Here is a 114919-nt window from a genome sequence, read left to right on the forward strand (position 1 = left end):
CCGCCGGATCCGGCCGGGCCGCTGCGCCTGCGTATCCGCGCCTCCGACGTGTCGATCGCCCTGGCGCCTCCCGGCCCCTCCTCCATCCTCAACATTCTGCCGGCCACCATCGTCAGCGCCCAGCCCCAAGGGGCGACCGACATGCTTGTTGTCCTGCAACTGGGCGCCGCCGGCGAGGAAGGCACCCGCCTTCTGGCCCGCATCACCCGGCGCTCCTGGGAGACACTCGGTCTCGCCCTCGGCCAGCCGGTACAGGCTCAGATCAAGGGGGCCGCACTCGCCTTCGCCTGAGGAAAGGATGCCGGTGCGGTGGCTTGAACCAGGCCAGGCGCAATGCAGAACGGGCCGGTCGCATGTCGCGGTCCGGCCCGTCATCGTTTTCGGTCTGCTGTTCTCAGCCGATCAGACGCTCATGCAGAGATACTTGATCTCGAGGAAATCCTCGATGCCGTATTTCGAGCCTTCGCGGCCCAGCCCCGACGCCTTGATGCCGCCAAACGGCGCTTCGGCGGCCGAGATCAGACCGGTGTTGATGCCCACCATGCCGCTTTCGATTTCCTCGGCCACGCGCCAGACCCGTGACAGATCACGCGCAAAGAAATAGGCGGCAAGTCCGAACTCGGTGTTGTTGGCCAGGCGGATCGCTTCTTCCTCGGTCTCGAAGGTGATGATCGGCGCCACCGGTCCGAAGGTCTCGTCGGTCAGCACTTTCATGCCTTCCTTCACCCCGGTCATCACGGTCGGCTGATAGAAGGTATGTCCGAGCTCGGAGCGTTCACCCCCGACCAGCACCTTGGCGCCCTTGCTGACCGCGTCGGAGACGTGCTCTTCGACCTTCTTGAGCGCCGCCTCATCGACCAGCGGCCCGATTGTCGTGCCGTCTTTCATGCCGTCACCGACCTGCAGCTTCTTGGCCGCTTCCGCCAGCTTTTGCGCAAATTCCTCGGCGACACTGCTCTGCACATAGATGCGGTTGGCACACACGCAGGTCTGCCCCGAATTGCGGTATTTGGCGATCATCGCGCCTTCCACCGCCTTGTCGATATCGGCATCGTCGAACACCAGGAAGGGGGCATTGCCGCCCAGTTCAAGCGACAGCTTCTTGATGTCGTGCGCGCACTGCTTCATCAGGATGCGGCCAACTTCCGTCGAGCCGGTGAAGGTCAGCTTGCGCACTTTCGGGTTGCCGCACAGCTCCTGGCCGATGCCCTTCGAATCCGAGCCGGTGACGATCGACAGCACGCCTTTCGGCACACCGGCGCGCTCGGCGAGCACCGCCATCGCCAGCGCCGAAAGCGGCGTCTTCTCGGCCGGCCGGCCAACGAAAGTGCAGCCCGCGGCCAGCGCCGGCGCCACTTTGCGGGCGATCATCGCATTCGGGAAATTCCACGGCGTGATCGAACCGACCACCCCGACCGGCTGCTTCAGCACGACGATGCGCTTGTCTTCCTGGTGGCCGGGAATGACATCCCCGTAGATGCGCCGGCCCTCCTCGGCGAACCACTGGATATACGAGGCTCCATAGGCGATCTCGCCTTTCGCCTCGGCCAGCGGCTTGCCCATCTCCGCCGTCAGGATCTTGCCGAGATCCTCCTGATGCTCGAGCATCAGATCGTTCCATTTGAGCAGGATCGCGCAGCGGTCTTTCGCCGTGCGGGCGCGCCATGCCTTCTGCGCCTCATAGGCAAGATCGATGGCCTTGCGCACATCGTCTGCCGACAGGTCGGCGACTTCGGCGATCGTCTCGCCGGTCGCAGGATTGACGACCGGGAAGGTTTTGCCGGTTTCCGTCCACTCGCCGCCAAGGAAGGCGCGGGTTTCAAGCAGGCTGGAATCGGAGAGATTGAGAGACATCATTGGTCCTTTCATTGCAGATTGTCAGTAGGCGGCACGGTAGATCGCCAAAGCGTCCGCCTCGCTCAGCGGACGGGGATTGTTGACGAGCAGCCGGGTCTGTTTCATCGCGTCGGCGGCCAGCATCGGCAGGGCCGCCTCGTCAATGTTCATTGCCCTGAGATTGGGCGGAAGGTCGCAGGCTTGCGAAAGTTCTGCCAGGCGATCGCAGAACGCAGCCGCCCGCTCCTGGCCCTCGAAGCGGCCAAGCTCGGGAAAGGCGAAGGGCGCCAGTTCGGCGTAGGGCTGGGGCGCCGCAACGATGTTGAAACGCAATACATGCGGCAGCACCAGCGCATTCGACAGGCCGTGCGGGATGTGGAAATGACCGCCCAGCGGATAGGCCAGCGCGTGCACGGCGGCGACCGGCGCATTGGCGAAGGCCTGGCCGGCCAGCATCGCACCAAGCAGCATGTCCGCGCGCGCCTGCTGGTCCGCACCGTTGCGAACCGCCGTCAGGATGGCCGGCCCCATCAGGCTCAGAGCCTGTGTGGCCAGGAGCCGCGAGACCGGATTGTTGTTGGCGCTCGCCGAGGCATAGGCTTCGATCGCATGCACCATCGCATCGATCCCGGTCGCCGCCGTCACATGCGGCGGCAGCCCATAGGTCAGTTCCGGATCGATCAGCGCCACGTCGGGCAGGAGAAGCGGCGAGACCACGCCCTTTTTCTCATGCGCGCCGGTGGTGACGACGGAAATCGGCGTCACCTCCGAGCCGGTGCCGGCCGTCGTCGGCGCAAGGATCAGTGGCAGACGCGGCCCGCGCGCCAGCCCGACACCATAGGCATCGGCAAGGTTTTCGCCGCTGCCGGCGAGCAGCGCCACCAGTTTCGCGACGTCGAGCGATGATCCGCCGCCGAGCCCGATGATGCCGTCGACGCTCTCGGCCCGGGCCATCTCCGCAGCCGCCTCGATCACCGCTTCCGGCGGATCCGCCTTGACGTCACTATATAGGCTGACCGCGACGCCGGCCGCCGCCAGTCGCTCCTGGGCACGCCCGACAATTCCGGTGTCCATCAGCCCCGGATCGGTGATCAGCATAACCCGCCGGCCAATCTCTGCCGCCGCCATCGTGCCGAGATCATTCAGGGCACCGGCCCCGAACCGCACCGACCGGGTCGTATTGAAGACGAAAGGCGTCATCGCGCTGTCACCTGTGCGCGATCAGTAACGCGGCTCGCCTGCCAGACCCCGGCAGAGCAAATCGAATGTTGCATCGGTCATTTTGTCCCGTATACTGAACGCAATTTCTTATTCGGAACAATAGCAGAGTGCGCCGCGGGGTCAACGGGATGGATCAAAGAGCAGCAGCGAGCGACGCCGATGAAGGCGATCCGAAGCGGATCATCCCCGCCATCGGGCGCGCCAGCCGCATTCTCGATCTGGTCGCCCGCAGCCGCGCCCCGCAGACACTCTCGCAGATGGCGCGCGAACTCGGTATCGCCAAGAGCACGGCACACACCCTGTGCCGCAGCCTCGTCGAGCTCGATCTTCTGATCCGCCGTCCCGATCAGACCTACCGTCTGGGGCCGCATCTGATGCGCTGGTCTCAGGCCTTTCTGCGGCAGTCGGATATCGCCACCGAATTCGCGGCCATATGGGACTCCGAGACGGAAATGCCCGGCGCCACCATAACCCTGTCGGTGCGCGATGGCGCCGAGGTCGTCTATATCGCGGCGCGCAACTCGGCCCTGAGCCATCCGCTAGTCGATTTCCGCGCCGGTATGCGCCTGCCGGCCGCCTTCACGGCCACCGGCAAGGCACTGCTCAGTCGCAGCACCGAGGCAGAACTGCGGCGCCTCTTTGACGCCGGCCTGCCGCGTCCCTTGACGCCGCACAGCGTGCGTTCCCTGGCAGATCTGCGGGCCGAACTTTCCGTGGTCCGCCGCACCGGCATTGCCATCGACAATCAGCAGGTCGCCGAGGGGATGGTCTGCTTTGGCGCACCGGTGCTGGATTCGGCCCATCAGGCCATTGCCGGCGTCGCGGTCAGCCAGCTCGTCGAGGACATGACACCCGACCTCGAGCCGCGGATCGTGGCCACGCTCAAACGCGTCGCCAGCCGCCTGTCGGCGCGCATGGGCGCCGATCTCGGCGCGCCGGTCGACTGAGTGACAGTGGCAACCCCAACCAGACCGCCCTCTCCCCCACACCGGCAATCTACAAATATTTCAGCGGCACGGCGGTCGTGTATTTCAATTCCTCCATGCCAATGAAGGCCGACACATCCATGAAGTCGAGCCGCGTGATCAGTTCCCGGTAGACTTCATCATAAACCTCGACGCTCGGCACCACGAGGCGCAGGATGTAATCCATCTCGCCAGTCAGCCGGTAGGCCTCGACGATTTCCGGGATCGCAGCGATTGTCGCGCGGAATTCCTCCGTCCATCCGATCGAATGGCGGGAGGTGCGCACGGCAACGAACACCGTCATCCCGACATTCGCCTTCTTCCGATCAACCAGCGCCACCCGCCCGGTGATCAAGCCCGTCTCTTCGAGATTTCGGATCCGCCGCCAACAGGCGGACACCGACAAGGCGACCTGGTCCGCCAGATCGCCGATCGAAATCGCCGCATCCCGCTGAAGGCATTCCAGTATCTTGCGATCCCGCGGGTCGAGCATCGAGTTTTCCTTTCGCCCGGTGGTGGCCATATCGAAAATATGAGCGCAAATCTATCAGGACACAAACAATTTTTGCGCATACGCACTTGAGAGAGGCGAGATACGCGCACCGTTTTCGCGGCACATCGCCTAGATTGCCCGCATCAGAACGGGAGAGCGAAGATGCAGAAGACCATTGGCCTGATCGGCGGCATGAGCTGGGAAAGCACCGCTGTTTACTACCGGCAGATCAACGAAATCGTGCGCGAGCAGCGTGGCGGCCTGCACTCGGCGGACATCCTGCTCGCCTCGGTCGATTTCCAGACCATCGTCGACTGGCAGACGTCCGGCCAGTGGGACCGCGCCGCCGAGTATCTTGCCGGCGTGGCCAACCGCCTCGAGCAGGCCGGCGCGGACTGCCTCGTCATCTGCACCAACACCATGCATCGCATCGCCGCGCCGATTGCCCAGGCGGTCGCGATCCCGCTGATACACATTGTCGATGTCACTGGCGCCGCGCTGCGCGCCGGCGGTGCGCGCAAACCGCTGCTGCTTGCCACGCGCTATACGATGGAAGACACCTTCTACCGCGACCGCCTGCACCAGATATTCGGCCTTGACGCAACCGTCCCCGATGCGGCGGGCCGCGAGCTTGTGCACAGGGTCATTTTCGAGGAGCTGTGTTGCGGCATCGTCAGCGCCGCATCCCGCCAGGCTTTCCAGGATCTCATAGCCGCGGCACGGCATAAAGGCTGCGATTCAGTCATTCTCGGCTGCACCGAGATCGGCCTGCTGATCGGTCCGGAAGACTGCGCCCTGCCGGCATATGATTCCACCCTGCTGCATGCCGCTGCGGCGGTTGATTTCGCCCTGGCGGACACCCGGGCCGCCGCCCGCCGCGTGGCCTGACGGCCATAGCTAGCCAGCGCGCTGAAGCGCCGGCGGGTCACCGTCGCGGGCTCAGCCCATGTCTTCCAGCTCCTCGCCGATGCTGGCGATGATCTCGGCGCGTTGCTGCGCCGACTTGCCCGCATGCGCCGCATAGCTCAGGGCCAACAGCCGCAGGATGCTGCTGACGGCGGTCGCCGAAGCGCCGAGAGCGAAACTGGAAACATGGCACGGCAGGATGACCGTCGACAGCCGCTGCAACTCCAGCATCGAACTGCGGTCGGTGACGGTGATGACATTCAACCGGCTGGTTTTGGCATAGGACAGGAGCGGCATGAGGGCCGCCGGAAACGGCGGCAGCGCCACCACCAGCAAGACATCGCGCGGGCCGGTCATTGCCAGATCCTCTGCCCAGGCGCCCGGCTGCTGGCCAAGCAGCGTCACCCCGTGCCTGAGCCGCGCCAGCAGCAGTCGCGCCGACCGCGCCAGCCCGTCTTCAAGGCCGATGCCCAGCACCCACACGCGTGGCGCATCGGCGATCAGCTCGACAGCCGCACGCACCTTGTCGGAGCGCAGCTCCTCGAATGTCTTGGTCAGATTGCGCAGCTCCAGTTCCAGATGCGCGCCGATGGTCCGGCCCAGCGCCATCTGCTCGGACTGCGTGACCGAGTACAGGAACGGTTCGGTGCGATCGCGCTCCTCGCGCGCCTGCAATTTGACCTCGTTGAAATCGGCATAACCAAGGTGCTGGAAAAACCGCGCCGCCGTCGCTTTTGAAACGCCGGCCATCTCGGCGATCTCCGTCGCCGAATGGGTCAGGATGTCATGTTCCCGCTCGAGAATCAGTTGCGCCAGCTTCTGCTCGCCCGCCGTAAGCTTCGAATACCGTTCCTGAATTCGCAATATGAGGCGCGAAGCCATAACACCCTTCCCAAATCAAATATGCAAAAACCATAGCACCCCCCTTGCATTTATGAAACTCCAGTTTCATGATAAAGAAACAATGAAACAGGGGCGGATAATCATGTCGCAGATGAGTTTCATGCGCCAGCGGATCTGGGACCGCCTGAAGGATGTCGCCCGTCCCGACACGCGTCTGCATCTCGACTTTTCCGAGTTCATTCCGGATTTTGAAGGCGCCGACCGCGCCACCGCCCGGCTTCTCGATCACGCACCGTTTCGCGACAGCCGCCTCACCTTCGTCACGCCGGACAGTTCGCTCACCGAGTTGCGCGTCAAGATGATCGAGGCGGGCATGCCGTTCATCATGTCGACCTATAATATGTGCCGCGGCTTCCTCTATCTGGCGCCCGGCACGGTGCCCGAAGGCGCGGCGCGTTACGCCGCCTGGCTCGATGGCATGGAGCATTTCGCCCGCCCGATTTCCCTGGCTGGCATTGCCGATCTCGGCCGTTTCGATTTTGCTGTCACCGGAGCCTCCGCGGTCTCGACGGATGGCGTGCGCTTCGGCAAGGGCCACACTTATTTTGATCATGAATGGGGCATCTTCACCGATCTCGGCCTGATGGACGAGACAACCCCGGTCGCCGCAATCGTCCATGATGTGCAACTGGTCGCCGACAAGTTTTACCAGTCCGAAACCGACATCGCCATCGATCTGATCGCCACGCCCGAACGGCTGACGGCAGTCGACCGGGCGACAATGCGCCCGCGCGGTGTGCGCTGGGATCTGATGACCCCGGCGCAGATCGACACCATTCCACCCTTGAAGGAGCTCGCGCGAATGCGGGGAATCGCCTGAATTCAGCAAAGGAGACCGTCATGAAATTCGCAGTCGACAGACGTCGCTTTCTCACCCTCGCCGCAGCAGCCGCTGCCATGCCCATGGCCGCCCGCCATGGCGCTGCCGCCGAACCCTTCAACTTTCAGGCATCCTGGATCAACGATGCCGAATTCACCGGCTACTTCATCGCCCTCGACAAGGGCTATTACGCCGAGGAAGGTCTCGACGTGACCTATTTTTCGGGTGGTCCCGATGTCATCCCGGAAAGCACGCTGATTGCCGGCAAGGCCGATCTCACACTGACCACGCCCGACACCACGATCAAGGCGATCGCCGATCAGGGCGCTCCCTTCCGCATCATCGGTGCCCAGTACCAGAAAAATCCGATCGGCATCGTCTCGCTGGCCTCGAACCCGATCAACAGCCCCGAGGATCTGGTCGGCAAGACGCTCGCCGTGCCGCCGGTCAACATCATCTCCGTCGAGGCGATGCTGAAGACCTCGGGCGTCGACCGCTCGAAGATCAACATCGTCCCCTATGCCTATGACCCGACACCGTTGATCAAGGGCGAGATCGATGCCTCGGTCGATTTCACCACCAATGTGCCCTACACCATCGAGCAGGCCGGTGCCGAAGCGGTGTCCTTCCTGCTCTATGACTTCGGCTTCACCATCTTCAACGACACCGTTGTCGTCACCGAAGACGCCCTGAAGAACAACCGCAAGAACATCACCGGATTCCTGCGCGCCAGCCGCAAGGGCTGGAACGACAATTTCGAGGATCCGTCCGTCTGGCCGCCGAAATTTGCCGACAGCTGGTTCAAGGGCACGGGGCGTTCGATCGAGAACGAACTCTATTTCAACCGCGCCCAGCAGCCACTGATGGAACATCCGGATGGAATTTTTGCCATGAGCGAAGAATCTATTGAGGCCAATATCGAGGCCCTCAACGCGGTCGGGATCGCTGCCAAGCGCGAGCATTTCGACACCTCGGTTCTCGAGGACATCGGATGACCGACCGGGCCGGCATCCGGATCAGTCGGGTCTCACGCGTCTTCGAAGGGCGCGGCGCGACGGTCCAGGCGCTCGACGATGTCTCGCTCGAGTGTCCCGCCGGCTCGTTCACCGCATTGATCGGACCGTCAGGCTGCGGCAAATCGACGATGCTGCGCCTGGCGCTCGGTCTCGACCACCCCAATGACGGCGAGATCCGCATCGGCGGCCTCGAACCCCTCGCCGCGGCGCGGCAGGGGCTGACCGGAGTGGCATTCCAGGATGCCGCCCTGATGCCCTGGCGCACCGTCGAGGACAACATCATGCTGCCGCTCGATGTCCTCGACAAGAAGCGCGGCGCATTCCGTGCCAAGGTCGACGAACTGGTCGATATGGTCGGCTTGTCCGGTTTCGAGAAAGCCCTGCCCGGCGAGTTGTCGGGCGGCATGCGCCAGCGCGCCGCCATTGCCCGCGCCCTGGTCACCACGCCCGACGTTCTCTTTCTCGACGAACCGTTCGGCGCCCTCGACCAGATCCTGCGCCGCCAGATGAACATCGAGCTGCAGCGCATCTGGATGGAAAGCAACGCCACCACGCTGCTGGTCACCCACGGCATTGATGAGGCGATCTTTCTCGCCGACCGCGTCGTCGTCATGCAAAGCCGCCCCGGACGCATCGGCCAGGTGATCGACATCCCGTTCGCCCGCCCGCGTCAGAGCGCCATTTTCTCCGACCCTCAGTTCCACGCTCTGGAAGCCGAGATCGCCGGAGCGCTCGATGGCCACTGAAACCCTGGCCAGCCCGCGTCCCGTCCCGCGCCGCAGGATGGCCGGGCAGGGCCGCCTCGGCACGCTGCGCAACTGGGGGATCCTGCTCGTCCTGTGGGAGATTGTCGGCCGCCTGCGTCTGGTGGCGGACGGCGCGCTGCCGGCGCCCTCGGCAATCCTGCAGCGCCTGTGGATCGACTGGTCCGATTATCCGCCGCACATCTGGGCGACGATCGAGGGCGCATCGATCGGCTTCCTGATCGGCAACGCCCTGGCGATCGCTGCCGGCATCCTGTTTGTCCTGTTCCCGCTGACTGGCCGCCTTGCACGCGGCATCAATATCGCTCTTTTCGCGCTGCCACCGATCGCCCTTTCGCCGATCCTCGTCATCACCTTTTCCGGCATGACGCCGCGCATCATTCTCGCTGCCATCGGCTGCTATTTCATCACCATGAGCGCCACCGTCACCGGCCTGTCGCAAACCGACCGGCGCGCTATCGACATCGTCAGGGCCTATGGTGGCAATCGCTGGAAGGTTCTGCGCCTGGCGCAATTGCGCAGCGCCCTGCCATCGATCTTGTCCGGCCTGCGCATCGCGGCGCCAAATGCGGTTCTCGGAGCCATTCTCGCCGAATTCGGCGGCGGCGGCCGCTTCGGTCTCGGCGTGTATCTGATCGGCTCGCTCGGACGCGGCGAACCGGACCGGCTCTGGGGCATCGGCCTGGCTGCAACATTGATCGCCGGCCTCGCCTATGGCCTGTTCTCCCTGATCGCCGCACGGCTCACCGGAGCCTCGCGCGCCGTCACCATGCCGGCAGCCGCGCCGAGTGAAGCGCGGGCCAAGGGCTTTTTGCGCGAGACGATGATTGTTCTCGCCTCCATCGCTCTGCCCTTCCTGTTCTGGTGGGTGCTGCTCTATGCCATGGGCACGCCGGCGATGATCGCCAAGACGCCACCGGCCCTTTTCGAATATCTGTTCCTGTCACCGCAATCGGCCACCAATCTCGGCAAGCTGGCCGCCGCCCTGGCGCAAACCCTGCCCATGACGATCATCGGAATGGCCGTCGGGCTGGCCTTCGCCTTTGCGCTCGCCATCGGTTCCGTGCTTTATCCCGTCATCGTCCGAGCCTTCATGCCGGTCGCCCTCGTCACCCAGACGATGCCGCTGGTCGCGCTGACCCCTCTGCTTGTCCTGATGCTCGGGCGCGGCCATTCGGTGATCCTCTGGATCACGGTCTCGGTCACCTTTTTCCCGGCCTTCGTCACGATGGCGCAGGGGCTGTCGCTGGTCTCGCGGGCCGCCCTCGATGTGCCGCGCGCCTATGGCGCCGGCCCCCTCAAGCAATTGCGTCTCGTCACCATCCCGGCATCCCTGCCTTATGTCTTCGCCTCCACACGGCTCGCCGTGCCGCGCGCCCTGCTCGGCGTCATGATCGCCGAATGGCTGGCCACAGGCAAAGGCCTCGGCAACCTTCTCAACCAGTCCCGCGGCTATCTCGACTACGGCATGATCTGGGCCGTTGCCGTGGTCTCGGTGCTGCTGTCCGTCGTGTTCTATCAACTTGTCGTTCTCATCGAAAACCGCGTCCTGTCCAAACGCGGCATGAGCCCGGCGCAATGATCAATCAGGAGTGAATTGCCATGACCATCGACATTGCCGATCACAAATCCTCGGTGCGCGAGCGTGTCTGGAGCGAATTGCGCAAGGTCGCCCTCCCCGACAGCCGGTTTCACTATGACTTTGGCGAGTTCATCGCCGATTTCGAGGGCGGTGAAGCGGCGGTCGAGCGGCTGATCGATCATCGCTACTATCGCGACGCGAACTATCTGTTCATCACGCCGGACAACTGTCTCGACCGGCTGCGCCTGCGCGCCCTGCAGGACGGCAAGACGGTGCTGATGACCACCTATTCCATCAAGCGCGGCTTCTGGCTGCTTGACCCGGCAAAGATCGACCCGGACCTCTATCTGTACGCCTCGACCCTTGATGGCATGGAGCGCGTCGCCCGGCCGCTGGGCCTGCGCGAAATCGCCGACCTGCCCGAAGTCGATTACATGATCACCGGCACCGGCGCGATCAACATGGAGGGCGTGCGCTTCGGCAAGGGGCACGGCTTTTTCGACGCCGAATGGGGCATTCTCTATCAGCTCGGACGCATCTCGACGGCCACCCCCTCCGCCGCGGTCGTGCATGATTGCCAGGTGCTCGATGAAAAGCTGTCCCCGGATGTCTACGACACCGTCGCCGACGTCATCTTCACCCCGACACGCACCATCGAGGTCGACAGTCCGCACAAGCCGACCTGCGGCATCATCTGGGATCGTCTCGATCCGCACATGTTTGAAACCATCCCGCCACTGCAGGAACTCAAGGCCATGGGGCTCTGACCGGCGGCATCACCCTCGGATCCGGCTAGCTTCCGGCATGCAAGGAGGCAAAGGGCGAGGCGCGAGCGGCGCTTGCCCTCACTCCTCCCTGACACCCACGACCGCGACGCAATCGCCGGCCTGCACCAGGCCGGGGAAATGCCGCGAGATCAACACACCCGACCGCGCCGCGCGACATTCGACCGGCGCCTGTCCGGTGCGCTCGCTCGACCAGATGCGCGCCACCACATCGCCGGCCTGCACCTCCTCGCCGAGATCGACCATCGCCTCGATCAGGCCATGATCCTCCGAGACCACGAAGCAATCGCTGTCCGGCATATCGAGCACCACGCTTGGCCCGCGTTCCGGCTCGCCAGCCAGGATGCCCGCATGTTTGAGGACGTTGCGCACGCCGCGCTTGGCGATCCCCGCCGTGCGCGCCGTCGCCGTGCCGCCTCCCCCCAATTCCGTCGTGACGAAGACCTTGCCCTGTCCTTCCACCTCGGTGTCGTACATGCCGACATTGTCGATCTCGAGAAGCGTCAGCGTATACGGGGCGTTGAAAGCCGCGACGGCGGCGGTGCACGCCGCCTGCTGGTTCTTGTTGTCGAGCACGTGCGAACAGGCAAACGGCACGAAATCGAGCGTCTTGCCACCGGAATGGAAATCAACGACCAGGTCGGCCATCGGCACCAGCGTGCGCGCGAAATAATCGGCGATCTTTTCGCTGACCGTGCCGTCCGGCCGTCCCGGAAAGATGCGGTTGAGATTGCGCCCGTCGATCGGCGAGACCCGCCGTCCCGACTTGAAGGCCGGATAGTTGAAGGCCGGCACGATGATCACCCGGCCGGTGATGTCCTCGGGCTGCAGGCTGTGCGCCAGGTCCTGCAGGGCGATCGGCCCCTCATATTCATCGCCGTGATTGGCGCCCGTCAGCAGCGCCGTTGGGCCGACGCCGTTCTGGACGACACAGAGCGGGATCATGATCGCCCCCCACGCCGAATCGTCACGGCTGTAGGGCAGTCTGAGAAAACCGTGAAACTTGCCGTTCTCGTCGAACGGCACCGTTGAAACAATGGGATTGCCCGCCACGCGCCTACTCCTTGACGAAAAGTTTGCGCGGCACATTGGCCAGGCATTCGGGGCCGTTCTCGCCGATGATGATGCTCTCGGTGATTTCGAAACCCCAGTCCTCCATCCACAGACCGGTCATGAAATGGAAGGTCATGTTTTCCTCGAGCACCGTCTTGTCGCCGGTGCGCAGCGACATCGTGCGCTCGCCCCAGTCCGGCGGATAGGAAAGGCCGATCGGGTAACCGGTGCGGTTGTCCTTGCTGATCCCGTATTTCTTGAGCACGGCATAAAATGCCTTGGCAACATCCTCGCAAAGATTGCCGGCGCGCGCCATCTCGAGCCCCGCCTCCATGCCCTCGAGCACCGCCTGCTCGGCATTCAGGAAGGTCTCCGTCGGCTTGCCGAGAAACACCGTCCGCGACAGGGGGCAGTGATAGCGCCGATACACACCTGCGATCTCGAAGAACGTGCCCTCGCCGAGCCGCAGCGGTTCGTCGTTCCACGTCAGATGCGGTGCCGAGGCATCAATGCCCGAGGGCAGCAGCGGCACCAGCGCCGGGTAATCGCCGCCAAAGCCGTAATCGGAATCAAACCGCAGGGCCGCATCATAGATATCGGCCACCAGGTCACACTTGCGAATGCCCGGCTCCACCTTGTCGTAGATGCGCTGATGCATGCGTTCGACGATGCGCGCGGCGCGGTGCATGTACAAGAGTTCCTGCGTCGACTTGACCGCCCGCTGCCAGTTGACCAGCGCCGTGGCGTCGGAAAAGCGCGCGTTCGGCAGCTCCTGTTGCAACACCTGGAAGGCTTTTGCCGAGAACCAGTAATTGTCCATCTCGACACCGATGCGCTTGTTGCCCCAGCCGCGCTCCTCGAGCTTGCCGGCCAGGTACTCCATCGGATGGCAGACCTCCGACTGCACGTAGTGATCGGGATAGCCGATCATGTCCTCCTCGGCCATGAAACAGGTGCGCTTGGCACCGTTGCGGTCCTGGCCGCGGCCGAACCAGACCGGATCGCCATCCGGCCCGACGATGACCGCCTGGTGCACATAGAACGACCAGCCGTCATAGCCGGTCAGCCAGGCCATGTTCGACGGATCCGAACAGATCAGGATGTCGATTTCCTTGGCCTCCATCGCCGCACGGGTCTTGGCGATGCGGGTGGAAAATTCACTGCGGGAAAATGCCAGTTGTGGAGCAGACATGAAGGGGCCTTTCTATGCCTCGGTGTCGAAGACCGTGCCGAGATCCAGCGAAGCGGCGCGTTGTACCGCCAAGGTGGCGATCGCCGTGTCCTGAACTCCCGTCCCGGTAAGATCTGCAATGGTGATGTCAGTGGCGCTTTGGCGCGCCTTGGCCTTCCCTGCGATGACCGCGCCGAGCTCGGCGAAGTAGCGCGTTTTGGAAATCAGATTGGCGGCAATGGCAGCGCGCAACTCGCCGAGTTCGGCTGTTTGCGACTGCCGGTCCGGCACATAGCAATTGGCGCGCAAGAAGCAGGCCGGGTCCAATTCGTTCTTGGTGTGCTGGTCCGAGCCCATCGCCGTGACATGCTGACCCGGCTTCAGCCAGTCGGCCATGAGGATCGGCGTCGTTGAAGGGGTCGTCGTGACGATGATGTGCGCTGCCCCAACCGCCGCACCGGCATCCGGCACCGCCGTCGCCTCCAGTCCGTCGTCCCGCAGCTCGCCCGCCAGCGCCCGCGCTTTGCTCGCATCGCGCGCCCAGACCGTCACATGCGTGATCGGCCGCACCAGGCGCAGCGCTGCAAGCTGCAGCCGGGCCTGCATCCCCGCTCCCATCACACAGACGCTGGAGGCCTCGCGGACCGCAAGATGATCGGCGGCCACGGCACCCGCCGCCGCGGTGCGCACATCGGTCAGGTAACCATTGTCGAGCAGCAGCGCTTCAAGCACGCCGGTCTGCGATGAAAACACCATCATCAGACCGGAGGTGCTGGGCAAACCCAGCGCCGGATTGTCGAAAAAACCCGGAGAGACCTTGATGGCAAAACTGTCAAGGCCGGGCACATAGGCGGTTTTCACATCGACTTCGCCATTGTACTCGGCAATCGCCAGACTGAGGATCGGCGGCATCACCACCTGCCCGGTCGCCAGCGCCCGGAATGCATCTTCGACGCATTGCACCGCGGAACGATCAAGGGCCACCGCCTGCCGCAGCTGCCGTTCGGTCAGGATCTTGACCTTGCCCATCTCAAGCCTCCTTGCTGGTGCCGTCGGGACGCGCCCGGCCGATCACCTCGAAATGCTGCTTCATATCGACATTGCCGCCGCTGAGGATCAGAACCACGGGACCGTCCGCGGCGATCGATCCGGCAAGCACCGCCGCGATGCCGACGGCGCCGGAACCCTCGATGATCTGCCGCTCCTGCCAGTAGGCATGCGCAATGCCTGCGGCGATCTGGTCTTCGCTGAGCAACAGCGTCTCGTCGACCAGTCGTTGTGTCATTGCAAAGGTAAAACGGTTGTCGAGGCCGATGCCGCCACCGAGCGAATCCGCCAGCGTCGGCAATTCCTCGACTTCGACCGGATGCCCGGCCCTGAGGCTGGCCACCATCGCCGCGCCGCGCTCCATGGAAACGCCGACGATGCGGATCTCCGGCTTGCGCGCCTTGGCCGCCGCCGCCACGCCGGCGATCAGCCCGCCACCCGACAACGGGACGACAAGTGTCGCCGCATCCGGCACCGCATCGAGGATCTCAAGTCCCAGCGTCCCCTGTCCGGCGATTACGTCGCGATGATCGAAGGGCGGGATCATCGTCATCCCTTCAGCCACTAGCTTGTCGACCTCGCCCTGCGCTTCATCCTGCGAGCGACCGACAATCCGCACTTCGGCGCCCTGGGCGCGAATGCCGTCGATCTTCACCTGCGGCACCAGTTCCGACATGCAGATGATGCAGCGCACGCCCGCCCGGCTCGCCGCATAGGCCAGCCCGCGCCCGTGATTGCCGGTCGACACCCCCACGACGCCGGCGGCTTTTTCCGCCTCCGAAAGACGGGAGACCGCATTGGCCGCGCCGCGCAGCTTGAAACTGCCGGTCCGCTGCAGATATTCGAGCTTGAGATGCACCGGCACCCCAAGCCGTGCGCTCAGGCTTTCAGACAGATTGACCGGTGTGACGCGAATGGTGTCGGCCACCCGCGCGCGTGCCGCCTCGATCTCGTTCAGCGACACCATGGAGTTGTCATTCATCGCATCTCTCGTTTGAAGTTGGCCCGGATGCTCCGGGCTCATGCGGCGCGCCCGTCGCTGGGCGCTGCCAGACAGGTGCGGAAAAGCCGCCCGTATGCCGCCGGCTTCCAGTCGGCCAGCCCGCCTTTCTGAGCCATCGCCCAGGCGGATGCCTGGTTCGAGGTCACGACTGGCTTGCCGGTGCGCGCCTCGATTTCGGCAATGGCGGCGATGGCGGGCAGCGCCGTGCAGGACAGGAAGATCGCATCATTGTCGGGCCCGTCGGCGGCCAGCGCCGCAGCAATGATCGTCTCGCGCGACACGCGTGCCATGGCCCGGTCATCCTCAAGGCCGAGACAATCAAGCGCCGTCACGGAGAATCCCTGCGCGCGGAAATAAGATCCGACCGGCACGGTCGCCTCGGGCAGATAGGGCGTGACCACCGCGATCGAATTCACCCCAAGCGCCCTGAACGCGGCACTGGCCGCCGCCGTCGGCGTGATCACCGGAACGCCGGGCTTTGCCGCCTGGATCGCTGCCGTGACCTTCGCATCGCCGATCGTCGCCGAAGCGGAGGTGCAACTGAAACAGATCGCCGCCAGCTCTACATCCGGCACCAGAAGCGCTGCCGCCGCTGTCAGCAGCGGCTCCATCTTGCGCAGATTCTCGGGCGTCGTCGGATTGGCATACGCAACCCGCGTCGTGTGCACCGCCGCCGCCGGCGGGAACAGGCGCGCCAGGTCGCCTTCGCTGGTCAGATCGGTGGCCAGCGCCAGCAATCCAAACCGGACCGTACTCTCCGGCGGGTCAAAAGCGACCGGCCGAGCCGATAGTCGAACCAGATTGTCCATTGTAGGGACTCCCGCCCAAAATGCGCTATGCGCTCAGACCACCAGAACCGGACAGCGCGCCAGGCTTGTGACCTTGTGCGATACGCTGCCCAGCAGGAAACCTTCCAGATCGCCGATGCCGCGGCTGCCGACAATGATCAGATCCGCGCCATGCTCGGCCCCGAACTTGACGATCGTCCGGGCCGGCTGACCGCCCTTGACGAAGGCACGGAAATTCGTTGCTCCCGCCTCGCGCGCCCAGCCCTTGGCCTCGTTGACCACCTCCTTGGCGTGGTCGCGCATCGCATCGTCCAGGGTCTGCGGATCGGAGGGCCGCACCATCGACATTGACGCTTCAAGCAACGAGTGGTGACGAAAGACGGTCAGCAACAGCAACTCGCCTTCGCTCATCTGCTGCAGCTGCGCGCCGTATTCCACCGCCTTTTTCGAACCTTCCGAACCATCGACGGCCACCAGGATGGACTTGAACATCGTGCTCTCCTCGTCCTACCGGAATGCCAGGTCGCGCGCGAACAGGGCGATCTGCGGAAAGAAGATCAGCGCCACGGCGACACAAAGAAGAATGAAGATGAAGGGCGGCGTGCCGCGGATCACTTCGACATAGGGGCGCTTGAACACCGCGATCGCGGTAAAGATGTCGCAGCCGAAGGGCGGGGTCGCCGAACCGATCGCCACCTGCAGGGTGATGATCGTGCCAACCAGCACCGGATCAAGGCCGACCCCGTCGACCACCGGCGCGAAGATGGGCACCAGCACCAGGATGACGACGATCGGATCGACAAACATGCAGCCGACGAAGAAGGCGATCGAAATGACGAACAACACGCCGATCGGCCCCATTTCCGTGATGCCGATGGCTCCGAGCATGGCCTGCGGCACCTGCGCGAAGGAGATCACCCAGGAAAAGGCTGCCCCGGCGCCCACCAGGATGAACACCACGGCGGTGATCAGCCCGGTTGATTTCGCGGTCGAATAAACGTCCATCAACGAGATCGAGCGGAAGATCACCACTTCCAGAAGCAGCGCGTAAAGCACACAGGCCGCCGCCGCCTCAGTCGGGCTGAAGATGCCGCCATAGATGCCGCCGATGATGATCACCGGAAAGCCCAGCGGCCATAGTGCCGAGACGAAGGCGCGGCCCCGCTCGCGCCAGCTCGCCTTGGGCTCGGCCGGCACCTTGTTGCGCACCGCGTAGATGTAGCTGTAGATCGAGAACAGAACGAGGATCAGCAGGCCCGGACCGATACCGGCGATGAACAGTTCCGCGATCGATGTGTTGGAGACCACGCCATAGATGATCATGCCGATCGATGGCGGGATCAGGAACGCGATGTCACTGGCATTGACGATCAGCGCCAGCACGAAACTGTCCTTGTAGCCGGCCTTGAGCATCCGGGGCCTGAGAGGCGATCCGATCGCCACCACGGTCGCCTGCGTCGAGCCGGAAACCGCGCCGAACATCGTGCAGGCGGCAGCCGTCGACACCGCCAGCCCGCCCTTCACGTGCCCGACAAACGCCATCACCAGGTCGATCAGTCGGCTGGCGGAATGACCGCGCGTCATGATGTCGGCGGCAAAGATGAACATCGGCACGGCGATCAGCGATGCCGGCCGGATACCGGCCATCATCTGCTGGATCATCGTTTCCATCTGTCCGAGACCGCCGAACATCGTCACAAAGCCGATGAAGGCGCCGACGATCAGCGGAATCATCATCGGAAAGCCGAGCAGCAGGAGGACGATCATGGACAGGAAGACTGTCGCGGCCATAGCGGTTCCTCAGATCTCTTGCTCGGTTTCCTCGTAGCCCTCAAGAACGCTCGTCGACAGGTAGATGTCCCTGGACGTCAGGTTCTTGATTGCTGTGAGGGTGTATTGCATTCCGGTCATGAAAAACCCGACCGGCACCCAGACCAGGGTGATCCACACCGGGATCTGCAGAGCCGGCAGGACGCGGCCCCGCGAGGCCTGCGTCTCGATATAGCCGATCGAATAATAGCACAGGCCAAACATGAAGATCGCCGTGATGAAGGCGATGCCGACCATCAGCGGCTTGCGCGCCGTCGAAGGCAAGGCGTCGTAGATCGCCGACATGCGGATGTGCCGGCCGTGCCGCGCCGCATAGGAAATCCCGGCGAAAGTAATGAGAATAATGAGGATGCGGTTGAGCTCCTCGGAAAAGAACAGGCTCGACTGGAAGACGAAACGCCCGACCACGTTCGATACCGTGTTCAGAGCCATCAGCAGAACGCCGGCGGCCAGCAGAAAGGACTCGATCCGACTGATCGTCGAATCGATGATGCCGAGAACGCCCGGAAGACTGGAATCGTGTGTGCTTAGGTCCGGATCGTCGCTCATCGGCTCTCTTCCTGAAAGCCGCCCGGACGCGCCTCATGCGCCCGGGCGGAGGGTTTGGCGTCTGGCTTACTCGGCGGCAGCCTGCAGGTCAGCCTTCAGCTGGTCGAGGATTTCCTTGCCGGAATCGCCCGTCATCTCGATGAACTTGGCCTCGACGTCAGCGGCGGCATCCTTGAAGCATTTGCGCTGCTCTTCGGAAAGCGTCGTCACCGTGATTTCCGGCTTGGCTTCCTGGATCTTCTTGAGTTCGGAATCGGCGAGACCCTTCTGGTACTCGACGATGTAGTCGTAAGCCTCATCGGCGGCGCGTTCGACCAGCTGCTGATCTTCCTCGCTCAGACCGTCGAAGAAGTCCTTGTTGGCCATCACCGCCGTGGTGAAGTTGTTGTGGCCCGCATAGGTGATGTAGTCGGTCACCTCGTACAGCTTCGTCGAATACAGGAAGAAGGTCGGGTTTTCCTGACCCTGGATGATGTTGGTCTGCAGCGAACCGTAGACTTCGCCCCATGGCAGCGGCGTCGGTGTTGCACCGAAGGCCTTGTAGCTTTCGACCAGAAGCGGGTTGGTCATGACGCGAAACTTGACGCCCTCAAGATCGGCACAGGATTCCACCGGCTCCTTGGTGGTCATCGCCACTTCCCCTTCGGGGAACATGGTCAGAAGCTCGAGGCCCTGTTCCGCATAGAGCTCGGGGAACATCTCGTTGACGGCCTTGGAGTTCTTGTAAAAGCGCGCCAGCTGCTCCTGATCGGTTGGCAGCAGATAAGGCACGAAGAACACCTGCGCTTCCGGGATCAGCGAACCGGTAAAGCCCGGTGACTGGTCGACGAACTGCAGGATGCCGGCCTGCGCCTGCTCCATGATGTCGGCGGATTCACCGAGCGTGCCGAACGGGAAAAGCTGGATTTCGTGATCGGAATTGGCTTCGATCACCTCCTTGAACTTCTGGGCATATTTTCCCTGGACTTCTTCCATGGCTTCTTCAAACGCATATTTCCAGGTCTCGGCCTGGGCTGCGAAGCTGGAGAAAGCGAGAACCGCCGCGGCAACGCCGGCGGAAAGGGTGAGCTTGTTGAGTTTCATCGAGCACTCCTGTCTTTTTTGTGACCTGGATGGCAGTCAAGGGCCCAGCGGTATGCCGCTGCACCTTGCGAACGCCTGTCTGGCCAGCTCTGAGTTCCGACCGCGGGATCGCTGTCGGGTGTTCCGCCTTTTGTTATTATTGTTTTGATTTCACAACGGTGAAACAAGGACAATTCGCTGTCAACACGAATATTAAATCAGTACAATTATACCGACGTCAAGGAGGCGTCTCAATTGGCCAGCAGCGCCGGCTCCGGCTGACCGCGCACCAGCCGGGCCGCAACGCGCAATCCCTTCTCGACCTCCGCCAGTTGCCCGGCCCCGATACAGATGCGCACCGCCGGCGCGACCAGCTCGTCGGCCACCGCGAAAGCCGACCCCGGCGCCACCGCCACGCCATGCTGTCGGGCATGCGAGACGAAATCATCCTCGGTCCAGGCCGCCGGCAAAGGCAACCAGATATGCATGCCGTTCGCATGGCCGAGCACCGGTGTTGCGGCAAAGACCCGGCGCGCCAGTCGATTGCGCTCCGCCAGCGCTTCGCTCTGCCAGGCCACGACCCGCTCGGCGGTTCCATCCTTGATCCAGCGCGCCGCGATCTCGGCAATCAGCGGCGTCGCCATCCAGCTGGTCACCAGGTGCCGGTTCGCAGCGGCAGCCTCGAAGGCCTCCGGCACCACCAGAAAGCCAAGTCTCAGACCGGGCATCACGCATTTCGTCAGGCCGGTGAAATAGAAAGTTCGCTCCGGCGCCAGCATCGCGATCGGTTTGTGACGCACCGACTGCATCGGCCCCCAGGCATCATTCTCGATGATCTGCAGATCATGGCGGGTCGCCACCTCGACCAGCGCGCTGCGGCGCTCTTCCGGCATGATGACCGCCTGCGGCCCGAGCCCCGCTGGCATCAGGAACACAGCTCTGATCCCCTCGCGGCGGCAGGCCTTGTCGAGCGCCTCCGGCAGCATGCCGGCCTCGTCCGACGGCAAACCGCGCAACCGCAGACCCTGGTAGCGCGCCAGCGGTTTCAGCGTGTGGTGGCTCAGCGCCTCGGTCGCCACCAGATCGCCGCCATTGGCTACCGTCATCAAGGCCAGCGCCATTGCCGAGGTGCTGCCATTGGTCAGTACCACGCTCTGGTGACCGAGGCGGATGCCGCATTTGTCGAGCCATTGCACCGCCGCGGGGCGGTGCCGGGACAGCGCCCGTGCCGGACGGAACGAGGAATAGACAAGGTCGGGAAGGTCGTCGGCCAGCTCTCCCAGTGCCCGCCGCATCAGTTCGCCATGCATCGGTTCGAGCACCGGTTTGAGCAGTGACAGGTCGATCAGCTCGCCTTCCTGCCGCTGGGCCAGATACGGCGTTCCCGCCTCGCCGCGGGTGGCGCGGATAAAGGTGCCGCGCCCGACCTCTCCGGTGATGACCCCGCGCCGCACCAGTTCGTCATAGGCGCGGCTCACCGTTTGCACGCTCAGCTTCAGATCATAGGCGAGATTGCGATGTGTCGGCAGCCGATCACCGTATTTCAGCTCTCCGGTTTCGACGGCATGCATCACCGCATCGGCGAGCGACCGATAGGCAGGACGCCGCAGCGAACCCGGTTGTGGCGGCCATATTGTCATGATTTAGTGATGCCCTGTATCGAGACAATTGACAAGCCCCGCGCCCTGGCCCACAGAAATCCATGATCAAGCTTGACGACCGCGATATAAAGATCCTGTCCGTGCTCGAACGCGAGGGCCGCATCTCCAAGACGGAACTCGCCCGCCGGGTTTCCCTCAGCGCCACTCCGTGCTGGGAGCGCCTGCAGCGGCTGGAAAAGGCAGGACTGATAGCCGCCTATCGCGCCCAGATCCACCTCAAGAAGCTCGCCCCGCATGTCGAGGTCTTCGTGATGGCCGAGCTCGACAATCACCGCGCCGAAACCCTGCAGATCTTCGAAAAGGCGGTGCAGCGCTACGACGACATCGTCTCCTGCTGGTCACTCGGCGGCGGCTTCGATTATCTGCTCTACATCGTCAGCCGCGACATCGACACCTATCAGAGGATGATCGACACCCTTCTCGGTGACGGCGTCGGCCTGGCCCGCTACTTCACCTATATCGTCACCAAGCCGGTCAAGGATGGCCCCCTGCCGCTGAAGGCGCTGCTCGCCTCCCGCTCCTCCGAATAGAGTGTCTCTCGCTGATCGCCGCCAAGAACAGAGGATTTCTCGCGGCGAGCCGGAAGTTTTGGTGAATCTCTCTCCTCGCAAACCCCGAAGATAGCTCCATTCGGGCGCTTGTCAGCGAAACGCTCATTCGCCCGCCCTCAATCGCCCGCTTCGGCTTCGTTTTCAGGAGGATGCCATGTCAGCCGCCGCTTCTGCCCCATCCGGTGCCCCGTCGCGACGCCCCGATGCCGCCCCGCATCTGCGTGATCCCGGCCTGATGCGCAGCTTCGCCTATATCGACGGCCGCTGGACGGCAGGCGCGGACGCCCGCAGCCTGGACGTCATCAACCCCTGCGATGGCAGCCGGGTCGGCTCGGTTGCCCGCCTGTCGGCCACCGACAGCACAGCTGCCGTCGATGCGGCCGACCGCGCCTTCCCCGCCTGGGCGGCGCTGCTGCCGCAGGCCCGCGCGGCCATTCTGCGGCGCTGGTATGAACTGATGATTGCCAACCGCGAGGATCTTGCCCGACTGATGGTTTTCGAGCAGGGCAAACCCCTGTCCGAAGCCCTCGGCGAAATCGACTACGCCGCCGCTTTCATCGAGTTCTACGCCGAGGAAGCCAAGCGACCGAACATCGAAAGCGTCACCTCGCATCTGCCCGATGCCGAAGTCGAGGTCTGGCGCGAGCCGCTTGGCGTCGCGGCCCTGATCACGCCGTGGAATTTCCCCTCGGCGATGATCACCCGCAAGGCTGCGGCCGCCCTTGCCGCCGGCTGCACGGTGCTCATTCATCCCTCGGCCGAAACGCCGTTCTCCGCTGCCGCTCTCGCCGAGCTGGGCGAGCGCGCCGGTCTGCCGGCCGGCACTTTCAACGTCGTTACCGGTGATGCGGCCACCGTCGTCGAGCCGTGGCTCACCGATCCGCGCGTCCGCGCCTTGTCCTTCACCGGCTCCACCGAGATCGGCAAGCACCTCTACCGCCGCTCCGCCGACACGGTCAAACGGCTGGTTCTCGAGCTTGGCGGTCACGCGCCGTTCGTCATGTTCGCCGACGCCGATTTCGATCTCGCCGTCGACGAGGCGATAAAGGCCAAATTTGCCACCTCCGGGCAGGATTGCCTGGCCGCCAACCGCTTCCTGATCGAGCGCCCGGTCTACGCGCAATTCTGTGAGGCTTTTGCCAGCCGGGCCGCCGCCCTCACCCTCGGCCCGGGCATGGACGACCGCGATCTCGGCCCGCTGATGAACGAGAAGGCCATCGCCAAGCAGATTGAACATGTCACCGATGCGCTCGATCGCGGCGCGCGTCTGCTGACCGGCGGCCAGGTCGATGCGCAGGGGCCGCTGTTCTTCCAGCCCACCGTGCTCGCCGATGTTCCCGCCGACGCACTGATCATGCGCGAGGAGACATTCGGACCGGTGGCTGCCCTTGCCGCCTTCGATGGCGAGGAGGAAGCCCTGGCGCGCGCCAATGCGACCGAATACGGCCTCGTCGCCTATCTGCACACCCAGGATCCGCGCCGCATCTATCGTGCCAGCCGCGCCATGCAGTTCGGCATGGTCGCCATCAACCGCACCAAGGTCACCGGCGCACCGATTCCCTTCGGCGGCATGAAGCAATCGGGCATCGAGCGCGAAGGCTCGCGGCTCGGGATGGAAGCCTTCACCGAAGTCAAGTATGTCTGCCGCGACTGGGCCTGACACAACCAATGAGAGAGGACGCACCATGCTGCGCAACGACCAACTCGACCAGTGGGATCACGACCACTTCTTTCACCCCTCGACCCATCTCGGCCAGTTCGCCCGCGGCGAGGTGAAGAACCGCATCATCACCGGCGGCGAGGGTGTGCACATCACCGACCGGGACGGCAACCGTCTGCTCGATGCCTTTGCCGGCCTGTATTGCGTCAATGTCGGCTATGGCCGTCAGGAAATCGCCGAGGCGATTGCCGAACAGGCGCGCGAACTGGCCTACTACCATGCCTATGTCGGTCACGGCACCGAGGCCTCGGTCACCCTGGCCAAGATGATCATCGACCGTGCGCCCGATAATATGAGCCGCGTCTATTTTGGCCAGTCCGGCTCCGATGCCAACGAGACCAACATCAAGCTGGTCTGGTACTACAACAACATTCTTGGCCGTCCGGAGAAGAAGAAAATCATTTCGCGCTGGCGCGGCTATCACGGCTCCGGCCTGATGACCGGTTCGCTGACCGGCCTCGATCTGTTCCACAAGAAGTTCGACCTGCCGCTCTCACAGGTGCTGCACACCGAGGCGCCCTATTTCTATCGCCGCGCCGACCTCAACCAGTCGGAAGCCGAGTTCGTCGCCCATTGCGTCAGCGAACTCGAAGCGATGATCGAGCGCGAGGGCGCCGACACCATCGCCGCCTTCATCGGCGAGCCGGTGCTTGGCACCGGCGGCATCGTGCCGCCGCCTGCCGGCTACTGGGAGGCCATCCAGAAGGTCTTGAAAAAGCACGACATCCTGCTGATCGCCGACGAAGTGGTCACCGGTTTCGGACGCCTCGGCACGATGTTCGGCTCGACCCACTATGGCATCGAACCCGACATCATCACCATCGCCAAGGGTCTGACTTCGGCCTATGCGCCGCTCTCCGGTTCGATCGTCTCGAAGGGTGTCTGGGACGTGCTTGAACGCGGCACCGACGAGAACGGGCCGATCGGCCATGGCTGGACCTATTCGGCGCATCCGATCGGTGCTGCCGCCGGCGTCGCCAATCTCAAGCTGATCGACAAGCTCGATCTGGTGACCAATGCCGGCGAGAATGGCGCCTATCTCAACAAGTCGATGAAGGAAGCGCTCGCCGACCTGCCGCATGTCGGCGATGTGCGTGGGGAAGGCATGCTCTGCGCCGTCGAACTGGTCGCCGACCGCGACGACCGCACTTTCTTCGACGCTTCGAAGAAGGTGGCTCCGGCCATCGCCGCAGCCATGGCAAAGCGCAATGTCATCGCCCGCGCCATGCCGCAGGGCGACATCATCGGCTACGCGCCGCCCTTCTGCCTGACGCGCGACGAGGCCGACACCGTGGTCGCCGCCACGGCAGACGCCATCCGCGAAGTGCTCGGCTGACATTTGCGTTCCGGCGGGGCGGGCAGCCGCCTCGCCGGATCTCTATTTTCTGGAACCCTGGCTCCGGCGTGTCAGGGCCGCGCAGACCCGCCGGCATCCCGGTTCGAATATTTGCGCAGTTCCAGCTTGGCGATCTGGTTGCGATGCACCTCGTCCGGACCGTCCGCAAGCCGCAGGATGCGGGCCGTCGCATAGGCCGATGCCAGGCCGAAATCATTCGACGTGCCGCCGCCGCCATGCACCTGGATCGCCCAGTCGATCACCTGGCAGGCCATGTTCGGCACCGCCACCTTGATCATCGCGATATCGGCCTTCGCCACCTTGTTGCCGACCGTGTCCATGCGGTGCGCCGCGTTCAGCGTCAGAAGCCGCGCCTGCTCGATCATGATGCGCGATTCGGCGATGCGCTCCTGGGTCACCGTCTGCGCCGCCACCGGCTTGCCGAAAGCCACCCGCTCGGAGGCACGCCGGCACATCTTCTCAAGCGTCCGCTCGGCCAGGCCGATCAGCCGCATGCAATGGTGGATGCGCCCCGGCCCAAGCCGCCCCTGGGCGATCTCGAAGCCGCGCCCCTCGCCAAGCAGCATGTTCGATTTTGGCACCCGCACATCGCGGAACATCACTTCCGACGCGCGATCGGGCACGCCGTAGAAACCGAAGACCGGGATCGATCGCACCACCTCGACGCCGGGCGTATCCTTCGGCACCAGGATCATCGACTGCTGCTTGTGCCGGTCGGGATTGTCCGGATCGGTCTTGCCCATGAAGATGATGATCTTGCAGCGCGGATCGGTGGCGCCCGTCGTGTACCATTTATGACCATTGATCACATAATCGTCGCCATCGGCGACGATGCGGCTTTCGATATTGGTCGCATCGCTCGAGGCCACCGCCGGCTCGGTCATCGCGAAGGAGGAGCGGATCTCGCCGGCCAGAAGCGGCTTGAGCCATTGCTCCTTGTGCGCTTCGCTGCCGTAGCGCTCGAGCACTTCCATGTTGCCGGTGTCCGGCGCATTGCAGTTGAAGATCTCCGGCGCCATATGCGCCCGCCCCATGATCTCGCAGAGGGAGGCGTATTCGAGATTGCTCAGCCCGGCGCCGCGCTCGGATTCGGGCAGAAACAGGTTCCACAGCCCGGCTTCCTTCGCCTTCGGCTTCAATTCCTCGATCACCGGCTGCACGCCCCACGGACCGACCTCCTCGGTCTCCCGGTAAAAGCGCTCTTCATTCGGATAGATATGCTCATCCATAAACGCCTCCAGGCGTTTTTCGAGATCCTGCACCCGCTGCGATTTCTCGGTAATCATCACTGCCACTTTCTCATGTTTGATTTTCCCGGACGATAGGCGGGAACGCAGGCCTGCGCAAGATCGTCAGACGATTTTGATTGACTTTGAAGGTGCGCGGCCTGTTTTATGGGTCCCGAACGAAGGACCAGCCTCGCTTCGAAATGGCCGCAGACAACCGACAGGACGCGCCACGCGTGACCAGGAACTCCGACGACACCAGCGATAAACCGGCTGCCGCCCATCGCCCGGCGGCAGGCCAAGGCGGGCGCAGTTCCTCGCTGCAGATCGTGCGCGACGTCGTGCGCGGTCTCTATGAGGGCCGCTATGTCCCCGGCCAGCGCCTGGTCGAGCCGGATCTGATGCGCCGCTACAAGGTCAGCCGCCCGACGGTGCGCGAAGCGCTGACCCGGCTCGCCGCCGAGGGGGTGGCGACCGTCCTGCCGCATCGCGGCGCCCAGATCCGCCAGCTCACCCGCCGCGACGCCGGCAACATTCTTGCCATTCTCGAAGTCACCATCGGCCTTGCCGCCCGACTTGCCGCCGAACGGATCGACGCGCCCGGCGCCGCCGCGCATTTCAAGACCGCCTATGCGGAGCTGGCCGCTTTTGCCGGCGAGCGCGACTCCTATGATCTGGTCCGCGCCCGCAATCGCTTCTATCGCGCCATCACCCGCATCGGCGGCAATGCCGATCTCGAACGCCTGCTCTCTAGCTTCCAGGTCCATCTGATCCGCGCCAATCTGCATCAGCCGCCAGCCCAGCGCTTTGCCGATTATGCCGCCATCGCCGACGCCATTCTTGGCGGCCGCCCCCGGATTGCCGAGGAGGCGGCGCGCGACCATATCCGCCATCTTGCCACCGCCGTGGCCGACGCGCCCGACGATCTTTTCGCGCCCGCCGACGATCGCCCGCCCGCGTTCAACACCGAGGATTTCGACCATGCGTGAAGCCGTCATCGTGTCCACCGCTCGCACCCCGATCGGCAAGGCCTATCGCGGCGCCTTCAACACCACCCAGGCTCAGACCCTGGGCGGCCACGCACTGAAACATGCCGCCGAACGCGCCGGCATCGACCCGGCGAGCATTGATGACGTCCTGATGGGCACGGCATTGCAGCAGGGCTCGACCAGCAGCAATATCGCCCGCCAGTCGGCCCTGGCCGCCGGTTTTCCCACCTCCGTCGCCGGCATGAGCCTTGACCGCCAATGCGCCTCCGGCCTGATGGCGATCGCCACCGGCGCCAAGCAGATCATCGTCGATGGCATGACGACCGTCGCCGCCGGCGGGGTCGAGTCCGTCTCTCTGGTGCAGAACGAGCACTACAACAGCTTTCGCGCCAGGGACCCGGCGCTGGTGGAAAGCGTGCCGGCCATCTACATGTCGATGCTGGAAACCGCCGAGGTCGTCGCCGCCCGCTACAATGTCTCGCGCCAGGCCCAGGATGACTATGCTCTCCGCTCGCAGCAGCGCACCGCCGCCGCCATCAAGGCCGGCCGCTTTGACGACGAGATCGTGCCGCTGACCACCACCAAGATCGTCAGGGACAAGGCGACCGGCGAAAGCCGCGAGGAACAGGTCACGCTGCAGCATGACGAGGGCCCGCGCCCGTCAACAACCCTTGAGGATCTGGCCAAACTGCAGCCGGTGTTCAAGGATGGCCTCGAGATCGCCGAGGGCCGTTACATCACCGCCGGCAATGCCAGCCAGCTCTCGGACGGCGCTTCCGCCACCATCCTGATGGAGGCCGGCGAGGCCGAACGCCGCGGCCTCGTCCCGCTCGGCGCCTATCGCGGCATGGAAGTGGCCGGCTGCGATCCCGACGAGATGGGCATCGGGCCGGTCTTCGCCGTGCCGAAACTTCTCAAGCGCCACGGTCTGAGCGTCGATGACATCGATCTGTGGGAACTCAACGAGGCCTTTGCCTGCCAGGTCGTCTATTGCCGCGATCGTCTCGGCATCCCCGATGAGCGCCTGAACGTCGATGGCGGCGCTATTTCGATCGGCCATCCCTACGGCATGTCGGGCGCCCGCATGACCGGCCACGCCCTCATCGAGGGCCGCCGTCGCAATGCCCGCTTTGTCGTCGTCACCATGTGCGTCGGCGGCGGCATGGGCGCCGCCGGCCTGTTCGAGGTGTTCCCTTGATAGAGCACTCCGCCAGCAATCCGGGAGAATGACAAATGCAGATTGAAGGCAGGATCGCCGTCGTCACCGGCGGTGCCAGCGGCATCGGCAAGGCGCTGTGTCATGCTTTGGCCGAGGCCGGCGCCGGCAGGATCATCGTCGCCGATCTCGACGCCGCCGGCGCAAACACCGTCGCATCGGCCATCGGTGGCGAGGCGGTGACCTGCGATGTCTCCGAGCCGAGCGATCTCGCCGCGCTGATCGATGACGTCGAGGCGCGCTTCGGCCCGATCGACCTGTTCTGTTCCAATGCCGGCATCGCCACCGGCTTCGACCCGACTTTTGCCAATGCCGCCGGCGCAGCGCCGCACGTCTGGCAAAAGGCCTGGGCCGTCAATGTCATGGCGCATGTCGAGGCGGCCCGCCATCTCATCCCGCGCATGCGGGCGCGCAATACGGGCTATTTCCTCAACACCGTCTCGGCGGCGGGGCTGCTCTCGCAGGTCGGCAGCGCCGTCTATGCCACCACCAAACATGCCGCCATCGGCTTTGCCGAGAATCTCGCACTGACCCACCGCGATGACGGCATCAGGGTATCGGTGCTGTGCCCGCAGGGCGTCGATACGCCGATGCTCAGCGCGCTCCCGGAAGGGCCGCAATCGGGCGATGGCGTGCTCAGCGCCGGGGATGTGGCGCGCGTCGCCCTTGACGGCGTGCGCGACGAACGCTTCCTCATCCTGCCGCACCCGCAGGTGGGCGGTTACATGCGCGCCAAGATCGACAATTATGACCGCTGGATCGCCGGCATGGCCAAATTGCAGCGGGCGATGAAGGGCTGAGGCTCCCGATCCCACCCGCACGCCACCGCCGACACGTGCCTTCACCGCCCGGCAATCGCCCGAGCTGAAGCAGTAGCGATTTTCACGCACTGTTGCAGGATTGTCACGGGGATAATTTCAAGCTCCATGCAAGCTGAACCTGTTGATTGCGCGACGGATAATCTGCTCTGCCCTCCGCTTCACGCGCCCGCCCCCACAGCGCCGAACGGATACATGAGCCCCCGGCCCTCTACCCGGCGACGAAGCCACTTCCCGGGAAACGTCGGGCGCGCTATGATCACTGACGGGGCACCACCTTCAGCTTTATGGGTCGTATGATGAAGCAGATTTTGATGGGCCTCCTAGTCAGCGTGCCGCTGACCCTCCCGGTCTACGCGGCGGATGATCTGGCTTACGAGGTCGAGCCAAGCTACAATTGGACCGGGTTTTATGCAGGTTTCGCCGCCGGCTACGGCTGGGGCGACGCGCGGGCCGAGGATGTCGATGGCTACAACGGTGACCTGCCTTTCAGCTATGACGTCGACGGTTTTGTCGGCAATTTCTATGCCGGCTACAATCACCAGTTCGCCAATGGCTTCCTTCTCGGCGCCGAGGTCGAACTCGGCTATCTCGGCATTGAGGGTGGACGCCAGTCTCCCGTAACGGTGGCTTCCGGAGCGCCGGCCGATGACAGTTTCTACTCCACCGATGGCGGGGTGTATGGCGCTCTTTTCGCGCGTGTTGGCTACACATTCGACCGCGTTCTCCTTTACGCCAAGGGGGGCGTGATCGCGGCGGATATCGACCAGGGATTCCGCGACACGGACGCGACAGTATTGGGAGGCCTTATCGACCCCACAGAAGACAATGTCGATATCGGACTTGCGATCGGCGGCGGTTTGGAATTTGCCGTTACACCGTCGATTATCGCGCGTCTGGAAGGACAATACGTCGATTTCGGAACGACGGAGGCAATCGGAGACGGCTTCCGGTTCCGTCAGGATCTGGACTTTGCCGTCGTCAAAGCCGGAATCGCCATAAAGTTCTGAGCGACTGGTCCGCGCCAACACACCAAGGCGGCCGTTGAGGCTCTCCCTGACGGCCGCAACTGTGCTGACGGCGCGCTCGGCGCCGAACGCGGTCGCACGCCTTCGCTATCATGCGCCGTCATGCGCCGTTCCCGTTTTCCGGTCGCACGACCCGCCCGCGCTGCACCAATGCGCGCCGCACCCGCCGCCATTTCCCCTGTTCCGACGGCGCGCAGCGCTGCCAGGCCAGATGCTCCTCGATGAACGCCATCTCGGCCGCCTCGGCGCCGTACTGCGCCACAAGCTCCTTGGCCACCCGCGCAATGTCCCGCCGCGATAACAACAGCGGCACCACATGAAACCGCCACGCCGCCCGCCCGACGACGATCAGCACCAGGCCGCCGAAGATCAGGAACGGGAGGAAGGGAGAGGAGGGCATGCCGACATAAACCACAGGGAAAGTTCATTTTGATAGGAACGCATCCTACATGGACACGGTCAGCCTGTCAGGAACATTTTGTACGGGATGGACGTGTTTGCAAAAAACCTCAGACGACGGGCGCAGGAGCTTGGCCTCGCCAATGCCGAGGTCGCCCGCCGTGCCGGTCTGAGCGAACGCCGCTACGCTCACTATGTCAGCGGTCGCAATGAACCGGACCTTGCCATGCTGCTGCGCATTGCCGAGGTTCTGCAATCGACCCCGAACGACCTTCTCAGCGCCACCGCCGCTGCTGCGAGCGATCCACGCACAACGCTGCTCGATCGCCTCAACTCCGCCGCCACGTTGATGACCGACAGTGATCTGCAGGCCGCGATTGCACAAGCTGAAGCAGTGGTTCGGCTACGGCGCCGCTGAACGCCCGGTTCTGCGAGCACGCACACCCCGCACCCGCGGCTTCTCTTCCAACTCATTTATTTTGCAAACACGACTTCATAGTCACCGCACACAGGCGAAGGTCGACAACTGGCCAGCATTCACTGCGAGTGCGTGTTCCTTGTGCCTGCGCTCCTCCTCAAAACGCTGGATATTCGGCTCGATCCGGCGCATTTCAGTCTCGAGCGCCGTTATCTGCTGTCGGACTAGGGCGAGTTCCACCTCTAGCCCGCCAGTTGAAAGACCGGCAACTGACCCAAAAGACCGGCCTATGGCGCTGACGGCCAGCCCGGCCGCATTGCGCTGCCGCAACGTCTTCTCCTTCGATCGAAGCGCGCTCAGACGCCGGCGCATTTGCGCAAGCGCAGAACGTCTTCGGTGGACCGCAGCGCTCGCCTCCTTCACATCGGCCTGCAATTGACGATCGATCTGCCTCAGACTCCGACATCTCTGCGCATCTTTTTCTCTTAGAATTCCAGCATCTCCGCACTATGATCAGAGTTGTCAGAATAAACTGGCGGAGAAGGCAGTGGATAAACTTGCAGAAAGCTTGGTTTTTTCTTATGCAAGCCTCGCCCGTACGTTGCGTTTGAGCGGCTGCCGGCACCGGCAGTTGAAGAACTTGTTGTCCGTGCTTCCTCTCGCATGTCTGATGCTGATCAGCTGCCTGCTCGCTCCGGTAGCGGCGGACGCACAGCACCTCGCCTCGCTACGCGCCGAAATTCCGGCCCTGGCGCCGGAGCCGGACTGGTCGTTCAGCACGCACCCCGTCACGCCGCCCCCGCTCCCAATGCCATTCGAGATCGCGCTCCTCAATCGGCTGCCCTTCGCGGAGATCATTCGCCTCGACATCTTTACCGCCGCGCTGCGGACCGGGTTTCATGCCTATGAGCGGCGCTTCCCGAATTTTGCGGCAAGCGGCACGGCCGAGACGCGTTTTCGCGCCTACAAGCGCCATCTGGCAGCGCGGGACAATGCCGTCATGAGTCTTTCTGTCGGCTACGGCCTCCGTGACGCTCTCGAACGCGCCGGCACGGCCCTCGGGCGGTCGGATCTTTCCTATTGCGGCTTCTTTTCCCGGCCTCCCGCAGACGCAAAGGAACGCCGCTTCACCACCCTTCTCGAAGAGCTGGTCAGCTATGCGCGCCTCGGCCTGACGCAGGCCGTCATCGAACTCTATTTCCAGGGTGAAGCGCAAAGCGCGGTGCGGCTGAACAGCGATGTGCGCCATGCGCTGCGGACGGCCATGCAGCGCGCCGGGATCTACGCCCTCGACTGGGATTTTCAGCGCCGGCAGCCCGATCCCGCGGCCGCACCGCCGGCCTTTCCTGACGCTCCGGTCAGGGACGGATCCCTGGACGCGGCGCTGCGCACCACTGCGCCCTGCCCCTTGCCGCTTGTGCGCGACGCCCGCCTTGGCGGCTGGTCCTTCACCCTCGCCCCGCATCCCTTTTTCCATGAAATGACGGTGGCGGAGGCTGCAGCGACCCGGATGAGCGAAAACGCATCGTTTGCCGAAATGCTGCAAACCCAGTTCGCCATTTACCATGCGCGGTACCCGGAATTTGCGGCGACCGCCTCACAGTCAACCCGCCTTGCGGCATGGAAGGAGCATATCGTCGGTACGGAAAATCCGGTAGCAGACGGGGTAATCCTGCAGCTCCTGTTCTACGATCTGCTCGACGCGCTGGGCCACCAGGACGGCGAGGCCGTTCTGTTTTGCGGTGGGCCCGCCGAGCCGCCGCAAACCCCTGCGGAACGGCGCCTCGTCGCGGGCATGGATGAACTGCTCGGCTATGCCCGCCGCGGTTCGACCCGAGCCATGTTCTATCTTCCTATTCTCGGCAACCGGCAGCCCCCTCTCATGCTCAATGCCGATGTCGCGTATTTCCTGCGCGCCGTCGAGAACCGTCACGGATCGCCGGTCGGCGCGGCGCGGCGCCCGCTGCCCCTCCAGGATGAAAACCTCGCCGGCCTGGCACGGCAGATCACCCCGCAGCGGCGGTGCGCGCTCGACGCCGCGGTCGCGCGCCTTGATTTCGAGGCGGTTTTGCGCAGCTCGGCCCCCTGCCCTACTCGATCTCCGTGACGATCGCCGATGACTGTTCGAGCGTCTTGTGCACCGGGCACAGATCGGCGATGCGCTTGAGATCGGCGGCCACCTCGGCGCTGACCGGCCCGTCCACCCTGATGCGCCGCTCGAACCGGTCGATGCGCCCCTCGCGCCCCTGCTGCTCTTCGCTGCACGCCGCGCAATCCTTTGCATGCACCTTGGCATGGCTGACCTCGACCGACAGGCGCGGCAGATCGAGCTTCTTGCGCTCGCCATACATGCGCAGCGTCATCGACGTGCAGGCGCCGAGCCCGATGGCGAGGAAATCGTAGGGCGTCGGCCCGCTGTCATCGCCGCCAAAGCTTTCTGGCTCATCGGCAATCAGCCGGTGCCCGCCGACATCCACCCGCTGCTGGAACTTGCCCTGGCCGGTCTCCGTCACCCGCACCGCGCCATCGGGTAAAACGGTGTCCGGCGTGGCCTGCGGTGCCGCGGCGGCATCGAGATAGCGCGCTGCCCAGCCGGCAATCACATCGGCGGCAAACTGCGCATCGATCGGCCGCGACAAGAGGTGATCGGCGCCATCCAGCGAGATGAAGCTTTTCGGATGTTTGGCGGCTAGGAAGATGGCGCTGGCATGATCGATGCCGACGCTGGCGTCCCGTGGCGCATGCATGATCAGGAGCGGCTTTTTCAGCTCCGCGATACGCTTTTCCAGCCGCGCCGCGCAGGCATCCTCGACAAATTGCCGCTCGATGGTGAACGGCCGGCCCTCAAGGCTCACCTCGACGGCGCCGTCGGCGCGGATCGCCGCCAGGTCGGCCTCGAAATTCTCCAGCACATGCGCCACATCCGACGGCGCGCCGATGGTCACCACCGCCTTGACGCCATCGATCTCGCCGGCCGCCGCCAGCACCGCCGCGCCGCCCAGCGAGTGGCCGATCAGCAATTCCGGCGCCCCGTGGCTTGCCGCCAGATGCGCCGCCGCGCATTTCAGATCTTCGATATTCGAGGAGAAATTGGTCGAGGCGAACTCGCCCTCCGACGCCCCGAGCCCGGTGAAATCGAACCGCATCAGCGCGATACCCTCGGCGGCAAGCCCCGCGGCGATGCGCTTGACCGCCAGCAGATCCTTCGAGCAGGTGAAGCAATGCGCAAACAGCGCATAGCCGCGCACCGGCCCGTCCGGCAGATCGAGCCGTGCCGCCAGTTGCGCCCCCGCATGCCCGTCAAATTGCAGTTTCATGCTGGTCATGTCACCTCGCTCCGTGTCCGTTTCGGCCAGCCTGCCGCCGGCCTGTCTTAAGCCGCCACCATGCGCCATCTGCGGGGGCCGGGTCCAGCCGCGCCGCCACGCCTCGCCTTCACGATCTGGCGAGGCCGGCGGAGTGAAACCCGATACCGGATCGGCTGCGATAGCGCGCTCACCCGCCGCCCGTCTGCCGCCGTCACGAAAAACGGCAGGCCCGGCGCCATCTTTCCACGCCGAACCGACCGAACAGCGCTAGGCCTCTTATTGAAAGATTTACTTAATAAACACTGCAATATTATTTACTTGCGTAAGGAAAATTTTTCTTGCCTAATTTGACTTCACGCCGCCTACTGAAAGCAAAAAATATAGGCAGGCATGATTTATAAATAAAAGATCAGATTCAATAAGAATAAAATAGTATTTCTGCTCTTTTGAATTCAGAAAAGTACGGGAGAGATTTATGCGTTGGAAGAAACTTGGAATAGCCATCTCCGCGGTTGCTGTCATGGCGCTTGGATCAACGCATGCGATCGCTCAGGAAAAAAATATTGTTCGCGTCCATGAGTACCCGGGCAGCATCATTCATATTGTCAACTGGGTGATGCGCAGCAAGGGGTTCTGCGCCGAGGAAGGGCTCGAGTGCCAACCGGTCTATCTGGCAAGCGCCATTCTGGCAATGCAGGCGGCGAAGACGGAAGGAGTGGACATTATCGTCAGCTCTTTGGACGTGATGATGCAGGCGGTGGACAAGGGCTATGAACTTGAAATTATCGGTCCGTATCTCACCAACAACGTCTATTCCCTCTCCGCGTCCAGCGAGGTGGCTGCGACGGTTGCGGACAAGTCCTACCCGGAGAATATAGAGGCGCTTGCCGGCAAGCGTATCGGTGTCGTGGCGCGCGGCGGCTCCCCCGAAATGATCGCCAGGGCCCTGTTGGCCGGGGCCGGCATGGAGCAAGACGAGGTGTTCTTCGTGGCGGTCGGCGGGCCGGCTACCGCATTTGCGGCCCTGACTGCCAAGCAGGTCGATGCAATTGTCAGTTGGGATCCGGTTCCGGCGCTCTGCGAAGCGACCAAGTCGTGCGCCGTCTTCGCTGATCTTTCAAGGGGCGAGGGTCCTTCCGATTTGCAAGCCATGAACGGCGGCTATGTCGCTTACTATGCTCCCAGCGAGTATCTGCAGGACAACTCTGCGATCGCCGATGCCTTCATGCGCGCGCATGCGCAAGCCGTGAAGTGGCTTCAGGATCCGCAGAACCTTTCTGAAGCCAAGCAGATCGTCAACGAGCAGTTCAAACTCGGCGATGATGTCCCGGATCGCGAAGCCGTATTGGACCAGCTCGTCCAACGCACGATCGAGGGCTACGGCCACAATTTCGATCGCAAGGCTGTCGATGGATTCAACGAATTCCTGCTCTCCTACAAGCTGATCGACAAGCCGCTAGCCGTAGAGACCATAGTCTACGACAAGGCACCCTGATTCCCGCAGAGGGTCGTCGCAAGTAGTTTTGCAAAAGCGTCGCGGCGAGCGGCGCAAAGATGAGAGCACTGCTTCCGCGCTGGCGGGTCCGAGGCGATCTTCGGGCCCAATGGCTGCGGCAAGCGGCCGCTGCGCCGATAGCCCAGCCCGACCCGATCGATCCGTCATAAGAGAATGCAAAAGCGCAAGGCGCTGTCGCAAAATGAGCAAGGAGACTACCGATGAGCAGCGAGAATTTGACAGATCGCTTTGATATGTTTCTAGGCACTGCAGCCTATCCGGATCCGTTGAATCCCTATTCATCGAATGACTATCGCGGAATCACCGCACTGTGCCGCACCGATGCCGATGTCGTGAAGAAGATCATTGCCACGACTCCGTTCGAATATGTCGACAATCTATTCCAAATCACGTTTGGAGATTCGAGCAACTCTGTATTTCCGCACAGCCACCGGGTCGACATAGCCGGATACATGCATTTCCGCTTCACGATTCCGGTTCGCTACAAGGATATCGTTGGCGGCTATACATTCACATGGTTCGAGGATCACTTCGCCGCCGTGCTTGCAGGACGCGAAGTCTGGGGTTATCCGAAGAAACTGATGTCCGCCACCTATGAGGAGACGGATGACGCGGCGGTCGCGACATGCACTGTAGGCGACGATCAGCTCATCAGGATGGCTTTCGATTTCAACAGCGAGCCGGTCGATGATCTCCCTGCGATCAAGCTCAATCCGCATCTGATGATCCACACGGTTTCAAACCCGGAAGGTCCGGGCATCATCCAGAAACGCATCCTGACGCGTGATCCGTCTCCCGACAACAAGCCGAAACACGCCCGCACCGGCAAAGTCCGAGTCGCACTGCGTGGCAATCGGGCCAATCCGCTCGATGCGCTGTTGCCGATGGAGGTCCTGGGCGGCGTTTACAGCCAGGGCATGCACGTCAGCAGTGAAGAGAACGGCTGGGCCAAGATCATAGATCAGCTCAAGTAAACGCGCCCGGCGTCGCACCGGCATGTGTCGCACGTATTCGCGCCGTCTGGCTTGACGCCCGTCTGGCTTCGCACGTGTCTGGCTTGGCACTCGGGCGCCGGCATTCCTTGTCCTTGGTGGACACATATCTCAGGAGAACGCGATGAAAAGGTTCGACGGACAGGTGGCTGTGATCACCGGTGGCGCTTCCGGTATCGGCCTGGCCATAGCCGAGGCGCTGGCCACGGAAGGCGCGTCGGTCGCCCTTCTCGATGTCAACGCGGCATCGATTGCCGATGCGCTGGCCACACTCTCGCTGCCCGAAGGGCGCGCCCGCGGATATACTGTTGACGTCACTCGCGAAGAGGAGGTGGCTGATGCATTCGCCAGGATCGACGCGGAGTTCGGCCGCCTCGATGTTCTGGTCAGCGCGGCCGGGATCATCGGGCGCGGCTCGCTCGAGGAGACCGAAAGCAGCCAGTGGAAGCGCGTCCTCGACGTCGACCTCAGCGGGATCTACATGGCTTCGCGCGCCGCACTCCCGGCGCTCAAGCGCGCCGGCGGGGCAATCGTCAACATCGCTTCGATCGCCGGCATTCGGGCTGTCTCGCCACAAGTGAACGTCGCATATGCCGCCGCGAAGGGTGGCGTCATCAGCCTGACCGAGCAGATGGCCGCCGAGCTCGCTGCGCATGGCATCCGTGTCAATGCGGTCTCGCCCGGCTTTGTCGAGACCCCGATGAGCAGTGAGCAGCGTTCGATCGGTGCCCATCATGGCTGGACGCGGCGCATACCGTTGCGTCGTTATGCGCAACCCTCGGAAATCGCCGAGGTCTGTCTGTTCCTCGCCTCCTCGCAGGCGAGCTACGTCACCGGCACCAACCTCGTTGTCGACGGCGGCCTGACGGTTGTGCTGACGTCCGACACGATCCCTGCACCGGCTGGTGATGCTGAACCTTCAAAGTGACCGTATGACATGAGGATATGCCGCCAACGGCGCCGCTGCCGGTCCATTGCAACGCCGCGGCCCACGCGAATAACTGCGGAGAGCGTGGTCGCTGAAAGCCGCTAGCCCCACGCACCCGCCTCAAAGCGCCGCCATACTTCGCGCCTGACTTCTGCAGGTCGTTTATCTCCAGATTAATCGCCAAGCCGGCAAAGGCCAGGGTTTCCTCAAGGCGCGGCTTGCCCGCCATACGCAGTTGCGATCTTCGCAGTTGAGGAGAATTCTCCCGGTGCTTGCCGGGCTGCGCGTACCTGCCCCACTTGGCCCTGGCATCCCCTCACCAAACCGCGTGCCTTATTCTTGTGCAGTGCAAGAAATTTAGGCGAAAAAGCACACCCCGCCGCATGAATAGGAGGCATCGAGCGGCGTCGCCGGCGATGCCTGCCGGGTGCGGCAGGAAAAGTTAACGCTTTGACAACAAAGGAGTCTTGCGGCGCGAAACCGCAGAAGGGTTCATCTGGCACGATTTGTGCAGTGCAAGGTCGGTGCAACTGACTTTCAGAGGGAACACAATTCAATGAACCATATTGCCCGCACATTCGGCTTCATCGCGCTCGGTGCAGCGCTGACCGCAACCTCAGCCATGACCCCTGCCAGCGCGCAGGAAGACACCATCAAGGTCGGCATTCTTCATTCGCTCTCCGGCACAATGGCGATCTCCGAGACGACGCTGAAAGATGCCATGCTGATGCTCATCGAAGCGCAGAACGAAAAGGGCGGCCTGCTCGGAAAGAAACTCGAGGCCGTCGTCGTCGATCCGGCCTCCGACTGGCCGCTCTTCGCCGAGAAGGCGCGTCAGCTCATCGAGCAGGACGAGGTCGCCGCGGTGTTCGGCTGCTGGACGTCGGTGTCGCGCAAATCGGTGCTGCCGGTCTTCAGCGAGTTGAACAGCATCCTCTTCTACCCCGTCCAGTACGAGGGCGAGGAAAGCGAGAGGAATGTCTTTTACACGGGCGCCGCTCCGAACCAGCAGGCCATTCCTGCGGTCGACTATCTGATGAACGAGGAAGGCGTCGAGCGCTGGGTGCTGGAGGGGACCGACTACGTCTATCCGCGCACCACCAACAAGATTCTCGAGCAGTATCTCCTCGACAAGGGTGTCGCCGCCGAGGACATCATCGTCAACTACACGCCGTTCGGTTTTTCCGACTGGCAGACGGAAGTGGCGCGCATCAAGGAGTTCGGGTCGGCCGGCAAGAAGACCGCGGTGGTCTCCACCGTCAACGGCGATGCCAATGTGCCGTTCTACAAGGAACTGGCCAACCAGGGCATCAAGGCCGAGGATATTCCCGTGGTCGCCTTCTCCGTCGGGGAAGAGGAACTGGCGGGCATCGACACGGGGCCGCTGGTCGGACATCTGGCGGCGTGGAATTACTTCCAGAGCGTCGAAACCGAGGCGAATGCCAGCTTCATCGAGGAGTGGCATGCCTTCACCGGGGACGAGGCACGGGTCACCAACGATCCGATGGAAGCGCACTACATCGGCTTCAACATGTGGATCAAGGCGGCGGAAGCGGCCGGCACGACCGATCCGGATGCGGTGATCGCAGCGCTTCCGGGCATCGAAGTGCCAAACCTGACGGGCGGCATCTCGAAGATGCTTCCGAACCACCACATCACCAAGCCGGTGCTGATCGGCGAGATTCAGGAAGATGGCCAGTTCGAAGTGGTCTCCGAGACCGACGATCTGGTTCCGGGCGACGCCTGGTCTGACTTCTTGCCGGAAAGCAAGAAATTGAAGTCCGACTGGGTCGACCTGAAATGCGGCAACTACGACACCGAAGCGGAAAAATGCATTGCCGAAACCGCCATGGCCGAGCCGGCCACTGAAGCGGCCAAGTCCAACTAGGACCCTCCGCCACCTCCGGACCCCTCCGCCGGGTCCGGAGGCTCTTCCCCGGCCTCTTTCCCCGGCTTCTCCGCATGAACGTGATCAAACGCATGACAGTCACAAGATCGATCGCCGCGCTTTTCGCCGTGCTCGCCGTCCTGCTCAGTCCATCGATGGCGACCGCCCAGGACAGCGATGTGGCGCTGCGCCAGGCCATTGCCGGTCTCGGCGCCGAAAAGGGCTACGCCCGCCTCAGGGAGGCGATCAATGTGGTGGCGCAGACCGGTGACCCGCGTGCGGCGCGCGTGCTCGGCGCTCTGACAGAAGGGGATGTCTACCGCCGGGCGGACGACGGCGCGGTTGTCATCGTCAGCGGCCGCGGCCAGCAGCTGACCCTGCACGATCCGGTCACCGGCGAGGCCATCGGCACGGCGCCGAAGTCGGCCCTCGACAAGGTGCGCGTCAACAACTCCGTGCGCCGCTCCGTCCGGGCAGCACTGGGCGGACTGACACTGGCGGCCGGCGATCCCGACATTCGGATGACGGCGGCGCGCACTCTTATCGCCACCCCGGACCCCGACAGCCTGGCGGCGATTGAAAAAGCAATCTCCGACGAGGAGGACGATGCGGTCCGCGACGCCCTCGAGAATGCCCGGGCCGGCGCGATCCTGTTTTCCGGCGCCGACCCCGAAACCAGGATCGCCGCCATCGAGACGATCCGCAACATGGGCGGCCAGCAGGCGCTCAGTCTTCTCGCCCGTATGCCGGCAAGCCCCGACCAAGGCGTCCTGCAGGCCGCCGAGGACGCCGCGGCATCGGTGCAAAAGCGCCTGCAATACTGGGGGCTGGGACAGAATATCTGGTACGGTGTGTCGCTCGGCTCTGTCCTCTTGCTTGCTGCGATCGGCCTGGCGATCACCTTCGGCGTCATGGGCGTCATCAACATGGCGCATGGCGAGATGGTCATGCTGGGCGCCTACACCACCTTCACCGTCCAGGAGGTGATGCGCACGAGTTTCCCGGGTCTGCTCGACTGGTCACTGCCGATCGCCCTGCCGCTGGCGTTTCTGGTCGCCGGTTCCGTCGGCTTTGCACTCGAACGCGGCGTCATCCGCTTTCTCTACGGCCGGCCGCTCGAAACGCTGCTCGCCACCTGGGGTGTCAGTCTCGTTCTGCAGCAATCGGTCCGCACCCTGTTCGGCCCCAGCAACCGTGAGGTGTCGAACCCGTCCTTCATGAGCGGCGCCTTTCAGCTTGGCGAGATTTCGGTCACCTGGAACCGCCTGTACATCGTCGTGTTCGCCCTCGTCGTCTTCGCCGTGCTTTTGTATGCGATCAACCGAACCTCGCTTGGCCTGCGCATGCGCGCCGTCACCCAGAACCGCCGCATGGCAGCGGCGATGGGCATTCGCACGCCCTGGGTCGATGCGCTGACCTTCGCGCTGGGATCCGGCATTGCCGGCATTGCCGGCGTCGCGCTGAGCCAGATCGACAATGTCTCTCCCAATCTTGGCCAGGGCTACATCATCGACAGTTTCATGGTGGTGGTGTTTGGCGGTGTCGGAAACCTGTGGGGGACACTAATCGCGGCTCTCAGCCTCGGCGTCGCGAACAAGTTTCTCGAACCCTTCGCCGGCGCCGTATTGGGCAAGATCCTTGTCCTGGTGTTCATCATCCTGTTCATCCAGCGGCGGCCGCGCGGGCTGTTCGCGCTCAAGGGCCGGGCGGTGGACGCATGATCACCGGATATTTCCTGCGCCAGGGCCTGAACCGCTGGATCATCGCCAGTCTCGTCGTCATCCTTGCCATCGGCATTCTGGTTCCGGCGGCCAACCTTCTGCTGCCGGCTGGCCATCCGCTGCATGTCCCGAGCTATATCGTGGCGCTGTTCGGCAAGTATCTTTGCTATGCGCTCCTGGCCCTTTCGCTCGATCTGGTGTGGGGCTATGTCGGCATCCTGTCGCTCGGCCACGGGGCGTTCTTCGCGCTTGGTGGCTATGCCATGGGCATGTATCTGATGCGGCAGATCGGCACCCGCGGCGTCTACGGAGACCCGACCCTTCCCGATTTCATGGTGTTTCTCAACTGGAAGGAACTGCCCTGGTTCTGGTCGGGCTTCGACCAGTTCTGGTTTGCCGCAATCATGGTCATGCTGGCCCCGGGCCTCCTGGCTTTCGTCTTCGGGTGGTTCGCCTTCCGAAGCCGCGTCACCGGCGTCTACCTGTCGATCATCACACAGGCGATGACCTATGCGCTGATGCTGGCCTTCTTCCGCAATGACATGGGCTTTGGCGGCAACAACGGCCTGACCGACTTCAAGGACATCCTCGGCTACTCGATCCAGTCCGACCAGACGCGGGCCGCGCTGTTCCTGTCCTCCGCCGTGGCGCTGGCACTTGGCGTGCTGCTGGTCGGCGCGCTCGGCGCCAGCCGCTACGGCAAGCTGATGGTTGCCGTTCGCGATGCCGAGGATCGAACCCGCTTCCTCGGCTACCGGCCGGAATTCGTCAAGCTGTTCGCCTTTACCGCATCGGCTGTCATGGCCGGCATCGCCGGCGCCCTGTATGTGCCGCAGGTCGGCATCATCAACCCCGGCGAGTTCGCGCCGGCCAATTCCATCGAGATCGTCATCTGGACCGCCGTCGGTGGACGCGGCACGATCATCGGCCCGATCATCGGCGCCATCCTGGTCAATGCCGGCAAGAGCGCCTTCACCGGGCTGTTTCCCGAATACTGGCTGTTTGCGCTTGGCGCCCTGTTCATCGCCGTGACGCTGTTCCTGCCCAAAGGCATCGTCGGCACGGCCATGCATGGCTGGGACGCCCTGCAGCGCCTGCGGGCGGCAAGACGCCACGAGGAAGGCCGCCATGATGGCCCAGCCGCATCCCAACCGGAGGCCGCCGAATGAGCGAGACCGCATTGGCCCTGGCCGAACCCGATGAGCCCGACGTGATGACCGGAGCCGAGGTCGCGGCTTCTGGCAAACCGGCCGGCCACCGCGAAGACACGATCCTCTATCTCGACGGTGTCTCGGTGTCCTTCGACGGTTTCAAGGCGATCAACAATCTGTCGTTCCTGTTGCGCGAAGGCGAGATGCGAGCCGTCATCGGTCCGAACGGCGCCGGCAAAACCACGATGATGGACATCATCACCGGCAAGACAAGACCGGACGAAGGCGAGGTCTTCTTTAACGGAAACGTCGACCTCACCCGCCACGACGAACCGGCCATCGCCACCATGGGCATCGGTCGCAAGTTCCAGAAGCCGACGGTGTTCGAGGGGCATACCGTCGACGACAATCTCGCCCTGGCGCTCTCTGGCGTGCGGTCGATCTTCGCATCCCTCGCGCATCGCCGGACGATCGAGGAAGAGCGGCGAATCGTCGAAATACTCGAGACGACGCGGCTTTCGCATCTGCGTCACACCAGCGCCGCCAGCCTGTCGCACGGCCAGAAACAATGGCTGGAGATCGGCATGCTGCTGGCGCAGTCGCCGAAGGTGTTGCTCGTCGATGAACCGGTCGCAGGCATGACCGATGCGGAAACCGCGGAGACGGCCCGGCTGTTGCGCGACATCGCCCGGAGCCATTCGGTGGTGGTCGTCGAACATGACATGGGGTTCGTGCGCGATCTCGGCGTCAAGGTCACCTGCCTGCACGAGGGATCCGTATTGTCGGAAGGAACGATCGATCACGTTTCCGCCGATCCGAAGGTTATCGAAGTCTATCTGGGGCGCTGACATGCTGATCATCGACAATGCTCGCCTGCACTATGGCGCCGCCGAAGCGCTGCGCGGCGTTTCGCTAGAAGCCGAACCGGCAACGATCACCTGCATTTTGGGTCGCAACGGCGTCGGCAAGACCTCGTTGATGCGGGCGATCGTCGGCCATCATCCGCTCACCTCCGGCACGATCCGCTTCAACGGCGAAGTCTTCGCGCGGCGGCCCGCCTACGATCGTGCCCGCGCCGGCATCGGCTTCGTACCGCAGGGCCGTGAAATCTTTCCATTGCTGACCGTCAGGGAAAATCTGCAGACGGGCTATGCCGGTCTGCCCCGTTCCGAGCGCCACATCCCGGATACCGTATTCGAGCTGTTTCCGGTCTTGAAGGACATGCTGAACCGTCGCGGCGGCGATCTGTCGGGCGGTCAGCAGCAGCAGCTGGCCATCGGCCGTGCGCTCGTCACACGCCCCAAGCTCCTCGCCCTCGATGAGCCGACGGAGGGGATACAACCTTCGATCATCAAGGATATCGGCCGCGCGCTGACCTTCCTGCGCGATGAATTCGGCATGGCGATCCTGCTCGTCGAGCAGTATCTCGACTTTTGCCGAGGCCTGGCCGACAGCGTCAGCATTCTCGATCGCGGCGTCGTCGTGCATCAGGGCGTTGCCGAGGATCTCGATCGTCCCGAGGTGCGGGCTCATCTGACCGTATGAAGCGCGCCCTTCAAGTTTTGCCGGACCGGTTCGGCTTTTTGATTGACGCAGTCGCGGCCGAGTGGTGCGATGGCCGGACGGACGAGGAGGCTCGGCAGACACCATGACGGTCCAGCCCGCATCGCATCATTTCGATCCTGCTGCCCCTGGCCCGGCGGAGGCCCTTCCTCGCATGCAGCGCAGCACAGGGCGCGGACGCCTTTCCGTCAAGGCGGACGCTTCGGGTCGGACTCGCCTGTGCGAGCTCTTTCAGGAGGGTTCGGCGCGCATCCGCACACCCAACAGCCATTCCGGCGCACACATGCAAGCCGTCCTGCTCAACACGTCGGGAGGCATGACCGGTGGCGACAGCCTCGACTGGCATGTCGAAGCGCAGCAAGCCACCCACCTGAGCGTGGCAACGCAGACGGCGGAACGGCTCTACCGGACAACGGCCGATACAGCCCGCCTCGATATCCGGCTGGAGGCCGCGCAACAATCGGCACTGCACTGGCTGGCGCAGGAAACCATCCTGTTCAACGAGGGTGGGTTGCAGCGCACGATCTCCGCTCATCTGGCGGCGGACGCCGAATTGCTGATTTGCGAGCCGGTGATCTACGGCCGCGCCGCAATGGGCGAAACGGTCACCCGCGGTACGTTGCGGGATGACTGGCGCATCTACCGTGATGGCCGGCTGATCCATGCCGAGGCCTTCCGGCTGGATGGGGCCATCGCGGCGCGCCTCGACCATGCCGCGATCGCCGGCGGAGCGCGGGCGGCGGCGACCGTGGCGCTGTTTTCCATGCGCGGCGAAGGCCTCATGGACCAGGTGCGCGCCATCATCGGCCCGGCAGGCGGCGCCTCCCACCTTCACGGCAAGCTGCTGTGCCGGTTGCTGGCGCCCGACGCGCTGGCTCTGCGCAAGCGGCTCATCCCCCTTCTTTCGGCATTGCGTGGCGGCCATGCCCTGCCGCGCTGCTGGCACTGCTGACCACGAGAGGACACTCATGCTGCTCACACCCCGCGAAAAGGACAAGCTGCTCATCGCCATGGCCGCACAGGTGGCGCGACGGCGGCTCGAACGCGGCGTCAGGCTCAACCACCCCGAAGCGGTGGCGCTGATCACCGATTTCGTTGTCGAAGGCGCCCGCGACGGACGGTCTGTCGCCGATCTGATGGCAGCCGGCGCCAGCGTGATCTCGCGTGACCAGGTGATGGAGGGCATCGCCGAGATGATCCGCGACATTCAGGTGGAAGCGACTTTCCCCGACGGGACCAAGCTGGTGACCGTGCATGAACCAATCCGCTGACCCGCATCCCGCCGGCCAACACGGTCCGGCGGGGACCGATGCTGATCTTGGCGATTTAATGCACCGACCGAGGAGAGAGCAATGAGAATGAGACCCGACCTTTGCGAAACTGCCGCCGCCCGGCGACCAAGCGGGCCGATGGCCCGGACGGAGGCCACCCGATGATTCCCGGCGAGATCCTGACGGCTGAAGGCGACCTGATCCTCAATGACGGCGCGGAAAGCATCACGCTGCTGGTCGCAAACACCGGTGACCGGCCGATACAGGTGGGCAGCCACTACCATTTTGCCGAGACCAACCCCGGATTGTCATTCGACCGTGAGCGCGCTTACGCCATGCGCCTTGATATCGCGGCCGGCACGGCGGTGCGGTTCGAACCCGGCCAGCAGCGCGAAGTGAGGCTCGTCCCCTTCTCAGGACACCGCCGCATCGTCGGATTTCGCGGCGAGACGATGGGGGCCGCGCCATGATCGGCTCTTATCCGGCGCAACCTTCACCGGTGCCGCCATCTCGTTGCGCTGCCTGCCTGCCGACACACACCGACTGAGAAAGAATCACGATCATGCCGACGACGATCCCCCGCACCGCCTATGCCGACATGTACGGTCCGACCACCGGCGACCGGGTCCGCCTCGCCGACACCGAACTTTTCATCGAAGTCGAGCGTGATTTCACCACCTATGGCGAGGAGGTCAAGTTCGGCGGTGGCAAGGTGATCCGCGACGGCATGGGCCAGGGACAGTCGAGCCGGGCCGAGGGGGCCGTGGACACGGTCATCACCAACGCCCTGATCGTCGACTGGACCGGCATCTACAAGGCCGACATCGGCCTGAAGGACGGACGCATCGCCGCGATCGGCAAGGCCGGCAACCCGGACACCCAGCCCGGCGTCGACATCGTCATCGGGCCGGGCACCGAAGCCATCGCCGCCGAAGGCCGCATTCTGACCGCCGGGGCCATTGATTCCCATATTCATTTCATCTGCCCGCAGCAGATCGAAGAGGCGCTGATGAGCGGCGTGACGACAATGATCGGCGGCGGCACGGGTCCGGCGCATGGCACGCTGGCCACGACCTGCACACCCGGACCCTGGCACATCGCCCGCATGATCGAGGCGGCCGACGCCTTTCCGATGAACCTCGCCTTCGCCGGCAAGGGCAATGCGTCTGAGCCGGCGGCGCTGGAGGAAATGGTGCGCGGCGGTGCCGCAGCCCTGAAACTGCATGAGGACTGGGGCACCACGCCGCAAGCGATCCGCACCTGCCTTTCGGTCTGCGATGATTTCGACATCCAGGCGATGATTCACACCGACACGCTGAACGAAAGCGGTTTTGTCGAAAGCACCATCGAAGCGATCGCCGGGCGCACCATTCACGCCTTTCACACCGAAGGCGCCGGCGGCGGCCATGCGCCCGACATCATCAAGGTCGCGGGCCTCTCCAACATCATTCCCAGCTCGACCAATCCGACGCGTCCCTATACCGGCAACACCATCGCCGAGCACCTGGACATGCTGATGGTCTGCCACCACCTGGACGGCAATATTCCCGAGGATGTCGCCTTTGCCGAGAGCCGCATCCGCAAGGAAACCATCGCCGCCGAGGATATCCTGCACGATCTCGGTGCTTTCTCGATCATCGCTTCCGACAGCCAGGCAATGGGCCGCGTCGGCGAAGTGATCATCCGCACCTTCCAGACCGCCGACAAGATGAAGCGCCAGCGCGGACGCCTGCCGGGCGAAGCCGGCGAGAACGACAATCTGCGGGTCCGCCGCTACATCGCCAAGGTGACGATCAATCCGGCCATCGCGCACGGGCTGAGCCGGAACACCGGCTCCGTGGAAGTCGGCAAGCGCGCCGATCTGGTGATGTGGCACCCGGCGTTTTTCGGCGTCAAGCCGGAAATGGTGCTGATCGGCGGCATGATCGCCGCCGCCCCGATGGGTGATCCGAACGCGTCAATTCCGACCCCGCAGCCGGTTCACATGCGGCCGATGTTCGGCGCTTTCGGCAAGGCTCTGACCCAGTCCTCGGTGACCTTCGTCAGCCAGGCGGCGCTCGATGACGACCTGCCGAGCCGGCTCGGTACGGCCAAGCGGATGCTGGCTGTGGAAAACACCCGCGGCGCAATCGGCAAGGCGGCCATGAAGCTGAACGACGCCACCCCGCAGATCGACGTTGATCCCGAGACCTACGAGGTGCGCGCGGACGGTGAATTGCTGACCTGCGAACCGGCAACCGTGCTGCCGATGGCGCAGCGCTACTTCCTGTTTTGAACCTGCAAACCGGCTGGTGCCCTGATGACCCTCGTGACCTGCAGAACCCTTATTGATCCGGCCGCCGGCAACGCCGTGCCCTGCGACAGTATTACGCTCGATGAGACCGCCCGCCACCGCCGCAGGGCGAAACTGATCTCGGACGGCGGGACCGAGTTCCTGCTCGACCTGCCGCACGCCCGGCTGTTGCGACAGGGCGATGGCCTGCTGCTCGACGACGGACGCATCATCAAGGTCCACGCCGCCCCCGAAGACCTCGTCGCAGTGCGTGGTCGCGACCGGCGCCACCTGCTCGCTTTGGCCTGGCAGATCGGCAACCGTCATTTGGCGGCGCAGATCGACGAACATCGTATTCTCATCCGCCGCGATCCGGTGATCGAGGCCATGCTGACCGGGCTCGGCGCGGAACTTGATTTCCTGGAGGCTGCGTTCAATCCCGAGGGCGGTGCTTATGATGCTCCGGCTGCCGGCCATTCCCATTCGCACGCACATCCTCACACGCATTCTCACGCGGAAGAGCACCCCCATGAACGCGATGCGTGAAGCCGATGCCACAGGCCCGGCTCCGGCGGCGGCTCTCCTCACCCTTTTGTCCTGGCTGTCGCCGGCCTTTCCCACCGGCGGCTTTGCCTATTCAGCGGGCCTCGAGACAGCCGTGCTGGAAGCACGCCTCATCCATCCCGCGGCGCTTGAAGAGAGGCTGCAAACCCTCCTCGAGCACGGTGCCGCCTGGAACGATGCGGTCCTTCTCGCCGCCGCGAACCGGGCCGCAGATGACGAGGGTGAGCTCGCGGAAATCAGCGCTCTTGCCGTGGCACTTTGCGGCTCGTTCGAGCGGCTGCGCGAAACGCAGGATCAGGGAGAGGCGTTCCGCCTCGCCGCCAGCCCCTGGACAGAAAGCGCAATGCCGGCTCTGCCGCACGGCACCCCGTTTCCGGTGGTTCTCGGCGTGGCGGCGGCGCATTGCCGGCTGGGGCTCGATCAGACCCTTGCCGCATTCCTGCACGCCTTCGTCTCGGCGCAATTGCAGGCGGCGATCCGGCTGTCGCTCACCGGCCAGACCGGAGCGGCCAGTATCCTCGCACGTCTTGAAGCGGTCATTGGCACCCATGCGGCGCGCGCCGCCACCGCGACGCTTGACGACATCGGCACCGCAACGCTCGCCGCCGAGATCGATGCGCTGCGCCACGAAACCCTGCCTGGAAGGCTTTTCCTGTCATGACCAACGCGCCCTCGCCCCACCCGCCCCTCCCTCTCCACGGCACGCCCGGCTCCGTCTCACCGCATGGTCCACTGCGCGTCGGTATCGGCGGTCCTGTCGGCTCCGGCAAGACAACCCTGACGGCACGCCTGTGCGAAGCGCTGCGCCAGGATATCGATATCGGGGTGGTCACCAACGATATCTACACGCGCGAGGATGCCGAGGCGCTGGTGCGCATGCAGGCGCTCTCCTCCGAGCGCATCGAGGGAGTCGAGACGGGCGGCTGTCCGCATACGGCAATCCGCGAGGACGCCTCGATCAATCTGCGGGCGATCGAGCGGCTGAAACAACGCAATCCGGGCCTGCAACTGGTGCTGATCGAAAGCGGCGGCGACAATCTGGCAGCCACCTTTTCCCCCGATCTCGCCGATCTGACGATCTATGTCATCAGTGTCTGCCAGGGCGACGACATCCCGCGCAAGGGCGGGCCGGCGATCACTCGCAGTGATCTCCTGATCGTCAACAAGGCCGATCTGGCGCCGCATGTCGGAGCCGACCTCGAGCGCATGCAAAGCGACGCCGAAGCGGCGCGCGGCGACCGGCCGACGATCTTCAGCGACCTGCGCAATGGCCAGGGAACACGAGAGATCGTCGATTGGCTGAAGGACAATGGCGGCCTGTGATGTCGCGCTTGAGATTGGCGCGCGCTTGACTGCGTGGATCTGAGATATGTCCGATCGCGAGCTTGAGGAACCACGACCCCTTACCGACGGGATCGCAGCCCTGTTTCTCTGCGCTCGCTGGCGGTCTTCTCACCTATTCCGTCAAAGTGGTGATCAAAGCGTCTATCAGGTCAGCTTGTGAGTGTTTCAGTGGATCGCGCAATGCATCCGACAATGCGCACATGAGAACCAGCCCCAGAACTGCGGAATGGATGACAACAGCCTTTTTGCGCGCCGCTTTCTGGTCTTCACCAAGATGATCGGCAAGCATGCCGTATAGGCGATTGGTCACGCTGTAGATTTCCTCGCCTGCAACAAAGCTGCCTGAAATATCTGACTTGAGTTGGGTCGTTTGCAGCGCAAGGTACATCATTCGAAACCGATCCAGATCCGCCAGATGAAACGCGGCAATAGCGCGAACAAAAGACCCAATCGCCTCATTTTTGTTCGTGGCGTCGGACACGGCTTCTTCCGCAGCGCGAGTTTCCGCTTCAAGCCAGGGCAAAAACATCGCAACCAACAGATCGCGCTTGGTTGGATACCAGTACAGAACCGCCTGTTTCGATCGACCGATATGCCGTGCGATCGCATCGAACGAAACGGCGCCAAGTCCTTCTTCGGCAATGATTTTTCGGGCGATCGCGAGAATTTCCTGCCCGGTATTCGAACTTTTCATAAGGGCATCCCTTGACGACTTACCATTGGTAAGTATGCTTGCTTACCAATGGTAAGTAAAGCACGTTCCGCGTCGACGCCACCAACTTGACCGTCGCATCGGAAATGCGCTTACGAGCCCCAAGGGAGGGAGATCATGAACCTACTCACCATGGAAAACCCGGTTTTCGAAGTTTACGTCATCGCAGCTGCGATCATGGCGCTGAAAATCATGCTCCAGGGTTGGATGACAGTCTTCCGGATGCTCAAAAGCAATTCCGGTCTCGCAAGCCCGGAAGACTTGCAGAAGGGCCTGATCAACAAGGATCCAAATCCGAAACAACTGGAAATCAACGACTATGTCGACCGCTCCCGCCGGATGCATAGAAACGACCTTGAAAATATTCCGGCCTTTTTCGCAGCCGGCTTGTTGTTCGTGGTCGTGGACCCGGCATTGTGGCTGGCACAGCTCCTGATGTTTGGATTTGTGTTGGCGAGGCTGGCGCATTTCGCCGCCTACGCAACCAAACAAACGCACGAGGTCCGGGCCACATTCTACACCATCGGATCCTTGATCGTGATCTACATGGCGGCTCATGCTCTTTGGCAGGCATTGACCTGACATCTTCGCGACCAGATGCCGACGGGGTTGGATGCGATCGATCTGCCGCGACCCACACCCCAGCCTGCATCCACTGGCCTTGAGGAAATTTTGGAAAATGCCAAAATTCCGAAAGGCTCCTTCTATTATTACTTTGAAAGCAAGACCCGTTTCGGGCTTGCGGTTATCGACAACTACAGCGAGATCTGGGCGCGAAAGCTCGAACGGCTACTAAAGGATCAATCCGTCCCTCCTCTGCGTCGCATCGAGAATTACATCGACGAAGGCATTCATGGACTGAAAAAGTATTCCTTCAAACGAGGATGTCTTGTCGGCAATATGGGTCAGGAAATGGCCGCCCTGGACAACGAATTTCGCTTCCGAATTCTGGCCGTTCTCTCCTCCTGGGCCGAGCGACTGTCCGAATGTCTTGAAGAAGCGCGACAAAGCGGCGAAATCGATAAGGACATGGATGTCGATATCGTAGCCAAGTTCTTCTGGTCCGCCTGGGAAGGAACGATCTTGCAGGCGAAACTTGAAAATTCCACCGAGCCGCTGGAACGGTTTCGCACCGTTATGTTTCGTTATGTGTTTTTGGCGAAGCCGTGATCGGATGCAATGCAGAACGACAATTGTTGCAATTAGCCCCCCTTAAATAATAGGAAAACTCACGTCTGCAGGAGAGGGTCGGGGCACGATACTCGCCACGGGTTTCAGGACTGCCCAAACCCTGCCCCGACAGGCGGACCGTCGTCTCCGCGTGTCGAACCTCCGAGCGTATGTATCTGAAAATCTTACAAGGCATTGTAATGTACGCCTTAGTGACGTACATTGCGTATAGACAGAGTTCTTAGGAGAACGGCCATGCGCGCGTTCAACGACACCACAAAAGAGATTGACGAGCGGGCAAGCGAGCGGATGAATTTCCGCACCAAGCCGCATATCAAGCAAGCGATCAAGCGCGCGGCAGCTCTTAGCGGCGTGGATGATAGCGTGTTCACGATGAATGCCGCCTATCAGTCTGCGCTCAAAACGATCTCCGCGCATGAGCGCACGGTGCTGGAGCCGGTCGATCATGCCGCGTTCTTTGGTGCGCTCGACACACCACCGCAACCGACCGAGAAGCTGAAGGGCGCATTTGCCCGCCATAGATCGCGCGTCTTGTCGAAGTGACCGGAGACGTCCCTCGAAGAAGCACGATAGAGCCGTTCGATCCAGACAAGCACGATCGGACGGCTTTTTCCTGTGGTGTCGAGCAGGTCGACAACTTCTTCAAAAAGACGGCGAACAAGCTGGCGAAGGCGGACAATGCGCGCGTCTATGTGATGACCGCGCCGAATGGTGAGGTGATCGGCTTCTATGCGCTCAATGCCCATGCGGTCGACTATCAGGATTTGCCGAAAAGGTACGCCCGGACACGACCTGCGCATGGCTCCATTCCGGCGGCGTTCCTGTCCATGTTCGGGGTGGATCAGCGTTACACTGGTCAGGGTTTAGGTGGCGATCTTCTGGTCGATGCGCTGCTGCGTGTCGAACAGGCCGCGGCGCATGTGGGGATCGCTGTTGTGGTTCTAGATGTATTGGACGATGGAAATCCCGAGCTCGTCGAACGGCGGATCAAGCTCTACGCGGACTATGGTTTCCGCCCCTTGCCGACAAACCCGCTTCGCATGTTTCTGCCGGTAGCGACCGTGCGCTCACTGTTTAAAGACGGGGAAGGGGCTTAGTATTAATCGCTTATCAGCCTCGCGGTGCCAAACTGACCTGAAATCCGCCTGTCCACCCTGTTGCTGCTGTGGGACGATAAACCCCATGCGCACCCCCACAGTCTCAGCAGAAATCACATCAGAAAAACAAGAGCTTGCGCAGAGATGGAGAGGTCAATTCAGACACGCCGCCACAATCCGTCCGCGTATCGACCATTCTAAGATACTATTTTACCTGCTAAATTCCCGACCCCGGAAATATTTGCACCCCCGAATATAGGGTTATGATAAAGCGTCACATCTTGATTGTTTCGCCACAAATGGCCCCGAACCGTTTCATTAACCGGTTGATTGCATTCAGAAAAGGGTCGCCGAACCGACGCAAGCAGCTTCATAACATTGCATTCAAGCCCACCGGCAATTGCACCCCACTTGCAACCCAGCGGCGATCGGCTCGAGGGCAGACGGTGTCGGTCTGCACAGGCGGGTGGTCCGCGACCCGTCTTAGAGCCAATCGTTGGATAGCGGATAGCGGGTGCCCAGCATGTAGATACCGCTGTGCACGTCCAGCAGACTCCACCCAGACAGGCCTTTCCTGAATTCTGCCATTAGGGCATTGTTCTCGTAGATTGAGCCGGGTTCAAAAGCTTGGTCATCAAGTTCGCTCCCAGACGGCTTGCTTGAAAGCAAATGCGCACCATGCAGAATGGACATTCCCATATAAATGGGGCCTCCGGGGGGAAGCATAACCTCTCGCTCAAGGTCTGCTGCGAGTGAAGGATTTGTGAACAGCGCAACCATAAACATGGCTGTCGCATTCCAACTGCCAATATACCTTGGGCGGTTTGAGTTCGGTCCCAACAAGGGTGATAGCCACCTCTCTTGAGCACGCCCGATCTTAACCAGATCGGTTGGGATCGTTTCTGGAAGCTTAACCTTTTGAAACATCAGGTAGCCGCCCCGAAGGGATTGCTCGATAGGTGTGGGGCCGCGCTCGAAATGAAAAGTCGTCGCGTATTCCAGCGCAGAACTGTCTAGAGTTTCGAGAGCGGTTGTCGCGGCTTCGGTGAAGTCGTCCTCAATCTTAGCGAGGTGCCCCCACCCTAGACCGACGGCAAAACAGACCTTCCACGGGTCTCTATCAGAAAATTTCGTCAGCTGATCTTTGATTTCGGCTAAAGCAAACTTATTAAGTTTTTTGCTTCCTGAGAATAGGAGCTGCTGCACCTTTGAGCGCGCAGGGCCTCCCTTCATTCCGCCACCCTTATCACAGAGCTCGTTAAACTCCCTCTGGAGATCGTTGATCGGTTTTGCAATCTTCATCGGGTTCTCCCATGATCTGCACGCACTGCGTAAGTCTACAATTTAAGCGAAGATTTTTTCCAAATGCGGTACTTCCTTACCGACGATCGGATTATATGCAGTCATTGGCTCCAAATGCATACCTTCCTGACCTTATTTCTCCTAGCCGCATGGAAGCCCCATTTCCTTCAAGAAGCCGACAAGCATTCGAGCTTGTGGATCTATAAGCTCGTTAGAACTCTTTCTGACGATATCAGTCAAATTATCCTCCAAACATTCAGATGCTGGCAGTATCGAAAGCACATTTTACCCCAAACCATACCCTGACACGCGGATATTGCTATCTTAGTTTCGTCGTCATGAAACGACGCCTGACCCCCAAGACTATCGATGCGCTGCCGCCAGCCACTGGCAAGCGCTACGAGGTTTATGACCAGTTGCTGCCCGGTCTGCACCTGCGCGTGTCTGCCACAGGCGGCAAGGTATTCTATGTTTCCAGCCGCATCAACGGACGCATGAAGCGCATCAAGATTGGCTCCTGGCCGATCCTGACACTGCACGATGCGCGCGAAAAGGCGCGCAGCCTGCTGCGCTCCATCGAGCTTGGCCGCTATGTCGAGAAGGCGCCGCACGAGGAAGAACAGCGCATGATGACGCTGGGCGAGGTCGTGCCGCAATTCATCGAGCTTTACGCCAAGCAGCGCACCAAGGACTGGAAGGGCAGCGAGCGCATGCTGCTGAAATTCTCCTCGCTGTTCTCGCGCCCGATCGACGAGATCAAGCGTGCTGACGTGGTGCGCGTGCTCGACACGATCATTGCCGATGGCGCAGCGACACGGGCGAACCGTGCGCTGGCTGCGATCAAGAAGCTGATGAACTGGTGCATTGACCGCGGCATGATCGAAACGTCGCCCGTGGCTCACCTGAAGCCGCCCACGAAGGAAATTGCGCGCGAACGCATGTTGAGCGATGCCGAGCTGACAACCATTTGGCGCATGGCCGAGCTTGAAGGCTTCCCCTTCGCGCAATGGATTCAGATGATGATGCTCACCGGCCAACGCCGTGGCGAAGTCTCCGGCATGCGCTGGTCTGAACTCGATCTGGTCAACGGGCTGTGGAGTCTGCCCTCAGCGCGGGTCAAGAATTCGAGCGCGCATATCGTGCCGCTTGCGCCCTTGGCGATCGACATCCTTAAAAAGGTGCCGCGCTTTCACAACTCGGAGTTCGTCTTCACCACCGCCGGCACGACATCGATCTCCGGCTTTGGCCGCCTCAAGCAACGGCTCGATGCCGCCTTCGCAGATGCCGAGGACTGGCGCTTCCATGACCTGAGCCGAACGATGGCGACCAACATGGCGATGCTGCGCGTTGCCCCGCACATCATCGAGGCTGTCCTCAACCACAAATCCGGTATCGTCTCCGGCGTTGCGGCGATCTACAATCGCCACGCATATCTGGACGAAAAGCGTGAGGCGCTGGAGCTGTGGGCCAAGAAGATCGGGGAACTGACGAGGACGACATCTTCGACGACGAATGCCTTGCCGGCCTCGCCACTATCCTCGGCGTCACAAACGATGCCCGACTGGCCGCATTCCGCGACGATCTGAAAACCTTCGGCATCGAGCGCCGCAAGGCCATTCGCGCCATGCCGATCGCCTACCCCATCGCTCCCTTCGACGCCTCCCTGTCGCGCCGCATCGCGTGGCTCGAAACGCAGGTGATCAATCCCTCCGAAAAGCTCCTGGCCGCACTCGCACCTGACAAACGGCCCTATTTTTCCGATTGGCCCGAAGAGTTCGCGAACAAGGCCCGTGTCAATTTTGAAGGCGCCGCAAGCGAGCTCGAATGCCTGCTGGAGAACGCAAGCGAACTGCGCGCCTCGCTTATTACGCAACGCGACCAGGGCATCTCGCATTTGTCGGAGATGCGCTACGACATCGTTTTCAATCTCGTCGAGATCCTGCGCCAGCACTTCCCCGAGCTGAAACTTTCACGCGGCCAGTTCGACCGGCAGCTCGGCATCACCATAGGCGTCATTCCCGACTTCATTCGCGCCGCTTATCTCGAGATCACTGGCACCAGCGAGCAGCTTGACGCGCCGATCCAAACGACGCTCGACGCGGTTCGAAAAAACCAGCGAAAATCCCGCTGAGAGTTTCAAGAGCTTGGCTCGCATTCCGGCGCAAACTTTATCATCCTGATCCTCGTTGGAGCCGGCTCCTTCATCAAACGATGAAAGGAAATCCAATGAGCAATCACACCACAGGCCATCAGACGGCCGACCAGCAGATCGTGCTGAACCGCAGCGATCTCAAACGCCTCGGCATTCGCGTCAGCAATTCGTCTCTCCTGAGATGGGAACACGCCGGCCGCTTTCCGCGCCGCATCCGCATGGCCGGAACCAGCGTCGCCTGGCTCAAATCCGAGGTCGAAGCATGGCTGGGTGACCGCGCTATCGAGCGCGCCGATCACCACTATGCCGATCCCTACTGATCGAGGGGCCTGAGCGCCCCTCCTCTTCCCGGAAAATTTGGAGACGAATGATGCCGAACTTGGATCGCATCGACGGGGATCTTGTATCCGCGTCAAAATCAAAGGCAGCCTGTGCATGGATCAAGGCGGGGGCGAAAGTCGTCGCCCTGCATGGCGTCCATGAGAATGGCCAGTGCACCTGTGGAAACAGAAAGTGCAAGTCGCCGGGCAAGCACCCGATCGCCGCTGAGTTCCCGAACGGACATCACAGCGCCACACGCGCGAGGGGCAAAATCATCCGCGCCTTGAAAGCGTTTCCGGATGCCAATATCGGCGTGGTGCTGCCGGACAACATCGTCGTGCTCGATGTCGATGGTCCCGAAGGACGAGACACCTTTGACAAACTCAACCTGCCGCGAACCGCGACCGTGCAGACGGGCCGGGGCACGCATCACTATTTCCGCACCACCGCGGCGTTGCCCGAAAGAAAGCAGAGGCTGGCCGGCATCGATTTCAAGGACAGCAGGAGCGGCTATCTTGTCGCGCCACCAAGCCGGCATCACTCAGGCCAGCGCTACCGCAGAAAGCGCGGCAGCACGCCCAAAATGGCCGCGTTGCCCCAAAGCTTCATCAGCGCTTTGGTCGCGAAGCCGTCAGCGACCGCGAATTTCAATCAGACGAACACGATCACCAAAGGCGGGCGCAACAGCACGCTGGCCAGCTATGCCGGGTATTTTCGCTATAAGGGCCTGGGCAGCACGGCGCTTGAACGGGTGCTCGGCGCCCTCAACCGCGAGATCTGCAGCCCACCGCTCGACGATAACGAACTCAGCCACATTGCCCACAGCATCGGCAATTATGAAGCTGGCTTTGAAAATGCCTTTGGCAGTCTGGCCGATGTCGAGGAGGAAGACGTTCAGTTTCTTGCGCATCCCTATATCGTGAAGGGTGCAACCACCGTCCTTGACGGGAACATGGGCCAGGGCAAATCGACCTTCACCGCTGCGCTCGCGGCAGCCGTCACGACCGGCAGGCCACCCCCGTTCCTGGAGACAATCGAACAGGGCAGCGTGCTCTTCCTGTCCGCAGAAGATGACCCGGCACGAGTGCTCAAGCCACGACTGGTCGAAAACGGTGCCGATGTCTCGAAGGTGCGCTATCAGGAGCAGGTGTTCTCACTCGATGCCAACGGCATGATGATGCTGCGCCAGGAAATCGAAACGCACCGGCCTGCCCTCGTCGTGATTGACCCGATCATCGCCTACATGGATGCCGGCGTTGATGGCAACAAGGCCAATGACACGATGCGCTTCATGGTCGAACTTGACCTGATTGCGCGCGAGTATGACGTCTCCATTCTGATTGTCCGGCATCTGCGCAAGGCCAGGGCAGACAACGCGATGCATCAGGGCATCGGCTCGATCGCCGTGTCGGCGAGAGTCCGCTCCGGCCTCATTCTTGGCCTCCACCCGCATGATCCATCAAAACGCGCCATTGCCCATTCCAAGGCCAACTATTCTGAAAAAGGACCGACGATCGTCTTCGAACTGCGCAGTGGTGAGAAAACCCGCCCTCCGGTGGTAAAATGGCATGAGGTCGATCCTGACATTAGCGAAGACGATCTCCTCGCAAAACCACCCGGTGCACTCGGACGGCCAAGCGAGGAACGCGATTTTGCCAAGGAGTTTCTGCGTGAGGCGCTGTCCAAAGGCCCACTCGAAAAGGCCAGGCTCGACCAGATGGCATCTGCCCGCGCAATCACACCGGAAACTTTGAGACGCGCCGCCGATGACATGAACATCGTCAAGCAGCGTGGCCAAAAAGGCCGGTCGGTCTGGTCGCTGCCGTGATCGCTCAAATCACCTCTGGCGATGCACGTCCGTCACGTTCTGGCGGGCGTTTTTCAATCCACTTGTTCAAAATTCACTCACATACATGAGTTTTGAACAAGTGGATTTTTATGCGCCTGTGAACGAAGGACCAAGAGGAATGCACGAATGCAGTCTCTCAAAAATACGCACATACGATCATTCTGAACAACTGCATTGCGCAGCACATTGCAGCGACCTGTCTCATCCGGCCTCATTCCGCCCCAGACCATACCGGGACGCTCGCCCGCTCGATTTCTATGCTCGGAACGCCATGAACAGGAGAAGAGCGCTATGCGTCAGCAGCCCGAATTTATGCATACGGTAACGGCAGAGAAAGAGCTCTTGAGCGCGCTTCGCGGTGCAGCACGCGGCAGAGAAATCCTCTTCCACGGAACAAGCTACGGCAGCCTGATCGCCAGAACAGACACTTTGCTCGTGCCGCGTGCCGGCGCTCCCGCGGTGGCGTTGACCCGGTCACCGGAAGTCGCGATTCTCCACGCCACGCTGACGATGGACAACAATGACGGCATCCCGACGGTTTTCATGTTTGATCGCCAATCCCTGAAAACACGCTACCGCATTGAGCCGCATGCAGATGCAGAACCTTGGGAGAAGCGAGCCGCGAAATCCGAGATGGAAGAACGGGTCTGGCTTCGAGACATCAGGCCAATTTCAAGGCACCTGATCACCATCTTCTATTGCGTCGGCGACCGCGTGTATGAGCAGTCGTCCCTAACGCGGTTCGCCATCATTGCTGATCTTCTCGCCCGCGCTCGCATCGCCGCATGGCAAAAGCAGAACGGCTACAGAGCTAAAACCTTGGCAGTCTGAATACCTGCCTGGCCGCGTTAAGAGAGATCGCGAATAAAAAAACGCCCTCCCCCATACGGTCTGCGGCCAGCATGACCTATTGCGTTATATGAGGTGATGCGTTCAATTTTGACGATGGAGGACCGAGCAATGTCGAAATCGTCGACGACCACGACTGAGCTTCTGCCGAACCCGCATCCCGGCGAGATGTTGCTTGAGGAGTTTCTCAAACCCATGGTTCTCAGCCAGAACGCTGTGGCTCGCGCCGTGCATGTGCCGCCTCGCCGCATCAATGAAATCGTCTTGGGCAAACGCGCCATGTCGGCCGACACCGACCTGCGTCTTGCGCGCTACTTCGGCATGTCCGAGGGCTTTTTCCTCGGGCTGCAGACCAACTATGATCTGATGCAACGCCGCCGGGAAATCGAAGGCGACTTGAGCACGATCGAGCCGAGAGTGGCGTAAGCAAGGAACGCAGAATAATGCATGAACGGTTTGCCGCAGTTGTTGAGACGCTACATCCACTCTTTGAGGCGCTAGTCGCAGCCCCCTCTTATTCCGGGGGCAAAATACCTCAGTCAATGCCAGAGCAGGGCGTATATCTCTTTAGCGAAGGCGAGGACCACCTATATGCGGGACGGTCCAATAATATGCGGCAGCGCTATAGCCAGCATACCTGGCCCAGCTCAGGGCACCAGGCAGCTTCCTTTGCTTTCCGGCTAGCGCGGGAAAATACTGGTCAAACCACGGCTACCTACAGATCCGGGGACGGTAGCAGGAATGGGCTACAAGCCGATCCGGCTTTCTCCCAGGCATTCGCCAGCGCCAAGGCGAGAGTGGGGAAAATGGACTACAGGTTCGTCGAGGTTACCGACCAAACGCAACAGGCGCTGCTCGAACTCTACGCCGCAATCTCCCTTGGCTGCCCATTCAACGACTTCAACACGTACTAGGTTGCCCTACATTGGCATTGCACACTCTCACATTTAAGCTAAGACCGACACGCTGATCAATCATCAGCCTTTCAGACGCATGGCCAGCGCAAATTGCTCAATCCAAACAACAGGTCCGATCTCGCCCCTACCCGTAGCTGCCTGTTCTGGGTGACACTTGGGTAGCAAAGCGTGTGTTTCGGGTATCTCAAACCACCGACCACCCTGCTTGTCTGCTCGGCGCGCTCTGTCTTTAAGTCGCAGCGATCATTAGCGTCACAGTTCGCCCCTCAGCGAGCCAGCGCTGGGCGGTCGCATGTGCGCAGGCATAACCCCTCAGGACGTGACACTATCGGCGCTGCTGGCTCATTGTAACGCCGCCGCGCGCGCGATTGTCTGCGTAGAGTGCTGGTTAGTTCAAGCCTGGAAGATATTAATTCATCCGCGCGCCAACTCATTCATTCATCTCTCAAACCACCATTTATTAGACAGCGCGTTGCCTCTACTGTCTCGGAAGGGTGCCTGTTACAAATAAAATAGTTCGTTTCAAGGAAATCGTATGACCTCACTCTATAGAATAGTTGGAAATCAGCTTCAGCCCGCCAACCGCCGGGCGCTTACCAAAGAGAGCCTAATCGAAGATTGGCTGGCCGCCGATCCAAAGCTTGCCGGGCTCGACGCGATGATTATCGGTCGGCAGGTACCAACCGACCACGGCAAGTTCATCGATCTCTTGGCATTGGACGCTACAGGCGCTCTGATCATAATCGAACTGAAAAAGAGCCGCACGCCGCGCGAAATCGTCGCGCAAGTGCTCGACTATGCCTCCTCGGTGCGCACGTTGACAACGCCTGAAATTTACGAACGCGCGGAGAAATTCCTTAACAAGCGACTGGTAACCGCCTTCCGCGAACGGTTTGGCGAAACGATACCCGAACGGCTCAACGCTACGCATTCTATGCTGATCGTCGCGAGCGAGCTTGACCAGGCTTCGCGCCGAATCGTCGAGTATCTTTCCGAGGAGCATGGCGTTGCAATCAACACAGTGTTCTTCAACGTCTTTGAGGCCAATGGAGAGGAATGGCTAACGACAGACTTCCTGCTCGATCAGGAAGAGGTCGAAGAACGCTCCGAACGCAAAGTTCGCGCTCCGTGGTCGGGGTACTTTTTCGCTAATGCTGGCCTCAACGAGAATCGATCGTGGGAGGATTATCGCAAATATGGTTACGTGGCCGCAGGCGGTGGAGAATTCTATTCGGGTCGCTTGGGCCAGTTGGGGGTTGGCGATGAGGTATTCGTCTTCGATAAAGGCAATGGCTACATTGGCTATGGCGTCGTCACTGCAGAAAAGACCCCAGCCGCTGACTTCCAGACGCAGGACGGCCCCCTTCTCGAACAGCCGCTGATTGGCGAGAGCTTGGGACACGACTTCGAGAATCCCGAGCTTGCTGAATATGTTGTCGGTATAGACTGGAAGCGCACCGTAGATCGCACACAGGGCAAATGGTTCAAGGGCGCCTTCGCCAACCAAAACATTGTCTGCAAGCTGCGCGACCAAGCCACGGTTGATTTTCTAAAAGCAGAGTTTGGGTTGGAGTAGACCGGACGTCACAACCGCTAGTCAGCGAAGCGTTCGGAAACTTGCAGAGCGTGCTGGGTGCTGCCTTCCTCGCACCCATCGCGATCGGAGGCATCGTCATCATCGTTGGCACTCTGAGACAGCCCCAACGAACTGTCGTACGCTGACGTGCCGCAAGTATTGAAGCGATACCGCGAATTCTACGGGGACACTGCGCAGGAATTGCAGCGCGACCTCTAGGATTTTCCCTGACAAGGCCTCTGTGGTCGTCTTATTGGATAGATCGTCTTGAAACCGAAGGAGACGATCAATGGCTGAAATCATCACCCTCAAGCAGCTCTGCGCCGAACTGAAGCTTGATCCGCGCGAGGCCCGCGAACGCCTGCGCTCAGCAGCTCGCGATCCCAAGAAACACCCTGAACTCGCCAAGCTGCACAAACCTCGTGCCCCCTGGAGCTGGATCAAAGGATCGGCCGGGGAGAAGGAAGCGAGGACTATTTTCACTTCGAAGAGCTAGCGCTACCTTGCCGCCAAAGCAAAGCGCGCCTGCCAATATTCAGGCGCGCTCTTTGGTGGTCACCGGGTTTCCTTTTCCTGCACCCCGGCTCCGACACACACCGCTGTCCGAACGGCCGTCGCTTGACTGAAAGCATCTGAGCGATTCTTCTGCGCGAATCGCAAACTACTTCAGGGCAAGGGGAACGTCCAACCAATGAACGTTCAAGTTCACGAGCGGCTAAAGGCCGACATCTGGGAAATCGCCAACCGGCTGCGCGGGCCGTATCGCCCACCGCAATACCGTCTGGTCATGCTGCCGATTGTCGTTCTGCGCCGACTGGATTGTCTACTTGAGCCCACCAAGGATGCTGTACTTAAGGAATACAAGAAGCTGACGGCGCAGAACGTGCCGGAAAGCGCGATGGAGCGACTGCTTGGCCGTGCCGCCAACCCTGACCGCAAACATCCGCTCTACAATACCAGCGCCTACACCTTCGAGCGCCTGCTGGGCGATCCCGAAAATATCGCGCCGAACCTCGTCTCCTACATCAACGGCTTCTCGTCCACCGCCCGGACCATCTTCGAGAAATTCAAGTTCACCGACCAGATCGAAAAGCTCGACGCCAGCAACCGGCTTTTCACCATCGTCAAGGCGATGGCTGATGTGGACCTGCACCCGGATCGCATCGACAACCTGCAAATGGGCTATCTGTTCGAACATCTGGTGATGCGCTTCAACGAACAGGCCAACGAAGAGGCCGGCGACCACTTCACCCCGCGCGAGGTCATCCGCCTGATGGCCAACCTCGTCTATACGGGTGAGCAGGACGTCTACACGCCGGGCATTTTCCGAACGATCTACGACCCGGCCTGCGGGACCGGCGGGATGCTGTCAGAATCCGAAAAGTTCATTCTCGGCCAGAACAGCCAAGCCAACCTTGCCCTGCATGGACAGGAATACAACGACGAGTCCTGGGCGATTTGCTGTTCTGACATGCTGATCAAGGATGAGGACACCAAGAACATCGTGCTTGGTGACACGCTGGGCGATGGCAAGACCCGTGACGGATTCGAGGGAAGCAGCTTTCACTACATGCTCGCCAACCCGCCCTTCGGCGTCGAGTGGAAGGATCAGAAAGCGGTCGTTGAACGCGAGCACAAGGAGATGGGCTTTTCAGGTCGTTTCGGCGCTGGCCTGCCCGCAATCAATGACGGTTCGCTGCTGTTTCTGCAGCACATGATTGAGAAGATGCATCCCTATGAAGCGGGGGACGAGGACGCAACTGGATCCAAGATCGCGGTGGTCTTTAACGGCTCGCCTTTGTTCTCTGGCGATGCAGGCTCGGGGCCGTCGAATATCCGCCGCTGGATCATCGAGAACGATTGGCTCGACGCCATCGTCGCCCTACCTGATCAGCTCTTCTACAATACGGGCATCTTCACCTATGTCTGGCTCGTCACCAACCGCAAGGCACCTGAGCGGCGCGGCAAGGTGCAACTGATCGACGGCACGCGGTTCTTCGAGAAGATGAAGAAGAGCCTCAACAATAAGCGCAACGAGATCAGCGATGACCAGATCAATGACCTGACCCGTCTCTACGGCAATTTCAAAGATGAGGAAAAGGCCGAGGTCGTCCTCGACCAAAAGACGGGCGAGAAGGAGACTCGCGTCGTCTCCCGCGTCTTCGAGAATCGCGAGTTTGGCTTCCTCAAGGTGACGGTGGAGCGTCCCCTGCGCATGAATTTCGAAGCGACGCCAGAGCGTATCGCCCGGCTGGATGACCAGAAAGCTTTCGCCAATCTTGCCATCTCCAAAAAGCGCAAGGATGCGAAAGCGGTCGAGGCCGAGGAAGCGGCTGGGCGCGCCGAACAGGATGCCATTCGCGCTTTGCTTTCAACTCTGGAAGCCAAGCGGCGCTACATGGATCGCGAGGCGTTTGATGAGGACCTGTCTCGCGCCGCCAAGCGCGCCGGACTGAAACTCGCCGCGCCCATCAAGAAGGCGATCTTTGCCGCGCTGGGCGAGCGCGACCCGGATGCCGAGATTTGCCGCGACGGTAAGGGCAGGCCGGAGCCGGACAGCGAGTTGCGCGACACCGAGAATATCCCGCTGCCCGAAGGCACGGCCCTGCCGCTGCCCATGCAGTTCGGGCCGGACAAGCCCAATGACAGACTGGTGGACGAATTCCGCGATGTGATCGACGCCTATATGGCGCGCGAGGTGCTGCCGCATGTGGGGGATGCCTGGGTCGATTATGACAAGACCAAGGTCGGCTATGAAATCCCAATCAACCGGCATTTCTACGTCTACAAGCCGCCGCGCCCGCTGGATGAGATCGAAGCCGACATCACCGCGCTGGAAGGCGAGATTGCCGGGCTGCTCAAGGGACTGGTGGCATGAGCTACTTCGCGCGCAGTGATGAGCTGCCGGGTTGGGCGGCGCATGTCCCGGAAGGTTGGGGCAAGGGCTGGCTTAAATGGTCGGTCGGGCTGTCAACGAAGCGCCCAACTGAGTCGGAACAGGAGGCTCTTCCATACATCTCGAATGAGGATATTGCTTCTTGGACGGGGAAGCTTCTGGTTGAGGAGCCGAAACCGGCCGAAGCGGATAGTCGGACATTTCAGAAAGATGATGTTCTCTTCAACAAGCTCCGTCCGTATCTCGCTAAGGTCTATCACGCAACATTTGACGGCGTGAGTTCAGGTGAGTTGCTGTGCCTTCGGCCGTCTGAGGCTGTTGAACCGCGCTTCCTGTTTTATGTTCTGGTATCAAAAGGCTTCGTCGACACGATCAATTCCGAAACCTTTGGATCAAAGATGCCTCGCGCGGATTGGGAGACGGTCGGCCACCAGCCGCTGCCCCTTCCGCCCCTCGAAACCCAGCAGCGGGTTGCGCGGTTTCTGGATGAGAAGACGGCGCGGATCGATGCGCTGATCGAGAAGAAGCGCGCGCTTCTGGACCGGCTGGCCGAAAAGCGTCAGGCCCTCATCACCCGCGCCGTCACCAAGGGCCTGAACCCCAACGCCCCGATGAAGCCTTCTGGCATCGACTGGCTTGGCGACATCCCGGCAAACTGGCAAGTTAAGAGGTTATCTTTCGTTACTGATGTGATCGACTGTAAACACAGAACGCCGGAATACGTTGACGACGGTATCCCGCTGGTGAGTACGACAGAGGTGAAGCCGTTTCGCATTGACTATGCGACTAAACGGATGGTCAGTGATGACGAATTTGAACTGATGTCCGAGGGCGGTCGGAAACCTGGTCCTGGCGATATTATCTACAGCAGAAACGCGTCAGTTGGCTCAGCGGCGCTTGTAAGGACAGCAGATCCACTTTGCCTAGGTCAAGACCTTTGCCTAATTCGGCCAAAGGCGATCAACTCTGAATTCTTGGAGTTTTTCTTGAATTCTAGAGCATGTTTGGAGCAATTAGATCGAGAATTAGTCGGCGCGACATTCAAGCGGGTCAATGTAGACGCAATAAAGAAATACTTCACGCTTCTACCTCCTGCTGCAGAACAGGACGCAATTGCGGCATGGCTGAACGAACGCCTCTCCGAGGAGGAGGCTAATTCCTCAAAGGTCGAGAAGAGCCTTGATCTCCTAGTTGAATACCGCGCGGCCATCATCACCGCTTCGGTCACTGGACAGGTCGCAGATTTGGCATGACTCTCGACGCGTCCAGCTATTTCGATCATATCAAAGCGTACATCAGCGACGCGTACATCGTTCATCGCGGTGATGGTGGTGAGATCGTCCTTCGTGAGAAGTACTTCCGCGAAGACGAGACCAGAAAGACCACGCGCGAGGTGAAGCTGCCCTATAAGGGCAAGGCGTTCGCCATCAAGCTCGATGGGCGCAATAATTCCCTTTTCCATTTCCTTGATGAAAACGGCAAGGAATGGTCCAAGCGCTGCGACTTCGTTGTCTTCCAATGCTTCAACCGAAAGGTAACGGCGTACCTGTTCGAGTTCAAGACGAAGAGCCTCGACGCAGGCTCGATCATCGACCAACTAAAGTCAGGGCTTCATTGGTGTGCTTGCTTGCGAAAGGTGGTCGCCCAGTACACCGGTGATACGAGGCCGTTGGAGGTCAAGAAATTTGTCCTGACCGAGAACAACAATCCTGACGCTTATTTCGATGCGCACAAGAAATATCTCGCCCGTGACCCTTCCGTTCGCCACTATCACTATGATGAAATTGAAACGCTCGGGCTTGATGATCTTGAGAATGACTCGGTAAATACAGTTTGAAGGCTGGGGGATGCAATGGCAATTGAATTTCACGATGGGCCTGACGCTCTGATCGAATTAGTAGCATCGCATGACGTCAAAGGTGAATGGTCTGATGACGGAAACGGGCGGCTATCGTTCAGGTCGCAGCGGGGTGGTGTGCTGAACTACTGGCCTCGAAAGGGAACAGTACAGTGTCAGGGTAAGGCCGAGCCAAAAGCCGAACTGGAGGCCATTTTCTCGTCCACTGGAGCTGCCGTTCCCGCTGCCGCTCGGGCAAAACCAAAAGACGGCAAAACAAAAATCTTCGTGGTCCACGGACACGATATGACAGCTCTGGAACAGCTTGAGCTTGTTCTGAGGCGGCTTAATCTCGATCCCTATATTCTGCAAAACAACGATGGCGGCTCAAACACGATCATCGAGGCGCTTGAACAGCAGATTTACGATGAAGCCGCATTTGGCATCGTCCTCATGACGCCGGACGATTTCGGCTATGCAAAAGCGAAGGGTGAAGACGCCAGCCAACCTCGCGCTCGTCAGAATGTCATACTTGAACTTGGGATGGTCCTTGCCTCGTTGGGTCGGAACAGAATGGTAATCCTCAAGAAGGGTGCCTTGGAGACACCCAGCGATGTTGATGGAGTGCTGCGGCTGGAGTTCAACGATCACGTCAAGGAAATCGCTGTCAAACTGGCCCGCAGAATGAAGTCGGCTGGTATCGAGATCGACGACGCCCTCGTCGCTGGCTGTGGAGCCTGATGGAATATATGCCCGGCCATACCGAAAACGACTTCGAAACAGCTATTGAAGCCGGGCTTATCGGCGCGGGTGGCTATGCCATGCGAGCACCCGCCGCCTATGACGAAGCGCTGGCGCTTTTCCCCGAAGACGTCACCGGCTTCCTAAAAGACAGTCAGGCGGCGAAGTGGGGGCAGCTTGAAGCCCTATTGGGGGCTAAGACGGAAGCGACCGTGCTCGACAGTCTCGCCAAGGAACTCGAGATCAAGGGGACGCTCCACGTCCTGCGGCATGGCTTCAAATGCTACGGCAAGACGTTCCGGTTGGCCTATTTCCGCCCGAACTCCGGCATGAACCCCGAGGCCGCCGCGTCCTATGCTGCGAACCGCCTGACCATCACAAGGCAAGTCGCCTTCACCTCGGTAATGAGGAAGGCGGACGGCAAGAACCGGCGCTGCATCATCGACGTGACGTTGAGCCTCAACGGCCTGCCAGTCGCAACAGCGGAACTGAAAAACCCGCTGACCGGCCAGCGCGCGGCGGATGCCGTGCGCCAGTATTGCGATGCGCGCGACGAGCGCGATCTGCTGTTCGCCTTTAAGAAACGCGCGCTGGTGCATTTCGCGGTGGACCCGGATGAGGTGTGGATGACCACGCGGCTCAAGGGCAAGGAGACGGTGTTCCTGCCATTTAACCGGGGCAATAATCACGGCGCGGGCAATCCGCCCGTCGAGGGCGACTGGAAAACCCACTACCTATGGGACGAGGTGCTACAGTCCGACAGCCTGATCGACATCCTGCAGCGCTTCATGCACCTGGAGGTGAAGGAGCGGCAGGTCAAGACCGACAAGGGTGTGCGCACCATCCGCAAGGAGACGATGATCTTCCCGCGCTATCATCAGCTTGATGCAGTGCGGAAGCTCGTCACCCACGCGCGCGAGAACGGCGCGGGGCGAAATTACCTCGTTCAGCATTCGGCGGGGTCGGGCAAGTCCAACTCCATCGCGTGGCTGGCGCATCGGTTGGCCAGCTTGCATGACGCCAATGACCAGAAGGTGTTTCATTCGGTGGTCGTCGTAACTGACCGTCGCGTGCTCGACCAGCAATTGCAGAATACGATCTACCAGTTCGAGCACAAGACCGGGGTAGTCGAGAAGATAGACGAAGACACCCAGCAGCTCGTTCGCGCTCTGTCGCAGGGCACGCCGATTGTCATCACCACGATCCAGAAATTCCCGTTCATCTCTCAGGCGATCTCGACGCTCGAAGGCAAGGGCACGGGCGTGAAAATCGACACGGCTGGTAAGCGCTTCGCCGTGATTGTGGACGAGGCCCATTCCTCGCAGAGCGGCGAGACCGCCACCGCGCTCAAGGGGATGCTGAACAAGGACGGCATCGAAGCCGCCATTGCGGCGCAGATGTCGGACGAAGAGGACGACGACCTTTCCGACGACGCCAAGGCGGCGATGCTGCGCGATGCGCTGAAGCGCGCCCGTCAGCCGAACCTTTCGTTCTTTGCCTTCACCGCTACCCCGAAATTCAAGACCAAGGCGCTCTTTGACGAGCCGGGACCGTCGGGCACATCGCCGTTTCACGAGTACACCATGCGGCAAGCCATTGAAGAAGGCTTCATCATGGACGTGCTTCAGAACTACACGACCTACAAACGCTTTTTCGGCCTTATCAAGCAGGTGGAGAACGACCCGGAGGTGCCACGCAAGAAGGCAGCGAAGGCGCTGACGCGATATCTGGAACTCCACCCGGTCAATATCGAGCAAGTGGTCTCAGTCATCGTAGAGCATTTCCGGCTCTACGTCATGCACGAGCTTGGCGGGCGGGCCAAGGCAATGGTCGTCACCGGCTCACGGCTCGCGGCCGTCAAATACAAGCTCGCCTTTGACCGTTATATCAAGGACAACGGCTATACCGGCATCCGCTCACTGGTCGCCTTTTCGGGCACCGTGGAAGACCCGGAAGATCCCGGCTCGTCCTATACCGAAGTCGCCATGAACGACGGGCTGGCGGAAAGCGAACTGCCCGAAACCTTCGAGCGCGACGATTACCGCGTGCTCCTGGTCGCCGAAAAATACCAGACCGGCTTCGACCAGCCTCTGTTGCAGACGATGTATGTGGTCAAGCGTCTGGCCGGGGTGCAAGCCGTCCAGACGCTCTCCCGGCTCAACCGCATGGCACCGGGCAAGGCGCGGACTTTCGTGCTCGACTTTGCCAACGACGAAGACGACATCTACAAGGCGTTCAAGCCCTATTATGAGGCCACGCCTATCGGTGAAAATGCCGACCCTCACCGCCTTTTAGAGTTGCAGCACAAGCTACTCGAATGGGCGATTTTCGCGCCCGATGACGTGAACGCCTTTGCCGAAGTCTGGTATCGCGCCAAGCGCGATCATTCGGCTACCGATCACCGGCTTATGAACGCGGTGCTTGATGCGATCGTTCAACGATTCAGCGACCGCGAAGAACATGAACAGGAGGAATTTCGCGGCCAGCTAACCGCCTATCGCAATCTCTATGCCTTCCTCTCGCAGATCATCCCCTATCAGGATAGCGAGCTTGAGAAGCTCTACGCCTTCGTCCGCAACCTGATAGCCAAGCTGCCACCGCCCGGTGATGGCCAAGCCTTTGCACTGGACGATGAAGTTGCGCTTCGCTTCTTCCGGCTCCAGCAGATGACCGAAGGCTCAATCGATCTCGGCTATGGCGAGGCCGTCCCGCTTAAGGGGCCAACGGACGTTGGGACGGGCGGGTTCAGCGAGGAAGCTGTTGCCCTATCGACGCTGGTGTCGAAACTGAACGAGCGCTTTGGGACAAACTTCACTGAGGCTGATCAGTTCTTCTTCGACCAGATACGCGCCAGCGCCGAAGAGGACGACAAAATCGTTGAAGCGGCGAAGGCGAACAACCTCGCCAACTTCTCATCCTATCTCGAACGGATGCTGGATGAACTCTTCATAGATCGCATGGAAGGCAATGAGGAAATCTTCTCGCGCGTGATGACGGACAAGGAGTTCCGTTCGGCTGCGCATGAGCACCTCGCCATGGAGATTTTCCAGCGTGTGCGGGACCAAAAGAAATCTGATAGTACCAAACTATGAGACCCAGCTAAGAAAATTTGGCCGCCCGTACATACTCGTTGGTGCAAGGGGACCATCCCCAGTAGTTTGTGGTCCGAGCTTCTCACCGACGATAGGAAGTATGGTTCTTCCTTAATGCTACGCACCTCAGCGAGCCAGCACTGGGCGTTCGCATGTGCGCAGGCATACACCCTCAGGACGTAACGCTATCGGCGCTGCTGGCACGTTTTAACGTCGCCGCGCGCGATCGTCTGCGTAGAGTAGTCGGTCAGTGGCAGAGCGAGCGCCATTGTGAGAACGCCATCCGCTCCTTTTAATCATTGCCGTATCAACAAGGCCCGGCAGGTGCGGCAACACCCACCGAGCCTCTGACCAACCGAACCCAAGGAGTTCGATATGGCTACGCTCGACACTATCACCAGGCGCACCCTTCTGCGAGGCGCTCCATTGGCTGCGCTCGTCCCTTCAACACCCATGTCCGATATGGCGAGAGCGATTGCCTGGCACCGTCAATCCCTCAAAGAGTTCAGTGCCAATTGCTGGCGCAGCGACGAGCTCGATCCACGCTATGCGTCCGATACGCCCGAAAACAACGAGCGCATATTCGCCACAGCCCTCAAAAGGGAGGAGGAAACGTTGGCTGATCTCCTGCAATTACCGGCGCATGACGCCACCGCCATGAGTGCCAAAGGCGCATACCTGCTCGCCTACCTTGAACGTGACGGTCTCGAGGAACGCCATGTCAAGCTGCTGCTGAAATCCATGATCGCTTGAGGGTTTTCCCTGACAAGGCTGATTTGGTCGTCTTATTAGATAGATCGTCTTGAAACCGAAGGAGACGATCAAATGGCAGATATCATCACCCTTAAGCAGCTCTGCACTGAGCTGAAGCTTGACCCACGTGAAGCCCGCGAACGCCTGCGCTCCGCAGCCCGCGATCCGAAGAAGCACCCTGAACTGGTGAAGTTGCATAAGCCTCGTGCCGCATGGAGCTGGGTCAAAGGATCGGCTGGGGAGAAGGAGGCGCGTGGCCTGTTCGTTGCGAAGAACTAGGTTGGGATGAGCAGAGCAATCATCTAAGTGCGCCACCACCTCTTCCAACCAATGCATCCACGATCAGGATGATGGCAGCATTGAAGAAGATCGTCAGCGCAGAAATAGCGAAAATGGCCGGGCTGAACGATGTGTTCGATTGCTGAAAAAGCCAGATAGAAAGCGGGAAGACATCTACTGTGTAGAGGAAATAACTCAAGGTGAATTCGTTGAAAGAGAGAACGAACACCAGCAGGACACCGGAGGCAACTCCGCTGCGGATCAGCGGCAGGACAATCTCGAAAAAGGTGCGCAAAGGGGACGCGCCGAGTGTCTTGGCAGCTTCCTCGAGCGCCGGATCGACGCTCTTGAGTGCCGTCATGCAGTTTCGCATCATGAATGGCAAGAAAATGATGCAATGGGCGATGACGATCTGCCAGATGCCGAAATCGATGCCGCTCGCACTGACCAGAATCAACAGTGCAATTCCGAGCACGACGGCGGGAAAGACGATGGGTAATCCCAGAAGCTCTTCGATCGCGGCACGGCCGGCAAACTTGTAGCGGACGAGCGCATAGCTTGCCGGAACCCCGGCAGCGACGCATCCCAGCGCGGAAAGGCCGGCAATGATCAGGCTGACCCAGAAGGATTCCAGCAAGCGGGTAAAGCTTGCATTCTCGCCGGTCGCCATGTCCCAGACATCTGCATACCAGCGGAACGACAGTGCCGGCGGTGGGAACTCCAGGGTTGTCGAAGCAGTAAACGACATGATGACCACGACAATGATCGGCAGCAGGATCAGCGCCATCAAGAAGATCGTGCTCGATCTGATCAGCATCGCTTCAAAACCACGCCGTCCAATAGCATTGGCCATGTCTTGTTACCTTTCGAATTGCGATCTGGCACCAATCAACCGATTGGCGGCTTGCATCGAGAGCGCGATGACAATCAGGATGACCGAAAGAGCCGCGCCGAGCGGCCAGTTAAACAACGTGCCCATCTGATCGCGAATGATCACGGCAATCGTCGAAACGCGTGAACCGCCCAACAGGAGCGGCACGACGAAGGCGCCGGTGTTGAAGCCAAACACCAAGATCGTGCCTGCGATGATGCCGGGCGCCGCCAGGGGCAGAATGACATGGCGGTAGGTTTGCAGACGTTTCGCACCAAGCACGCTCGCCGCCTCTTCGAGATCAACGGGGATACCGCCCAATGACGAAATGATCGGCAGGACAGCGAGCGGGATGGTGGTCTGCACCAATCCCAGCAGCACGCCCGTCGAATTGAACAGCAAGGTGAACGTTCTTGGCTCTGCGGTGATCGCGAAGGCAATCTGGTTGAACAGGCCATCCGGCCCGAGGATGGCCACCCAGCCAAAACTCTGCACTAGAAGACTGATGACCATTGGCAGCATGATGCCGATGAGGACAACGCGGCGAGCGAAATTTGAGGCCGTGCGCACCATGAACAGCGCGATTGGAAACGAGATGAGTACGGCCAATATCGCACTGGCGACAGCCAACCAAACAGTGTTCAGAACAATGGAGAGAAAATAGGGGTCGGCCGCCTCGGCATAGGCGGACAAACTCCAGCCGTCCCATTCGGCGTAGCGCGGGCCGAGGCTGATACGCACAACGGTCAGCGTGCAGACAAACAGCGTACCGATCAAAAGGCCGGCTGGCAGAAGAAGCCAAGCGACCGGGCGCCGCTTGATCTTGGGCCTTTGCGCCGGGACAACGGGGTTCGGGAGTCCTGAGCTCACCATCTTACTGCTCGACCACATGCGTTTGTTCATGATCAACGCTCACCCAGATGGGCTGTCCACTACTGACACCGCCCAGATCGTCGCGGGTGGATTGCGCCAGAAGCGGCGTCCCATCCGCCAAGCGCATCATCCAGTGATACAGACCGCCATTGAAGCTGACGGAGGTCAGTACAGCTTGCATTGCGCCGCCCGGATCATCGGTGAACACCTTCGTCTGTCCGGGTCGGAAAAGCACCATCTGCCCGCCAGCGAGGTGATCATCCGCTGAAACGGCGAGTCTTTGCCCGGCCTCAACCTCCACTTGCTGCGCCACACCGGAGCGCTCATGCAGCCTTGCGATGGTCAGCACATTCGTATCGCCGAGAAACTCGGCAACGAAGCGGTTTGCCGGACGATTGTAGATTTCCGGCGGTGGCCCGACCTGAACAACGCGGCCGGAATTCATGACCGCGATGCGATCAGACATCGTCGACGCCGTTTCCTGATCATGGGTCACATATACTGCGGCAATCCCAAGCTGTTTCTGGATGGCTCTGAGTTCGATGGCCATATAGTCGCGCAAGCGGCGGTCGAGTGCCGCCATCGGCTCGTCGAAGAGCACCAACGCCGGCTCCGTCACGAGAGTTCGAGCGAGGGCCACACGCTGCAATTGCCCACCGCTGAGTTCACTTGGCCAGCGAGACGCGAACTGATCGGGTGGCAGTTGCACGAGATCGAGCACCGTATCCACTTTGGACTTGATAGCGGCAGCCGAGAGTTTGCGCATGCGCAATCCGAAGCCGACATTTTTCTCGACGTTCATGTGGGGAAAGACAGCAAGCGACTGGAACACCAGTCCGACATTACGTTCATGCGGCGCCAGTGATGAAACATCTCGCCCGTGGATGCGAATTTGCCCGCTGGTCGGAACCTCTAGCCCGGCTATCATCCGCATCAGTGTCGTCTTGCCACAACCCGACGGCCCGAGGATCGACAGGATTTCGCCCGGCTCAACCGTCAACGATACGCCGTCGACGGCCCGGACGCGTCCGTGCGCGAAATGTCGCTCCAAATTCTGCAGTTCCAGAGCGCAATCTTCATGTTGCATGGGCACTCACATACGAAAAGGTTGAAAGAACGCCCGCGAAGCGCCTCATGACGCGCCGCGGGCAAATATCAAAGATGAGCCAGGGCAGCCCCTAGGCGATAGCCTGAGCGTACCGCCGCACCCAGTCGTCGCGCACGGAAGCCAGATACTCCGCATCCACCTGTACTGTCCGGTTGGCGATGACGTCGGGGGAAGGAATGTACGGGCTGGCTTTTGCCTTGTCCGACAGCTTGGCATCCTGATTCACCGGACCGTACCAAACTTCTTCCGCCATCTTGCCCTGCACTTCCGGGTCGAGCGCCTGGTTGATGAGAGCATTGATCGCCGCCGCATCGCCTGGATGGCCCTTTGGAATGACCATGAACTGCAGGTCGACGAAAAACCCCTCGGCCAGATCGTAGGTGCCGCTCATGTTGAAGGCCGGATCAGGAATATTGTCGGCGAAGAGAAGCGGCGAGTAGATTGCGCCGGCATTCGCCGAATTGGCCCTGAAAAGATCGGCCATCTGAGGTGAATTTTGCGAGACGGTCAGGATCTGGTCCTTAAGCTTGGCCAGAAGCTCGAAGCCACTATCGGGATTCTGAGCATCGCCACCAGCCATCCGTGCGGCGATCATGATCAACTCCAGTGCACCAAGATTCTCTGCCGGCGGCACGATGATCTTGCCCTTATTGGCCTCATCCCAGAGCACGTCATAGGAACTGGGCGCGGTCGAATGGGCGTTCGTATTGTACAGCAGGCCGTCGCTCCACAGAAAGTAGCCAACGCCATAGCCCTTGGCACCGGTCCGGTATTGCGAGAACATTCTGTCGGTATTCGGGATCGCCGACAAATCTGGCTTTTCAAGCAAACCCGCATCGGCCAGAGCAGAGGCGCCGAACCCGGAGAGGATCACGAGGTCGTATTGGGGTCGGGCCGCCGAGGCCCGGATCTTGGCGATCATATCCGAGGTCGACCCCGTCAAATCCGCGATGATCTTTGCCCCGGTCGCCGCTTCGAACGGCTGCAATATGTTGCGTACCGCAGCTTGGCCGGTCGGGTCGGACCAAGTCAGAACGCGCAACTCCTTGCCCGAGAACTGCTGTGCCGAGGCAGTCCGCACAAATGGCATCCCCAGGCCGCCTGCGACGGCCACTCCCGCGGCGCCTTTCAGGATGGCCCTGCGCCGAAACGAATTCCTGTCAATCTTATCTCTGGTCATTGTCTGCTCCCGTTTATTGTCTCTAATTCGCTGTGTGCACCGTGATGAAAACGGTCGCTACTTGATGAATAGCTCCCGCGCATTGTCCGGAGTTAGCCGTTCCGACCCGTCCCTAGTGACGGCGACGGTTTCGCTAATCCCAAACCCCTTAGCAAGGCCAAGCATGTGAAACACCATGCCTTCCTTGACCTCCCAATCGACATGTTCGTTGAAATCGGCTGCGTCCCATTCCGCCGTTCGCGGGGGAAAGCCGATACCGGTCGAATAGCCACTGCGGTTAAAGTAATCGGGCCGGATGGAACGGATCGGTTCGCGCACCAGACGGTCGACCTCAAGGGCGGAAGCGCCCGGTCGAAGGGCTGCGATCGCAGCATCCTGCGCCGCGATAATCAGATCCACGGCATCGCGCACCTCGCTGGTCGGGGAACCGAGACAGACCGTCCGCATCTGGGTTGCGTGATATCGTTCCACGCATCCATAGAGTTCGAGGAGGACCATCTCGCCATTCACGATCGGCTTTGAGGTCCAGTTGGCGTGGCAGACATCGTAGCGATAGCCGGACATGATATGGTGTGGCAGCCCGGTATACTCGCACCCGGCAAGAATTCCGGCTTCGAAAACCGCTGCCGCCACTTCCGCCTCGGTCACGCCGTCGCCGATCCTGTCGCAAGCAACCTTCTGTTCGATTTCGGCAATACGGCCAGCCGCGCGGAGACATGCGATTTCCGCCGGAGATTTGACCAGCCGCACTCGGTCAACCAGTAGCGAAGCATCGACGATCTCGGCGGGACTGACGGCGGCGCTCACCGCCTCCGCCATTGCAGCGGTCAGAAACCATGTCTGCTTTTCTAACCCGATGCGCATGGCCCCCGGTGCCGTTTCCCGTAAAACGCCGCAGGTGCGTGCCACGAGATCATCACCCTCACGCCATGTATCAGCCTCTTCAAGCCACGAATATTCGCCGACATTGCCGTGCTCTAGAAAACGTACGAGAAGTCTGATCGGTCCGTCCTTGGGGACAAACGCCACCTGATATGCGAAGTACCCCGAAGTTTGGTATCCGGTGAGATAGTAGATATTTTCCGGGCTGTGCAGCAGCAGAACGTCAAGACCGCTGTCCGCCATCGCCGATTGCACGCGTTCAATACGCTGGTGGAACTCTGAGTGGTCGAAGGCCTGTCGCAATCCCATTCTAAACTTCCCGATAAGCCTGCCTTTAAGCCGTATACAGCAGTGCGTGGTTCACTCGTTAGAAGAGCCCTTTACGCCGGCGCCCGGCGGGAAAACTTCTTACCATTGTCATGCTGTATATAGCTTCAGGGATTTAACGTCAATCCATCGGGAAAAGATTGGATCAAATTGAACAGCTGTGTACCGGAACTGCGCATTGCCCAACGGGGTCCATTCGCTTGACAGGAGGAGGGAAAATGGAATGTATAGCTTGTGCCGAGTTGGCGCAGCGGTGCGGGCACCGTATGGACAAGGAGAAGCAATTGGCCGTTGCGCACGAACCTCGGACGACGCACCGGACGCAATCTCGCGCCAAGGGCCGCCGACTTTCGGCGTCAATCTACGAGGAGGTGCGTGACCGGATATGCCAGCTCGTCTACCCGCCGCAACACCTCATACGCGAGGCTGAACTGGCGGACGAGTTCGGGATTAGTCGCACGCCCGTGCGTCAGGCGCTGCAGCGCCTGGAGATCGAAGGATACGTCGAGACCCGAAACGGTGTCGGAACGATCGTCACTGCGATCGATATCCCCGCTTTTCGGGACATTTATGCGATGCGCCTTCAGCTCACAACGCTGATCGGCCAGATGAACCCGAAGCCGGGCAAACCGCGTATGGTAGAGAAGGCAAGCGAGCTTTTGGCGCGCGCACGCGAACTCGCAGCGGGCAAGGATCTTCATGAATTCTGGCTGATCAACCTCGAGCGGCATGCGATCATTTTATCCCTGATCGGCAATTCGGCACTGCGCGAGCTTTACGACTCCTACTATTTCAGGACTTCGCGGGTCTGGTATCTTGTAATTGACCAGATTTGGGAGGACCAGACTCTGGCGCTCAGTGAAGAGCTAGAGGATCTGTGCAAGGCGCTCGAACTGGGCAATGCACAGGTCGTTTGCAATGTCGAATACAACCATCTGAGCTACTATCTGAAAATGTTCGAGCGTTTTGCTGCCTCTGGCGAAACATAGAATTTGGCGACTGCGCGGCTTAAATCAGATCGACCGTGCGTGGGAAGGGTGAAGCTCCACTTCCGGCGGATCCTCAGCGCCTAACTCAAGACAATCAACGAGGCGGTTAAAATCGATCAAGCCGGAAAGGATCTAACGGCACGACAGGCGTTGTTCCCGAGGCTATATCGGCAACCAGGTGCCCAGCACCAGGACCGATGCCAAATCCGTGACCCGAGAAGCCGCTGGCGATGATCAGGCCAGGCACAGACCGCACCGCGTCAATGGCCGGGACGGCGTCCGGCGTGACATCAATCGCGCAGCCCCAGGTCTCGGCGATCTCCGCTCCTGCAAATTCGGGAAAGGCCCTGGAAAGGTTGCGCAAGCCTTCACGCAGGATCCTCTCCGAAGGTCTCGGGTTCAGCACGCGCAGCTCTTCAAAAGGTGCTGCCTCATCGCCTTTCCAGCACTTGGCCATAGCTAATTCATGAAAGAACGCCTGACCAAATCTCAGTCTTATCTCATTCCCTTCGGAGCGGAAGGCAGGCAGGAACTGGAACAACAACCGGAAACTGTCAGGCACAATTTGCGCCAGATTGGCATTCTTCTGGGCGATCGTGTAACCACCATCCAGACGTTTGCGGAATGCGAAATCGTTCCCGGCCACGGCGCACTCCGGAGGCCCTTGCATGGGCTTGGTGCGCAGCACCGATCCGTTGACTTTCAATTGTGGAAAATCGATGCCGAGATTGCCACAAAAGAGCCGCGTCCATGCGCCTGTCGCCAAGACGACCGTGTTGCACCTGATTTCACCCTGCTCCGTTACCACCGAATGCACAGCTCCGCCGGCCGTTTCGACCGTGCGCACCGCACAATGCTCGATGATGACGCCTCCCTGCGCGCGGAAAGCCGCGGCAATCGCAGGCGTTGCCAGGGAAGGTTCGGCACGCCCATCACTCTTTGTGAAAAGCCCGCCTTCCCATTGCCCCGTCAGGCTCGGCAGAGCCTCACTCAATTGCTTGCGCGTCAACAGTGCAGAATCAATGCCATGCTCCTGGGCGATATCTAGCCAGTCCGCATATTTCTGCAGCTCTCCTGCTGTCTTGCAAAGATAGTGAATTCCGGTCTGCCTGAAGCCCGTCTCGCGTCCGGTCAGTGCATTCAAATCGGCCCACAATCTTGCGCTGGCCAGCGATAGCGGAATCTCCGAGGGATCGCGCCCCATTTTTCGTACCCAGCCCCAATTTCGGCTCGACTGCTCACAGGCAATATGCGCCTTCTCGCAGATCACCACGGACAGGCCACGCTTGGCCAGAAACAAGCCGGCGGTACAGCCGATGATGCCGCCGCCGATGATCACCACATCAGCGCGCTGAGGCATAGCTGACGTGTCAGCTTCTGCCGTCGTCGGTGAAGAACTTGTCATCTGCTCGCTCATTCGTGGAGAACTATGTCTGAGTTGGCTCGGCATCGATCATGGCAGCAATGCCCACTTCAAGCGCCACCATGCCGGGATCATCGAGCCCGACACCTTTCGAAGGCTCGAGCCGCAATCGGCCGATCATCGCCGGCTTTTCGCGATAGGCGGCCAATGTCTCAATCGCGGCCTCATGCGCAGCCTGCCCAACCTGCCGCGCGTCCCCACCACCTTTGACGGCCTCGCAAACGGCGTGCAGGCCATCGAGCACTGTCTTGCTGCCAAGGGGAGCCTTGGACCGCTGCTGCATGCTCGTCAGGGCTTCGGTGAGCAATGCGCTCAGATCCGCATACTCGGTATCGCGCTGGCCCCTGGTCTTCAACGACAAGGTTATCAGCCCGGTCATGATCACAGCGCTGAGGCTCGAGCCCGAATGTTTCGAAATGATCTTCGCCAGCCGCATAAATGCTTTCGAGACGTCTTCGGCGAAAGGCTCCATGTCGGCTAGTATGGCTTTGGACACGGTAAAAAGCGTGGTTCCCATATCACCGTCGCCCCCGGCCGCATCCAGCCTGTTGAAGCGTTCGGCCTCAGCCACGTAGGCCTTTGCCACACGTCGTGCCGCCGCGCCAATGTCTTTGCCAGTAAAGGTGCTGGACATCAGGCCCTCCACAAGGGACAGTTGACAGGTGCGTTGAGCAAGTCCAGGAGCTCGTCATCAACCGTCATGACAGAGAGCGAAGCGCCGGCCATTTCCATTGAAGTCGCATAATGGCCGACCAGCGAATAGGCGATCTCCAGTCCGGCCGCATTCAGAAGCTGGCTCACCTTCCGATAGAGAATGTAAAGTTCATCCAGTGGCGTTGCCCCGAGGCTGTTGACGAGCACCGCAAGCCTGGCGCCTTTCGGCGGCTCCAGGTCCGCCATCAGTCGTTCAACCATTTCAGAGGCAATCTCGTCGGCCGGTTTCAAAGCACCGCGCCACAGACCTTTTTCGCCGTGGATGCCCATGCCCATCTCGATTGAATTTTCATCAAGAACGAATGTCGGCGTGCCAGCTTGCGGCACCGTACACCCCGAAAGCGCAACCCCGATGGAACGGCAGCCGGTCATCGCCCTTTCAGTGACCGCTTTCACGCCCTGCAGATTCATCCCTTTTTCCGCAGCCGCGCCCGCGATCTTGAACGCCAGGATCAGCCCGGCCACACCACGCCGCGTCTCCGCAGACTCTCTTGGCGCACTTGCCACATCGTCTGCGACAGTGACCACGGCACAATCGGTACCCTCCGCCGCCAGCATGTCATTGGCCATTCCGAAAACCATGGTGTCGCCGCCGTAGTTGCCGATTACGGACAAGACGCCGCCGCCGAAATCGGCCGCTTTCAGACTTTCCGACACATCGTCGAAAGAAGGGCCGGCAAAAACATGGCCGACTGCGCAACTATCAAGAAGTCCTTCCCCGACATATCCGGCGAACAGTGGCAAATGGCCGAACCCGCCACCGGAAACAATGCCGACTTTGCCTTCTGATTTCCGTGTTGCGCGCTCGATTACGCGGCCATTGCTGCCTGAAACAGTATAGCCGCGCGGATGTGCCAGCCGCATGCCCTCGAGGGCCTCATCGACATAGTAGTCTGGGTTGTTGATCAGCTTTTTCATAGATCGCGCTCTTTCATTTCACGTCAATATCCCGCGGGCACATGTACGAGCCCGCCGCGATGCTTCTCCAAGGCACGCGCAATGCGCAGGGCAAGCGCATCATCAAATTTGCGCACCACGATCTGAATGCCCGCTGGCATGCCCTCGGATGTCAGTCCGGTCGGCGCTGCCACCGCCGCGAGATCGAGAAAATTGACGACGCGGCCATAAAAGTTCGGCGGCACCGATTCATCGACATCCGTCAGTGTGCGCGCGACGATATGGCTGCCGGGCATGACCAGGGCGTCGTAATCCGCAATGCGGTCGGCAAATTCAGCCTGCGCCTCGAGCCGCCTTTGCAACGTCTGCCGGTAGGCGTCGTCTGTGATCGACTTGCCCGCCATTATGCGGCCCCGGATTGTCGGATCGACTGGGCTACTCTCCGCCTCGACATACTGGCCGAGCGCGCGAAAACTCTCATAGCTCATGATGTCCCCGCCCGATTTCAGGTAATCGGCAATACTGAGCGGCAGGTGGATCGGCGCAATTGTTGCTCCGAGAGCTTCCAGATCCTCGAGCGCTTCGTCATGCAGACGCAGGATATCCGGATCGACACCCGCGAGATCAGCGTCCACGAGCCGCCCGATCTTCATATTCGCAATACCGTGTTCGATCTCGGCAAGTGCATCGATCTCTGCAACCCTTGCATTTGCCGCATCGCGGGGGTCCGCGCCCTGCAGCACATTCAACAGCAGAGCTGAATCTCGGACTGTGCGTGAAAACCAGCCGACGCTGTCGTGGGTGCCGCAGAGCGGCACAACCCCGCCCCTGCCGATCAACCCGTGCGAAGTCTTGAGGCCGATTACACCGCACCACACCGCCGGGGTCCGCACCGATCCGCCGGTATCTGTACCGAGCGCGACCGGCGCCAGACCAGCGGCAACGGACACGGCCGAGCCACTGCTCGAACCACCGGCAACGCGGTGCTGTGACGGATCCCACGGATTGCGCGGTGCGCCCATCACCGGATTGGTGCCCCAGCCGCCAAACGCAAACTCCACCATGTGCGTCCGGCCAATCACCACCATCCCCGCCTGGATGAGGCGCTGCACCGCAAAGGCCGACTGTTCCGGCACTCTGTCGTGCAGAGCTGTCGACCCGGCAGATGTCGGCAGCCCAGCAATATCGAAGATGTCCTTAACTGCCACCGGAATGCCATGCAGGGGACCAATTGTCTGGCCGGAATGTCTTATCGCATCGCATGCCGCTGCCTGCCGCAGGCAGGCATCCGCAAATGTTTCGCTATAGGCATGCAGCTGCGTGTTAAAGGTCGCAATGCGGTTTAGAAAATACTCGGTCAATGCAACGGAGGTTGTCTCGCCGCGCTCGAGCGCCGTCGCGATCTCTTCAAGCGAACGGAATGCCTGGCCCCGCTCAGATCCCGCGTTCTCTAATCCGTCTTCTCTCGACACCGCTGATCCTCCGTTATCCCCCTTGTGCCCAGCTTTCAATCGATCGATCTCTATGCTCATCAGTTTATTCCGAGCACGAGGCGAGGCAGCCACAGCGAAAGGTCTGGAATGAACGTCGTCAGCAGCAAAACCGGCAGGTAGGCGAAAAGCACCAGGATCAGCGTCGGCTTGAGCATGCCCTGAAGACGCGTCTTGCCAATCCTTGCTCCGAAATAGAGAAGAGGTGCAGTCGGGGGTGTAATGTTGCCCATACCGAGATTGACACCAATGATGGCGGCAAAATGCACGGGGTGAATGTCAAGCTCCCGGATCACTGGAAGCAACATCGGGGTGGCCAGCAACAATCCGCTGAAATCATCCATTATCATTCCCAGGACAATCAGGAAGACATTGATGAGAAGCAATAAGACGATACGGTTCTCACTTATCGAAAGCAGCAGATTGACGACCGACTGGGGAACATTTTCCATCGTATAAAGGCGGCTCAGCATGACCGCGAAAAACACCAGCACCATGACCACTCCGACAGTGGTCCCGGCGCTATAGCCAATGCGCCACAGTTCTCTCAGAGGAATATCGCGGAAGATGATCACGCCTACGATGAGCGCATAAACCACCGCGATTGCTGCCGCTTCGGTGGGGGTGGCAAGACCCCCATAAATCGAAGTCAGGATGATGAACGGCATCACCAAGCCAAGGGTCGCTCGGCGACCTTTCACGCCGATATCCTTGATCGCTTGCCGCGCGCCGACCGCTTCTGGCTGAACAATCGGCATGTTGCGTGTCATGACGAAGTTCCACGCCGAGAACAGTCCCATCAGCAGGAGGGCCGGCACGATCGGCGCCAGAAAACATGCGGCGATTGAAGTACCCGAGATCCAGCCATAGACGATTTGTGCTGAACTGGGCGGTATGAGAAGCGCGAGGACCGAAGATGCAGCAACCAGCGCCGCTGCGTAGCCGCGGTCATACCCGCGCTCGACCAGGCGCGGCACCATGATCGTGCCCATCGCGGCAACGGCAGAGGACGCGGTGCCTGAAATTGCGCCGAATACTGCGGTCACGACGATGACCACCACCCCCAGGCCGCCTTTCAGACGCCCGAAAATGCTGTCGCAGAAATCAACGAGACGGGCGGCAAGACTGCCAGTGCTCATGATCTCGCCGACAAGGATGAAGAGCGGCATTGCCAACAAGATGATGGAGGATGTCTTGTTGAAGCCTGCAGCAACCAGGAAATTGGACCCGACATAGTCACCGGTCAGGAACAGGAACAATGCCGCAGCAGCAAAACAAAATGGGACGGGCACGCCGATGATGAGCAGTCCCATCAGCAATAGAATGTCGACGATAACTTCGATGCTCATTTGATGTTGGCCTCACGGAGTTCCGCCAATCGCGTGCTGCCGGCAAGGCGCGAGACCGCAACTGCAAAATCGAGGAAAAAGTAGAACGCCATAAGACTAAGGCCCACGACCATCGATGCGTGGACAAAGTAGAGCGGCATCTGCAATTCGAGAGAATGCGGCCGGCGTTCAATGCTCCAGAGAAGATATTGGAGAACCCAAACGCTCATCCAGACGGAGACCACCAGAGTGATTGCCTTGACCACGAGATCCAGCACCCCAAAAACGCGCTTGTTTTTGACGAATACATCCAGGAGGCTCGCGGATATGTGCGATCTCTCGTAAGCGCCATATGCCCCGCCGATAAAATAGGTCCACACGGCAAGGTAGGTTGCCAGTTCCTCGATCCCATGAAGCGGCAGAAAGAGGAAATATCGAAACACGATTTCCATCATCACGAGGACCGTGAACCCTGCGCAGGTCGCCACCAGCACGAACTTCTGCAGCCAGAGCTTGAATACCCAGAATTTATGCAGCACTCCGCCTGGCGTGACTTCGGACATATTCCCGCTCCGAGATTGAAGGACGACTGCTTTTTGGATGCGTGCAGGTCATCCTTGGAAACCTTACACTGCGCATTGCAGTGGCACGGAACCAGCGTCACCAGCTCCGTGCCGCATCAGTTTACATTCCAAGCTCTGCTTTCAGGCGGGCGTAAAGCTCTTCGCCGATCTCGTCCTTGATCTTCGGCCAGACATCCTGACGCGCAGCGGACGCAAAGGCCTGCATCGTGTCCTCGTCGAACGTCACCACTTTGACACCGGCATCGCGAAGCTGCTGCATATATGCCTCGTCCGACGCCTCGGCGACAGGGAACCGCTCATTCATGACCTCGACAGCGGCCTCCTGAACCGCGCTCTTATCCTCCTCGGACAAGCCATCGAACAGTTCCTTATTGATCATGATGTAGTGGTTTTCGAAGTGGTCATTGTACTGGACATACATCTTGGTGATGTCCATGAAATGCGTGACAGTCAGTTCCGGATTGCCACCGATCACGCCATCGGCCACGCCCGTCTGAAGGGCCGTGTAAACTTCGTCCCACGGAATCATTGTCACGGTGAACCCGAAATCCTCCATCAGGGCGCGGTGGGTTACGCCGCCCGGCCAGACGCGGACCTTGAGTCCCTGTTGCGCATCGGGGTTGGTCGGCTCTGGCAGTTCCTTGGTAAAGGCACCGCCGCCCATGCCCAAGGCCCATGTGCTGAGCACCTGCACACCCTGATCGGCAACGATGGATGAGACAATGTCGTACATGTATCCGCCTGGCGCATAGGCCTTGGCCGCCTCTTCGTAGTCCGCCACCGCGTAAGGGAAGGAATCAATTGCCAGCCGTGCGTCGAAAGTGGATGGCACAGCACCCATCGTCATCTGCACGGCCCCGCTGGTCACCTGTTCGTAGACCTCGGTCCAGTCGCCGAGCTGATTGGCCGGAAAGACCTGAATTTCAATCCGCCCATCCGACTTCTCCTTCACGAGTTCCGCGAAACGCAATGATCCCTCATGCGCTTCGGAGTCGGATTGATAAGACGTGGACAGACGCCATTCCGCGGCGTGGGCGCTTGTCGCCGCGATCGTCACAAGGGAGACGATGCTTGCCGCTGTCAGCATGGATTTCAATGTGATTGTCATTTTGTTCCTCCTCGATGGTTCAGTTTTTATGCCGCGCCGGTACCGCGGCAAAAATTCGGCCCCTAGCCGGTGAACCTGGACGTCTCCCAGGGGCACACAATGAAAGAAGTTGCAGGCCCACACCCGGCGCACTGGCAACCATAGTTCGCGACCAACCGTGCACGCGCCGATCGTCGCCGCGTATCGAGTGTGAAAAGGTGCCGGACTTGCGCTGGTGGGTGGGCATTGATGATCGCTCCGGAGCCGCCTCTCATGGTCGCGAACAAATCGTAATTCCATATTCTGAAATTTTCAAGATGATTTTTTTACAATATGGATATAAGCTCTAGAGCAGTTTTTGACAGGAGCGACAAATGACCGTTGTGGAAGAGCTGTCTCGATCCCTGGTTCAGGTGAAGACGATACCGGCCGAAGTGTCGACAAAGGCCATCGAGGCCATCGAGGATCTTGCTGTTGCGGCTATTGCTGGCATTGAAACCCCGGCAAGTGAGGCGGCTGCCAGCGCCGCCAAGAAAATATGGGGGACCGGCCCTGCCGTGTGTTGGTTCGACGGCACACACCTGACGGCTCCGGGGGCGGCCTATGTGAATTCGACACTCGCTGCAGTGATGGATCTCGACGATGGACATCGCGCGGCAGTGGGCCACCCCGGCGCCGGCGTCATTCCGGCCGTTATGGCTATCGGCGACACGCGCCCCGTTTCCAACGATAGAATGATCAGGGCGATCGTCATCGGCTATGAGGTGGCTATACGCGTGGCCGCCTCACGACATTTGTCGCAACTGACCACCATGGTCTCCGGTCCTTGGATCGGGCAAGGCGTGGCGGCCGCGGCAGCTTATCTGCGAGGACTGCCGGCAGACCGCATGGCCCAGGCGATCGCCATTGCCGGCTCGACCGCTCCCAACCTGCTTGCTGTCGGTTATTCGAAAGTCATGGGCAACCATCTTAAGGAAGGAATACCCTGGGCTACCGCCACCGGACTGAGTGCCGTCGAACTTGCGGCGTCCGGATTTACCGGGCCCATCGATATTTTCGACAATCCCGAGCTTTTTCGGCAGGATGCACTGCTCAACGGCCTTGGTGAAAATTGGACCATGCGCGAGATCTATTTCAAGCCGTACAGCTGCTGCCGATGGGGTCATGCGGCGATTGATGCGGCTCTGCAGCTACAAGCAGAGCACAGCCTCACGCCGTCCGACATAAAGCACATCACCGTCGACACATTTGGCTGGGCGCTGCGTCTGAACAACGAAAAGCATCCGCGCACGTTGGAATCGGCGCAATACAGCGTTCCGTTCTGCGTAGCGCTGGCGCTGACAGCTGGCGCCGATGCCTTCCTGCCGATGAGCGAGAAAGCTCTGTCCGATGCTGCCGCAACAGAGCTTTCGGAAAAGGTCAACCTTGTCAAAGACGAACGCTTCGATGCAATGTTCCCTCAATCGGTTCCGGCCCGGGTGTCCATAGAGACTGCCACTCGCAAATTGAGCCGCGAGGTTTTAGCGCCCCTGGGGGAGCCGACCAATCCGATGACCTCGCAGCAAATGCGCAGCAAGTTCCGGACGGTGGCGCAGAAGAAACTTATGGAAAAAGACGTTGCCCGGATGGAAGATGCGCTCGATGCCTTGCGCAGCAGACGTCTCTCTACATTCAGGGATCAACTTAACAGTCCGATATCGGTATATAGAGCTGGGAAACGTGCGGCTGGATGAGCGGGAGGCTCAAATCTGAATATGCCAAAGGCCAAAACCGACAAGACAACCGGCACCCAATTGCTGGACCGGGCGATCTCCATCCTCAATCATCTCGGAGATGCGGGGGCAGATGGAGCACGCATGTCCGAGCTTGCCGACGCGTGCAGCCTGAACGCATCGACCGCGCATCGGATCATCTCCAGCCTTGAGAACCATGGCCTGATCGAACGCATCGCCGGTACCCGCCGCGTCCGTTTGGGACTTGCGCTTTTTGCGCTGGGCGCAAAGGCCGCCGATGGCACGGGATTTCGGCGCGCCTGTCATCCGTCCTTGCTGCGTATCGCCGCTGAAACCGGAGACATGGTGTTCCTGATGGCCCGTTCTGGGTTCAATACAGTTTGTGTAGACCGTCAGGAAGGCGCCTATGTCATCGAGACACTGACTGGCCAGGTCGGCGGGCAGATCCCCCTCGGAGTCGGCTCGGCTGGCCAGGCAATTCTCGCATTTCTGCCCGAGGCAGAGGCCGAAGCGATAATTGCCGCCAACGCGACAGCATATAAGGCGTTCAATCAGCTGAGCGCCGACGATGTTCTGGCTCGTATCAAGGAGATCCGCGAACTGGGCTACGCACTCGATCACGGACAGCTCATTGAGGGAATTTCCGCCTTGGCAATGCCCATTCGCCTGAATGACGCAAGCATCGCGGGCGCGCTAACCATCAATATGACCAGCGCCCGATTAAAGCCCAAACGACTCGAAGGCTTGCTTGAATTGCTGCAACGGGAGATCGCGGTTATTCGCGGCCTGATCAACCCCTATGAAGTGCGTGCTGCAAAGCCACAAGCGCGTCCAGCTGGCTAAATCGCGCCAAACTCTCAAATGTCGATGTGGCACGACCAAGGGCAGCCTGAGCTGCGCTGCGTCGGTACCGCCTGCGCGTCCTTCAATTCTGCTCACCCCGCGTCATACCCCGTCGCGACGTCTGTGTCTTGACCAGTTGTCCGATGCCCATGAGCCCGACGGTCAGGGCAATGAATATTACCGAGACCGCGGCGATCACCGGCGACAGGCTGAAATCGATGTCCTCGAACAGCTTGCGCGTCACCGTCTTGTTCTCCACGCCCGAGATGAAAAAGGCGACAATGGTTTCATCAAAGGAAGCGAGGAAGGAGAATACGCCGGCCCCGATCATCGCCGGAGAGATGAGTGGCATGGTGACCTCGACGAAGCTGCGCAGCCGCGATGCCCCGAGGTTAAGTGCGGCCATCTCGAGCGAGAAATCGAGACGCGACAAAGCTGCTGAGACGATCACCACCGTATAAGGCACTGCCAGCGCCGTTTGGATCAGCACAAAGCCGAAGGTCGTACCGGTCAGCCTCAGTGGAGCGAACTGCAGATAGACCGCGATCGCGACGATGATGTGCGGCACGATCAATGGCGCCAGAAGCAGGACATTGATCAGTTCCTTGCCCGGCACGTTGCCGCGAACGAGAGCGATGGCCGCCATGGTTCCGATGATCACCGATGATATCGTGGACACCCAAATGGCACCCAGCGCGATTCTTCTCGCATGAGCGTAACGGCGCTCGATCTATAACTTGCTGATTTACTTAAGGAAAAATGGTGCCCAGACGCGAATTCGAACTACGGACACGCGGATTTTCAATCCTCAAAATATCGCAACTCACCCCACCCCATCGCATTCAAGCCCACGCCCATTGCAACCCAGAATGCAACCCCGGGCACTCCATGCGCAACTACGCCCGGCGAGCACCAGACATAACCACCTGAAATACAAGAAAAAATTTGGTAGCGGAGGAGGGACTTGAACCCCCGACACGCGGATTATGATTCCGCTGCTCTAACCGACTGAGCTACTCCGCCAGAAGCGGACCGGGGCGCTTTGCCGCCGGTCAGGTCGGCGCGATATAAGGGGCCGGGCCGGCGGGTGTCAAGCGGTTCCGCGCGCAAAAGCCGCCCTTTGCAGAGGGCCGCACAGAGGGCCGCGCGCGCCCGGCCTTTACCTTGTTGGCGTTCCGCCCTTGTCTTGCCCGGGCATCGGCAGTACCACGCGCACCAGCACCCTGCCCGTCATGAGGTTTTTCGATGAGCAATCCCGCCCGCAGCAGCGCCAGCGCCACAGGAGAAGGCCGCGGCGAACTCGGCCCGCATCGCGAGGATCCGGCGCCGCGCGCGGTGCCCGGCATGCCGCGCATCGGCGTCGTTGGCTGCGGCTACTGGGGCACCAATCACATCCGCACCCTGTCCGGCCTGGGCGCCCTCGCCGCTGTCAGCGATCATCATCCCGGTCGCGCCGACGCGAAGGGGCGCGAATTCGACGTCGCCGCGCCCTCCTTCTCCGCCCTGCTCGCCGACCCGGACATCGATGCCGTCGTCCTCGCCTTGCCACCGCATGAGCACGCCGCCGCGGCGCTCGAGGTGATCGCCGCCGGCAAGCATCTTTTGATCGAAAAGCCGATCGCCCTGACCGTGCCCGAGGCGCGCCAGGTCGTCACACGCGCCGAGGCCGCCGGCATCATCGCCATGACGGGGCATGTGCTGCGCTTCCACCCGGCCTTTGAAAAACTGCTCGAGATCGTCGCTGACGGCACGCTCGGGCCACTGCGCTATATCCATTCGCACCGCGTCGGGCTCGGCAAGTTTCACGCCGAAAACGATGCCCTGTGGGACATCGCGCCGCACGATCTGTCGCTGATCCTGGCGCTGACAGGCGAAAATCCCGTCAGCGTGCGCGGTGAAGGCGCCGCCATCCTCGAACCGCTCAGCGATTTCGCGCATCTGCATCTTGAGTTTCCCGGCGGCATCAAGAGCCACGTCTTCACATCGCGGCTCAATCCCTACCGCGAACGCCGCCTGACCGTGATCGGCGAAAAGGCGATGGCCACCTTCGATGACATGGCGCCGGCCGAGGAGAAACTGGCGCTCTACCGCCATCGCCTGTGGCAGGAGGACGGCGGCTGGCAGTCGCAGATGGTCGATCCGGAATTTCTGCCGCTTGCAGATGGCATGCCGCTAACGCGCGAACTCGAGCACTTCATCGACTGCATCCGCACCGGCACACCGCCACGCACGCCGGTCAGCGAGGGCCTGGCGGTCATCGAGATCCTAGCAAAGGGCACCGTCCGCCACGCTTGAGCGGCGATGGCGTCAGAGTCGGCTTCAACTGACCGCCCATGGCAGCCGGTTCGTGCCGTTTCAGTCGGCCGAAAGAAGGCCCGCCGCATCGCGCTGCGCCCCGGTCTGCTGGCGTTGTTCGAGCGCCGCCTTCTGTACGGCATCCTGCACCTTTTCGAAGGCCCGCACCTCGATCTGGCGCACCCGCTCGCGGCTGATGTCGAACTCACCTGACAATTCCTCGAGCGTGATCGGATCATCCCGCAGCCGGCGCGCCTGGAAGATGCGCTTTTCGCGCTCATTGAGCACATCGATGGCATCGCTCAGCATCGAACGGCGGTTCTGCAGCTCATCCTGCTCGACCAGCATGTCTTCCTGGGTCTCGGCCTCATCGACCAGCCAGTCCTGCCATTGCCCGCCCTCGCCTTCACTGGCCTTGATCGGCGCGTTCAGCGAGGCATCGCCGGACAGCCGGCGGTTCATCGACACCACTTCATCTTCCGAAACATTCAGCGTCTGGGCGATTTCCGCCACCTGATCGGGCCGCAAATCACCGTCATCGAGCGCCTGGATCTTGCTCTTGACCTTGCGCAGGTTGAAAAACAGCCGCTTCTGATTGGCTGTGGTCCCCATCTTGACCAGCGACCACGACCGCAAAATGTACTCCTGGATCGATGCCTTGATCCACCACATCGCATAGGTGGCCAGGCGGAAGCCGCGCTCGGGATCGAATTTCTTGACCGCCTGCATCAGCCCGACATTGCCCTCGGAGACCACCTCTCCGATCGGCAGGCCGTAGCCGCGATAGCCCATGGCGATCTTCGCCACCAGGCGCAAATGGCTGGTCACCAGCTTGTGCGCTGCATTGGTGTCTTCATGCTCGAGATACCGCTTGGCGAGCATGTATTCTTCCTGCGGCTCCAGCATGGGAAACCGCCGGATTTCAGCGAGATATCGGTTCAGACCGTTCTCGCCGCTGCTTACAGTCGGCAATGTCGCACGGGCCATTAGCACCCTCCTTCTTCGGCTCCCTGCCAGGCGAGCCCTTGTGATCCGGCCCGGGACGGCACCGGAATGTCTCCATATGTCAGATAATCATGGCGCTTTTTCGATACAAGGCGCAAAACGCCGCATCGGTTGCCGCCGATCCCGCAGAACTCGGAAGACGCCGACTGGTTCCGCGCAGCGCCCCGAAAAGCGCGTCGCTAGCGGCGATGTGAGGCCATGCCTTCCAGCGCCATCTGCAGCGCCGCCATATCCTTGGGCGGCGGCGCCTCGAGCCGCAAGAGTTCTTCCGAGCGCGGGTGGATGAAGGCCAGCAGATGCGCATGCAGGGCCTGCCGGCCGAAGCGCTCCACCGCCTGCCGTGCCGCATCGGGAAGCGTGTGCGCCTTGGTGCGGAACGCCGCGCCATAGTCCCGGTCGCCGATCAGCGGATGCCCGATATGCGCCATATGCACCCGGATCTGGTGCGTCCGGCCGGTCTCCAGCCGGCATTCGATCCGGCTCGCCAGGGCGCCTTCAGGTGTCTCGCCGTAACGGGCGCGCACCTGGTAGTGCGTCACCGCATGGCGCACATCGCTGCCCTGGTCGCTGCGCACGGCCCGGCGCAGCCGGTCGCGCGCCCGCCCAAGCGGCGCGTCGATGGTGCCCGCCAGCGTCTTCGGGCGCCCCCAGACCAGCGCCGTATAGGCGCGTTCCAGCGCACCGGTGCGGCCGTGATCGGCAAACTGTGCCGCCAGGTGCCGGTGCGCCACGTCGGTCTTGGCGACCACCATCACCCCCGATGTGTCCTTGTCGAGGCGATGCACGATGCCGGGTCGCCGGACCCCGCCAATGCCGGAAAGACTGTCGCCGCAATGGGCAATAAGCGCGTTGACCAGCGTTCCGGTCCAGTTGCCGGCCGCCGGGTGAACCACCATTCCCGGCGGCTTGTTGAGGACGATCAGATCGCTGTCCTCGAACAGGACGTCGAGGGCGATCGCCTCCCCCTTCGGCTGCGGGTCGACGGCCTCCGGCAGGGCGATCTCGATCAGGTCGCCAGCCGTCACCTGACGGTTCGGCTCGGCGCTGACCTCGGCGTTCAGCCGCACATGGCCCTCCTTGATCAGGACCTTGATGCGACTGCGCGAATAGTCCGGTGCCAGTTGCGCGGCGATCCAGGCATCGAGCCGGCCGCCATCATCGTCGACGCGAAAAGCTTTCCTGTCGCTCGTGCTTTCGCTAAAGGGAGAGCCACTGTTCAATGATCGACCCGTTTCAGGAAACCAAGATGACACAACCACTGCCGGATGACATCGACGAAAAGCCGCTGGATCCGCAAATGGAGAAAGTGCGGCGCAAGATGGTGCGGCTGCTCGCCGTGTCGATCGGCATCATGTTCGTCGGTGTTATGGCGGTGCTAGCGGCGATTGTCTACAAATTCACGCGCGGCAGCGATGAAGCGCCGGCTGCCGCCAGCGTTTCCGCCCCGGTACCGATGGATGCGCCCATTGCCGCACGTATCGAACTGCCGACCGGCTTCTCGGCCCGCTCGGCATCGCTTGCCGGCGATCGTTTGGTGATCTTTGGCGCCGGCAGCGATGGGGTCAGCCGCATTCTCGTTTTCAATGCCAGCACCGGCACGCGGCTGGCCACCATCGAAGTGGGCCAAACGCCATGAGGCGGAAACCCTGACGCCGGCGACCGCATCTTGCCGGAGGCTTCGCAATGACAGATTCAGCGCCGCTCATCCGCATCACCGACCCGGCCGATGCGCGCATCGCCGAATTCACAGCCATACGTGAACGCGACCTCGCCGGGCGCGGTGATCGCTTCATCGCCGAAGGCCGGGTCGTTCTCAATGCCTTGCTCGACACGCCGGCACACGACCGCTTCATCCTGGAAAAACTGTTTGTGCTGGAAAACCGCCTCGAGGGGTTGCAGCCGGTGCTTGCCCGGTTGCCCGCCGATGTGCCGGTCTACACCGCCGAACGCAGCGTCATGGATGCCGCCGCCGGATTTGCCATGCACCGCGGCATTCTCGCTCTCGGGCGGCATCGGCCCGCAGCCAGCCTCGGGAGCTTTCTCGGCAACATGCCGGCTCAGGCGCTTCTCGTGGTTGGCATCGGTCTGTCCAATCACGACAATATGGGCGCCATCTTCCGCAATGCCGGCGTGTTCGGCGCCGACGGCCTGCTGATCGATTCCACCAGTTGCGCCCCGCTCTACCGCAAGGCGATTCGCGTCTCCGTCGGCGCTGCCCTGCGCGTTCCCTTCTGGCGCGGCGGCGATGCGTCCCTGCTCATGCGCGCGCTTGTCGAACACAACTTCGTGCCGGTCGGCCTGTCACCGCACGCCGGCCAGGACATCTCCCGGCTGCGTCCGGCTGCCCGCACGGCGCTGGTCCTCGGCAGCGAAGGCGCCGGCCTGCCGGGCGATCTTCTCGCCGGTGTGTTGAATGTGCGTATCGCCCAGGCGCCCGGCATGGACAGCCTCAACGTCGCAACAGCGAGCGGCATCGCGCTGTGGCAGGTGGCGCAGGCGATGAACCGGCTGAGCTGAATACACATCGGCTGATGCGTCGATCTGGAAAGCGGCCGCGGCGCGGCCGGAGTCAGTCTCCGCCGGTGCCGATCTGCATATGCCGCCGGGCGCGCTGCGCCAGGCTCGGCTCGTCCTCGCCGTGATGGTCCTCGTGCGCACCGCCGAGAATGTGATTGATGCGCGAGCCGGCGCCCTCGCGCCGGGCCGTCAGTTGCACCATCAACGCCGCTACATCCTTCATTTCGCGCCGCAGAGCCACATCGGAGTGCTGGGTGTCGGCGCTGCGTAACGCCTTTGTCAGCGCCGTCTGCCGCAAGCGCAAATGCGCCACGAGGGATTCGATCGACTGCTCGGCGCCGTTGGTCGGCGGCGCCGGTTGCTTGCGCTGGCCGCGCCGTTGGGTGGTCGCAGCCAGCAACCGCCGTGAGACGCTGGGCTTGACCGCTGGTGCTTCGGCCTGCTGCTTGCTCGCCGCTTGTGAAGGTTTCGCGCGCGGCATTTGCCCCGTGGCGGCGGGCTCTTCCGGAAGCGGCGCTTTCGCCGCGCCGGGTTCATGGGCTGCCTCCAGCGCAGCTTCGGCGGCGCGCAGACGGCGTATCACCTCGTCAGCCTGTTTTTCGCTTTCCGCCTGCGCCGTCTCGGCGCTGTGCCGCGCCGCCTCGGCGCGCTGCAATGCCTCGCGGCTGTCGGCCGCTTCCGCCTGTGCCGCATGCAACCGGGCTTCCTTGATCGCCAGCGCCTTCTCGCCGTCGGCCAGTGCATTTTCCAGTTCGGCCAGTTCCTGGTCGCGCGCCTTTAGTTTGGCGCGCGTTGCCGCAAGCGCCGCATCCGCATCCGCCAACCGCGTCTCCGTATCCGCCAGCCCGTCGCGCAGGCGGGCAAGATTGGCGTCACTTGCCGCCAGCTTGCGCCGCAGCGTGGCGTGCTCTTCCTCGGCATCGCGCACTTCGCTCGTCTTTTCCTGCGCCTTGTCGGCCAGATCCTTTTCGTTCTGTTTCAGCTTTTCGATCAGCGCCACCTGCTGACTGATCGTTTCCTCACGGTCCGACAGGGCGGTATGCGCCCGGGCCAGACGCTCGTCGAGATCCTCCGACCGGCTGGTCTCGCGCTGCAGCCGGATCTCCGCCTCGCGCGTTGCCACTGTTCCCTTGCGCACCTCTTCACGCAGGGCGACCCGCTCGTCGCGCAAGGTCTGGATCTGCTGCTTGAAATTTTCGATCGTCGTGGCGCGGGTGGCCAGATCAAGCTTCAATTCGCCGATCTCGTTGTTGCGCCGTTCGAGTTGTCCTTCGAGGCGCGCAATGGTGGTCGACAGTTCGGAGATCTCGCGCCTGGCCACGCCGAGTTCGGCCTGGATGGTATCGTTGCGCGTCTCGAGATCGCGAATCTTCGACTGCATTTCCCGAGCCGACGCCTGGTTTTCGCTCACCGTCTGCTGCAGTGACAGCACTTCGCTGCGCGCGTCGACCAATTGTTCCTCAAGTTTCACGCCGTGCCGCGCCTGCTCGGCCGTCTCGGCGCGGGCCGAGCGCAGATCCACCTGCAAGCGTGCCGTCTGCGCTGCGTAACTGGCCCGCTCGAAATCCTTTTCCGCCCGCATTTCCGCCGCCGAAAGCGGCACACTGGCGCGCATCCGGCGTTCCGTCAGAATGACGATCCGCCGATGGATGACCGGGGCGGCCAGCAGCGCCAGAAGCGCGGCAGCAAGGAACCCCAGAGCGAAGAGCAGCAGAAATTGAATCACAGACGTGCCAAGTCCCTGGACTGAGTGGCAGAACGTCGTCGCTTAAAGCATGCGGGCTGCCCCCGGAGCAAGCGGCAAGCCTCTCGTCATCTCTTCGAACACGAAAAAGCGGCCCGGAGGCCGCTTGCACTTCGCTCGCGTTGTCGCGACAGGCTCAGAAGGGGTTCCAGGTCGGCTGAGAAGTGACCTTCAGGTAGCCGACATTCACCCCGAGTCGGGCGCCGACTCCGGTGCGGATAGGCACAACGAGGGTGCCGTTGCGCTGCAGCACGGTCATGCCCAGGCCCGCCACGAGATAGGCCGAGCCGCCGACACCGCCAAATCGACCGTAAACGCCTTCAACGCTCGGCAGGTTGTAGACAAGCATCATCGTCCGGTTGCCGTCGCCACCGTAATCCCAGCCGATCGATGGGCCCTGCCAGAACACCGAATGCTGGCCGGCGTTCTTGGTGAACAGGTCGCCTTCGCCATAGGTCAGGCCGCCGATCAGCGCGCCCGATGCTTCCTGTCCGAGAATGTAACCGTTCGGCAAACCGTAATCGCGGAACGCCCGCTCGACGAGCTTGGCAAGGCCGCCCGACGTGGATCCGAAGAATCCGTGCCCGGCATCAATGATTTCCTGGGTTGTGTAGTGTGTCTGGCTGGTTTCCTGAGCTGCTGCGGTGCCCGATAAACCGGCAGCGACGGCCAGCACGGCGAGCATATGCAGCAGTCCGGCAAGGCGTGCGACAATCCGTTTCATGATCGGCTCCTGGATCTGCGTTCGGGCCGTCCTGGCCCTCTTGTTCTCGTGCGCATTCTGCCGGGAGGGTGTTAATAAGCGGTTTACCTAATGTGGTGTCTTTATGGCGCCGATACGCACGAGGTGTCACATCCGCCTGGCTTGCGATTGTTTGCCCGAGCGTGCAAACGTCGCACGGATGCGCGAGTCGCCCCGCCGCTCCGCTGCGCGCCGTCAGCTCTAGAAGAGGAACGTCAAATGTCGAAAAACCCCAACCTGACGCTGTCAGGTCCGGATCTTGCCGCTCTGCTGTGCAGCCGCGTGTGCCACGACATCATCTCGCCGGTGGGCGCCATTAACAACGGCCTTGAACTGCTCGACGAAGGCGGCGCCGACGAAGACGCCATGGACCTGATTCGCTCCAGCGCGCTCAACGCCTCGGTGCGTCTGAAATTTGCCCGCCTTGCCTTTGGCGCCTCTGGCTCGATCGGCGCGTCCATCGACACCGGCGAGGCGGAAAAGGTTGTCATCGACTATGTTTCCGCCGACGCCAAGACGGAGGTCACCTGGACCGGCCCGCGCGCCATCATACCGAAGAACCAGGTCAAGCTGCTGCTCAATCTGTTCCTCGTCGCCTATGGCGCCATTCCGCGTGGCGGCACCATCGACATTGCTCTTGCCGACCTTGAAACGGCGCCACATTTCAAGCTGACCTGCCGCGGGCGCATGGTCCGCGTCCCGCCGAAATTTCTCGAGATTCATTCCGGGCAGATGGAAGAGGCTGTCGATGCGCACGCCATCCAGCCCTACTACACCGTGCTCCTTGCCGATGAAGCCAGCATGCGGATCTCCTGCTCGGCAAATACCGATGAGGTGGTGTTCACCGCCCAGCCGTCGTAGCCGGCGCGCACGTCACCTGAACCCGTGCTCAGGCCGGCGGAGATCGCCGCCGGCCACGGCGGGGCAGATCGCCCCTGCCGGCTCAGGCAGCCGGCAATCGCCCCGCAACCCTCCGTTAAGCCTGTCCATTGACCGTTTCTTACCACCTCCCTGGTAGGCTCATCGTGTTCGCAGGGCACCATGTGGCCACAGCGCGGGCAGCTCTTGCCCGCCGGTCGACCGGCACAGCCCGCGCACCGCAGGGACCAGGGAGACGACAATGCAGAGATTGATGATTGCCGACGATTCCGCCGTGATTTGCAAGGTCGCCAAGCGGATCCTGACCGGCATGAACTTCCTCGTCGTCGAGGCCTCCAATACCGGAGAGGCTCTGGAAATGTGCGAGGCACAGCTGCCGTCGGTTCTCGTTGTCGACGCCGGCATGCCGGACGCCTTGAAGCTGATCACGACGGTCCGCCAGATGCAGGGCGGCGACAAGGTCAAGATCTTCTATTCAACCATCGAGAACGACATCAAGGTGCTGATGGTCGGCAAGCGCGCCGGCGCCGACGATTTCCTGATCAAGCCGTTCGACCGGAACATTCTCGAGACCACCTTCGGCCCGCACGCCCTCGCGGCCTGAGCGCGCGGACGCCCGTCCACGCTCTCAGCAAAAAACCCGCCGGCAAGCGGCGGGTCTGTCGAATTCTTTCGCTGAGGCAATTCACGTTAAGCCAGGCAACTGCTTACCGCCCCATTGTGGCGTCGGCGCGCCGCGCGTCTCAGGCGCTTTCGCGAATTTCGCTCTCTTCCGGCTCGCGCAGCACATAGCCGCGACCCCACACGGTCTCGATATAGTTCTTGCCGCCGGCCGCTGTCGCAAGTTTCTTGCGCAGCTTGCAGATGAAGACGTCGATGATCTTCAATTCCGGCTCGTCCATGCCCCCATACAGATGATTGAGGAACATTTCCTTGGTCAACGTCGTGCCCTTGCGCAGCGAAAGCAGCTCGAGCATCTGGTATTCCTTGCCGGTCAAATGCACGCGCTGTGCACCGACTTCGACGGTCTTGGCATCCAGGTTGACGACCAGATCGCCGGTGGTGATCACCGACTGTGCATGGCCCTTCGACCGCCGCACGATGGCGTGAATGCGCGCCACCAGCTCATCCTTGTGAAAAGGCTTGGTCATGTAGTCATCGGCGCCGAAACCAAGGCCGCGCACCTTGTCTTCAATACCGGCCATGCCCGACAGGATCAGGATCGGCGTCTTGACCTTTGACAGCCGCAAGGTGCGCAACACCTCGTACCCGGACATATCGGGCAGGTTGAGGTCGAGCAGAATGATGTCGTAGTCGTAGAGTTTGCCGAGATCCACACCCTCCTCGCCCAGGTCGGTGGTGTAGACGTTGAAACTCTCGGACTTGAGCATCAATTCGATACTCTGCGCCGTGGCGCTGTCATCCTCAATCAGTAGTACGCGCATATTCATCCCCTTATCCGCCGCCGTAGAGCCGTCATCAACGCCCACTACACGGTACGGGTCCAGTCGTTGCCTGATTTGGAGGCTGCCATGGAATGGTTAACAAATTCTGAGGAAGGTACGCAACCGTTCAGAAGGAGTTAAATCCACATGGTAGACTCCTGATTTTTCTTCAAAAAAGCCATTCATTGACTTTCGCAAACCACTTCAGGAAAAGCGGCTAAATGATTCAATCGACTCCACAAAAGCAGTCGAAAAAGCCAGTCTTCGTTTACCTCGCCTTAAACCATGACGCTTAGTATTAACGATGCCCGTAAACGAATTCTTACCAAAACCGGCGAAAAGTTAATGCCTGTTAAATGAGGTGATGATTCGCGTACGGGCAGGTCGAACCGGCCGGTTCGGCTCAGAATGAGATCCGGGGTCTCGCATCACGGGAGTATTGCGTATGAAGTCGCGTGAGAGCCACGTTCGCCTGAAACAGTTTCAGGTCAACGAAAAATCCCGCCAGTTGAGCCAGATTCAGCTCATGATGGCGGAAATGCAGAAAATGGCAGCCGAGCTGGAGTACCAGATCGTCGCCGAGGAAAAGAAGGCCGGAATTTCGGATCCGTCCCACTTTGCCTATCCGACCTTCGCCAAGGCCGCGCGCCAGCGCGCCGACAATCTTCAGAATTCGGCGCGCGATCTGCAGCTGCAGCTCGAAGCGGCGGAATTGGCACTTGAGGAAGCCGAAGCGGAATACGCCAAGGCAACCGCGCTTGAAAACCGTGATCAGAAGGCTGGCCGCGCCGTCTGACGCCGCACCCGCCTCCGCGATTTCTCGATCTGACCGGTGCTGGATCCCAGGGGTCCATCGCCGGTCAAGTCATGTTTTGAGGGCGTTTGCGCGGGGAGATACTTGTCTTGTCAGCGCAGCTGTGCAGGCTGGCAGCGTCCAATTCGCAAGGCTGGCAGAGACGAGTCCTCTGCCGCCTGCAAATTTTAACCGCACGCGACCGGCCTCGCAATCAGCTGCCGGCGCAATCACAGCCGGAAAAGCCCTTGCAGCGCATCCTGCCCGTCACGCTGGTCCTCGCGGCATTCTGCCTGGCGCTCGGCCTTGTGCTGCCGCTGATGCGTTTTGAGAAACTCTATCTGTTTGACAGCGCGCCTTCGCTGATCGGCATCATCCATAGCCTTTGGAGTGATGGCGAATGGGCCCTGTCCGCCATCATCTTCCTTGTGTCGGTGCTGTTTCCCCTGCTCAAACTGTGTGCCATTGCCGCTCAGGCGCTCGCACCATTGCAGCCTTCGGCAGCACCGCGGAAATTGTCATCCGCACGCTTTTTGCCGCATCTCAGTCGCTGGTCGCTGATGGATGTGATGATCGTCGCCATCGTCATCGTGGCCGCCAAGACCGGCGGCCTGGCGCAGGCCACCTCGCAGCCTGGCCTCTGGTTTTACGCGCTTTCGGCACTTCTCGCGGTGCTTTCCCATGCGATGGTGATCCGCATGCGCACGGCAATTGGCGCACCATTGCATCCCATCAAGGACGACGCCTGACGGCGCTGTCGCCGACAAGAGCAAAGGTCGAACGATAAGATCAGTGGCGATACTGCTGGATTCGCGTCGTGCGCAGTCCGGCCAGACCGTGATCGGTGATCGACGACTGCCAGGACAGGAACTCCTCCACCGTCAATGTGTAGCGATCGCAAGCCTCTTCGAGGCTGAGCAGGCCGCCGCGCACGGCGGCGACAACCTCGGCTTTTCGACGGATCACCCATCGCCTCGTATTGGCAGGGGGCAAATCGGCAATCGTCAACGGACTGCCATCCGGGCCGATCACATATTTGACGCGGGGTCGTACCATATCGGTCATTGGACACTCTTACAAACTCAAGACCTAGTAGAAGCAGGCTACCCACTCTGTTTTAAAATTTGCCTAAGGACGCAATAATCTTTCGGTAACGTTTCGGCACAGGTTCAGGGCATGCCATCACCCGGTGCCTACGGGGTGAACTGCGACCGGAACGGCTGACAGGCGGAATGCCGGGCGGGCTGACGGGCGGCGGGCCGAACAGAAGCGGACTTGTTGCCGCCACGTTGAAACCCTATAAGGCGCCGTGAAAACCGCTTGATCGGCGCCTTCAACGCCTTTGAATGCCGGAGTAGAAAGTGAACAGTCTCGATTTTGACAAGTCGCCCGGCGACACCCGTGTCGTGGTCGCAATGTCCGGTGGAGTCGACAGTTCGGTCGTCGCCGGCCTGCTGAAGGGCGAAGGCTATGACGTTCTTGGCGTCACCTTGCAGCTCTATGATCATGGCTCTGCCGTGCACCGGGCCGGCTCCTGCTGTGCCGGTCAGGATATTGATGATGCCCGTCGCGCCTGCGAGACGCTTGGCATCCCGCATTATGTCCTCGATTATGAGAAGCGTTTCCGCGAGGCGGTTATCAATCCCTTTGCTGAAAGCTACGTTGCCGGCGAGACGCCGATACCATGCGTGGCCTGCAATCAGACAGTCAAATTCGCCGATCTGCTGGCCACGGCCCGCGATCTGGGCGCCGATTGCCTGGCGACCGGCCACTATATTCGCTCACGCGCCGCGCCGACGCCCGAAAATCCAGGCCACCGCGCGCTTTACCGGCCGGTCGATTCGGGCCGTGACCAGAGTTATTTTCTGTTCGCCACGACCCAGGAACAGGTCGATTTCCTGCGCTTCCCCCTCGGCAACCTGCCGAAGGCGCAGACCCGAGCGCTTGCCGAGCAGATGGGACTGGGTGTCGCCAAGAAGGCGGACAGCCAGGATATCTGCTTCGTCCCGCAGGGCAAATATGCCGATGTCATCGCAAAGCTGCGTCCCAATGCAGCGCTGGCCGGCGAGATCGTGCATATGGACGGCCGCATCCTCGGCGATCATCCGGGCATCGTTCATTACACGATCGGTCAGCGCAAGGGGCTTGGGGTGGCCACCGGCGAGCCCTTGTACGTCGTACACCTCGACGCACGCTCAAAGCGTGTCATTGTCGGCCCGCGAGAAGCTCTGGAAACGCGCAGCGTCGTGCTGCGGCAGGTCAACTGGCTGGGCGACGAGCCGGTTGAGGCCATTGGCGCAGACGGTTTCGCCTGTTTTGCCAAGCTGCGCTCGACGCGCCCGCCGCTTCCGGTGGTGGTTCATCGCGTGCAGATTGACGGCGAATGGCGGATCGAGGTCGAGCTCCTCGACCGCGAGGATGGCATCGCAGCCGGCCAGGCGTGCGTTCTTTATTCCGCGCCGGATGCAGGCGCGCGCGTTTTCGGCGGTGGCTTCATAGACCGCGCCTTGCGGGCGCCAGAAGCCGAGGCGCGCCTGGCGGAGCTGGCCGAAAGTGGTGAGCAACGACCGACCGCCGCCGTCCCCGCCTCCTGAAAAGAAGCGGCAGTCGGCTAGAAACCAACCAGGCGTTTCGTCAGCCCGCCGCCCAGACGTCCAGGGCTTCGTTGAAGGCTTCGCTGCCGCTGGCGCCTTTTTCCAGCGTCAGCAGTGCCCGGCGGCCATTGGTGTAGACCACCGGAATGTCGATCCAGTTGCGCTCGCGCAAGAGGGCCAGATTGGTGTTGGTCGCAGCTGCCAGATCGTTCAGCGCAATCATGTAAAAGTCCTGGGTGATCTTGGCCGGCACGGCAATCAGCGGATTGCCCTGGTCCTGTTCGGTCTGCTTCATCGCCACCCGCTGCACCTGGTCGATCGCGCCGCCGCCGAAGCCATCCGGCAAGGCAAACACCAGTTCAATGATGTGGCTGGCCGGCAGCGACGGATCGCTGTTGCGCTTGATGGTAATCAGCGCCGACAAACCGCCGGTCCCTGACGAGATCTCGCCGCGGATTGCCACATTGTTGGCGCCGCCGTTTTCCGTATCGGGGATGACCGACCAGACCACCGTCCCTTCCGTCACAGCAGGCGCCTGCTGGTCAAGCCGCTCTTCATACAGGAACATCTTCTGCGCCACGCCCAGCGGCGAATCCGCTGACGAAGCAGCAGCTGCGGCCGGCTCTTCGCCGCTTATCGCGGCAGCCGGAGGCGAATCGCTGTCCTCCGCTCCGGCATCGGCAGACGCTGCCGGTGCATCGGCGCTATCGCTCTGCGCCGCCAGGGAGCGGCCCTCCACCGGACCCGCATCGGCAACTTGCGGCGCCGGGCCGGGATCGCTTTCCGTCCCGTCGGCATTCAGCCGCTGGGTAAACTTGCCATCACTTTCAACGGGAGCCTGTGGATCGACGGCCGCCAGTTCGGTGGGCGCATCATCGCTATCGGCAGCCTCTCCGCCCGCACCCGGAGTGGTGGCTTCAGTGCCGCTGTCTGGCTGGGTGTCGACGGTCGGCGCATTCGGGGCGACCGCGACACTGTCGTCGCCGCCGCCGAACAGGGCGGTCAAAGCGTCACGCTGCGAATAGGCCGCGTAGCCGGCCCCGGCGAGCAGCACAAGCACCACCAGCCCCAGCACCCACATTGTCATTCCGCCGCGTAGCCCGCCGGAACGCCGCCCGTCTTCAACCTGCGGGTAACCGGCTTCGCCGGCCGCTTCCCGATCTCCCGTTCCGAGGCCGAACACCTCGTCATGATCCTCGCCGGACACCACCGGATGATGCGGGTCGGCGTAATGAGCCCCCGCGGCGCCGCCGGGCGAGACATCGACCTGCCCGTCGTAATCGTCCTCGTCTTGTGCATAGGCCGGATCATCGCCATAGCCGTGCGGCATGGGCTGCTGGCCCTGATGCCCAGGCTCAACCTGCGGCGGATAGTCCTCCGCCGGCGGGTAATCCTGCTGTGGCGAGGGAGCGGCGGCCGGCGGATAGGCTGGCGCCGGGGCCGCATAGCTCTCGCCATACGGTCCATTGCCCGCCCCGGGCGCCTCATGCTGCGGCTGCCCGTCCTCGACCAGCGCCTCGAGCTCGGCCATCAACTGTTCGGTTTCGGCGGCCTCCGGCGGCAGGGCCGCCGTATGCTCGCTCTCGACCTCTTCGATGGCATCATCGAGCTTGGCAAGCTGCCGGTCGAGCAATTCCTCGCTCGGTCGCGGCGACATCGCCTCGAGCTGCCGGCGGATCGCGGTACGCGCCTTGCCGTAGACTCTCTGCCGGTTTTCCGGCGTGTTCTCGGAAAGATTGTCGACCGCCTTGCGAATGACCCCTACAAAATCCGCCATGATCTGACCGGTACCTGCTGCATGCGTTGGAAATGAAATCTATTGGAGCTGAGGGTCAGGACCCATCAATCTGGTTGAAATGGTCGCAACGATTTCGTGCGGCACCAAGCAGCAAGCCTGCAGGAAGTCTACCGACTTTCAAAGGCTTGTCACGAGGGAGCCCGTGCGAATGCGTCCGATCCGAAGGACGATCGATCTGGCGGCGGTCTACCGCGTCAAAACCCTTGAGAGGGGCATCGGCCCCGCTCTGCAGGCTTTTCCTCGAAGTCCTTTCCATATCAAACGCCATTTCTGTCACATTAATGTATCCTGACCCTTAACCTAGTCTTCAAACGGGTCAGTCACAAGTATGGTGTCCTCCCGCTCCGGACTTGTCGAAAGTAGGGCGACCGGCGCGCCGATCAACTCCTCGACACGCCGCACATATTTGATGGCCTGCGCCGGCAGTTCCGCCCAGCTCCGGGCCCCGACAGTCGTGCCGCTCCAACCTTCGATCGTCTCGTAGACCGGCACGACCCGCGCCTGCGCCGCCTGGCTGGCTGGCAGATGGTCGGTGCGTTCGCCATCGAGCTCATAGCCGACGCAGATCTTGATTTCCTCAAGCCCGTCGAGAACATCGAGCTTGGTCAGCGCGATGCCGGAGATCCCGTTGACGGCCACCGCCTGCCGGACCAGGGCCGCATCGAACCAGCCACACCGCCGCTTGCGGCCGGTCACGGTGCCAAACTCCCGGCCGCGTTCACCGAGAAACTGGCCGATCTCATCATCGAGCTCGGTGGGAAAAGGCCCCTCCCCGACGCGCGTCGTATAGGCCTTGGTAATACCGAGCACGTAATCGAGCGAATTCGGCCCGAGACCGGAGCCCGCTGCCGCCTGACCGGCGATGGTGTTTGACGAGGTGACGAACGGGTAGGTCCCATGGTCGATATCGAGCAAAGTGCCTTGCGCCCCCTCGAACAGGATGCGCGCCCCGCGCCGCCGCTGCTTGTCGAGCAGCAGCCATACGGTCTCGCGGAACGGTTCGATCCGCTCGGCGACCGCCAGAAGCTCCTCATGGATCGTCTCTGCGGCGATCTCGGGTTGGCCGAGTCCGCGCCGCAGCGCGTTGTGGTGGGTCAGCAGGCGCTCGATCTTCAGGGGAAGTGAGTCGAGATCGGCCAGGTCCATGATGCGGATGGCGCGCCGGCCGACCTTGTCTTCATAGGCCGGACCGATACCCCGACGCGTCGTTCCGATCTTGGTGCCGGTGTCAGATGCCGCATCCTCGCGAAAGCCGTCAAGCTCACGGTGCAGCGACAGGATCAGCGTCGCATTGTCGGCAATACGCAGATTATCGGGACTGACGGTGACCCCCTGTTCCGCCAGCCGGTCGATCTCGGAAATCAGCGCATGCGGGTCGATAACCACACCATTGCCGATCACACCGAGCTTGGTCTTGCGCACAACGCCGGAGGGGAGCAGGGACAGCTTGTAGCTCACGCCGTCGATGACCAGCGTATGACCGGCATTATGGCCACCCTGGAAGCGGACCACCACATCCGCCCGCTCCGACAGCCAGTCGACAATCTTGCCTTTTCCCTCATCGCCCCACTGCGAGCCGATGACCACCACATTCGCCATGAACCACTTCCTTCTTCACCGGACCACCTGCCCGGGCGTACGCTTGCGACCCTGTTCTATAACGACAAGCATGGCGCCACGCGACCCCCCCGGGGGCCACAGGGATGCACTATTCCTGGGAAAATGTCAGCCGCACGAACACTCTGCGTCCCGTCCACCGCCGCCGGCTCCCCGCACCCACCCGTGATGCCCGGTCATCGTGTCAGCGTGGCTTGAGAGTGCGTCGCCTCTGCGGCAGAACCAGCTTTGCTCCCCGGCCCGCAACTATCTCTTGCATTCTACAGGATTTTAGCCGATGCCATGTATCCGTCGGCCGGCGGCATCTGGTCCGTGAGAGCGCCCTCGAACCGGTGAGGGGCCGGCAAGCATTGGCATAGATGCGGTCTGGATTTGCGTCGCTGGCCGGGGCCATTTACACCCGGAAATCCCGTCCCGTCTCATTTGGAAGATACATGCTGCGCACTGCCTATCTCCTCTTGATCCTGACCGCCCTGTTCTGGAGCGGCAACGCCATTGCCGGAAAACTGGCCGTCGGTCATGTCTCACCAATGCTGCTGACGGCGTTGCGCTGGGGCATGGCCACTGCCTTGATGGCCACCTTTTCAGTCCCGTACATTCGCCGCGACTGGCCGGTCATCCGGAAGCACTGGTGGCAGATCGCCGCCTATGGAGCGTTGGGTTTTGCGGCCTTCAATGTCTGTCTCTACACCGCACTGGAATACACCACCGCGATCAATGTCGTGATTTTCCAGGCCGGGATGCCGGTGGTCATCTTTCTTGCCAATTTCCTGATCTTTCGCATCGCGGCCGGCCGCAACCAGACGATCGGCTTTGTCCTGACACTGACCGGCGTTGCGCTTGTCGCATCCAATGGACACCTCGAGACCCTGCTCGGCCTGCAGCTCAACCGCGGCGACGCCTTCATGCTGCTCGGCGTTCTGTTTTACGGGGGCTATACGGTGATGCTGCGCTACAAACCGAAGTTGCACTGGCAAAGCATCATGACCCTGATGTCGCTGGCCGCCTTTCTTTTTGCGCTGCCTTTCGCGGCCTGGGAAATCGGCGCTGCGCGCGTCATATGGCCGGGTTGGGAAGGCTGGACGATCGCAACTTACACCGCCATCTTCCCGTCGATCTTTGCGCAGGTGCTTTTCATCAAGGGCAATGAGGCGATTGGATCGAATCGCGCCGGCCTGTTCATCAACCTGGTGCCGATTTTCGGCACCTTCCTGTCGGTGCTGTTGCTTGGCGAGGTGCTTGAGCTCTACCACGTGCTGGCGTTGTCGCTGGTCATCGGCGGCATCGCCCTGGCTGAAAAGCAACAGCGCGTGAAACTCGAAGGCCCCGCCCCGTGACGACCGGCAGCATTCAATGCTGCAATCATCAACGGGTACGGGGCCCTTCAGGGCACCGCGCTAGAGCGCTGACCTAGCCGAGATTGAACGCCAGCGGCTTTGCCGCAACCACATTCTCCTGGGCCATCAGCTTGTCGAGCACAGGCTGGCGCACCGGCGCGTCGACATACAGCATCGAGATGGCATCGCCGCCCGGATGATCGCGACCGAGCGAGAAATTGGCGATGTTGACGCCCGCCTCGCCGAACACCGTGCCGATCGTTCCGATGATCCCCGGCACGTCATGATTGGTGATGTAGACCATGTGTTCACCCACCTCGGCGTCGAGATTGATCCCCTTGATCTGGATGAAGCGCGGCTTGCCGTCGGAGAAGCAGGTGCCGGCAACCGAACGCGTCTGGCGCGCCGTCTTCACGGTCAACTGGATGTAGCCGTCGAAGATGCCCGACTTGTCGCGCTTGGATTCCGACAGGATGATGCCGCGCTCCTTCACCATGATCGGCGCCGAGACCATGTTGACGTCAGCCACCTGGCTGCGGATCAGCCCGGCAAGCACCGCGCTGGTCAGGGCCTTGGTGTTCATGGCCGCCGTCGAGCCGTCATAGAGGATCTCCACCTCGAGGATGGCGCTTTCGGTCGCCTGGCCGACAAAGGTGCCGAGCACATCCGCAAGACGGATGAACGGCTTCAGCCGCGGCGCCTCCTCCGCACTGATCGAGGGCATGTTGATGGCATTTGTCACGGCGCCGCGCACCAGATAGTCCGCCATCTGCTCGGCCACCTGGATCGCCACATTCTCCTGCGCCTCGGTGGTCGAGGCGCCCAGATGCGGCGTGCAGACCACGCCGGGCAAGCCGAACAACGGACTGTCGGTCGCCGGCTCTGTCTCGAAGACGTCGAAACCGGCCCCGGCGACGTGCCCGGCCTTGATCGCTTCGGCCAGATCCGCCTCGACCACCAGACCGCCGCGCGCGCAATTGATAATGCGCACGCCCTTCTTGGTTTTCTTCAGCGCCTCGGCATCGATGATCTGGCGGGTCTTGTCGGTCAGCGGCACGTGCAGCGTGATGAAATCGGCGCGTGCCAGCAATTCGTCCAGCTCGACCTTCTCGACACCGATCTGTTCGGCCCGCTCCGCCGACAGGAACGGATCGAAGGCCACCACCCGCATCTTCAGTCCGATGGCGCGCGAGCAGACGATCGAACCGATATTGCCGCAGCCGATGACCCCGAGCGTCTTGCCGGTGATCTCGACGCCCATGAATTTCGATTTCTCCCATTTGCCGGCCTGGGTCGAAACATCCGCCTCGGGCAATTGCCGCGCCACCGCGAACATCAGGGCAATCGCATGCTCGGCCGTGGTGATCGAGTTGCCGAACGGTGTGTTCATGACGATGACGCCGCGCTTTGAGGCGGCGGGGATGTCAACATTGTCGACGCCGATGCCGGCCCGCCCGACCACTTTGAGATTGTCGGCAGCCGCCAGCAATTTTTCGGTCACCTTGGTCGCCGAGCGGATGGCCAGGCCGTCATATTGTCCGATCGCGGCCAGCAATTTGTCCTTGTCCTTGCCGAGCTCGGGCAGAAAATCGACATCGACGCCACGGTCGCGAAAAATGTCGACGGCGGTTTGCGAAAGCTTGTCGGATACGAGTACGCGAGGTGCCATTTCAGGCCTCCTTTGCAAGAATGAAGAAGATGGTGCGACCTTCAACGGCCGCGAGGGGAAGTGTCGATCGGAGAGCCGGCGTCTACGCCAGCGCCGCTTTTTCAGCTTCGAAGGCCCAGTCGAGCCAGGGCATCAGTGCCTCGAGGTCCGAGGTCTCCACGGTCCCTCCACACCAGATCCGCAGACCGGCCGGCGCATCGCGATAAGCGCCGATATCGAAGGCGACAGCCTGCTTGTCGAGACGCGAAACCATCGATTTGGCGAAGGCCGACTGCTGCTCTTCGGAAAGGCTGGAGATCTCGGGATCGGTAATCACCAGACAGACAGACGTGTTCGACCGGGTCTCCGGCCGCTGCGCCAGATTGGCGACCCAGTCCCGCGATTCGACAAAACGGTGAATGACCGCCGCATTGGCATCGGCACGCGCCACCAGCGCGTCCAGCCCGCCGAGGCTTTCCGCCCAGCTGAGCGCATCGAGATAGTCCTCGACGCAGAGCATCGACGGCGTGTTGATGGTCTCGCCGGCAAAGATGCCCTCGATCAGCTTGCCACCCTTGGTCAGGCGGAAAATCTTCGGCAACGGCCAGGCCGGCTGATAGCTCTCGAGCCGCTCCACCGCGCGCGGGCCGAGAATAAGCACCCCGTGACCGCCCTCGCCGCCGAGCACCTTCTGCCACGAGAAGGTCACCACATCGAGCTTGGAAAAATCGAGCTTCTGCGCGAAAGCCGCCGACGTGGCGTCGCAGATCGTCAGACCCTGCCGGTCGGCCGGAATGAAATCCGCATTGGGCACGCGCACGCCGGATGTTGTGCCGTTCCAGGTGAAGACCACATCATTGTTGAAATCGATGGCGCCCAGATCAGGCAGCTCACCGTAAGGCGCGGTCAGCGTCCGCGCATTGGCCAGCTTCAGTTGCTTGACGACATCGGTGACCCAGCCGGCGCCGAAGCTTTCCCAGGCCAGCATGTCCACGCCGCGGGCGCCCAGCAGCGACCACAGGGCCATCTCCACCGCGCCGGTATCCGATGCCGGAACAATGCCGATGCGGTAATCGGCCGGAACGCCGAGCACGCTGCGGGTCTTGTCGATGGCTTGCTTGAGTTTGGCCTTGCCGATCTTGGCACGATGCGAGCGACCGAGCGGCGCATCACGCAGCGCTTCCGGCGTCCATCCGGGACGCTTTGCGCAGGGGCCAGAAGAAAAACGGGGATTGTCCGGACGCACGTCCGGTGTCTTCAGATCATTCATTTGGCTATCCTTCCAGATAGTAGCCCCTCGTTGGGGAGGGGTGTCCCACTGGCGGGATTACGTCCGGGCCACCGCGAAGTCAAGCGCAATTCGAAACGAACCGGCGCGCGGCCCGAAAACGAAAAAAGGCGGTCCGGGACCGCCTTTTCCTATTGACCCTCTGGGAAAGGGTCCCCTGTTCCTGGTACGCCTACCAAAGAGAATAGCGCAGGCCGGCGCGGATCTCATGCTTTTCAAAGCCATTGTCATAGGCCTGGGTTCCGGAGGCCCCGGCAGCCGTCGATGTGCTGTCGAAACCGAACATCTCGCCGGAATTGATCTTCTGGTAGCGGTAGCCGAGATCAAGCTGCAGATTCTTGCTCAGCGAATAGGACATGCCGGCCATCAGGGCATAGGTGAAGCGCCAGCTGTCCTCGCCCGGATGCTCATAGGTCTCGGTCGTGCTCGAAGCGCAGGTGCCCGTGCCGTCACTGCACAGCGATGAATTGGTGATCGTTCCCCACCGCACGCGCGCCATGCCGGCGCCGGCGCCGACATAGGGTGTGAAGCCGGCATAGGTGCCGAGATCGACATAGCCGTTCGCCAGCAGCGACATGGTGGTGTAATCGCCGCTGTCGGTGGACGGACAGGTGGTGCCGGTCGGCTCTCCGAGGCAGGGCGTGGCCGAATCCCGCGTTCCGCCGAAGCGACCCTGGCCGAAGTCGACGGTTGCGTCTGTGCGCAGATATTCGGTGAAGCGGTAGCCGACGCCGACCCCGCCGGACCACTCATCGCTCAGCCCCGAGGAGGTATAGGTGTCGGAACTGGTGGCGAAAGGCGAAACCACGACCGAGGTGTATTCGCTCGCCGCACCCTCAGAACTCAGAGAATAACCAAAGTCGCCGCGCAGGTACCAGCCATTGCCGATCTCGACCGGTTGGGTCACCGGCAGGTTCGGGGAGTAAAGGATGGCATCGAGGTCGGCAGCCAGGGCCGGACCGGCAAAACCCGTGGCGGCAGCGAGGAGCGTGGACAGCACGACGCGCTTATACATGACAGACCCTTCCCGATTGTCTCTGACCGCGCACTCAGACGGCCAAGCTTTCGGGCAGTATCGGTTCAACTGGTTAAGGTCTGGTTAAGCATGTTTCTTAACCGTGAAACGACACGCTTTGGTAATCGTGCCGCCGGCGTTGATCGCGCCCAAACGAAAACCGCCCGGACTGTCAGGTCCGGGCGGCTTTCTGAGATCTCGTGAAACTTATTTGTAGACCGGAGGCGGCATGTAGACGGGCGGCTCCGGCGGGGTTTCGCAACCACCGAACGAATAGCGCAGACCGCCGCGCACTTCATGGCTCTGGAAACCTTCGTCATAGCCCGGTCCGCCGCCGAGGGCGTAGCCGAACATCCGGCCACCTTCAACATTGCGGAACCGGTAGCCGACATCGGCCTTCAGCGCGCAGGTCAGATCCACCGAGGCACCGGCCATCAGCGCGTAGGTGAAGCGCCAGCTGCCATCGCCTTCATGCCACACCGTCGGATCACAGCTCGTCGAGTCCGCGGCATCGCAGGAGGTGTTGCTCAGATTGTCCCAGTCGACATAGGTGCCGCCGATACCGCCGCCGACATAGCCCGTGACCCGGCCCCAGGTCGCGACATCGACATACACGTTGGCAAGCAGGCTGTAGGCTGTGAAGTCGGCGAGATCAGTGGAAACGCAGTCCGTCGCCACACCGCACGAGCCGCTGGTCGAGCCGGTGAAATCGGTCTTGCCGATGTAATCGAGCGTGGCGTCGAAACGCAGCCGCCGCGTGGCCTGGTAACCGACACCGCCGCCGACCGTATAGGAACTGCGCAGTTCCGCCGTATCGAAGGAAGAGTACGTGGCGCTGCTGCCCTGGAAGAAGTTGACGCCCTTGCTGCGGTTCCAGGCATAGCCGACATCGCCGCGCAAATACCATCCGGATGCGCTGGAAACCACCGGTTCGCCAGCCAGCGGCGGCAGATACGGCGCGTCTTGCACCGGTTGTCCGAAGTCGGCGGCATGCGCGCCGGTCAGTCCGATTGCCAGCGCAGCGCCAGCCAAGAGGGTGGTTTTCATATCAAGCTCCATGTTGCAAGCGCCAGGCCATTCCCCAATAGCCTCTCTCCGTCTTGGTCATGGATAATGAAAGGGAAAGGTTAAAACTGGTTTAACCACGTCGATTTACCACAATACTGGATTTTACCTTGCATGGTTGCAGTCGTTTCACTGATGGCCACTGACAAGCCGCAACGAAAAAAGCGGCCGCAGCGGCCGCTTCCTCAACACGCTCATTTGCTTGAAGGAATTGACGCTCAGGCAGCGCTGCGCACACCCGAGATCACCCCGACAAGACCATCAACGATGGATTCGATCTGCGAGGGATCATCGCCCTCCGCCATGACGCGGATCAGCGGCTCGGTTCCCGACGGGCGGATCACCAGGCGCCCCCGCCCGGCAAGCGCTTTCTCCGCCTCGGCGATGGCCTCGATGACATGTTTGTCCTCGAGCGGGCGACCGCTGGAAAAGCGGACATTCTTCAGAAGCTGCGGCACCGGTTCAAATCGGGCACAGACCTCCGAAACCGGTCGATCCATGCGCTTGACGCAGGCCAGAACCTGCAATGCCGCCACCAGTCCGTCGCCGGTCGTGGCAAAATCCGACATCACGATATGCCCCGATTGCTCGCCGCCAAGATTGAAATCATGGCTGCGCATATGCTCGACAACGTAGCGGTCCCCGACCTTGGTGCGCACCAGTTGCATGCCGCGCGCGTCGAGATAGCGCTCCAGTCCGAGATTGGACATCACGGTCGCCACCAGACCATTGCCGCGCAGCAGACCGTCCGACGCCCAGGATTCGGCGATCAGGGCCATCAGCTGATCGCCATCGACGATCGCCCCGGTTTCATCGACGATCAAGACCCGGTCGGCATCGCCATCGAGCGCGATGCCGATATCGGCGCGCACCTCGTGCACCTTGCGCGCCAGAGCCACCGGATGCGTCGAGCCGCAATTGAGATTGATATTGGTGCCGTTCGGCTCGTCGCCAATGGTCACCACTTCCGCACCCAGCTCCCACAACGCCGCCGGCGCCACCTTGTAGGCCGCGCCGTTGGCGCAGTCGATCGCCACGCGCATGCCTGACAAGGTCAGGGAGCGCGGCATGGTCCGCTTCGCAAACTCGATATAGCGGTCATGCACCCCATCGACGCGCTTGGCGCGCCCCATCTGGCTGGACGAGGCCAGATGCGTGGAGATGTCATCATCGAGCAGGGCTTCGATCTGATGCTCCAGTTCATCGGACAGCTTGTAGCCATCCGGGCCGAACAGCTTGATGCCATTATCCTGGAAAGGATTATGCGAAGCGGAAATCATCACCCCGATATCGGCGCGCAATGACCGCGTCAGCATCGCCACGGCCGGTGTCGGGATCGGGCCGAGCAGAAAGACATCGAGACCGGCAGCCGTGAAACCGGCCACCAGAGCGTTCTCGATCATGTAGCCCGAAAGGCGCGTATCCTTGCCGATCACCACCCGATGCCGGTGCTCGCCGCGCCGGAACAGATTGCCGACCGCGATGCCGACCTTCATGGCGATGTCCGGCGTCATCGGCGCCATGTTTGACTGACCGCGGATCCCATCCGTGCCAAAATAGCGTTTGCTCATGTCGTCCCCCTGCTGCCGCCGCGCGATTGCGCCGAAAACCGTGCCTTGCACGGCGCGCCAATCCCCGCGGAAGTTGCGGATCACCTAGCAATTGAACCATGCCGAGGTGAAATCAGATTTTATTTCATTCTTTTTCACAGGCAAATCTGCCGCCATCCTTGCCTGAAGGTTAACAGGCCGGCCCCTCTGCTCGCAATGCGCGATAAAAAAACGCCGGTCGACCCGCGACCGGCTTTGATGAGGGCGGTTCGGCCCTTATTGCGGCTGTGGCTCGAGCCCGGTATCGGGCTCGTCGCCCTTATCCTTGCTGTCGCGACGGTCCTTCTTGACACCAGCCGTCGGCACCGCGGTGCCGCGCGGAGCCTGCGGCTCGTCCGGGTCCTCGCGGCTTGGCGGCTTGCCATTCATCAGATCGCGCAGTTCGTCTCCGGTCAGCGTTTCGAATTCGAGCAGCGCCTGGGCAATCGCCTCGAACTGCTCGGAATTGTCCCGGATGATCGACCGCGCCCGCGTCTCCGCTTCCTCAATCATGTCGCGCACTTCCTCATCGATCAGCTTTGCCGTGCTCGACGAGATGTTGGTGGTCTGCGACACCGAGTGGCCAAGGAACACTTCCTGCTGATTGGACGCGTAGCGCACCCGACCGAGCTTGTCGGACATGCCCCATTCCATCACCATGGCGCGCGCCAGGCTGGTCGCCATCTGGATGTCACCGGAGGCACCGTTCGTCACTTTCTCGGGACCGAACTTGTAGATCTCCGCTTCACGACCGCCAAACAGCAGCGTCAGCCGCGCGATGCTCTTCTCATGGCTCATCGAATAGCGGTCGCTTTCAGGCAGCGTCATCACCATCCCGAGCGCACGTCCACGCGGAATGATCGTCGCCTTGTGGATCGGATCGATTCCCGGCATCTTCAGCGCGATCAGCGCATGGCCCGCTTCGTGATAGGCGGTCGTGCGTTTTTCCTCGTCGGACATGGCCATCGACTTGCGCTCGGCGCCCATCATCACCTTGTCCTTGGCATCCTCGAACTCGGACATGGTGACCAGGCGCCGATTGCGCCGCGCCGCCATCAGCGCCGCTTCATTGACCAGATTCATCAGGTCGGCGCCGGAAAAACCGGGCGTGCCGCGCGCCAGGATGTGCAGATCGACATTCGGAGCGATCGGCACGTTGCGCACATGCACCTTGAGAATCTTCTCGCGTCCATTGACGTCCGGCAGCGGCACAACGACCTGCCGGTCGAACCGGCCCGGTCGCATCAGCGCCGGGTCAAGCACATCCGGACGGTTGGTCGCGGCAATCAGGATAACGCCCTCATTGGCTTCAAACCCGTCCATTTCGACCAGCAGCTGGTTCAGGGTCTGCTCGCGCTCATCATTGCCGCCGCCGAGACCGGCACCACGGTGCCGGCCGACCGCGTCGATCTCATCGATGAAGATGATGCAGGGCGCATTTTTCTTTGCCTGCTCGAACATGTCGCGTACGCGCGATGCACCGACGCCGACGAACATCTCGACAAAGTCCGAGCCGGAGATCGTGAAGAACGGCACATTGGCCTCACCGGCGACGGCGCGGGCCGTCAGCGTCTTGCCGGTACCGGGCGGTCCGACGAGCAGCACGCCGCGCGGGATCTTGCCGCCCAGCCGCTGGAATTTCTGCGGATCGCGCAAAAACTCGACGATCTCCTCGAGATCCTGCTTGGCTTCATCGACCCCGGCCACATCGGCGAAGGTCACCCGCCCATGCGCCTCGGTCAGAAGCTTGGCCTTCGACTTGCCAAATCCCATGGCGCCGCGCGAACCGCCCTGCATCTGGCGCATGAAGAAGATCCAGACACCCAGAATGAGCAGGATCGGCAGCAGCGAGAACAGATAGCCGAGCAGCGTGTTCGACCCGTCAACCTCGGGCTGCGCCGTGATGGCCACGTCCTTCTCGGACAGTTCGGCAATCAGGTTGTTGTCGCCGGGCGAATAG

General features: G+C 61.4%; 110 protein-coding genes and 1 tRNA gene (2 of these 111 running past the window's edge). 63 read left to right on the forward strand and 48 right to left on the reverse strand.

Translation table 11 applies throughout. The annotated features are described in order from the left end of the window. Nucleotides 1-291 carry the 3' end of a molybdenum ABC transporter ATP-binding protein gene (modC, locus tag KY465_RS02690; RefSeq protein WP_219158172.1) on the forward strand. It extends 810 nt beyond the left edge of the window, so the window shows 291 of its 1101 coding nt (coding positions 811-1101); its start codon lies beyond the left edge, outside the window; it ends in the stop codon at nucleotides 289-291. Between the two features lie 111 nt (nucleotides 292-402). Here the strand turns inward: modC and KY465_RS02695 are convergent, their stop codons facing one another. Both KY465_RS02695 and KY465_RS02700 read right to left on the reverse strand, forming a co-directional pair. Beyond that, on the reverse strand, nucleotides 403-1854 hold the full coding sequence (locus tag KY465_RS02695; protein ID WP_219200745.1) for an NAD-dependent succinate-semialdehyde dehydrogenase: 1452 nt from the start codon (nucleotides 1852-1854) through the stop codon (nucleotides 403-405). A 24-nt stretch (nucleotides 1855-1878) separates the two neighbouring features. Next, nucleotides 1879-3036 carry an iron-containing alcohol dehydrogenase gene (locus KY465_RS02700; protein ID WP_219158174.1) on the reverse strand — a complete coding sequence of 386 codons (1158 nt, stop codon included), beginning with the start codon at nucleotides 3034-3036 and terminating at the stop codon, nucleotides 1879-1881. Between the two features lie 149 nt (nucleotides 3037-3185). On the opposite strand from KY465_RS02700, the gene KY465_RS02705 reads away from it, so the two are divergent. After that, nucleotides 3186-4004: an IclR family transcriptional regulator gene (locus KY465_RS02705; RefSeq protein ID WP_219158176.1), complete on the forward strand. Its 819-nt coding sequence runs from the start codon at nucleotides 3186-3188 to the stop codon at nucleotides 4002-4004. A gap of 49 nt (nucleotides 4005-4053) precedes the next feature. On the opposite strand, the gene KY465_RS02710 is transcribed toward KY465_RS02705, so the two are convergent. Further along, nucleotides 4054-4515 (reverse strand): Lrp/AsnC family transcriptional regulator, encoded by a 462-nt coding sequence (locus KY465_RS02710; RefSeq protein ID WP_219158178.1) that lies wholly within the window; start codon nucleotides 4513-4515, stop codon nucleotides 4054-4056. A 162-nt stretch (nucleotides 4516-4677) separates the two neighbouring features. On the opposite strand from KY465_RS02710, the gene KY465_RS02715 reads away from it, so the two are divergent. After that, the gene (locus KY465_RS02715; protein ID WP_219158180.1) at nucleotides 4678-5403 is read left to right on the forward strand and encodes an aspartate/glutamate racemase family protein; all 726 of its coding nucleotides are present in this window, start codon (nucleotides 4678-4680) and stop codon (nucleotides 5401-5403) included. A 51-nt stretch (nucleotides 5404-5454) separates the two neighbouring features. Here the strand turns inward: KY465_RS02715 and KY465_RS02720 are convergent, their stop codons facing one another. Continuing rightward, entirely contained in the window at nucleotides 5455-6303 is an 849-nt protein-coding gene (locus KY465_RS02720; protein WP_219158182.1) for a MurR/RpiR family transcriptional regulator, read from the reverse strand. A 103-nt stretch (nucleotides 6304-6406) separates the two neighbouring features. Between KY465_RS02720 and KY465_RS02725 the strand changes: the two genes are divergently transcribed. The 5 genes from KY465_RS02725 to KY465_RS02745 are packed head-to-tail and all read left to right on the forward strand — an operon-like array spanning nucleotide 6407 to nucleotide 11273. After that, nucleotides 6407-7144, forward strand: coding sequence for a 5-formyltetrahydrofolate cyclo-ligase (locus KY465_RS02725; protein WP_219158184.1), 738 nt, complete (start codon nucleotides 6407-6409; stop codon nucleotides 7142-7144). Between the two features lie 20 nt (nucleotides 7145-7164). Next, the gene (locus KY465_RS02730) at nucleotides 7165-8139 is read left to right on the forward strand and encodes an ABC transporter substrate-binding protein (RefSeq protein ID WP_219158186.1); all 975 of its coding nucleotides are present in this window, start codon (nucleotides 7165-7167) and stop codon (nucleotides 8137-8139) included. Continuing rightward, on the forward strand, nucleotides 8136-8906 hold the full coding sequence (locus tag KY465_RS02735; RefSeq protein ID WP_219158188.1) for an ABC transporter ATP-binding protein: 771 nt from the start codon (nucleotides 8136-8138) through the stop codon (nucleotides 8904-8906). The genes KY465_RS02730 and KY465_RS02735 overlap by 4 nt, the downstream gene beginning before the upstream one ends. Beyond that, the gene (locus KY465_RS02740; protein WP_255561394.1) at nucleotides 8896-10506 is read left to right on the forward strand and encodes an ABC transporter permease; all 1611 of its coding nucleotides are present in this window, start codon (nucleotides 8896-8898) and stop codon (nucleotides 10504-10506) included. The genes KY465_RS02735 and KY465_RS02740 overlap by 11 nt, the downstream gene beginning before the upstream one ends. A 20-nt stretch (nucleotides 10507-10526) precedes the next feature. Beyond that, the gene (locus tag KY465_RS02745; RefSeq protein ID WP_255561395.1) at nucleotides 10527-11273 is read left to right on the forward strand and encodes a 5-formyltetrahydrofolate cyclo-ligase; all 747 of its coding nucleotides are present in this window, start codon (nucleotides 10527-10529) and stop codon (nucleotides 11271-11273) included. A gap of 78 nt (nucleotides 11274-11351) precedes the next feature. Here the strand turns inward: KY465_RS02745 and doeB are convergent, their stop codons facing one another. The 10 genes from doeB to ehuR all read right to left on the reverse strand — a co-directional run bounded on the left by doeB (nucleotide 11352) and on the right by ehuR (nucleotide 21434). Next, the gene (gene doeB, locus KY465_RS02750; RefSeq protein WP_219158190.1) at nucleotides 11352-12380 is read right to left on the reverse strand and encodes a N(2)-acetyl-L-2,4-diaminobutanoate deacetylase DoeB; all 1029 of its coding nucleotides are present in this window, start codon (nucleotides 12378-12380) and stop codon (nucleotides 11352-11354) included. Beyond that, entirely contained in the window at nucleotides 12349-13536 is a 1188-nt protein-coding gene (gene doeA / locus KY465_RS02755) for an ectoine hydrolase DoeA (protein ID WP_219158193.1), read from the reverse strand. Before doeA ends, doeB begins: the two co-directional genes overlap by 32 nt. A 12-nt stretch (nucleotides 13537-13548) precedes the next feature. Next, nucleotides 13549-14544 (reverse strand): ectoine utilization protein EutC, encoded by a 996-nt coding sequence (gene eutC / locus KY465_RS02760; RefSeq protein ID WP_219158195.1) that lies wholly within the window; start codon nucleotides 14542-14544, stop codon nucleotides 13549-13551. A gap of 1 nt (nucleotide 14545) precedes the next feature. Continuing rightward, the gene (gene eutB / locus KY465_RS02765; protein ID WP_219158197.1) at nucleotides 14546-15544 is read right to left on the reverse strand and encodes a hydroxyectoine utilization dehydratase EutB; all 999 of its coding nucleotides are present in this window, start codon (nucleotides 15542-15544) and stop codon (nucleotides 14546-14548) included. Between the two features lie 38 nt (nucleotides 15545-15582). After that, a complete protein-coding gene (locus KY465_RS02770) occupies nucleotides 15583-16374 on the reverse strand; it encodes an aspartate racemase/maleate isomerase family protein (RefSeq protein WP_219158199.1) in 792 nt (263 codons plus the stop codon). Between the two features lie 33 nt (nucleotides 16375-16407). Beyond that, nucleotides 16408-16845, reverse strand: coding sequence for a universal stress protein (locus tag KY465_RS02775; protein ID WP_219158201.1), 438 nt, complete (start codon nucleotides 16843-16845; stop codon nucleotides 16408-16410). 15 nt (nucleotides 16846-16860) lie between these two features. Further along, a complete protein-coding gene (locus KY465_RS02780; RefSeq protein WP_219158203.1) occupies nucleotides 16861-18144 on the reverse strand; it encodes a TRAP transporter large permease in 1284 nt (427 codons plus the stop codon). Between the two features lie 9 nt (nucleotides 18145-18153). After that, nucleotides 18154-18732, reverse strand: coding sequence for a TRAP transporter small permease (locus KY465_RS02785; protein WP_219158205.1), 579 nt, complete (start codon nucleotides 18730-18732; stop codon nucleotides 18154-18156). 66 nt (nucleotides 18733-18798) lie between these two features. Further along, entirely contained in the window at nucleotides 18799-19815 is a 1017-nt protein-coding gene (locus tag KY465_RS02790; RefSeq protein WP_219158207.1) for a TRAP transporter substrate-binding protein, read from the reverse strand. A gap of 230 nt (nucleotides 19816-20045) precedes the next feature. Further along, a complete protein-coding gene (gene ehuR / locus KY465_RS02795; RefSeq protein ID WP_219158209.1) occupies nucleotides 20046-21434 on the reverse strand; it encodes a MocR-like ectoine utilization transcription factor EhuR in 1389 nt (462 codons plus the stop codon). Between the two features lie 62 nt (nucleotides 21435-21496). Between ehuR and KY465_RS02800 the strand changes: the two genes are divergently transcribed. The 3 genes from KY465_RS02800 (at nucleotide 21497) to KY465_RS02810 (ending at nucleotide 25062) form a co-directional block, all read left to right on the forward strand. Next, nucleotides 21497-21985 (forward strand): Lrp/AsnC family transcriptional regulator, encoded by a 489-nt coding sequence (locus KY465_RS02800; protein WP_219158211.1) that lies wholly within the window; start codon nucleotides 21497-21499, stop codon nucleotides 21983-21985. Between the two features lie 175 nt (nucleotides 21986-22160). Continuing rightward, entirely contained in the window at nucleotides 22161-23666 is a 1506-nt protein-coding gene (locus tag KY465_RS02805; RefSeq protein WP_219158213.1) for an NAD-dependent succinate-semialdehyde dehydrogenase, read from the forward strand. Between the two features lie 25 nt (nucleotides 23667-23691). Continuing rightward, a complete protein-coding gene (locus KY465_RS02810; protein WP_219158215.1) occupies nucleotides 23692-25062 on the forward strand; it encodes an aspartate aminotransferase family protein in 1371 nt (456 codons plus the stop codon). Between the two features lie 71 nt (nucleotides 25063-25133). Here KY465_RS02810 and KY465_RS02815 read toward each other — a convergent pair whose 3' ends face one another. Continuing rightward, complete coding sequence (locus KY465_RS02815) at nucleotides 25134-26369, reverse strand: acyl-CoA dehydrogenase family protein (protein ID WP_219158217.1); 1236 nt, start codon at nucleotides 26367-26369, stop codon at nucleotides 25134-25136. Between the two features lie 176 nt (nucleotides 26370-26545). Between KY465_RS02815 and KY465_RS02820 the strand changes: the two genes are divergently transcribed. The 4 genes from KY465_RS02820 to KY465_RS02835 all read left to right on the forward strand — a co-directional run bounded on the left by KY465_RS02820 (nucleotide 26546) and on the right by KY465_RS02835 (nucleotide 30342). After that, on the forward strand, nucleotides 26546-27298 hold the full coding sequence (locus tag KY465_RS02820; protein WP_219158219.1) for a GntR family transcriptional regulator: 753 nt from the start codon (nucleotides 26546-26548) through the stop codon (nucleotides 27296-27298). Beyond that, nucleotides 27291-28496, forward strand: a complete 1206-nt coding sequence (locus tag KY465_RS02825; RefSeq protein WP_219158220.1) for an acetyl-CoA C-acyltransferase — start codon at nucleotides 27291-27293, stop codon at nucleotides 28494-28496. The genes KY465_RS02820 and KY465_RS02825 overlap by 8 nt, the downstream gene beginning before the upstream one ends. A gap of 35 nt (nucleotides 28497-28531) precedes the next feature. Beyond that, the gene (locus KY465_RS02830) at nucleotides 28532-29314 is read left to right on the forward strand and encodes an SDR family oxidoreductase (RefSeq protein WP_219158222.1); all 783 of its coding nucleotides are present in this window, start codon (nucleotides 28532-28534) and stop codon (nucleotides 29312-29314) included. A gap of 332 nt (nucleotides 29315-29646) precedes the next feature. Beyond that, complete coding sequence (locus tag KY465_RS02835; RefSeq protein ID WP_219158224.1) at nucleotides 29647-30342, forward strand: outer membrane protein; 696 nt, start codon at nucleotides 29647-29649, stop codon at nucleotides 30340-30342. A gap of 118 nt (nucleotides 30343-30460) precedes the next feature. Here the strand turns inward: KY465_RS02835 and KY465_RS02840 are convergent, their stop codons facing one another. Continuing rightward, nucleotides 30461-30775 (reverse strand): hypothetical protein, encoded by a 315-nt coding sequence (locus KY465_RS02840; protein WP_219158226.1) that lies wholly within the window; start codon nucleotides 30773-30775, stop codon nucleotides 30461-30463. A gap of 72 nt (nucleotides 30776-30847) precedes the next feature. Here KY465_RS02840 and KY465_RS02845 point away from each other — a divergent pair, with 72 nt between their 5' ends. Then, nucleotides 30848-31177: a helix-turn-helix domain-containing protein gene (locus KY465_RS02845; protein WP_219158227.1), complete on the forward strand. Its 330-nt coding sequence runs from the start codon at nucleotides 30848-30850 to the stop codon at nucleotides 31175-31177. A gap of 81 nt (nucleotides 31178-31258) precedes the next feature. On the opposite strand, the gene KY465_RS02850 is transcribed toward KY465_RS02845, so the two are convergent. Further along, a complete protein-coding gene (locus tag KY465_RS02850; RefSeq protein WP_219158229.1) occupies nucleotides 31259-31507 on the reverse strand; it encodes a hypothetical protein in 249 nt (82 codons plus the stop codon). Between the two features lie 313 nt (nucleotides 31508-31820). Here KY465_RS02850 and KY465_RS02855 point away from each other — a divergent pair, with 313 nt between their 5' ends. Further along, on the forward strand, nucleotides 31821-33284 hold the full coding sequence (locus KY465_RS02855; protein WP_219158231.1) for a hypothetical protein: 1464 nt from the start codon (nucleotides 31821-31823) through the stop codon (nucleotides 33282-33284). On the opposite strand, the gene KY465_RS02860 is transcribed toward KY465_RS02855, so the two are convergent. Next, on the reverse strand, nucleotides 33268-34503 hold the full coding sequence (locus tag KY465_RS02860; RefSeq protein WP_219158233.1) for a bifunctional alpha/beta hydrolase/OsmC family protein: 1236 nt from the start codon (nucleotides 34501-34503) through the stop codon (nucleotides 33268-33270). The two genes, KY465_RS02855 and KY465_RS02860, sit on opposite strands and share 17 nt — an antisense overlap. Before the next feature lie 457 nt (nucleotides 34504-34960). On the opposite strand from KY465_RS02860, the gene KY465_RS02865 reads away from it, so the two are divergent. The 15 genes from KY465_RS02865 (at nucleotide 34961) to ureG (ending at nucleotide 49674) form a co-directional block, all read left to right on the forward strand. Then, entirely contained in the window at nucleotides 34961-35980 is a 1020-nt protein-coding gene (locus tag KY465_RS02865) for an ABC transporter substrate-binding protein (RefSeq protein WP_219158235.1), read from the forward strand. Nucleotides 35981-36201: 221 nt separating this feature from the next. Further along, nucleotides 36202-36975 carry an acetoacetate decarboxylase family protein gene (locus KY465_RS02870; protein ID WP_219158236.1) on the forward strand — a complete coding sequence of 258 codons (774 nt, stop codon included), beginning with the start codon at nucleotides 36202-36204 and terminating at the stop codon, nucleotides 36973-36975. 142 nt (nucleotides 36976-37117) lie between these two features. Continuing rightward, nucleotides 37118-37921: an SDR family NAD(P)-dependent oxidoreductase gene (locus tag KY465_RS02875; RefSeq protein WP_219158238.1), complete on the forward strand. Its 804-nt coding sequence runs from the start codon at nucleotides 37118-37120 to the stop codon at nucleotides 37919-37921. Nucleotides 37922-38543: 622 nt separating this feature from the next. After that, nucleotides 38544-39809 carry an urea ABC transporter substrate-binding protein gene (urtA, locus tag KY465_RS02880; protein WP_255561471.1) on the forward strand — a complete coding sequence of 422 codons (1266 nt, stop codon included), beginning with the start codon at nucleotides 38544-38546 and terminating at the stop codon, nucleotides 39807-39809. A gap of 92 nt (nucleotides 39810-39901) precedes the next feature. Next, nucleotides 39902-41530 carry an urea ABC transporter permease subunit UrtB gene (urtB, locus tag KY465_RS02885; protein ID WP_219158241.1) on the forward strand — a complete coding sequence of 543 codons (1629 nt, stop codon included), beginning with the start codon at nucleotides 39902-39904 and terminating at the stop codon, nucleotides 41528-41530. Further along, nucleotides 41527-42699, forward strand: coding sequence for an urea ABC transporter permease subunit UrtC (gene urtC / locus KY465_RS02890; protein ID WP_219158243.1), 1173 nt, complete (start codon nucleotides 41527-41529; stop codon nucleotides 42697-42699). Before urtB ends, urtC begins: the two co-directional genes overlap by 4 nt. A gap of 44 nt (nucleotides 42700-42743) precedes the next feature. Next, nucleotides 42744-43529: an urea ABC transporter ATP-binding protein UrtD gene (gene urtD / locus KY465_RS02895; RefSeq protein ID WP_219200748.1), complete on the forward strand. Its 786-nt coding sequence runs from the start codon at nucleotides 42744-42746 to the stop codon at nucleotides 43527-43529. 1 nt (nucleotide 43530) lies between these two features. After that, entirely contained in the window at nucleotides 43531-44226 is a 696-nt protein-coding gene (gene urtE, locus KY465_RS02900) for an urea ABC transporter ATP-binding subunit UrtE (protein WP_219158245.1), read from the forward strand. Nucleotides 44227-44398: 172 nt separating this feature from the next. Beyond that, nucleotides 44399-45196: an urease accessory protein UreD gene (locus KY465_RS02905; RefSeq protein WP_219158247.1), complete on the forward strand. Its 798-nt coding sequence runs from the start codon at nucleotides 44399-44401 to the stop codon at nucleotides 45194-45196. Between the two features lie 16 nt (nucleotides 45197-45212). Then, nucleotides 45213-45515, forward strand: coding sequence for an urease subunit gamma (locus KY465_RS02910; RefSeq protein ID WP_219158249.1), 303 nt, complete (start codon nucleotides 45213-45215; stop codon nucleotides 45513-45515). Nucleotides 45516-45676: 161 nt separating this feature from the next. After that, complete coding sequence (locus tag KY465_RS02915) at nucleotides 45677-45985, forward strand: urease subunit beta (protein ID WP_219158251.1); 309 nt, start codon at nucleotides 45677-45679, stop codon at nucleotides 45983-45985. Nucleotides 45986-46077: 92 nt separating this feature from the next. Beyond that, nucleotides 46078-47790 (forward strand): urease subunit alpha, encoded by a 1713-nt coding sequence (ureC, locus tag KY465_RS02920; RefSeq protein WP_219158253.1) that lies wholly within the window; start codon nucleotides 46078-46080, stop codon nucleotides 47788-47790. Nucleotides 47791-47814: 24 nt separating this feature from the next. After that, nucleotides 47815-48333 (forward strand): urease accessory protein UreE, encoded by a 519-nt coding sequence (locus KY465_RS02925; protein ID WP_219158255.1) that lies wholly within the window; start codon nucleotides 47815-47817, stop codon nucleotides 48331-48333. Beyond that, the gene (locus KY465_RS02930; RefSeq protein WP_255561397.1) at nucleotides 48317-49012 is read left to right on the forward strand and encodes an urease accessory protein UreF; all 696 of its coding nucleotides are present in this window, start codon (nucleotides 48317-48319) and stop codon (nucleotides 49010-49012) included. Before KY465_RS02925 ends, KY465_RS02930 begins: the two co-directional genes overlap by 17 nt. After that, nucleotides 49009-49674, forward strand: a complete 666-nt coding sequence (ureG, locus tag KY465_RS02935; RefSeq protein WP_219158257.1) for an urease accessory protein UreG — start codon at nucleotides 49009-49011, stop codon at nucleotides 49672-49674. The genes KY465_RS02930 and ureG overlap by 4 nt, the downstream gene beginning before the upstream one ends. Before the next feature lie 133 nt (nucleotides 49675-49807). On the opposite strand, the gene KY465_RS02940 is transcribed toward ureG, so the two are convergent. Then, nucleotides 49808-50389: a TetR/AcrR family transcriptional regulator gene (locus KY465_RS02940; protein WP_219158259.1), complete on the reverse strand. Its 582-nt coding sequence runs from the start codon at nucleotides 50387-50389 to the stop codon at nucleotides 49808-49810. 135 nt (nucleotides 50390-50524) lie between these two features. On the opposite strand from KY465_RS02940, the gene KY465_RS02945 reads away from it, so the two are divergent. The 4 genes from KY465_RS02945 (at nucleotide 50525) to KY465_RS02960 (ending at nucleotide 52695) form a co-directional block, all read left to right on the forward strand. Continuing rightward, nucleotides 50525-50989 (forward strand): MAPEG family protein, encoded by a 465-nt coding sequence (locus KY465_RS02945; protein ID WP_219158261.1) that lies wholly within the window; start codon nucleotides 50525-50527, stop codon nucleotides 50987-50989. Between the two features lie 15 nt (nucleotides 50990-51004). Continuing rightward, nucleotides 51005-51577 (forward strand): TetR family transcriptional regulator C-terminal domain-containing protein, encoded by a 573-nt coding sequence (locus KY465_RS02950; RefSeq protein WP_219158263.1) that lies wholly within the window; start codon nucleotides 51005-51007, stop codon nucleotides 51575-51577. A 255-nt stretch (nucleotides 51578-51832) separates the two neighbouring features. Then, the gene (locus KY465_RS02955) at nucleotides 51833-52141 is read left to right on the forward strand and encodes a type II toxin-antitoxin system TacA family antitoxin (RefSeq protein WP_219158265.1); all 309 of its coding nucleotides are present in this window, start codon (nucleotides 51833-51835) and stop codon (nucleotides 52139-52141) included. Beyond that, a complete protein-coding gene (locus KY465_RS02960; RefSeq protein ID WP_219158267.1) occupies nucleotides 52138-52695 on the forward strand; it encodes a GNAT family N-acetyltransferase in 558 nt (185 codons plus the stop codon). The genes KY465_RS02955 and KY465_RS02960 overlap by 4 nt, the downstream gene beginning before the upstream one ends. Before the next feature lie 483 nt (nucleotides 52696-53178). Here the strand turns inward: KY465_RS02960 and KY465_RS02965 are convergent, their stop codons facing one another. Then, on the reverse strand, nucleotides 53179-53997 hold the full coding sequence (locus KY465_RS02965) for a hypothetical protein (RefSeq protein WP_219158269.1): 819 nt from the start codon (nucleotides 53995-53997) through the stop codon (nucleotides 53179-53181). A gap of 338 nt (nucleotides 53998-54335) precedes the next feature. On the opposite strand from KY465_RS02965, the gene KY465_RS02970 reads away from it, so the two are divergent. From KY465_RS02970 to KY465_RS03040, 15 genes are all read left to right on the forward strand, one after another. Then, nucleotides 54336-55583: a tyrosine-type recombinase/integrase gene (locus KY465_RS02970; RefSeq protein ID WP_219158271.1), complete on the forward strand. Its 1248-nt coding sequence runs from the start codon at nucleotides 54336-54338 to the stop codon at nucleotides 55581-55583. A 38-nt stretch (nucleotides 55584-55621) separates the two neighbouring features. Further along, nucleotides 55622-56128 (forward strand): hypothetical protein, encoded by a 507-nt coding sequence (locus KY465_RS02975; RefSeq protein ID WP_219158273.1) that lies wholly within the window; start codon nucleotides 55622-55624, stop codon nucleotides 56126-56128. Between the two features lie 95 nt (nucleotides 56129-56223). After that, the gene (locus tag KY465_RS02980) at nucleotides 56224-56469 is read left to right on the forward strand and encodes a helix-turn-helix transcriptional regulator (RefSeq protein ID WP_219158275.1); all 246 of its coding nucleotides are present in this window, start codon (nucleotides 56224-56226) and stop codon (nucleotides 56467-56469) included. A 50-nt stretch (nucleotides 56470-56519) separates the two neighbouring features. Then, a complete protein-coding gene (locus KY465_RS02985; protein WP_219158277.1) occupies nucleotides 56520-58298 on the forward strand; it encodes a bifunctional DNA primase/polymerase in 1779 nt (592 codons plus the stop codon). Nucleotides 58299-58610: 312 nt separating this feature from the next. Next, a complete protein-coding gene (locus KY465_RS02990; protein WP_219158279.1) occupies nucleotides 58611-59150 on the forward strand; it encodes a hypothetical protein in 540 nt (179 codons plus the stop codon). A gap of 129 nt (nucleotides 59151-59279) precedes the next feature. Continuing rightward, the gene (locus tag KY465_RS02995; RefSeq protein ID WP_219158281.1) at nucleotides 59280-59594 is read left to right on the forward strand and encodes a HigA family addiction module antitoxin; all 315 of its coding nucleotides are present in this window, start codon (nucleotides 59280-59282) and stop codon (nucleotides 59592-59594) included. A 1026-nt stretch (nucleotides 59595-60620) separates the two neighbouring features. Continuing rightward, nucleotides 60621-61661 (forward strand): PDDEXK family nuclease, encoded by a 1041-nt coding sequence (locus KY465_RS03000; RefSeq protein WP_219158283.1) that lies wholly within the window; start codon nucleotides 60621-60623, stop codon nucleotides 61659-61661. 289 nt (nucleotides 61662-61950) lie between these two features. After that, nucleotides 61951-62157 carry a hypothetical protein gene (locus KY465_RS03005; RefSeq protein WP_219158285.1) on the forward strand — a complete coding sequence of 69 codons (207 nt, stop codon included), beginning with the start codon at nucleotides 61951-61953 and terminating at the stop codon, nucleotides 62155-62157. 195 nt (nucleotides 62158-62352) lie between these two features. Further along, nucleotides 62353-64539 (forward strand): type I restriction-modification system subunit M, encoded by a 2187-nt coding sequence (locus tag KY465_RS18595; RefSeq protein WP_255561398.1) that lies wholly within the window; start codon nucleotides 62353-62355, stop codon nucleotides 64537-64539. Next, the gene (locus KY465_RS03015) at nucleotides 64536-65810 is read left to right on the forward strand and encodes a restriction endonuclease subunit S (protein WP_219158287.1); all 1275 of its coding nucleotides are present in this window, start codon (nucleotides 64536-64538) and stop codon (nucleotides 65808-65810) included. Before KY465_RS18595 ends, KY465_RS03015 begins: the two co-directional genes overlap by 4 nt. Further along, a complete protein-coding gene (locus KY465_RS03020) occupies nucleotides 65807-66394 on the forward strand; it encodes a hypothetical protein (protein ID WP_219158289.1) in 588 nt (195 codons plus the stop codon). Before KY465_RS03015 ends, KY465_RS03020 begins: the two co-directional genes overlap by 4 nt. A gap of 15 nt (nucleotides 66395-66409) precedes the next feature. Then, entirely contained in the window at nucleotides 66410-67135 is a 726-nt protein-coding gene (locus KY465_RS03025) for a TIR domain-containing protein (RefSeq protein WP_219158291.1), read from the forward strand. Further along, nucleotides 67135-70227: a type I restriction endonuclease subunit R gene (locus KY465_RS03030; RefSeq protein WP_219158292.1), complete on the forward strand. Its 3093-nt coding sequence runs from the start codon at nucleotides 67135-67137 to the stop codon at nucleotides 70225-70227. Before KY465_RS03025 ends, KY465_RS03030 begins: the two co-directional genes overlap by 1 nt. A 375-nt stretch (nucleotides 70228-70602) precedes the next feature. Beyond that, nucleotides 70603-70980, forward strand: coding sequence for a hypothetical protein (locus KY465_RS03035; RefSeq protein WP_219158295.1), 378 nt, complete (start codon nucleotides 70603-70605; stop codon nucleotides 70978-70980). Between the two features lie 72 nt (nucleotides 70981-71052). Continuing rightward, nucleotides 71053-71259 (forward strand): hypothetical protein, encoded by a 207-nt coding sequence (locus tag KY465_RS03040; RefSeq protein WP_219158297.1) that lies wholly within the window; start codon nucleotides 71053-71055, stop codon nucleotides 71257-71259. 19 nt (nucleotides 71260-71278) lie between these two features. Here KY465_RS03040 and KY465_RS03045 read toward each other — a convergent pair whose 3' ends face one another. From KY465_RS03045 to KY465_RS03065, 5 genes are all read right to left on the reverse strand, one after another. Then, nucleotides 71279-72046, reverse strand: a complete 768-nt coding sequence (locus tag KY465_RS03045) for an ABC transporter permease (protein WP_255561399.1) — start codon at nucleotides 72044-72046, stop codon at nucleotides 71279-71281. Nucleotides 72047-72118: 72 nt separating this feature from the next. Continuing rightward, a complete protein-coding gene (locus tag KY465_RS03050; RefSeq protein WP_255561400.1) occupies nucleotides 72119-73033 on the reverse strand; it encodes an ABC transporter permease in 915 nt (304 codons plus the stop codon). After that, nucleotides 73005-74090, reverse strand: coding sequence for an ABC transporter ATP-binding protein (locus KY465_RS03055; RefSeq protein WP_219158301.1), 1086 nt, complete (start codon nucleotides 74088-74090; stop codon nucleotides 73005-73007). Before KY465_RS03055 ends, KY465_RS03050 begins: the two co-directional genes overlap by 29 nt. A 91-nt stretch (nucleotides 74091-74181) precedes the next feature. Beyond that, nucleotides 74182-75291, reverse strand: a complete 1110-nt coding sequence (locus KY465_RS03060) for an ABC transporter substrate-binding protein (protein WP_219158303.1) — start codon at nucleotides 75289-75291, stop codon at nucleotides 74182-74184. Nucleotides 75292-75348: 57 nt separating this feature from the next. Next, entirely contained in the window at nucleotides 75349-76482 is a 1134-nt protein-coding gene (locus KY465_RS03065) for a M24 family metallopeptidase (protein WP_219158306.1), read from the reverse strand. Between the two features lie 284 nt (nucleotides 76483-76766). Between KY465_RS03065 and KY465_RS03070 the strand changes: the two genes are divergently transcribed. Then, a complete protein-coding gene (locus KY465_RS03070; protein WP_219158308.1) occupies nucleotides 76767-77489 on the forward strand; it encodes a GntR family transcriptional regulator in 723 nt (240 codons plus the stop codon). Nucleotides 77490-77595: 106 nt separating this feature from the next. Here KY465_RS03070 and KY465_RS03075 read toward each other — a convergent pair whose 3' ends face one another. The 7 genes from KY465_RS03075 to dctP all read right to left on the reverse strand — a co-directional run bounded on the left by KY465_RS03075 (nucleotide 77596) and on the right by dctP (nucleotide 85033). Further along, entirely contained in the window at nucleotides 77596-78906 is a 1311-nt protein-coding gene (locus tag KY465_RS03075) for an NAD(P)/FAD-dependent oxidoreductase (RefSeq protein ID WP_219158310.1), read from the reverse strand. A gap of 10 nt (nucleotides 78907-78916) precedes the next feature. Continuing rightward, entirely contained in the window at nucleotides 78917-79546 is a 630-nt protein-coding gene (locus KY465_RS03080) for a DAK2 domain-containing protein (protein WP_219158312.1), read from the reverse strand. Beyond that, nucleotides 79546-80544, reverse strand: coding sequence for a dihydroxyacetone kinase subunit DhaK (locus KY465_RS03085; protein WP_219158314.1), 999 nt, complete (start codon nucleotides 80542-80544; stop codon nucleotides 79546-79548). Before KY465_RS03085 ends, KY465_RS03080 begins: the two co-directional genes overlap by 1 nt. A 23-nt stretch (nucleotides 80545-80567) precedes the next feature. Further along, entirely contained in the window at nucleotides 80568-82055 is a 1488-nt protein-coding gene (locus tag KY465_RS03090; protein WP_219158316.1) for an amidase, read from the reverse strand. After that, a complete protein-coding gene (locus KY465_RS03095) occupies nucleotides 82055-83362 on the reverse strand; it encodes a TRAP transporter large permease (protein ID WP_219158318.1) in 1308 nt (435 codons plus the stop codon). The genes KY465_RS03090 and KY465_RS03095 overlap by 1 nt, the downstream gene beginning before the upstream one ends. Beyond that, entirely contained in the window at nucleotides 83359-83904 is a 546-nt protein-coding gene (locus KY465_RS03100; RefSeq protein WP_219158320.1) for a TRAP transporter small permease, read from the reverse strand. Before KY465_RS03100 ends, KY465_RS03095 begins: the two co-directional genes overlap by 4 nt. A 121-nt stretch (nucleotides 83905-84025) precedes the next feature. After that, complete coding sequence (dctP, locus tag KY465_RS03105; protein ID WP_219158322.1) at nucleotides 84026-85033, reverse strand: TRAP transporter substrate-binding protein DctP; 1008 nt, start codon at nucleotides 85031-85033, stop codon at nucleotides 84026-84028. Between the two features lie 353 nt (nucleotides 85034-85386). Here dctP and KY465_RS03110 point away from each other — a divergent pair, with 353 nt between their 5' ends. After that, nucleotides 85387-86745 (forward strand): MmgE/PrpD family protein, encoded by a 1359-nt coding sequence (locus KY465_RS03110; RefSeq protein WP_219158324.1) that lies wholly within the window; start codon nucleotides 85387-85389, stop codon nucleotides 86743-86745. A gap of 21 nt (nucleotides 86746-86766) precedes the next feature. Further along, nucleotides 86767-87588, forward strand: a complete 822-nt coding sequence (locus tag KY465_RS03115; RefSeq protein ID WP_219158326.1) for an IclR family transcriptional regulator — start codon at nucleotides 86767-86769, stop codon at nucleotides 87586-87588. Between the two features lie 82 nt (nucleotides 87589-87670). Here the strand turns inward: KY465_RS03115 and KY465_RS03120 are convergent, their stop codons facing one another. Together KY465_RS03120 and KY465_RS03125 are read right to left on the reverse strand one after the other, a co-directional pair. After that, on the reverse strand, nucleotides 87671-88267 hold the full coding sequence (locus tag KY465_RS03120) for an ABC transporter permease (protein WP_219158328.1): 597 nt from the start codon (nucleotides 88265-88267) through the stop codon (nucleotides 87671-87673). Nucleotides 88268-88534: 267 nt separating this feature from the next. Then, nucleotides 88535-88611 (reverse strand) — tRNA-Met (locus KY465_RS03125). A gap of 321 nt (nucleotides 88612-88932) precedes the next feature. Between KY465_RS03125 and KY465_RS03130 the strand changes: the two genes are divergently transcribed. After that, on the forward strand, nucleotides 88933-89883 hold the full coding sequence (locus tag KY465_RS03130; RefSeq protein ID WP_219200751.1) for a Gfo/Idh/MocA family protein: 951 nt from the start codon (nucleotides 88933-88935) through the stop codon (nucleotides 89881-89883). Nucleotides 89884-89943: 60 nt separating this feature from the next. Here KY465_RS03130 and rpoH read toward each other — a convergent pair whose 3' ends face one another. Then, complete coding sequence (rpoH, locus tag KY465_RS03135; protein ID WP_219158330.1) at nucleotides 89944-90870, reverse strand: RNA polymerase sigma factor RpoH; 927 nt, start codon at nucleotides 90868-90870, stop codon at nucleotides 89944-89946. 197 nt (nucleotides 90871-91067) lie between these two features. Further along, on the reverse strand, nucleotides 91068-92108 hold the full coding sequence (locus KY465_RS03140) for an RluA family pseudouridine synthase (RefSeq protein ID WP_219158332.1): 1041 nt from the start codon (nucleotides 92106-92108) through the stop codon (nucleotides 91068-91070). A 26-nt stretch (nucleotides 92109-92134) separates the two neighbouring features. Between KY465_RS03140 and KY465_RS03145 the strand changes: the two genes are divergently transcribed. Together KY465_RS03145 and KY465_RS03150 are read left to right on the forward strand one after the other, a co-directional pair. Then, complete coding sequence (locus KY465_RS03145; protein ID WP_219158334.1) at nucleotides 92135-92524, forward strand: DUF6476 family protein; 390 nt, start codon at nucleotides 92135-92137, stop codon at nucleotides 92522-92524. A gap of 47 nt (nucleotides 92525-92571) precedes the next feature. Further along, nucleotides 92572-93405 (forward strand): TrmH family RNA methyltransferase, encoded by an 834-nt coding sequence (locus KY465_RS03150; RefSeq protein ID WP_219158336.1) that lies wholly within the window; start codon nucleotides 92572-92574, stop codon nucleotides 93403-93405. Nucleotides 93406-93457: 52 nt separating this feature from the next. Here the strand turns inward: KY465_RS03150 and KY465_RS03155 are convergent, their stop codons facing one another. Next, nucleotides 93458-95131: a coiled-coil domain-containing protein gene (locus tag KY465_RS03155; RefSeq protein ID WP_219158338.1), complete on the reverse strand. Its 1674-nt coding sequence runs from the start codon at nucleotides 95129-95131 to the stop codon at nucleotides 93458-93460. Between the two features lie 154 nt (nucleotides 95132-95285). After that, nucleotides 95286-95873, reverse strand: a complete 588-nt coding sequence (locus KY465_RS03160) for a DUF1134 domain-containing protein (protein WP_219158340.1) — start codon at nucleotides 95871-95873, stop codon at nucleotides 95286-95288. A gap of 237 nt (nucleotides 95874-96110) precedes the next feature. On the opposite strand from KY465_RS03160, the gene chpT reads away from it, so the two are divergent. Then, nucleotides 96111-96752 carry a histidine phosphotransferase ChpT gene (gene chpT, locus KY465_RS03165; protein WP_219158342.1) on the forward strand — a complete coding sequence of 214 codons (642 nt, stop codon included), beginning with the start codon at nucleotides 96111-96113 and terminating at the stop codon, nucleotides 96750-96752. 259 nt (nucleotides 96753-97011) lie between these two features. Next, nucleotides 97012-97374 (forward strand): response regulator, encoded by a 363-nt coding sequence (locus KY465_RS03170; RefSeq protein WP_219158345.1) that lies wholly within the window; start codon nucleotides 97012-97014, stop codon nucleotides 97372-97374. A gap of 139 nt (nucleotides 97375-97513) precedes the next feature. On the opposite strand, the gene ctrA is transcribed toward KY465_RS03170, so the two are convergent. Further along, complete coding sequence (gene ctrA / locus KY465_RS03175) at nucleotides 97514-98215, reverse strand: response regulator transcription factor CtrA (RefSeq protein ID WP_219158354.1); 702 nt, start codon at nucleotides 98213-98215, stop codon at nucleotides 97514-97516. Between the two features lie 445 nt (nucleotides 98216-98660). On the opposite strand from ctrA, the gene KY465_RS03180 reads away from it, so the two are divergent. Together KY465_RS03180 and KY465_RS03185 are read left to right on the forward strand one after the other, a co-directional pair. Continuing rightward, a complete protein-coding gene (locus tag KY465_RS03180; protein ID WP_219158356.1) occupies nucleotides 98661-99011 on the forward strand; it encodes a flagellar export protein FliJ in 351 nt (116 codons plus the stop codon). Between the two features lie 245 nt (nucleotides 99012-99256). Next, the gene (locus tag KY465_RS03185; protein WP_219158358.1) at nucleotides 99257-99757 is read left to right on the forward strand and encodes a paraquat-inducible protein A; all 501 of its coding nucleotides are present in this window, start codon (nucleotides 99257-99259) and stop codon (nucleotides 99755-99757) included. A gap of 40 nt (nucleotides 99758-99797) precedes the next feature. Here the strand turns inward: KY465_RS03185 and sciP are convergent, their stop codons facing one another. Then, on the reverse strand, nucleotides 99798-100073 hold the full coding sequence (sciP, locus tag KY465_RS03190) for a CtrA inhibitor SciP (protein WP_219158360.1): 276 nt from the start codon (nucleotides 100071-100073) through the stop codon (nucleotides 99798-99800). 296 nt (nucleotides 100074-100369) lie between these two features. On the opposite strand from sciP, the gene mnmA reads away from it, so the two are divergent. Further along, nucleotides 100370-101602 (forward strand): tRNA 2-thiouridine(34) synthase MnmA, encoded by a 1233-nt coding sequence (gene mnmA, locus KY465_RS03195; protein ID WP_219158362.1) that lies wholly within the window; start codon nucleotides 100370-100372, stop codon nucleotides 101600-101602. A 40-nt stretch (nucleotides 101603-101642) separates the two neighbouring features. On the opposite strand, the gene KY465_RS18600 is transcribed toward mnmA, so the two are convergent. Both KY465_RS18600 and KY465_RS03205 read right to left on the reverse strand, forming a co-directional pair. Beyond that, nucleotides 101643-103379: a hypothetical protein gene (locus KY465_RS18600; protein ID WP_255561401.1), complete on the reverse strand. Its 1737-nt coding sequence runs from the start codon at nucleotides 103377-103379 to the stop codon at nucleotides 101643-101645. A 321-nt stretch (nucleotides 103380-103700) separates the two neighbouring features. Next, entirely contained in the window at nucleotides 103701-104999 is a 1299-nt protein-coding gene (locus tag KY465_RS03205) for an adenylosuccinate synthase (protein ID WP_219158364.1), read from the reverse strand. Nucleotides 105000-105451: 452 nt separating this feature from the next. Between KY465_RS03205 and KY465_RS03210 the strand changes: the two genes are divergently transcribed. After that, nucleotides 105452-106354 carry a DMT family transporter gene (locus tag KY465_RS03210; protein ID WP_219158366.1) on the forward strand — a complete coding sequence of 301 codons (903 nt, stop codon included), beginning with the start codon at nucleotides 105452-105454 and terminating at the stop codon, nucleotides 106352-106354. A gap of 73 nt (nucleotides 106355-106427) precedes the next feature. Here KY465_RS03210 and serA read toward each other — a convergent pair whose 3' ends face one another. The 6 genes from serA to ftsH form a co-directional block, all read right to left on the reverse strand. Continuing rightward, nucleotides 106428-108023, reverse strand: a complete 1596-nt coding sequence (gene serA / locus KY465_RS03215; protein WP_219158368.1) for a phosphoglycerate dehydrogenase — start codon at nucleotides 108021-108023, stop codon at nucleotides 106428-106430. Between the two features lie 82 nt (nucleotides 108024-108105). Further along, complete coding sequence (locus KY465_RS03220; RefSeq protein ID WP_219158370.1) at nucleotides 108106-109272, reverse strand: phosphoserine transaminase; 1167 nt, start codon at nucleotides 109270-109272, stop codon at nucleotides 108106-108108. 190 nt (nucleotides 109273-109462) lie between these two features. After that, the gene (locus tag KY465_RS03225; protein ID WP_219158372.1) at nucleotides 109463-110305 is read right to left on the reverse strand and encodes an outer membrane protein; all 843 of its coding nucleotides are present in this window, start codon (nucleotides 110303-110305) and stop codon (nucleotides 109463-109465) included. Between the two features lie 207 nt (nucleotides 110306-110512). After that, nucleotides 110513-111352 carry an outer membrane protein gene (locus KY465_RS03230; protein WP_219158373.1) on the reverse strand — a complete coding sequence of 280 codons (840 nt, stop codon included), beginning with the start codon at nucleotides 111350-111352 and terminating at the stop codon, nucleotides 110513-110515. A 236-nt stretch (nucleotides 111353-111588) separates the two neighbouring features. Continuing rightward, nucleotides 111589-112941, reverse strand: coding sequence for a phosphoglucosamine mutase (glmM, locus tag KY465_RS03235; RefSeq protein ID WP_219158375.1), 1353 nt, complete (start codon nucleotides 112939-112941; stop codon nucleotides 111589-111591). A gap of 255 nt (nucleotides 112942-113196) precedes the next feature. Next, nucleotides 113197-114919, reverse strand: the 3' portion of a protein-coding gene (gene ftsH / locus KY465_RS03240; protein WP_219158377.1) for an ATP-dependent zinc metalloprotease FtsH. Its footprint extends 221 nt past the window's final position; the window shows 1723 of its 1944 coding nt (coding positions 222-1944); its start codon lies beyond the right edge, outside the window; the stop codon is at nucleotides 113197-113199.

Source organism: Neohoeflea coraliihabitans (genome assembly GCF_019334345.1).
GTDB lineage: Bacteria > Pseudomonadota > Alphaproteobacteria > Rhizobiales > Rhizobiaceae > Pseudohoeflea > Pseudohoeflea coraliihabitans.

Coding starts and splice junctions, on each gene's coding strand:
- KY465_RS02695 (WP_219200745.1), bottom strand. CDS start 1,854: ATGTCTCTCAATCTCTCCGATTCCAGCCTGCTTGAAACCCGCGCCTTC.
- KY465_RS02700 (WP_219158174.1), bottom strand. CDS start 3,036: ATGACGCCTTTCGTCTTCAATACGACCCGGTCGGTGCGGTTCGGGGCC.
- KY465_RS02705 (WP_219158176.1), top strand. CDS start 3,186: ATGGATCAAAGAGCAGCAGCGAGCGACGCCGATGAAGGCGATCCGAAG.
- KY465_RS02710 (WP_219158178.1), bottom strand. CDS start 4,515: ATGCTCGACCCGCGGGATCGCAAGATACTGGAATGCCTTCAGCGGGAT.
- KY465_RS02715 (WP_219158180.1), top strand. CDS start 4,678: ATGCAGAAGACCATTGGCCTGATCGGCGGCATGAGCTGGGAAAGCACC.
- KY465_RS02720 (WP_219158182.1), bottom strand. CDS start 6,303: ATGGCTTCGCGCCTCATATTGCGAATTCAGGAACGGTATTCGAAGCTT.
- KY465_RS02725 (WP_219158184.1), top strand. CDS start 6,407: ATGTCGCAGATGAGTTTCATGCGCCAGCGGATCTGGGACCGCCTGAAG.
- KY465_RS02730 (WP_219158186.1), top strand. CDS start 7,165: ATGAAATTCGCAGTCGACAGACGTCGCTTTCTCACCCTCGCCGCAGCA.
- KY465_RS02735 (WP_219158188.1), top strand. CDS start 8,136: ATGACCGACCGGGCCGGCATCCGGATCAGTCGGGTCTCACGCGTCTTC.
- KY465_RS02740 (WP_255561394.1), top strand. CDS start 8,896: ATGGCCACTGAAACCCTGGCCAGCCCGCGTCCCGTCCCGCGCCGCAGG.
- KY465_RS02745 (WP_255561395.1), top strand. CDS start 10,527: ATGACCATCGACATTGCCGATCACAAATCCTCGGTGCGCGAGCGTGTC.
- doeB (WP_219158190.1), bottom strand. CDS start 12,380: ATGTGCCGCGCAAACTTTTCGTCAAGGAGTAGGCGCGTGGCGGGCAAT.
- doeA (WP_219158193.1), bottom strand. CDS start 13,536: ATGTCTGCTCCACAACTGGCATTTTCCCGCAGTGAATTTTCCACCCGC.
- eutC (WP_219158195.1), bottom strand. CDS start 14,544: ATGGGCAAGGTCAAGATCCTGACCGAACGGCAGCTGCGGCAGGCGGTG.
- eutB (WP_219158197.1), bottom strand. CDS start 15,544: ATGAATGACAACTCCATGGTGTCGCTGAACGAGATCGAGGCGGCACGC.
- KY465_RS02770 (WP_219158199.1), bottom strand. CDS start 16,374: ATGGACAATCTGGTTCGACTATCGGCTCGGCCGGTCGCTTTTGACCCG.
- KY465_RS02775 (WP_219158201.1), bottom strand. CDS start 16,845: ATGTTCAAGTCCATCCTGGTGGCCGTCGATGGTTCGGAAGGTTCGAAA.
- KY465_RS02780 (WP_219158203.1), bottom strand. CDS start 18,144: ATGGCCGCGACAGTCTTCCTGTCCATGATCGTCCTCCTGCTGCTCGGC.
- KY465_RS02785 (WP_219158205.1), bottom strand. CDS start 18,732: ATGAGCGACGATCCGGACCTAAGCACACACGATTCCAGTCTTCCGGGC.
- KY465_RS02790 (WP_219158207.1), bottom strand. CDS start 19,815: ATGAAACTCAACAAGCTCACCCTTTCCGCCGGCGTTGCCGCGGCGGTT.
- ehuR (WP_219158209.1), bottom strand. CDS start 21,434: ATGACAATATGGCCGCCACAACCGGGTTCGCTGCGGCGTCCTGCCTAT.
- KY465_RS02800 (WP_219158211.1), top strand. CDS start 21,497: ATGATCAAGCTTGACGACCGCGATATAAAGATCCTGTCCGTGCTCGAA.
- KY465_RS02805 (WP_219158213.1), top strand. CDS start 22,161: ATGTCAGCCGCCGCTTCTGCCCCATCCGGTGCCCCGTCGCGACGCCCC.
- KY465_RS02810 (WP_219158215.1), top strand. CDS start 23,692: ATGCTGCGCAACGACCAACTCGACCAGTGGGATCACGACCACTTCTTT.
- KY465_RS02815 (WP_219158217.1), bottom strand. CDS start 26,369: ATGATTACCGAGAAATCGCAGCGGGTGCAGGATCTCGAAAAACGCCTG.
- KY465_RS02825 (WP_219158220.1), top strand. CDS start 27,291: ATGCGTGAAGCCGTCATCGTGTCCACCGCTCGCACCCCGATCGGCAAG.
- KY465_RS02830 (WP_219158222.1), top strand. CDS start 28,532: ATGCAGATTGAAGGCAGGATCGCCGTCGTCACCGGCGGTGCCAGCGGC.
- KY465_RS02835 (WP_219158224.1), top strand. CDS start 29,647: ATGGGCCTCCTAGTCAGCGTGCCGCTGACCCTCCCGGTCTACGCGGCG.
- KY465_RS02845 (WP_219158227.1), top strand. CDS start 30,848: ATGGACGTGTTTGCAAAAAACCTCAGACGACGGGCGCAGGAGCTTGGC.
- KY465_RS02860 (WP_219158233.1), bottom strand. CDS start 34,503: ATGACCAGCATGAAACTGCAATTTGACGGGCATGCGGGGGCGCAACTG.
- KY465_RS02865 (WP_219158235.1), top strand. CDS start 34,961: ATGCGTTGGAAGAAACTTGGAATAGCCATCTCCGCGGTTGCTGTCATG.
- KY465_RS02870 (WP_219158236.1), top strand. CDS start 36,202: ATGAGCAGCGAGAATTTGACAGATCGCTTTGATATGTTTCTAGGCACT.
- KY465_RS02875 (WP_219158238.1), top strand. CDS start 37,118: ATGAAAAGGTTCGACGGACAGGTGGCTGTGATCACCGGTGGCGCTTCC.
- urtA (WP_255561471.1), top strand. CDS start 38,544: ATGACCCCTGCCAGCGCGCAGGAAGACACCATCAAGGTCGGCATTCTT.
- urtB (WP_219158241.1), top strand. CDS start 39,902: ATGACAGTCACAAGATCGATCGCCGCGCTTTTCGCCGTGCTCGCCGTC.
- urtC (WP_219158243.1), top strand. CDS start 41,527: ATGATCACCGGATATTTCCTGCGCCAGGGCCTGAACCGCTGGATCATC.
- urtD (WP_219200748.1), top strand. CDS start 42,744: ATGACCGGAGCCGAGGTCGCGGCTTCTGGCAAACCGGCCGGCCACCGC.
- urtE (WP_219158245.1), top strand. CDS start 43,531: ATGCTGATCATCGACAATGCTCGCCTGCACTATGGCGCCGCCGAAGCG.
- KY465_RS02905 (WP_219158247.1), top strand. CDS start 44,399: ATGCAGCGCAGCACAGGGCGCGGACGCCTTTCCGTCAAGGCGGACGCT.
- KY465_RS02910 (WP_219158249.1), top strand. CDS start 45,213: ATGCTGCTCACACCCCGCGAAAAGGACAAGCTGCTCATCGCCATGGCC.
- KY465_RS02915 (WP_219158251.1), top strand. CDS start 45,677: ATGATTCCCGGCGAGATCCTGACGGCTGAAGGCGACCTGATCCTCAAT.
- ureC (WP_219158253.1), top strand. CDS start 46,078: ATGCCGACGACGATCCCCCGCACCGCCTATGCCGACATGTACGGTCCG.
- KY465_RS02925 (WP_219158255.1), top strand. CDS start 47,815: ATGACCCTCGTGACCTGCAGAACCCTTATTGATCCGGCCGCCGGCAAC.
- KY465_RS02930 (WP_255561397.1), top strand. CDS start 48,317: ATGAACGCGATGCGTGAAGCCGATGCCACAGGCCCGGCTCCGGCGGCG.
- ureG (WP_219158257.1), top strand. CDS start 49,009: ATGACCAACGCGCCCTCGCCCCACCCGCCCCTCCCTCTCCACGGCACG.
- KY465_RS02940 (WP_219158259.1), bottom strand. CDS start 50,389: ATGAAAAGTTCGAATACCGGGCAGGAAATTCTCGCGATCGCCCGAAAA.
- KY465_RS02945 (WP_219158261.1), top strand. CDS start 50,525: ATGAACCTACTCACCATGGAAAACCCGGTTTTCGAAGTTTACGTCATC.
- KY465_RS02950 (WP_219158263.1), top strand. CDS start 51,005: ATGCCGACGGGGTTGGATGCGATCGATCTGCCGCGACCCACACCCCAG.
- KY465_RS02955 (WP_219158265.1), top strand. CDS start 51,833: ATGCGCGCGTTCAACGACACCACAAAAGAGATTGACGAGCGGGCAAGC.
- KY465_RS02965 (WP_219158269.1), bottom strand. CDS start 53,997: ATGAAGATTGCAAAACCGATCAACGATCTCCAGAGGGAGTTTAACGAG.
- KY465_RS02970 (WP_219158271.1), top strand. CDS start 54,336: ATGAAACGACGCCTGACCCCCAAGACTATCGATGCGCTGCCGCCAGCC.
- KY465_RS02975 (WP_219158273.1), top strand. CDS start 55,622: ATGCCGATCGCCTACCCCATCGCTCCCTTCGACGCCTCCCTGTCGCGC.
- KY465_RS02980 (WP_219158275.1), top strand. CDS start 56,224: ATGAGCAATCACACCACAGGCCATCAGACGGCCGACCAGCAGATCGTG.
- KY465_RS02985 (WP_219158277.1), top strand. CDS start 56,520: ATGCCGAACTTGGATCGCATCGACGGGGATCTTGTATCCGCGTCAAAA.
- KY465_RS02990 (WP_219158279.1), top strand. CDS start 58,611: ATGCGTCAGCAGCCCGAATTTATGCATACGGTAACGGCAGAGAAAGAG.
- KY465_RS02995 (WP_219158281.1), top strand. CDS start 59,280: ATGTCGAAATCGTCGACGACCACGACTGAGCTTCTGCCGAACCCGCAT.
- KY465_RS03000 (WP_219158283.1), top strand. CDS start 60,621: ATGACCTCACTCTATAGAATAGTTGGAAATCAGCTTCAGCCCGCCAAC.
- KY465_RS03005 (WP_219158285.1), top strand. CDS start 61,951: ATGGCTGAAATCATCACCCTCAAGCAGCTCTGCGCCGAACTGAAGCTT.
- KY465_RS18595 (WP_255561398.1), top strand. CDS start 62,353: ATGAACGTTCAAGTTCACGAGCGGCTAAAGGCCGACATCTGGGAAATC.
- KY465_RS03015 (WP_219158287.1), top strand. CDS start 64,536: ATGAGCTACTTCGCGCGCAGTGATGAGCTGCCGGGTTGGGCGGCGCAT.
- KY465_RS03020 (WP_219158289.1), top strand. CDS start 65,807: ATGACTCTCGACGCGTCCAGCTATTTCGATCATATCAAAGCGTACATC.
- KY465_RS03025 (WP_219158291.1), top strand. CDS start 66,410: ATGGCAATTGAATTTCACGATGGGCCTGACGCTCTGATCGAATTAGTA.
- KY465_RS03030 (WP_219158292.1), top strand. CDS start 67,135: ATGGAATATATGCCCGGCCATACCGAAAACGACTTCGAAACAGCTATT.
- KY465_RS03035 (WP_219158295.1), top strand. CDS start 70,603: ATGGCTACGCTCGACACTATCACCAGGCGCACCCTTCTGCGAGGCGCT.
- KY465_RS03040 (WP_219158297.1), top strand. CDS start 71,053: ATGGCAGATATCATCACCCTTAAGCAGCTCTGCACTGAGCTGAAGCTT.
- KY465_RS03045 (WP_255561399.1), bottom strand. CDS start 72,046: ATGGCGCTGATCCTGCTGCCGATCATTGTCGTGGTCATCATGTCGTTT.
- KY465_RS03050 (WP_255561400.1), bottom strand. CDS start 73,033: ATGAACAAACGCATGTGGTCGAGCAGTAAGATGGTGAGCTCAGGACTC.
- KY465_RS03055 (WP_219158301.1), bottom strand. CDS start 74,090: ATGCAACATGAAGATTGCGCTCTGGAACTGCAGAATTTGGAGCGACAT.
- KY465_RS03060 (WP_219158303.1), bottom strand. CDS start 75,291: ATGACCAGAGATAAGATTGACAGGAATTCGTTTCGGCGCAGGGCCATC.
- KY465_RS03065 (WP_219158306.1), bottom strand. CDS start 76,482: ATGGGATTGCGACAGGCCTTCGACCACTCAGAGTTCCACCAGCGTATT.
- KY465_RS03070 (WP_219158308.1), top strand. CDS start 76,767: ATGGACAAGGAGAAGCAATTGGCCGTTGCGCACGAACCTCGGACGACG.
- KY465_RS03075 (WP_219158310.1), bottom strand. CDS start 78,906: ATGAGCGAGCAGATGACAAGTTCTTCACCGACGACGGCAGAAGCTGAC.
- KY465_RS03080 (WP_219158312.1), bottom strand. CDS start 79,546: ATGTCCAGCACCTTTACTGGCAAAGACATTGGCGCGGCGGCACGACGT.
- KY465_RS03085 (WP_219158314.1), bottom strand. CDS start 80,544: ATGAAAAAGCTGATCAACAACCCAGACTACTATGTCGATGAGGCCCTC.
- KY465_RS03090 (WP_219158316.1), bottom strand. CDS start 82,055: ATGAGCATAGAGATCGATCGATTGAAAGCTGGGCACAAGGGGGATAAC.
- KY465_RS03095 (WP_219158318.1), bottom strand. CDS start 83,362: ATGAGCATCGAAGTTATCGTCGACATTCTATTGCTGATGGGACTGCTC.
- KY465_RS03100 (WP_219158320.1), bottom strand. CDS start 83,904: ATGTCCGAAGTCACGCCAGGCGGAGTGCTGCATAAATTCTGGGTATTC.
- dctP (WP_219158322.1), bottom strand. CDS start 85,033: ATGACAATCACATTGAAATCCATGCTGACAGCGGCAAGCATCGTCTCC.
- KY465_RS03110 (WP_219158324.1), top strand. CDS start 85,387: ATGACCGTTGTGGAAGAGCTGTCTCGATCCCTGGTTCAGGTGAAGACG.
- KY465_RS03115 (WP_219158326.1), top strand. CDS start 86,767: ATGCCAAAGGCCAAAACCGACAAGACAACCGGCACCCAATTGCTGGAC.
- KY465_RS03130 (WP_219200751.1), top strand. CDS start 88,933: ATGCCGCGCATCGGCGTCGTTGGCTGCGGCTACTGGGGCACCAATCAC.
- rpoH (WP_219158330.1), bottom strand. CDS start 90,870: ATGGCCCGTGCGACATTGCCGACTGTAAGCAGCGGCGAGAACGGTCTG.
- KY465_RS03145 (WP_219158334.1), top strand. CDS start 92,135: ATGACACAACCACTGCCGGATGACATCGACGAAAAGCCGCTGGATCCG.
- KY465_RS03150 (WP_219158336.1), top strand. CDS start 92,572: ATGACAGATTCAGCGCCGCTCATCCGCATCACCGACCCGGCCGATGCG.
- KY465_RS03160 (WP_219158340.1), bottom strand. CDS start 95,873: ATGAAACGGATTGTCGCACGCCTTGCCGGACTGCTGCATATGCTCGCC.
- chpT (WP_219158342.1), top strand. CDS start 96,111: ATGTCGAAAAACCCCAACCTGACGCTGTCAGGTCCGGATCTTGCCGCT.
- KY465_RS03170 (WP_219158345.1), top strand. CDS start 97,012: ATGCAGAGATTGATGATTGCCGACGATTCCGCCGTGATTTGCAAGGTC.
- ctrA (WP_219158354.1), bottom strand. CDS start 98,215: ATGCGCGTACTACTGATTGAGGATGACAGCGCCACGGCGCAGAGTATC.
- KY465_RS03180 (WP_219158356.1), top strand. CDS start 98,661: ATGAAGTCGCGTGAGAGCCACGTTCGCCTGAAACAGTTTCAGGTCAAC.
- sciP (WP_219158360.1), bottom strand. CDS start 100,073: ATGACCGATATGGTACGACCCCGCGTCAAATATGTGATCGGCCCGGAT.
- KY465_RS18600 (WP_255561401.1), bottom strand. CDS start 103,379: ATGGCGGATTTTGTAGGGGTCATTCGCAAGGCGGTCGACAATCTTTCC.
- KY465_RS03205 (WP_219158364.1), bottom strand. CDS start 104,999: ATGGCGAATGTGGTGGTCATCGGCTCGCAGTGGGGCGATGAGGGAAAA.
- KY465_RS03210 (WP_219158366.1), top strand. CDS start 105,452: ATGCTGCGCACTGCCTATCTCCTCTTGATCCTGACCGCCCTGTTCTGG.
- serA (WP_219158368.1), bottom strand. CDS start 108,023: ATGGCACCTCGCGTACTCGTATCCGACAAGCTTTCGCAAACCGCCGTC.
- KY465_RS03220 (WP_219158370.1), bottom strand. CDS start 109,272: ATGAATGATCTGAAGACACCGGACGTGCGTCCGGACAATCCCCGTTTT.
- KY465_RS03225 (WP_219158372.1), bottom strand. CDS start 110,305: ATGTATAAGCGCGTCGTGCTGTCCACGCTCCTCGCTGCCGCCACGGGT.
- KY465_RS03230 (WP_219158373.1), bottom strand. CDS start 111,352: ATGAAAACCACCCTCTTGGCTGGCGCTGCGCTGGCAATCGGACTGACC.
- glmM (WP_219158375.1), bottom strand. CDS start 112,941: ATGAGCAAACGCTATTTTGGCACGGATGGGATCCGCGGTCAGTCAAAC.